Raw genomic sequence first — 113,353 nt, forward strand, 5'->3', positions numbered from 1 at the left:
GGCCACTTTCGCGTGCCGCAGCAGCCTGGATGCCTTGAGCAGCAGCGGCAAGGTGCGGCGCGGGCGCAGCAACATCAGGCCCAGCACGGCGGCGCCCACCAGCAGCGGTTTTTTCACGCGCGCCATGATGGTGTGGCGCAGATTGCCGCCGCTCAAAGGTTCCAGCAGCAACTGCGTCTGCACGCCCAGCGCCGTGCGCTGCAGCGCGCATTCGGCCAGCAGCGCGTCGCGCCGCTGCCTGGCGCTCGGCTTTATCTTGAGAGGGGGATGGGACTCGTGACTCATGGCTGCTCCGATTCGCGCTTGGCCAGATGGTGCAGGGCGTCGAGGTCCTTGCTCAGCTCATCCATGGTGAACGACAGCAGCTTGGGCTTGTTGCGAAAGCTGGCGCGTACGCCGACCAGGGTGGCGATGGCGGCAACGATAAAGAAGGTCGAAGAAATGGCGATGGCGCCGATGCGGTGTGTGTCCCAGAAGATGACGATGACGAGAAACACCAGCAACACCAGGCCGACAAACAACAGCAGCAGGGCCAGCATCGCCAGGCCCAGGTAGGTCAGGTAGCGCAGCGACTCTTCTTCCATCTCCACCGCCGCCAGTTTCAAGCGGGTCTGGATGATGGCGGCCAGGGTCGCCGCGACGCGGGCAGCATGTTGAACGATAGCCATGAACTGCCTTTCGTGTCGAAATGCAGGCGGCCAGGCCGCCCGGATGGTACGGGGAACTAGCGGCGCGACGAGGCCAGCAGCAGGCCGAACAGCACGCCGACGACGGCGCCGGCGCCGACCGCTTTCCACGGATTGTCCTGCACGTATTCGTCGGTGGCCTTGGCGGCCTTCTTGGTGCGGTCGACCACGTCTTCTTCCAGTTTGATCAGATCTTTCTTTGCCGTCTCGAGAGTGGCAATGAATTTTTCTTTCACGGCGCGGATGTTTTCGCCGGTCTGGCCGCCTGCATTGTCGAGCCAGCCTTCGGCTTCGTTGATGACACCCTTGATGTCGCCGATCACTTTATCGCGTGCCTGGCCGGCGTCGGCGATGATGTTGTCGCTGCTGGATTTGCCTGTTTGTATCGAGCTCATGTATTACCTCATCGGTGGGTGAAAGCACAGTGAAATACCAGTGTAGACAGCAGCGGCAAGGTGGTCTTGCGGCGCCTCAACAAGGTCCGAGGCGCAAGACTGATTGCCTAGCGGAACGCAAAGTCGAGCACGACCCCCGCAAAAACCGCTGCTCCTAGCCAGTTATTATGCCGGAATGCGGCAAAACACGGCATACGCTCGCGTGCGCGTATCAGGGTGTAGTGATAAACGGCGCAGCCGGCGGCCACCAGCAGGCCCGCCACGTACCAGTAGCGCAGGCCCAGATACCAGCCGCAAGCGAGCCACAGCAGCAGGAATACGGCATAGCACAGCATGATGATGGCCACGTCGTAACGCCCGAAGGTGATGGCCGAGGTCTTGATGCCGATCTTCAGGTCGTCGTCGCGGTCGACCATGGCGTATTCCGTATCGTAGGCCACGGCCCAGAATACATTGCCCACCAGCAGCAGCCAGGCGACGGGGGGCACCGAATCCGTGATGGCGGCAAAGCCCATCGGAATGCCGAAGCCGAACGCGATGCCCAGGTAGGCTTGCGGAATCGCGAAGAAACGCTTGAAATACGGGTAGGTGGCGGCGATGATCACGGCCGCCACCGACAGTTGTTTGGTCAGCGCATTGAGGGGCAGGATCAGGCAGAAGGCGGCCACCGTCAGCACGCCGGCCACGGCCAGCGCCTCCTTGCCGCTGATGCGCCCGCTGGTAATCGGCCGCTCGGCCGTGCGCTTGACGAATTTGTCGATATCCTGGTCGGCGTAGTCGTTGATGGCGCAGCCCGCCGAGCGCATCAGGAAGGTGCCGAGCACGAAGATCAGCAGCAGCCGCCAGTCCGGCACGCCTTGCTGCGCCAGCCACAAGGCGCACAGGGTAGGCCACAGCAGCAATACGGTACCGATCGGCTTGTCGAGCCGGATCAGGCGGAAATACAGCGCCAGCTTGTTCATGGAAATCTCGATCTTGTTGAAGAGAAACGCTGATTATCGCAAATAGTATGCTTATGTACTATTGTTGCGCTACGCTTCTTCCGTCAGCAGCATCTCGACGCCGGGCAGCTGGCAGCCGGCAATCGCCGCGCACAGGGCGTCGATGGCGGCCTTGCGCGTAAAACTTTTGCGCCACAGCATCACCACCCGGCGCGAGGGCGCCGGCTCGTCGAATTCGCGGTATTCCAGCATGCCGTCGGCGGCGTGCATGTCCGGCACCGAGGCGCGCGGCAGCACGGTCAGGCCGATGCCGCTGGCCACCATATGGCGGATGGTTTCCAGCGATGACCCCTCAAAGGTGCGCTGCATGCCGTTGCCGGGCGAGGAAAAGCGCGCCATTTCCGGGCACACTTCCAGCACCTGGTCGCGGAAGCAATGGCCGTTGCCCAGCAACAGCATGGTTTCCGATTTCAGATCCTGCGCGGTAATGCGCTTGCGCGCCGTCCAGGCATGGTGGCGCGGCATGGCGACCACGAACGGCTCATCGTACAGATTGTGCATGGCCATGCCGTGTTCGGGCAGGGGCAGGGCCATGATGGCCACGTCCAGTTCGCCCTGGCGCAGCAGTTCGAGCAGGCGCACGGTGAAATTTTCCTGCAGAATCAAGGGCATCTGCGGCACCTGGTCTATCATCGCTTTTACCAGCGGCGGCAGCAGGTAGGGGCCGATGGTGTAGATCACGCCCAGGCGCAAGGGCCCGGCCAGCGGGTCCTTGTTCTGCTTGGCCAGCTCCTTGATGGCGGCCGTCTGTTCCAGCACGCGCTCGGCCTGGGCGATGATTTGCGCACCCAGCGGCGTGACGGAAATTTCGGCGCCGCCCCGTTCGAACAGCACCACGCCGAGCTCGTCTTCGAGCTTCTTGATGGCCACTGACAGGGTCGGCTGGGCAACGAAGCAGGCTTCGGCGGCATGGCCGAAGTGCTTGGCGCGCGCGACCGCCACGATATATTTCAGTTCAGTCAGTGTCATAAGATGATTGAAACACAGGAAGTGTTCGCTTGCAATGAATGAAAGCGACGCGCGCGGCAAACTGTCGCGGCGATCGCGTATTGTAGCGGATCGCCCCCTATAATAGAGGAAGCACACCTCTTACTCTACTGCACAACGGAAGCCCATGCCTGACTTTGAAACCAAATTATGCAGCCGCGAGGACCTGCAGGCGCGCGCCGCGGCCTTGCCGACACCGGTGGTCGTGACCAATGGCGTGTTCGATATCCTGCACCGCGGTCACGTGACCTATCTGGCGCAGGCGCGCGCCCTGGGCGCCTCGCTGGTGGTGGCGATCAATACCGACGCCTCCGTCAAGCGCCTGGGCAAGGGCGACGACCGCCCGCTCAACAGCTGCGAAGACCGCATGGCCGTGCTGGCCGCGCTCGAATCGGTGAGCCTGGTGGTGCCGTTCTCGGAAGACAGCGCGCTCGAAGTGGTGCAGGAAATCGAGCCCGGCATCTATGTCAAGGGCGGCGACTACGACATGACGGCGATTCCCGAAGGCAAAGCCGTGCTGGCCTATGGCGGCCAGGCCGTGGCGATCGACTTCGAACACGACCGCTCGACCACCAAACTGCTCAGCAAGGTGCGCCAGCAATAAGTATCAAGCAATCAGTATCATGCCGCGCCACATTGCGCACACAGCCGCTTGTGCGGGTGCCTGTTGCGTTTATACTATCGTGTTGGCGCGTGGCGTAGCGCCGCGCGCATGAACTTGGCTATTGCCAATGTTTCCTCATGGATAAAAAGGCGGTAATATGATCAACATGCCAAGGCTGCCCATCAATCAGCCGCAGCGCGTAGTGCCGCCTTTCCTGTTACGCCACATCCCATGGCGGTCATCGTTTGCGACAGAAGAAATCAATGGATCATAAAACCACGGGAGAATGGCTGCTGCAGTCCGGCGTCTGGATTGCCGATGAAGCCCGGTCAGGAATGCAATTTGAACGTAGTGCCGCAGGCAAGGCGGTGTCGCCGCGGTTGACCAGCGACGATATCGGCCAGCTGATGCGCACGCCGCGCCTGCCCGGCGACGCCACGGTGCAGTTTCCGCCCGAATTTCATTTCAGTCCGTTTACGGGCGCTACCCTGCAGGCGCCGACTACCGCCGGCCAGGCCAGCGCCTGGCTGCCGCCGTTTGGTGCGCGTCCGCTCAACAGCAGCGCCATGCCCGGCGCCACCGGCCTGCGCCAGACGGCCGTGCCGATCAAGCTGGCGCGCAGCCCGGCGCGCGACGAGCCTGCCGATTCCCTGGCCAATGCCGATCCCGACGCCACGATGCCCACGCCGCCGCCCGGCGAGCACGCGTTTTTCTCGGCCCGCTTCGGCACCACCGGCGCGGCCTTGCTGGCGCTGGACGCGCGCAAGGGTTCCTTGTACGGCTGGCTGCCCGGTTCGCAGCACTGGCTGGCGCTGGAGTCCTCGCAAGGCGGCCTGCTGTCCGAATGCCTGCTGGGCGAGACGGCCTGGCGGGCAGAACTGGCCACCGGCTGGAACAGCCGCCTGTACCTGCCCAGCGGCCATGGCCTGGCCTGCATCACGCCCGATCTTCCTTCGCTGAGCTACCAGGTCGAACATTTCGGCGATGCGCCGTCGGCCGCCGCGCCGGTCTGGTTCCAGGGCCGGCTGTGGGCGCCGCTGCAAGGGCCCGACGGCGTGATCCGCTTCCTGAACCTCGATGCCCAGCATGCCTTGGGCGCGGAAGTAGTGCTCGACGGCGCGGTGTCGTTGGGCCGTGTCAGCGCGCCGGTGGCGTATGGCCGCAGCGTGATCTGGCCGTGCGAACATGGCCAACTGCGCCTGCAGCAGCGCCAGGACGGCGGCATGGCGGCCAGCTGGATGCCGTGGCCGGCCGGCCTGCAGCCGCAATTCGATTTTGGCTGCCCCTATCTGTCGCGCGATGGCGACCTGTGGCAGCTGTGCTTTGACGTCGTCGCCGACCGCTATCTGTACCTGAAGCTGGGCACGCAAGGCGAAACGGTGGAGGCGATGGAGCCGCGCCTGTGCTCGGGCAGTTTCAATTACCGCTTTTCCACCAAGCTGAAAACCGCGCCGTGGCTGGAGCTCGAGCGCGGCAATGACGGCGGCAGCAGCAAGTCGGTGATGCCGCTGCTGGAAGCGGGCGAGACCGTATTGGGCGTGCGCTTTGAAACCCGCAGCAGCCTCGACAGCGTGCTGCGCTCGGAAGAGCGCATGTATGCGCAACTGCTGCAGGACGACGGCGTGCGCGAACTGCCGTTCCACGCGTTTTCGGTGGCCGAACCGTGGCGCATGCGCCTGTTTGCGCACCAGGGCACGCTGTGGGCGTATCACCCCTTGCTCAATCGTATGGACGGCTGGAAGCTGCAAGCATGAACCCGATGAAACGCGTGATTTTGCGCATGCTGGGCGCCGTCGCGGCGCTGGCGCTGGCCGCTCCCTTGCAGGCGGCAGGCATCCAGCAGGCTTTCCTGGTGCAGAACTCGGGCTGGATGGAGCCGTTTTATACCGACCAGCAATCGCAGCTGAAAGCCCTGGTCGGCGCCGTGGCGCAGGCCGCCAGCACGCCCGACGACCAGCTGTTTTTGCTGGCCTTCAGCCAGAGCAGCGGCGGCAATGTCTCGCCCGCGCTGCTGGGGCAAGGGCGCGGCGCGGCCGCCATCAACGCCCAGCTGGCGCCGCTGGGCCTGGCGCGCAAGGGCAAGGGCGGCGCGCTGGCCGACACGGACTTCCAGGAAGCCGTGACGAAAACCATTACGGGACCGTTCCGTTCGGCGTCCGGCATCGTGTGGATTTTTACCAATAACAAGAACAGCCCCAATAACGACAGCCAGACGGCCGAGCGCAACCGCGATTTCTACCGTCTGCTGCACCTGGAGCCATCGATCACCAAGACCTTGGTGTTTCCTTTGCGTATGCCGGTACAGGGCAAGCTCTACAGCGCCAAGGGCCTGATGGTGTATGCGCTGGCGTATGGCCAGCCGGCCGCCGACGCCTTGACCCGCATCCAGGCCGAAGGGCGGCTGTCGAAGGTGCTGACGCGCGCGCCGGCGCGCTTGAAACCGGTCGACCAGGACGCCGTGCGCATCGTGCCGCAGTCGGTCAAGAACAGCCCGAACGTGCACGCCAGCCTGGGCCGCGATGGCCGCACCATCGTGCTCGACGTGGAGGCGGCCAGCCTGGTGCCCCAGGTGGTGCTGCAGGCTTCGCTGCAAAACATGTTTTTCCCGTATGTGATCGACAACGCCACGGTGCGGGCGGCGCTGGCCGGCCAGTCGGCGCCGCTGCAGGTGACGCCCGATACCATCAAGGGTTTGCAGCCGGGCGCCAGCCAGTCTGTCGAAGTGCGCTTCGACTTGCCGATGGCGCAGATACCGTCGCCGTGGTCGGCCCAGGCCCTGTCGGCCATGGGCAAGCAGGTGCTGCTGCCGATGACGGCGACGGTCGGTTTGGCGGACCAGCGCCTGGCGCTGTCAACCGGCTTTGCCACTGAATTGCAGGAACTGTTCCCCGGCGACCCGATCTCGGAAGTATTCACGCCACCCGACAGCGTGCGCGCCTCGCAGGCCACGGTGCCGCTGCTGGTGCGCATCCAGTACCCGCTGCTGCCGGTGCTGCTGATCATCGGCACCATCCTGCTGCTGGTGCTGGCATTTATTCTGTTCGGCCTGCTCGGCACGCGCAGCAAGCGCTACCGCGTGGTGGTTGACGGCGTGGCGCGCCAGGTCGTGCTCAAGCCGTTCAAAAGCGTGGTCATCAGGGACGACGGCGGGCGCGATATCGGCGAACTCAAGCGTGGCTTGGGCAAGCCGTCCATCGTGCGCGTGGCCGACGGCCATACGCTGATACTGGCTTGATACGCCCCTTTTATATTCCCCTTACTTTTTCGAGGCAGACGATGGCACAAGATACTCCCAAAGACAACGCAGGCTTTACCTTGCCACCACCGGCGGCCGAGCCGGCAACACCGGCCACGCCAGCCACCGCCGCACCCGCCACCAGCGCCAGCGTCGAGACCGCGCCAGCGCTGGACCAGGTCGGCGCCACCGACACCTCGTCGCGCGACACCCTGATCGGCGGCGCCGTGCTGCTGGTACTGTTCGTCGCCTTTTTCTTTGCCAAGAACGCGTATGCCAACGGCCTGGTGGGCAAGCGCGTGTCGCCGAACAAGGCCAATGCCTCGGGCTGGTGGCTGTTCATCTTCCTCGCCAGCCTGGCCACCGCCGTGGTGCTGGCGGCCGTGAACTCGCATAAATTCCTGGCGCCCCTGTTCATGGGGCCGCTGGTGCTGGTCGGCCTGGTGGCGCTGGTGCTCACATTTACTTCCAGCAAAAACTGATTGCCCGCGCCGGCACCGAACTCCCGTTAAGGAAACACCATGTCAGACACACTGAACCAGACCACCGCCGCGCCTGGCGAGCGCAAGCAGGACAAGATCATCGATTTGCGCCCCACCTTGTTCATCGGCGTGGGCGGCACCGGCATGCAGGTGCTGATGCGCGTGCGCCGGCGCATCCTCAATACCTTGTGGGGCAACCCGGGCCAGCGCCAGCGGGTCGACAAGCTCGATGAATTTCCGGTGGCGCAGTTCATACACTTCGACCTGGACAGTGGTGCGGTGGTGGAAAGCGGCGAATCGCAGGCGCAGGACCTGCAATTCGACCTGCTGAAATTTACCGACGATGAAAAGATCGTCGGTTCGTTTGACGCCGACAAGTACGGCCGCGACGACGATTCGCTCGAGCGCTATCCGCACATCAAGGAATGGCTGCCGCTGACGCCGCAAAAAATCCGCGACCTGAACTTCGACATGCAGGCCGGCGCCGGCCAGGTGCGCGCCGTGTCGCGCCTGTATTTCTTCGACAAATACAGCAAGGTACGCGACAAGATCCGCCTGAAGCTGAAGAACCTGAAGGCCGGCCTGTCGCACGAGCGCCAGTTGAGCGAGCTGGGCCTGCGCATGGAGCCGGGCCGCTTCCGTATCGTGGTGGTCGGCTCGGTGGCCGGCGGCACCGGTTCCGGCTCCTTCCTCGACATGGGCTACCTGGCGCGCTGGATCGCCGAGACCGAGGTCGAGCATGCGGACGTGGAACTGATGCTGTTCCTGCCGAGCGGCTTTACCCGCAACAACAAGGACCGCACCGAAGGCAACGGCTATGCGGCGCTGATGGAGCTGGAATCGGCGATGATGGGCAACCAGAACTACCTGAGCCGCTGGGACAGCTATGACCGGCCCAAGCTGGCTCGCGTGCCGTACAGCGAAGTGTTCCTGGTCGACTCGGGCAACCTGGCCCAGCAGCATACCGACAGCGTCAACGACATCTATCATATGGTGGCCGACTCGCTGTTCGAGGATTTTGCCTCGGCCGACTTCGCGCGCGCCAAGCGCTCGATCGCCGTCAACCAGGCGCAGCACAAGAATTCGATGTACAAGGCACCGGTGCCGCAGAACCGCTTCGGCGACATGCGTTTGTATTTCTCGCAGCGCTACTCCTCGTTCGGCATGGCCGTGCTCGATACACGCCAGGAAGCGGCGCGCGATGAACGCGCCCACCGCTGGGCCGGCGCCATGCTGAAAGCGTTTTTTGGCGTGGGCGGCAGCGACGCCGGTGCGAATCGCGCCAATGACGACCAGCGCAATGATTTCATGGGCGCGCACATGGGCTTGCGCGCCGTGCCGTTCGACGACTTCCCCGTGTTTTCCGACAAGAGCATCGAGCTGAAACGTTCGAATGGCGCCTTCGAGGATTTCCAGGTGGTCGACGACCTGCTGGCCGAGCGCCAGGGCAATTTGCTCAGCGGCGTGGAAGAGCGCGTCAACCGCCGTGTCGACGAGATCCGCACCGGCTACGACCGCAAGGAATGGCCGGCCCAGTTGCGTGACGCCGTGCGCCAGCTCGAACGCGACGCCGTGCGCGACCAGGATTCCACCGCCGACACCACCGAAGACCGCATCGCCAAGCGCCGCGCGGAACTGTTCGGCCATATCAAGCAGGTGGTGCGCGACCAGTTGTACGGCTACCTGGACAACAAGGAATTTGGCGGCCTGGAATATGTGCTGTCGCTGGTCGAACAGATGAAGGACCGCATCGAAGCACCGGGCAGCGGCCTGATCGCACAGATCGACACGAATGCCGAACGCTATCGCGAAATCAAGGAAGCCGTGCGCACGCGCGAATACGAGCGCCTGCTGAACAACCTGGAACAGACCCGCGGCGGTTTCTTCGGCAGCGGCGAGAAACAGGCCGGCGTGGTGATGGACCATTTGCGCACCGAAATCGCCAATGCGCTCAAGTTCCACCTGCGCGCGCGCGCCGCCGACGAGGCGGTATTGCTGCTGCGCGACATTTCGCGCTGGCTGGGCAACCGCACCGGCGTCGATGCCGAAGGCCGGGCCGTGTGGAATGGCCTGGTCGGCGAGTTGCAGCTGGGCCGCGCCGCCGTGCTCGACATGCTGAACCAGCTGCAGACCGCCAATGTTATCGTCCAGAAAGACCTGCAGAAAGACCATGCGACCGCCATCGTCGTGCCCGTCACGCTGGCCGATATCGCCATGCCGAGCGCGGCCACCTTGCGCGACTGGGCCGATGAAGCGTTCAAGGACATCGGCGGCTCCAAGACCCTGTTTCCGATGCTGGGCGATGTGGCCCAGCGCGGCGAGATCTTGAACAAGGTCAAGCGCATGGCGGAAAACCGCCTGGCCAGCATGGGTGTCAACGACCAGGAGGCGGCCAGGGCCGACCCGCTATTCCTGGCGCTCGACCAGATGGACCCGGCGCGGCGCCAGGATTATTTCCGCAAGCTGCTGGCCTGCGCCATGCCGTGGATCGACGCCAATATGGTGGGCGAGTTCACGGTCAAGGCCGACCAGTACAAATGCGTGATCGGCGTGGCGGGCGCGGTGGCCTTCAAGGCCAAGTTTGGCGCGGAAATCAATGCCTGCGTGCAGACCCAGGCCGGTATTACCAGCAGCCAGGTCGAGATCGTGGAAACCGGCATCGCCGGGCGCGCCGTCTGCTATTGCGAACTGGCCGGCGTGCCGCTGACGGTGCTGCGCGGCCTGGAAGGCTGGCGCACCAGCTACCGCAAGGAGAGCGACGAGGAAAAAGCACCGATCCATACGCATATCGATACCACCCAGTTCAACCATCCGGTCTCGCCGAGCACCGATGAGATCCGCATGATGGCCGAACACTTCGGCCTGTTCCTGAAGGCCGTCATGCTGGGCATCCTGACGCGCCACAGCGGAAGAGTGGTGCCGCTGGGCCAGTATCTGTTTGCCATGGGGCGTGGCGACTTGCGCCGTATCGGCAACGAGCGCCTGATCCGCCAGAATGGCTTGCACAATGTCTTCCAGGGCCTGATCGAATCGCGCGTGGCCGAGCGCCTGGCCGAGTTCGATGCGGCACAAACGGTGGCCCTGGCCGCGCTGGCCAGCTATTACGCCGACGAGGTGTACACGCCGCGCCTGGTATCGATCAATGGTGGTGTGCAACTGGACAACAAAGGCTTCGGCAATGCCATCGCCCGTGAAATCGCCGCCGATCTGCGCGAGAGCGCGCGCCGCAAGGGCCTGACCGATGCCGAGGTCACCAAGCTGGAGCAAAAGCTGTATGAAAACCTGAAGCTCTGGGCCAATGTGATACCGGAGTCGGACGCCGATGCGCATGAGTGGGAAGTGCAGCCACCGGGAGAAAGTGGCTTGCCGCGGCTCAAATTCGCCATCAAGCCGGAAATGCTGGAAGCGGGCGCGCTGCAGGCGCTGTTTGCGCCACCAGCAGCTGCGGCTGCACCGGCGCCGACGGCGTTTGCCGCGGCAACGCTGGCACCGTCTTCGATGCCGTCCCTGGCGCCGGTCGAGCACCAATATATGCTGGGCATCGACAGCAAGCCGCAAGGACCGTATACGGCGCAGCAGATTGCGCAATTCGTGCGCGCCGGCCAGATCGTGCCGGCCGCCACCAAAGTCTGGCGCGAAGGCATGCCGGCCTGGGTCGAACTGACGCAATTCCCCGAGCTGGCCTCGGCGCTGTTCAGCTCGATGCCATCGCTGTCGCCACCGCAGCTTTAATGAAGGACGTGTTGTGAACAAGTGTGTCAAGTGTCAATCGGTGCTGGTCGGCGGCGTAGCGTTCTGCCCGTTTTGCGGCCAGGGCGTGGCGGGTGCCGTCGCGCCGCCGCCATTGCCGAAACCGGTGGCGGCCGTGGTGCCACCGGTGCCGGCACCGGTTCCGGTCAAGGCTGAACCGAAGCCGGAAGCCAAGCCGGAACCCAGGGTCGAGCCCAAGGTCGAGCCCAAGGTGGAACCCAAGCCGGCGCCGCAGCCGGTGCAGAAGCCTGTCCCACAGCCTGCACCGGTGCCCGTGCCCAAGCCTGTTCCCAAAGTGGAGCCCCCGGCCCAGCCGCCCGCACCGCCGAAAAAATGGCCGCGCTGGCTGGCCGGCATCGCCGTGCTGGCGCTGGTGATCGTGTATATGAACGGCAAGCCGGGCGGCAAAAGCGAATCGGCCTGCAATGACGCCATCGACAGCGGCCTGAAGCTGGTGGCCGACGGCAGCCTGGACGGTGCGCGCCAGAAGCTGGCGACGGCGAAAAACGTCTGCACCGGCAAGTCCAGCGCCAAGGCCGAAGACTTGCAGGCGGCTATCGGCAAGGCCGGCGCCGCAACGGCCGGCTGCCAGCGCAGCGTCAAGGCGATTGAAAATGCGCTCGACGGCAAGCGCTTGCAAAGCGCCGGCGAGGCCATCGCCAAGCTCGACGCCGATTGCGCCGGCGCCGCCACGGTGGAGTCCTTGCGCAAGCAGCTGGCGCGCCAGCAGGCGGCGGCCGCCTCGGTACAGGTGGGCGTGCGCCAGGCGCTCGACAACAGCGATGCCTCGGCGGCGCAAAACGGCATCGCCAAGCTCGAAGCGATCGATCGCGAATATCCGGAACTCAAACAGCTGAAAGCCGACTTGCAGGCCTTGAATACGCCCGCACCGGCACCGGTACCCACACCGACCCCGGCGCCAGCGCCAGCGCCGGCGCCGGTTGATCCGGCACCAACGCGCCCGATCCAGACCGAACCTGCCGCGCCGCGCGTGGTCGAACGTGCTGCGGCTGCTCCCGCACCGGCCGTCGACAATGGCGCGGCCATGCGCAACGAGATGGCGCAATCCTTCCTGCGCGATGCCGAACGGGCCATGGCCGATGGCCGTTTCGACGCCGCCAAGACCTATCTGGACAGCGCGCGCCGCGTCGACCCGAACAACCCGCGCATCGACAGCCTGTCGCGCCGCATCCGCGACCGCGAGCGCCAGGTGCTGCAGACGGAAACCACGATCAAGTAAGTTACTTTGGAGCCTCTCATGAACAAGACCACGTTGCGCGCCGCCGCCGCCCTGACCCTGACCGCCATGCTGGCCGGCTGCGCCACGGCACCCGGCAACCCGAACGGCGTACGGCAAGACACGCCATATCCGCAAGGCGGCCAGAATCCGCAAGCGGCCACCGACGATGACCCGTGCAGCGTGGGCGCGACCGCCGCCGCCGGCGCGGCCGTCGGTGCCTTGCTCGGTGCCTTTGTCAACGGCAAGAAGGGCGCGCTGCAAGGCGCGGCCCTCGGTGGCGGCCTGGCCGCGGCCGGTTGCCTGGCGATCAATGTGAACTCGCGCCAGACCAAGACGGCGGCCCAGGCCGACCGCGACTATATCCGCGCGCGCGGCGCGCTGCCACGCGAACCGCAAGTGGTGTCGTACACGCCGCAGGTGAGCGCGGCCACCGTCAAGCGCGGCCAGCCGTTCAAGGTCAACTCGGTGGTGGAGCTGGTCAATGGCAGCGCGCAGAACGTCAACGACGTGCGCGAGGAACTGGTGGTGCTGGACCCGCAGGGCCAGCCCTTCAAGTCCGGCTCGAAGTCCTTGGCCAGCAATAACAAGACGGGCGGGCGCTTTGAAAACTCGTTCGAGCTGACCTTGCCGGCTGGCGTGTCGCAGGGCGTGTATGGCGTCAAGACCAATCTGTACGTCAACGGCAAGCTGGCCGCCACGCGCGATCTGCGCACGCAGCTGGTGATACTGGATGTGGAGACGGGTGCCAACGCGCAGCTGGCGCTGCGCTGATTGCGTAATCCGACAACACCACTGACGCCAACAATGTTGTCGGATTACGGCCCCTCTGGGGCCTGCGCGGCCCGACCTAATCCGACCTACGCGCCGCCGGCGTAGCCATGCTGGCGCCACGCTTCATACACGACTACCGCCACCGTGTTCGACAGATTCAGGCTGCGGTTGTCGGGGCGCATCGGCAGCCGGATGCGCTGTTCGCCGGGGAAACTGTTGCGCAGTTCCGGGTCCAGTCCTTTCGTTTCCGAGCCGAACACGAACACGTCGCCGGGCAGGAAGGCCAGCTCGGCAAACGGGCGCGAGCCGTGCGTGGTCATGGCGAACATGCGCGCCGGGTCCGGTTGCGTGTCGGCGATAAAGGCGTCCCAATGCCTGTGCACCTTCATGCTGGCGTAGTCGTGGTAATCGAGGCCGGCGCGTTTCATTTTTGAATCGTCGAGCGGAAAGCCCAGCGGTTCGATCAGGTGCAGCTGCACGCCCGTATTGGCGCACAGGCGTATGATATTGCCCGTATTGGGCGGTATTTCCGGGTTGACCAGAACAACATGAAACAAAATACTCTCCCTATTTAAATAATCAATCAGCGCGGCGGCGTGCGCGCGGCCACCAGCACGGTGACCTTGCGCGCGCCGGCGCGTTTCAATGCGGCCGCCAGCGCGTGGACGGTATGGCCGCTGCTCATCACGTCGTCGACGATGCCGACATGGCGCCTGGCCACTTGTTCGGCATATTGCGGCGCCACCATGAAGGCCTGCGCCAGGTTGGCCCGCCGTTCGCGCGGCGCCACGCCGCTTTGCGCCCTGGTTTCGCGCACGCGGGTCGCCAGCCGCGCTTGCAGCGGGATGGCGAGGCGGCGCGCCAGCGGGCGCGCAATTTCCAGCGCCTGGTTGTAGCCACGTTCCACCAGCCTGGCCGGGCCCAGCGGTACCGGGCACAGCAATTGTGGCGCATCCCAGCCACTGTCGCGCCGCACGGCCGCCACCAGCAGCTGCGCAAACAGCGGCGCCAGCGCCAGGCGCGCGCCAAATTTCAGTTGCAGCAACAACTGGTCGACCGGCGCCGCATAGTCCGCCGCCGTCCAGGTGGCGTCATAGGCGGGCGGCCGGCGCAGACAGCGTCCGCACACAAGGGCCACGTCGGCCAGCGGATTGGCGCACTGGCGGCAACGGCGCCGCGTGTGTTCCAGGTATTGTCGCCGGCAAGGCGAGCACACGACGCCACGGCAACTGCCGGCGCACAGCGCGCACTGGGCCGGCAGCAGGCTGCCGAGCACATCGAGGCAAAAGAGGCTGTTGATCGCCATGGCCGGGTTCCATGTACACTGCCGACATTATCTCATCTCACCCGATTCGACATGTCAGTTCCCACTACTCCGCCCAAAATGAGTGCGCCCATCGATGCGGTGCACGTCCGTGATTTCTTTTCCCGCCCGGCGCGCGTGGCGCCGTCCGATTTCCTGCGCCGCGAAGTATCAAGCCGCATGCACGAGCGCCTGGAGCTGGTGAAGATCGCCCCCCTGCGCGTGCTCGACGCGGGCTGCGGCCCGGGCGCCGACCTGGCGCAGCTGCACAAGGATTATCCGGCCGCGCAGATTCTCGGCCTGGACGCCGCGCAAGCGATGGTGCAGGCGGCGCGTGCGCCGGCCAGCAAGTTGTCGAGCCTGAACCAGTTTCTCAGCAAGCTGCTGCCGGCCAAGACGGGCGTGGACTTGCTGTGCGGCGACCTGGGCGACCTGCCGCTGGCGCCGAACAGTGTCGACCTGGTCTGGTCCAACCTGGCGCTGCACTGGCATGCCCAGCCCGACCGCGTGTTTGCCGAATGGCGCCGCGTGCTGCGCCTGGACGGCTTGCTGATGTTTTCCTGTTTCGGCCCCGATACGTTCCGCGAACTGCGTGACGCCTTTGCCGAAGCCGATCTGTATCCGCACGCTTTGCCGTTTGTCGACATGCACGACTTTGGCGACATGCTGGTCGAGGCGGGTTTTTCCACGCCGGTACTCGATATGGAAATCATTACGGTCACCTATGACACCCCGGAGAAACTGCTGGCCGATGTGCGGGCGTTTGGCGGCAATCCGCTGACCACGCGCCGGCGCGGCCTGATGGGCAAGGCGGCCTGGCAGCGGATGCTGGCTGCTTTGGAAGCGATGCGTCGTCCTGACGGCAAGCTGGGCCTCACTTTTGAAGTGTTGTATGGGCATGCGTTTCGCCCGGCGCCGCGTGTCACACGCAATGGCGAAGCGATCATCCGCTTTGATTTGCCGCGTAAATAAGCAGGTTTCAAAAACGGAATAATTGGCGCGCAACCCCAAGAGTCCCTGATAAAACGGCCATGGCGTTGTTGCCTTGCCTCGCCGTACATGCGTACTGTCTTCGGCGCGGCGCCTGGCCCTGACCATTTTCTCAGGAACTCTTTGCGCGGGATAAAACCGAGACTTTGTCAGCATCGCGGCTGATATGGCCGCAACCGTTGCAATCCGCGCCACCATCGGTGATGTAGCTCCGCATGCACCGCATATTTCTTGATGGATTCAACTTTTCTTGCTTATAATCGTTGACTGTTTTGTCAGCTTGTTAAGCTAAAAAACAAGGGCCGTGCAAAAAATAAAAATGCAAAGCAAGCCACGCTCGAAGTTAGTGCATTAGTATAGTAACCATCTTGCATGCAGGGTGATGCAAGGATGGATGGGAAAACAGGGTTGCAGCATGGTGTTCCGGCAGCGTTTTGCATGGATCGCCAGCATGGAATCTGCTGGTGCTACAGGCCTGCGGCGGCGGTCGGGCCGTTGTGCTTTTCATGGAGGAGCGGCAGCGGGGGAGTACGGAGGTTTCCGCAGCCGTTTAAAATATCGTTATTTTTTAGGTGGTTGGGGAAAACATGACTTATGCAAAGCGACTGCTATCGTCGATGCCGGGACTATTGCTGCTAGCGGCTGGCAGCGGACAGTGGGCCATGGCGGCGCCTGCCGCCTCCACCTATCCTGGTACGGGCGGTCCGGTACCGTTCGAGATGAATCTGCAACCGCCGGCGACCCAGATCGCCCATGAAATCTACGATTTGCACACCTGGATGATGGTCATCTGCCTGGTGATCTTCGTGGCCGTGTTCGGCGTCATGTTCTATTCCATCTTCAAGCACCGCAAGTCGCTGGGCCACAAACCGGCCACCTTCCACGAAAGCACCACCGTCGAGATCGCCTGGACCGTCGTGCCTTTCCTGATCGTCATCGGCATGGCGCTGCCCGCCACGCGCACCGTGGTCGGCATGAAAGACACCTCGAATGCCGACATCACCATCAAGGCCACCGGCATGCAGTGGAAATGGGGCTATGACTACCTGAAAGGCGAGGGGCAGGGCATTTCCTTCCTGTCCAACCTGTCCACGCCGCGCTCGCAGGTGGGTGCGCCCGGCGCGCCACCGACGGAAAAGCGCGGCGAAAATTACCTGATCGAAGTCGACAATGAAGTGGTGGTGCCGGTCAATAAGAAGATCCGCGTGGTGCTGACCGCGAATGACGTGATCCACGCCTGGTCGGTGCCCGCCTTTGGCGTGAAACAGGATGCGATTCCCGGTTTCGTGCGCGACACCTGGTTCAAGGCCGACCATATCGGTACCTTCCGCGGCAATTGCGCCGAGCTGTGCGGCAAGGAACACGCCTTCATGCCGATCGTCGTGAAAGTGGTCTCCGCTGACGACTACAAGGCCTGGGTCGACGTGAAACAGAAGGAAATGGCGGCGCTGGCCGACGATCCGAACAAGACCTGGACCATCGACGAGCTGAAGGTCAAGGGCGAAAAAGTGTATGCCGCCAACTGCGTGGTCTGTCACCAGGCCACCGGCAAGGGCGTGCCGGGCGCGTTCGCACCGCTCGATGGCTCGGCCATCGTCAACGGTCCCAAGGCCGAACAGATCCACGTCTTGCTGAACGGGCAAAAGAGCGGCAAGTATCCGGCGGAAATGCCAGCCTGGAAACAGTTGTCCGACACGGATATCGCGGCAGTGATCACTTACACGCGCAATAGCTGGTCCAACAAGGCCGAAGAAAATATCGTTCAACCAGCCGAAGTCGTGGCTGCACGCAAGTAATCAGGAGCAGACCATGAGCACTAGCACTTTGGACCGCGCCGGTCAGGATCTTCACGACCACGCCCACGATCACGCCCACGACCATCCCACGGGTTACCGCCGCTGGCTGTTTGCCACCAACCACAAGGATATCGGTACCCTCTACTTGTGGTTCTCGTTCGCCATGCTGCTGTCGGGCGGCGTGCTGGCCCTGATGATACGCACCGAGCTGTTCCATCCTGGCCTGCAGTTTTTCCACCCTGAATTCTTCAACCAGCTCACCACCATGCACGGCCTGGTGATGGTGTTCGGCGCCATCATGCCGGCCTTTGTCGGCTACGCCAACTGGATGATCCCGCTGCAGGTGGGCGCCTCCGACATGGCGTTTGCGCGCATGAACAACTTCTCGTTCTGGCTGCTGCCGCCGGCCGCGATCCTGCTGGCCACGTCCTTCCTGGTACCGGGCGGCGCCACGGCCGCCGGCTGGACCCTGTACGCGCCGCTGTCGACGCAAATGGGACCCGGCATGGACATGGCGATTTTCGCCATGCACCTGATGGGCGCCTCGTCCATCATGGGCTCGATCAATATCATCGTCACCATCCTCAACATGCGCGCCCCCGGCATGACGCTGATGAAAATGCCGATGTTCTGCTGGACCTGGCTGATCACGGCCTACCTCCTGATCGCCGTGATGCCGGTGCTGGCCGGGGCGATCACCATGACCCTGACCGACCGCCATTTCGGCACCTCGTTCTTCAACGCGGCCGGCGGCGGCGACCCCGTCATGTACCAGCATATCTTCTGGTTCTTTGGCCACCCCGAGGTCTACATCATGATTCTGCCTGCCTTCGGCATCGTCTCGCAGATCCTGCCGGCGTTTGCCCGCAAGCCGCTGTTCGGCTACGCCTCGATGGTGTACGCCACGGCCTCGATCGCGATTTTGTCGTTCATCGTCTGGGCCCACCACATGTTTACCACCGGCATGCCGGTGACCAGCCAGCTGTTCTTCATGTACGCCACCATGCTGATCGCCGTGCCGACCGGCGTGAAAGTGTTCAACTGGATCGCCACCATGTGGAAGGGGTCGATGACGTTCGAGACGCCGATGCTGTTCTCGGTCGGCTTCATCTTCGTGTTCACCATGGGCGGCTTTACCGGCCTGATCCTGGCTGTCACGCCGATCGACATCCAGCTGCAGGATACGTATTATGTGGTGGCCCACTTCCACTACGTGCTGGTGGCGGGCTCGCTGTTCGCCCTGTTCGCCGGCTTCTATTACTGGTCGCCGAAATGGACCGGCCATATGTACAACGAGACGCGCGGCAAGATCCACTTCTGGCTGTCGTTGATCACCTTCAACGTCACCTTCTTCCCGATGCACTTCCTGGGCTTGGCCGGCATGCCGCGCCGCTACGCCGATTATCCGGCGCAGTTCACCGACTTCAACATGATCGCCTCGATCGGCGGTTTCGGTTTCGGCCTGATGCAGGTGTATTTCCTGGTGTTTGTCGTGATCCCGACGATTCGTGGCGGCAAGGCAGCGGCGGCGAAACCATGGGAAGGCGCCGAAGGGCTGGAGTGGACCGTGCCGAGCCCGGCGCCGTTCCATACCTTTGAAACACCGCCAACCGTGAAGTAAGCCGTCATGAGCGAGCGTAATAGTGGACGCAAGAAGCCGAACAACCTGCGCACCGGGCTGATCCTGGCGGCGCTGGCGGCGTTCTTTTTCATCTCCGTGTTTGCCAAGCGGCTGTGGCTGTGACATGACGACGCCAGTGCCTCGGGAGACACGCGGCCTGAACCGCCAGATGCTGGGCAAGCTGCTCGTCATTGCCTGCGTGATGTTCGGTTTTGGCTACGCCCTGATTCCCGTCTACAAGCAGATTTGCGAAGTAATGGGCATCAATGTGCTGACGCAAAAGGATGGCACGGTCGCCTGGGACAAGAACACGCAAGTCGATACCACCCGCAGCATCACGGTGGAGTTCGACGGCAATGCCCAGGGACCATGGCGGTTTCGCCCGGTGGTATCCAGCATGCAGGTGCATCCGGGCGAGCTGGTGACGGTGCTGTATGAAGTGGTCAACACCCAGGGGCGCACCGTCAATGCGCAGGCGATTCCCAGCTACGCGCCGCAAAGCGCCACGCCGCATTTCAAGAAGGTCGAGTGCTTCTGCTTCCAGCAGCAGACCTTGAAACCGCATGAGGCGCGGCAGATGCCGGTGGTGTTTTTCCTCGATCCGGCGCTGCCGAAAGAAGTGAAAACCATCACCCTGTCATACACGTTTTTCGAGATTGCCGGACTGAGCCAGGCTCAGACACCGGTGGTGCAATAGCCATGAACGAACCGCGCAAGCCGCAAGCGTCGTTCCTGTATTCATTGAAGGCCGTGATCTGGTCGTTTACCGGTTTACGGCGCAAGAGCGATTTCGATACCGATTCGGCCAGGCTGAACCCGGTGCATATCGTGATTGCCGGCTTGCTGGCGGTGGCCTGCCTGGTCGGCATCCTGATTGCCATCGTCAGCCTGGTCGTACCATAAATATATCAACGAGGAGATGAGAATGAGTTCCAACCACGCTACAGCGTCCTCTGCACCCTATTATTTCGTACCCGGGCCATCGAAGTGGCCGATGCTGGGCGGCGCCAGCCTGCTGCTGACCATGATAGGCGCCTCGGCCTGGGTCAATGACGTGGCGTGGGGACCTTACCTGAACTATATCGGCCTGGCCGGCATTTTGCTGGTGCTGTATTTCTGGTTCGGCGACGCCATCGGCGAGTCGGAAAAAGGCTTGTACAGCGAGCGCATCGATTACTCCTTCCGCTGGAGCATGAGCTGGTTCATCTTCTCCGAGGTGATGTTCTTTGCCGCCTTCTTTGGCGCCCTGTTCTATGCGCGCAGCATTTCCATGCCGTGGCTGGGCGACCTCGACCACAAGCTGATCTGGCCCGATTTCGCCGCCCACTGGGGCACAGTGGGGCCGGCCGGCACGGTGCAGGAATTCACCACCATGACGCCGTTCTGGATTCCGACGATTAACACGGCCTTGCTGCTGACCTCGGGCGTCACGCTGACGATTTCGCACCACGCGCTGCGCGCCGGCCACCGCGGCATGACGGCCCTGTTCCTGGCCGCCACGATTTTGCTGGGCGCCGTCTTCATGGGCTTCCAGGTGTATGAATACATGCACGCGTACAGCGAACTGAACCTGAAAATGACGTCCGGCATCTACGGCGCCACCTTCTTCATGCTGACCGGTTTCCACGGCTTCCACGTGACCCTGGGCGCCATCATGCTGTCGGTGATCTTGTACCGGGTATTGAAAGGCCACTTCACGCCCGAGCATCACTTCGGCTTCGAAGGCGCCGCCTGGTACTGGCACTTTGTCGACGTCGTCTGGCTGGGCCTGTACGTGGTCGTGTATTGGTTATAATGCGGGGCAGGGTGCATGGCGCAAGCCGTGTGCCCCGGCAGGAAAAAAGCCGTACCGGACGATCCGTGTACGGCTTTTTTCTTGGCGTTGAAATTTGCCAATCAGGCAATGGCGGCGTCTAATGGATGCCGGTAGGCTGTATGTAGCCCAGCTTGTGCGCCAGCAGTATCAACAGGAACAGGGCAATCGAAAACCCTACGCGCATGGCCAGCGCCTGCACGGTGCGGTTGCTCTTGCCCTTGTCGCGCATCAGGAAGAACAAGGCCGAGCCCAGGCTGCCCAGGATCAGGATAAAAGCGATGGCGACGACGATTTTCATGGATGACAAGGCCGGCTCTGAGGAGGTTTCATTGTAATGCCAGTACGCTTCCCATTCCGCTTTCGATGGATACCGTTTGTTGTAATGCTGCTACTGGTGGCGCTGGGCCTGTCGCTGGCGCAATGGCAGCAGCGCCGGGCGGAAGAAAAAATCGCCCGCGCCGCCAGGCTGGAAGCGGGCAACCTGGCCGCGCCGCTGGCGTTGACGGCCGCGCCTTTGCTGCCCGTGGACGCCGAAGCGATCGAATACCGCCGCGTGACGGTGACGGGCCACTTCGTGCCCGCCTGGACCGTGTACCTGGACAACCGCCCGTACCGCGGCCAGGCCGGTTTTCATGTGCTGACGCCGTTTCAAATCGACGGCTCGACCATGCATGTGCTGGTGGCGCAGGGCTGGTTGCCGCGCAACAATGCCGACCGTACCCGTATCGCCGATTACAGCACGCCCACCGGTACTGTCACGTTGCAGGGCGTGGCGCGCCTGAATGCCGGCCATGTGATGCAGCTGGGCACGGCTGCTCCTTTGCTTCCGCAAGCCATTGTGCAAAATGCCGATATCGCGCAACTGGCGCAGGCCAGCGGCCTGGCCTTCCAGCCGCTGCTGATCGAACAGACCTCGCCGGAGAGCGCCAAGCTGCCGGTGCGCGACTGGCCGGCGCCGGATCTCGGTGCGGACAAGCACCGCGGCTACGCCTTCCAGTGGTACGCGCTGGCACTGATGGCCTTTTTATTTTTTGTCTTTACAGGATGTCGACGTGCAAACAAATCTCCCTGACGCGCTTGAGAAAAAAGCGCAAACCACCGGCCGCTGGAAGCTGCTGGCCGTGGTGGCCGTGTGCGCCTTTCCCATCATCGCCTCGTATGTGACGTATTACATCATCAAGCCCAGCGGGCGCAACAACTATGGCGCCCTGATCGACCCGCGCCAGTATCCGATCCCGGAAGCCACATTGCAGGTGAAGGAGCTGGACGGCAAGCCATCGCCGCTGGCGCAGTTCAAGGGCAAGTGGGTGATGCTGCAGGCCGGTCCGTCCGACTGCCAGCAGGCGTGCAAGCAGCAGCTGTTTGCCATGCAGCAGTTGCGCCTGACCCAGGGCAAGGAAAGGGAGCGCATCGAACGCGTCTGGCTGATCACCGACCCGGAGCCGATCGACACCATCGTGATGCGCGAATACGACGGCACCAACATGCTGCGCGTGAATGGCGACGCCTTGAAAGCCTGGCTGCCGGTGGAAGCCGGCGGCAAGCCGGACGATCATCTGTATCTGATCGATCCACTGGGCAATCTGATGATGCGTTTCCCGAAAGATGCGGACCCGACCAAAGTAAAAAAAGATATCGCCAAGCTGCTCAAAGCTTCGGCGATCGGTTGAGGAGTCCGCATGCCTGAAATGCATCTTTCCGCGCTGGCCCAGCTGGGCCTGACAGGCCTGCTGGTAGCCCTGTTGCCGCTGACCATGGTGTGGGTCTCCGCCGACGCCAATAAATACCGAAAACTCGTGTGGATCGCCGTGTTCCTGACGGTCGACCTGATCATGTTTGGCGGCTTTACGCGCTTGTCCGATTCCGGCCTCGGCTGCCCGGACTGGCCCGGCTGCTATGGCTCGGCCAATCCTTTCCTGGCGCACGAGCATATCGTGGCCGCTGAAACGCTGATGCCGACCGGCCCCGTGACGGTGGTCAAAGCCTGGATCGAAATGACGCACCGCTACCTGGCGATGGCGATCGGCGTGCTGATCGTGGCGATGATGGTACAGGCCTGGCGTCAATGGCGGAAAAAGGATAAACAAGGAAACCGCCGCGAGGAATTCGCGCCCGCCTTGCCGACGGCGCTGTTCTTCTTTGTCTGCCTGCAAGGCGCGTTTGGCGCTTGGACCGTCACCTTGAAACTGCAGCCGGTGATCGTCACCATCCATTTGCTGCTGGGCATGGGATTATTGTCCCTGCTGGTGTGGCTCGGTGGACGCCAGGATCATGCGGTGTCGCCGGTGCTGTGCGCCGATGCCGATGCCGTGGTACTGCGCCCGGTGCGCGCGCTGGCGATTTTTTCGGCTGTATTGTTGACCTTGCAGATCGCCTTGGGCGGCTGGGTCAGCACCAATTATGCGGCGCTGGCCTGTACCGATTTTCCTTTGTGCGGCGGCAAGGTGATCCCCGAGATGGATTTCGAGCACGCCTTTTATTTGTGGCGCGAGCTGGGCAAGACGGCCGCCGGCCATTATCTGCCGTTCTCGGCGCTGACGGCGATCCACTGGGTGCACCGCAATTTCGCCTTGATCGTGTTGGCCGGCATCGGCTATACCGTGTTTCGCGCATGGAAGCTGCCGTCCCTGCGCGGCACGGCGCGGATGATTGCCCTGGTGCTGGCACTGCAGGCGGCCACCGGCATGGCGACGATCTACCTGAACTGGCCGCTGGCGATTGCCGTCCTGCATAACGGCGGGGCGGCGCTGCTCGTGTTGTTGCTGACCATGTTAAACTACAAGGCTAAATTCCAGCTCGATGCCGCACAGAATCGGAATATTCAACACGGCATCCACCGCGACACCTACGCGGCGGCACCTTCCGCACGCTCCCAGAAATGACTACTCAGACCATCAGCCGTAAACCCTCCCCCCGCATCGCCCAGTACTGGGCGCTGACCAAGCCGCGCGTGACGCAACTGGCCGTATTTTGCGCCGTGATCGGCATGTTCTTGGCCAGCGAAACCTTGCCGGACTGGCAGCCGGTGGTGTTCGGCACCATCGGCATCTGGTTGCTGGCGGGCGCGGCATTCGCCGTCAACTGCCTGGCCGAGCGCGAGATCGACGCGCGCATGGCCCGCACGGCGCGCCGTCCGATGGCGATGGGCGATATCACGGTGAAACAGACGGTGGTGTTCGCGCTGGTGATCGGCGGCCTGGGCATGGGCATCCTGTATTACCTGGTCAATCCGCTGACCATGTGGCTGACCTTTGTGACGTTTGTCGGCTATGCGCTGATCTACACCATGGTCCTGAAACCGGCCACACCGCAGAACATCGTCATCGGTGGTCTGTCCGGCGCCATGCCGCCGGCGCTGGGCTGGGCCGCTGTCGCCAACGACGTGCCGATGCAGGCCTGGCTGCTGGTGCTGATCATTTTTGTCTGGACGCCGCCGCACTTCTGGGCGCTGGCCATGTACCGCCGCGACGACTACGCCCGCTCCGGCCTGCCGATGCTGCCCGTCACCCACGGCCTGGCATTCACGCAGTTTCACGTGTGGCTGTATTCGATCGCGCTGGCCGCCACCACCCTGATGCCGTACGCCGTGCGCATGAGCGGGCTGATCTACCTGGCCTCGGCCGTGGTACTGAACGCCGGCTTCCTGTATTACTCGTGGCAGATGTACCGCAAGTACACGGACCTGATCGCGAGGAAAGCCTTTACCTATTCCATCATCTACCTGTCGCTGCTGTTCGTGGCGCTGCTGGTCGACCATTACATCCCTCTCGGCTCATGAAAAAACTCTTCTGCCTGTTGTTGACCACCTTGCTGCTGGCCGCTTGCGGCAAACCGGAAGCGCCGAAACCGGCTTTCCAGAACACCGATGTGACGGGACTGGGCTATGCGCGTGAGTTTGCGCTGACCGACCATACGGGCAAGCCACGCACCCTGGCCGATTACCAGGGCAAGGTCGTGCTGATGTTCTTCGGCTATACGCAATGCCCGGACGTCTGCCCCACCACCATGGCCGACATGGCGCAGGTGATGAAAGAGATGGGGCCGCAGGCCGACCAGGTGCAAGTGCTGTTCGTCACGGTCGACCCCGAGCGCGACACGCAGGCCCTGCTGGCCGAATACGTGCCGGCCTTTGACAAGCGCTTTGTCGGCCTGTACGGCGACCTTGCCGCCACGGCGAAAGTGGCCAAGGAATTCAAGGTGTATTACGCCAAGGTCGAAGGCGAAACCGACAGCAGCTACACGGTCGACCATACGGCCGGCACCTATGTGTTTGACCGCCACGGCAAGATCCGCCTGTTCGTGCGCCACGGCGAGAAGCCGGCCGCCATCGCGCACGATCTTAAACTTCTGCTATCCTGAGCCAGCGGCGCCGCTGGGGCGCCATCTCAGGATACGCGGTACATGGACAAACGTTTCGAGCCTCACGCCCGCCTGGCAGCCGTCATCTTTTTGTTGATCGGCTGCTTTTTCGTCCTGCGCCCCTTTTTGCCGGCGATGCTGTTCGCCGTCTGCGTCAGCATTTCCAGCTGGCCGCTGTATCTGCTGCTGCTGGCGCGCGTCAAGGGCCGGCGCAACCTGGCGGCGGCCATCATGACCGTCTCGCTGGTGCTGGTGATCGTGCTGCCGCTGGTGCTGGTCACCTACAATCTGGCCGACAATGTGGCGCGCATCTATGAGCAGCTGCGGCTGGCGCTGGACGAAGGCGGGCTGCATCCGCCGGCCTGGCTGGCCAGCATACCGCTGATCGGCGACACCATCGACGGCTATATCCGGCGCATTATCGACGACCGCGAAGAGCTGCTGAACCTGGGCAAGAACATGCTGGAGCCGGCCCGCCATTTCCTCACGTCCGGCGGCATCGTGCTGGGCAGCGGCGTGGCACAGACCAGCCTGGCCGTGTTCGTCAGTTTTTTCCTGTACCGCGATGGGCAATTGCTGCGCACCGCGCTGCTCAACGGCAGCGCGCGCATTATCGGCGACAGCGCGCCCGGCGTGGCGCTGACCATCAGCCGCACCATCCGCGGCGTGATGTATGGCCTGCTGGGCACGGCGCTGGCGCAGGCGCTGGTGGCGGTGGTGGGGTTTCTGATCGCCGGCGTGCCGGCCGTGGCCCTGCTGGGCATCGCCACCTTCGTGCTGTCGCTGGTGCCGGTGGGGCCGCCGCTGGTGTGGGGCGGCGCCGCCATCTGGCTGTTCAACAGCGGCCAGACGGGCTGGGGCATCTTCATGCTGGTGTGGGGTGGCTTGTTGATCAGCGGCGTCGACAATGTGGTCAAGCCGCTGCTGATCAGCCGCGGCAGCAGCCTGCCGTTTTTGCTGGTGCTGCTGGGCGTGCTCGGCGGCGTGCTGGCCTTCGGCTTTGTCGGCATCTTTATCGGCCCGACCCTGCTGGCGGTGCTGTACAGCTTGCTGCAAACTTGGACCCTGGGCATGACAACCGTGCCGCAGGGCAAGGATAGCCTTGGCGAAAAGAAATCTTAGTCGCGCAGGTCGGCGTCCAGGTCGCGCTCGACTTTCGGTATCACCTTGATCAGGACGATACGGGGGCCGTTCATTTTCTTGACGACGATATCGAAGTCGACAAAGGTGATGCGCTGGCCCTGTTTCGGAATATCGCCCAGCTTGACCATGATCAGGCCGCCGACGGACTCCACGTCATCGAGGCCCAGTTCCTCGTTCTCGATATCGATGCCGAGGATGCGTTCGAGCGAGAAGATCGGCAGGCTGGCCTTGCCGATCAGGGTGCCGTCGCTCTGCTTGAGCCAGTCGTTTTCATTGCGGCGAAATTCATCGCGGATCTCGCCGACCATGGCGCCCAGCAAATTGTCCAGAGTAATGAACCCCACCGGGCGCTTGCCCTTTTCGCCGATCAGCGCGAAGTGCGGCGCGCCGTCGCGAAAGCGGCGGAACAGTTCCAGCGCCGGCGTGCGCGCCGAAATGATGTCCACCGGCCGCAGGAAAGGGATCAGCGAGCTGATGGTCTTGCCGGCCTGCTGGGCGAAAAACAGGTCTTTCAGGTGAATCACGCCCAGCACATCGTCTTCATTGGTATCGAAGTAGGGGTAGCGGCTGAAGCGGTTGCGCAGCACGGTTTCCAGGTTCTGCTCCAGGTTTTCCGAGGCATACAGGGCCACCACTTCATTGAGCGGGCGCATCAGGTCCGACACCGTCATCTGCTCGAAGTCGAGCGACTGGGCCAGGATATTGCGTTCGTCGCGCGTGAATTTTTCGCCGGGCTGGCTGGTGCGCAGGATCAGTTTCAGCTCTTCGGAGGAGTAGTGGGCATCGTGGCCGCCTTTTCCCGACAGGCCCGCCATGCGCAACACCCAGTTGGCGCTGGCGTTGAGCAGGAAGATGGCCGGGTACATGGCCCAGTAAAAGCCGTACAGGGGAATCGCGCTCCACAGGCCGACCGCTTCCGGGTTGCGGATCGCCATCGATTTGGGCGCCAGTTCGCCGACCACGATATGCAAAAAGGAAATCACGCTGAAGGCCACCACGAAGGACACGCCGTGGATCAGTTCCTGCGAAGTGACGCCGATGGCGCCGAACAGCGGTTCGAGCAGGCCCGCAAAGGCCGGCTCGCCGACCCAGCCCAGGCCCAGCGACGCCAGCGTGATGCCCAGCTGGCAGGCCGACAGGTAGGCGTCCAGCTGGCCGTGCACCTTGGCCAGGATGCGGCCCCGCAGCCCCTGCGTCTTGGCGATGGCGCGGATGCGCGTGCGCCGCAAGGTAACGATGCCAAATTCGGCGGCAACAAAAAAACCATTGAGCGCGACCAGGAAAAAGGCGAGCAGGACAAGCAAAACATTGTGCATGGGGACGCAAAAAGATGGGCTGTTAAAACGTCATCTTAAACGACGAAGGCCACCATGGCCTAATATCGGCCGCGCGCGCCGCAATTTCAGTCCTTTTCAGGCCTTGACCGTGCTGGTGCCGCCACCACGCATGGAAAACACCATCACGGCCGAGACGATGGCCGGAATCGCCACCACCAGGAAAATCGTGCTGTTGGGCCAGTTCAACCGGATCAGCTCGCCGCCAAGCACCGGGCCGATAATCGAGCCGATGCGGCCCACGCCCAGGCTCCAGCCGATGCCGGTCGAGCGCAGGGTGGTGGGGTAGTAGCTGGCCGCCAGCGCATTGACGGCCGGCTGGCCACCGACGATGCAGAAACCGGCAATGAAAATCGTGATGAACAGGAAGGCCAGCGACACGTCCGGACGGCCGATCAGGGCAATCGCCACCGCCGCCACCAGGAAGCAGGGCAGCAGGATGCGGCGGAAGCTGGAGCGGTCGATCAATTGCCCCATGATCAGGGTGCCGATGGTGCCGCCCACTTGCAGGGCAGTGCCGGCCAGCACCGCATTGGCGGTCGACAGGCCCGCTTCCCTGGCGATCGTCGGCAGCCAGTTCGACAGGAAATACAGGTTCAGCAAGTTCATGAAGTTGATGATCCATAACAGGATCGTCATTTTGGCGCGGCCTTCGCGAAACAGCGCCAGCACGGGTGCGCCACGGGTTTCCTTCTCATGCACCACGTATTGGGTGTCGGCGGTGATCGTCACGCTCGGGTCGATGCGCTTGAGCCACTGTGCCACCTTGTGCAAATTCTTTTTCTTCAGCACCAAAAACTGCATCGACTCGGGCAGCAGGAAGAACATCAGCACGCCGATCGCCAACGGCACCACGCCGCCCACGTAAAACACCGATTGCCAGCCAAACGCGGGAATCAGGGCCGCCGACAACAGGCCACCGAGCACGGCGCCCAGCGTAAAACCGCAGGACACCAGCATCATCAGGGTGACTTTCTTGCGCAGCGGGCTGTATTCGCCTGCCAGCGCCATGGCGTTCGGCATCACGGCGCCCAGGCCCAGGCCGGTGATAAAGCGGATCAGCTGCAGTTGCTCGATGGTGGTGGCCAGCGGCGTGACCAGCATGCAGAGGGAAAAGAAAATGGTCGAACCGATCAGCACGGGGCGGCGGCCGAACTTGTCGGCCGTGATGCTGAACACCAGCGAGCCGACCAGCATGCCCAGCAGGCCGGCGCCGAAGACCGGGCCCAGGTTGGCTTTGCTCACATGCCAGTCGGCAATAATGGCGGGCGCCACATAGCCCATCGCCTGCACGTCGAAGCCATCCATGATGACGCACAGCCCGCACAGGATCAGCATGCCGATCTGGAAGGAACCTATCTTGTTGTGATTGATGAGATCGGGAATATCGATCGTCGTGCCTGCCGTGGACATGCTTGCGCTCCTGGGATTTTGTTATCGGTGGCGCCTGTACGTGTGATTGCGGCAGGCACCTTTCTGAGCCTTGATTACAATCGTTTTTGATTGATTATTCAAACGTTATTTTCGAATGGATTTATCAGTTTTTCCACTGAATACAAGAATCAGTATGTTAATCTTATCGCCATGAAAAATCTTGCTCTTCACTTCGAGGCCCTGCAGGCGCGCCTGCCTGCCGACGGCCCCGGCTTCAGCGCGCTGGTGCTGCGCCACGGCCAGCCTGTGTTCGAACTGCATCACGGCCTGGCCTGCCTGGAACTGGGCGTGCCGCTGACAGGCCGCTCACGCTATTACCTGGCGTCCGAGTCGAAACAGTTTACGGCCGCCTGTGTGCTGGATCTGGTGCGCCAGGGACGGATCGGCCTCGATGACGATGTGGCGCCCCACCTGCCGGAAGTGCGGCAGTTCGAACAGGCGATCAGCGTGCACCAGCTGCTCAACCACACCAGCGGCATCCCCGATTATTTTGCTTTCCTGCAGTGCCAGCTGGGCCGGCACGAGAGCGACTATTTCAATAATGTGCATTTGCTGCGCATCATCGAGAAAATGGATGAGCTGGCGTTTGCGCCCGGCAGCGCCCATGCCTACAGCAACTGCAATTACATTTTGCTGGCCAAACTGGTGGAAGTGTTGAGTGGAAACTCGTTGGCGGAGCATGCGCGCAACACCCTGTTTGCGCCGCTGGAGATGCACGCCACTGCGTTCGACGTCGAGCGGCAGGCGGTGATGCCGCAGCGCGTGCGCAGCTATACGCCAGACGCGGCAATGCCGGGCGGCTACCGCCAGCATCTGGGCAACGCGAATACCGTCGGCGATGGCGGCGTGTATGCCTCGCTGCATGACTTGGCCTTGTGGGAGCGGGCATGGCACCGCCAGTACGCTGACCCCGCCAGCCTGGTGCGTTCCTTGCTGCAACCGTCGAGCGCGCCAGACGGCCACCACTGGTCCTACCGCTTCGGCCTGGAAGTGTTCGAGCACGCGGGACGCGAGGTGGTGTTCCACGGCGGCGGCCTGTGGGGCTTTCATACCTTGCTGCTGCGCCTGCCGCAGGCCGGCTTGTCGGTGGTGCATCTGGCCAACGTCGATACGGCCGAGCCGGACCAGGCGGCCCTGCTGGCGGCGATTGCGGCTGACCTGGACGGCTGATCAGGGCGCGGTGGGCGGCTTTTGCACGGCCGCCAGAATCACCCCCAGCGCCGGGTGCATGATCTTGCGTTCGTTCGAGATCACATAGAACTGTTCGCGCAGGGACGAGGCTTCGCCCACCAGCACGGCGCCGAACTGTTCCTCGATCTCGGCCGCCAGGCTGGCCGAGGCGAAGAACAGGCCCAGGCCCTTGCGGCCAAAGGCGTTCAGCATGGCGTTGTCTTCGAACTCGCCGGCCACGTCGGGCCGCACGCCCTGGTGCACCATCCATTCGTCGATGCGTCCGCGCAAGGCGTTGTTGCGCGTCGGTAGCAAAAACGGCGCGCCATGCAGACTGTGCGGAAAGTTGTCGCGGTAGCGTTCGGCCAGGGCCGGCACGCCGAACAGTTTCATGGCGCTCTCGCCCCACAGATGACTCGATACGCGCAGGCTGGCGCCGGCCGGCACGGCGCGGTCGGTCAGCACCAGGTCCAGCTTGTGCAGCGCCAGGTCGGCCAGCAGCGACTCGAACTCGTTTTCCAGGCACACCAGCTTGACGGGCTGGTCCAGGCTGCGCGTGGCGTCGAGCATGCGGTAGGCCATCAGTTTCGGCAGGGAATCGGAAATGCCCACGGTCAGCCGCATCTTTTCCGCATCGGTGTCGGCCAGCGCCTCTTGCATCTGCTCGCCCAACAGAAAGATCCGGTCCGCATAGCCGAGCGCCAGCCGGCCCGCTTCGGTCGGCACCAAGCGCCGGCCCTGCGGCTGCAGCAGCGACTTGCCCAACTCCTTTTCCAGCAGCGCCAGCTGGGTGCTGATGGTCTGCACGGCCAGGCCCAGGCGCTCGGCCGCGCGCGTCACGCCGCCTTCCCTGGCGACGACCCAAAAAAAGTACAAATGGCGGTAATTGAAGCCCGTGGTTTTCATCTGCTTGGCCTATCTTCTGTTTTTACGAAGTAATACTTCCATTATCTTCCATTTTTAAATCAATCGTGCGCACCTATACTCTGCCTCATGTTTGCAAACTGATAGGAGAATTGATGAAGCATTTTAGAGTGTCATTTTTAGTGACATTTATCTGCCTGGGCATCTCGGCCTGGTGGGGCTACACGCATGGCGGCGTGTCCACCATGCTGTCGGCCCTGGGTATTGCCGTGATCCTGGGCATCATGGAAGTGTCGCTGTCATTCGACAATGCGGTCGTCAATGCTTCTGTCCTGAAAAACTGGGACAAATTCTGGCAAGGCCTGTTCCTGGGCGTAGGCATCATCATCGCCGTGTTCGGCATGCGCCTGCTGTTCCCGCTGGTGATCGTGGCGCAAGCGGCCGACCTCGGTTTGCTGGAAGTGTGGAACCTGGCGCTCAGCGACCCGGAACAGTATTCGATGCACCTGACGAATCACCATGCGGAAGTGGCGGCCTTCGGCGGTATTTTCCTGCTGCTGGTGTTCCTGAACTTCCTGCTGGACCATGAAAAAGAAACCCACTGGCTGGGCCGCTTCGAAGAAAAGCTGGGCGCGCTGGGCAAGGTTTCCTCGATTTCCGTGATGATCGCGCTGGGCACCCTGATGGCCAGCCTGAGCATGATAGACGAGGGCCAAAAACTGGTGGTGCTGACGGCGGGCCTGTGGGGTATTTTGACCTACGTCGGCGTCGACGTGATCAGCGGCTTGCTGGAAGGCGACAACGGTGACGGCAATATGGGCGACATCGTCAAGCGCGGCGGTATCGGCGGCTTTTTGTACCTGGAAGTGCTCGATGCCTCGTTCAGCTTTGACGGCGTGATCGGCGCGTTCGCCATCACCAAGGACGTGGTCATCATCATGCTGGGCCTGGCCATCGGTGCGATGTTCGTGCGGTCGATGACGGTGTTCCTGGTCCGCAAGGGTACGTTGGATGAGTTCGTTTATCTGGAGCACGGCGCGCACTATGCGATCGGTATCCTGGCCGTGATCATGTTGGTCAGCATGAAGTTCCATGTGCCGGAGATTTTCACGGGCCTGATCGGCGTGGCCTTTATTCTCGCCTCGCTGTGGTCGTCGATCCGCTACAAGCGCCGGATGGCGCTGGAAGAAGACAAGCCTGACGTGCTGGAATCAGCCAAGGCATAGCAGGTCTAAAAAGAATGCGCGGCAAACGACCACACCGGTTTGCCCGCCAGCAGCAGCAAGCGTCGCCGCCGGCCCGGGGAGTCGGGCCGGTGGAGGGCGCCAGGTGTTTGTATTACGTATGCGGTACCTTCATTTCATATAGGAGAAATACATCATGGCAATCAGTCTGCAAAAAGGCGGCAACGTCAACCTGAGCAAGGAAGCTCCCGGCATCACCAAGATGACCATCGGCCTGGGCTGGGATGCGCGCGCCACCGATGGCGCCGCGTTCGACATCGACGGTTCGGTCTTCCTGCTGAAAGCGGACGGCAAGGTCCGTGCCGACGTCGACATGATTTTCTACAACAACCTGAAGTCGAGCGACGGCTCCGTTACCCACTCGGGCGACAACACCACCGGCGCCGGCGATGGCGACGATGAAACCGTCACCGTCGACCTGTCGACCGTGCCGGCCGAGATCGACAAGATCGCCGTCTGCGTGACGATCCACGATGCCGAAGCGCGCAAGCAGAACTTCGGCATGGTCTCGAAAGCCTATGTGCGTTGCATCAACGCCAATGGCAACACGGAAATCGCCCGCTTCGACCTGTCGGAAGACGGCTCGGCCGAAACGGCGATGGTGTTTGGTGAAATCTACCGCAACGGCGCGGATTGGAAATTCAAGGCCATCGGCCAGGGCTACAAAGGCGGTCTGGGTCCACTCGCAGCCTCGTTCGGCGTCGGCGTGTAAGGTCACCACACCAAACCTACTGCGCGGTGCAATTTGCGGCCGGCGATGCTCGCTGTACTAGAGTACAGCTGCGCTTCTCAGCCACAACTTGCATCCGCTCGCTACGGTTTTGTGCGGTGCCGATACTGTAGTAAAACATTCCGATGCTGATCACCCCATCATCATCAAAGCCAGGAAAGGAACAGTTTGTATGCCAGTTTTTAGTGTCACCGGGGATATCGACCCGTTTCTGCATGTATCGCTGGCCAAGGGCGAGAAGATCTATTGCGAATCCGACGCGATGGTGATGATGGAAACCAATCTTGAGCTGAAAGGCAAGATGACCGGCGGCCTGGGCGCTGCGCTGATGCGCACCTTTGCCAACGGCGAGTCCTTCTTTCAGCAGCATGTCGAGGCCTTGCGCGGCGATGGCGATTGCCTGCTGTCGCCGACCTTGCCGGGCGCCATGCGCGTGCTGGACGTGGGCGCCCAGCAATACATGATCAGCGACGGCGCGTTTGTCGCGGCCAGTTCCGGCGTGGAACTGAAGGTGCGCACGCAGAGCCTCGGCAATGCGCTGTTTGCCCAGAGCGGTGGTTTCTTTATCACCGAAACGGCCGGCAGCGGCCAACTGGCGGTGTCCGGTTTTGGCGCCATGTCCGAACTGGACGTGGTGCCCGGCAAGGACGTGGTGATCGATAACGCCCACGTCGTGTGCTGGGACAGTCGCCTGCAATACGAGATTTCCATTACGACCGGCAGCAGCGGGGGATTTTTGGGTAACCTGATCAACAGCCAGACCAGCGGTGAAGGCATGGTGCTCAAATTTACGGGCACCGGCAAGATATTGATCTGCTCACGCAACCGCGCGGCCTTTCTCGCCTGGACCCAGAGCAAGCCGGCGTAACCGTCAACTCAACAACTAACCAAACAGGAGCAATGCGTATGTCTGTCAATTTGAGCAAGGGCCAGAAGATTTCTCTGGACAAGGAAGCTGGCACCAGCCTGTCCCGCATCACCATGGGCCTGGGCTGGGATTCGGTCAAGACCAAGGGTTTCCTGGGCTTCGGCTCGAAAACCGAAGCGGTCGACCTGGACGCCTCGTGCGTGCTGTTTGACGACAGCAACAAGGTGTCCGATATCGTCTGGTTCCGCCAGCTGAAAAGCAAGGACGGCAGCATCGTTCACACGGGCGACAACCGTACCGGCGCAGGCGATGGCGACGACGAGCAGATCAATGTCGACCTGGCCCATGTGCCGGCCGGCGTGAAAAGCCTGGTGTTTACCGTCAACAGTTTTACGGGCCAGAACTTCTCGCAGGTGGAAAACGCCTATTGCCGCATTTTGAATGCCAGCAATAACCAGGAAATCGCGCGTTTCAACCTGTCGGTCCAGGGCGCCCACACGGCGCAGATCATGGCCAAGCTGTACCGCCATAACGGCGAATGGAAAATGCACGCGATCGGCGAAAACGGCAATGGCCGCACATTCGATGATTTGATGCCGCAGATCACCGTGCATTTATAAGGAGCAGTACGCAGCGGGCAGGGGACGGACCGGATACCGGCCCTTGTCCGCTGCTTTTGATTGAAGGAGAGTATGTCGTGATGCGATTGCTGATAGCCTTGCTACTTCCGTGTCTCACGTTTTTCATGTTGCGCCGCCCACTGGCCGGCGCCGCCACCCTGGTCATGCAGTGCACTGTGATCGGCTGGGTGCCGGCGGCCCTGTGGGCCCTGTACACGGTCAACCAGCATAAAACGGAGCGCGAACTGGAAGGCGCATTAAGCCGCAGCTACTTACGCAGGCGCAGCCGGGTGATCTGATCCCGGGACGCTTGAATCATCCTGATGCGAATGGCCCCACGAGCAATCGTGCGGGCCATTTTCTTTCAGGGCATCGCGAACTGGCAGGCCAGCATGGCCACGTTATAGCCGGCATGCACCAGCATCGGCGCCAGCAGCGAGCCGCTCTTCTCATAGGTCCAGCCCGTGCACAGACCCAGCACGAATACCGGCAGCATCGAGGCCGGCGGATGCATGATGGCAAAGACCAGTGAGCTGGTCACGATGGCCTGCCAGGCTGGCAGCGAGCGGCGCAGTCCGCCTTGCAGCAGGCCACGGAAAATGAATTCCTCGCACAGCGGGGCGGCCAGCACCGCCAGCGCGCTCAGCCACAGCCAGCTCCACTTGCCATCGAGCAGGGGTGAGACGGGAGGGGCAAGGCCATAGGCGTGCAGCAACATGGTAGAGCCGACGCCGAATACGGCGGCCAGCGCCGCGCTGCCCAGCGCGAGGCGCCACGTTGAGTGCCCTTGGAATATGCGCGGCACGCCGGCCGCCTTGCTGCGCCAGTAGACCAGGCGTGCCGCTATATAGGTCAGCACGCCAGCGATGCCGAAGGCCAGGGTGGCCTGCGGCATCGTCGTGTGACCTTTTCCCGGAAGTATCAGCAAGACCAGCACTTGTGCCGCGAAAAACAGCATGGCGGCCATCAGGCCGTCGGCGCCCGAGACACGCGCCGGCGGCAAGGCAGCCGGGTCCAGCAGATATGGCACTGCGTCGCGTGCCTTTTGCCACAGGGCCACCGCCAGCGCGCCCGTGAGCACCACGAACACCAGCTGCTGCACCACGCTGCCGGCCGCCAGCGCGGCGATATACAAACCCGTCAGCAGCAGGTACAGATACATGTATGCGGGGCGCATCTTTGCCGCCGCTTCCGTGGCCAGCGGGTCGCTGGCAAACACGCCCAGCGCCACGCCGATCACCGCATACAGGGGAATGCCGGCCAGCGCCAGCAGCATCAGGCCCGCCATGTCCCAGCGCCAGGCCGGCATCCATGCCAGCGCCACGCCGAACATGATGAGGGGATAGAGCATCGCCAGCACCGCCCACAGCTGGGCCTTTTCGCGCAAGGCCTGTTCCACGCCGGCGGGGAAGGTGTACAGCAGCCACAGCGCGCCGCCTTCCTTGTTCAGGTTCTGGAAGGCCGACATCATCAGGGTATAGGTGCCGAGAAAAAAGCCGGTCGACGCCACCAGGGCCGGGCTGTCGAGCAGCTCGCGCACATCGTGCAGGCGGCCCGTGAAGACCACCTGGCCACCCAGTATCAGCAGGGGCAGCAACATGGTTTGCACCAAGAAATTGCGGTCGCGTCCGAGCAGGGTCAGTTCGCGCCGCTGGATCACGCTGCCGATCTGCCAGCGGCCAGGCGGGACCGGCACGGGCTTGTTGCCCGCCTTGCGCACGCCGGCGCGCTGGCCTGAGCCGACCACGCCGTGACGCAGCTGGCGGCGCAAGATCGCCATGCCCAGCGCCAGCAAGACGATCGACTGCGCCAGCAAGGCGCCAGCCGCCAGCAGGGCGGTACCGGTATCTTGCGCATTGAGCATGGTCACCACCAGGCCGGGCGGCATCCAGGCGCTCCAGGCCGGCATGGCGGCGGCCCAGGCAAACGCAAAGCCATCCTTGCCCATGCCGAACGACATGCCGGCATACATGGGGGCCAGCGACACGATGGAAATCATCGCCTGCAAATTGCCCAGCTTCGATGGCGCCAGCGACAGGCGCAGGCCCGTGTCGACCAGGGTGCGCAGCATGGCGGCCAGCAAGAGCAGCGCCAGGCTGACGGCCAGCGCCAGCAGCGGCGAGAGCCAGCCATGGCCCGAATACCAGGCAACCATGGTAGTGGTGGGCAGCACGGCCAGCAGGCCGGCCGGATTGACCACGCTGCGCTCGAACACGCGCGCCCACAGCAGGGTAGTTACCGGAGCGGGCAGGGTGACCAGCCATTCCAGGTCCCAGTCGGGGCGCGCCAGGTCGCCGGTACCCAGCGGCACCAGCACGCTGACCAGCCACAGCAAGGCCAACTGAAACGTCAGGCCGGCCAGCAGCACCGCGCTGAACGGTGTGGTGCTCAAGTGTGCGATCACGGCCGGCATGGCGTGATGCAGGCCGCAAGCGGCCACGGCGTCGAGCTGGCAGTGCAGATTGAGCACGCTGTTGCGGGCCATGTGCCCAAACGAAAACAGCATGGGCGCCATCAGCAAGACGCCCACGAGCCAGCGGCCGCGCCGTTTGCCCGGCGTGGCCGCGCGGCTCTTGCCGCCTTGAGCGCGCTGGAACAGCAAGGCTGAACCGCTGAGGTTGAGCAGGCGCTGCAGGCGCAAACGGATCAGCAGCCAGATCGCCCGCAAGGTCGAGGGCGGGGCCATCATGCGGTGCTGTCCGCAGCGCTCGCCTCATCGGTCAGCTGCAGGAAAATATCCTCCAGGCTGCCGGCGCTGGCCAGTTGCTGGCGGATCTCGTCCAAGCTGCCAGTGGCCGCCAGCGCGCCACGGTGGATGATGGCGACCCGGCTGCACAGCTTTTGCGCCATGTCGAGCAAGTGGGTCGAGACAAAGATGGTGGTGCCAGCGGCGGCGATGCGCAGCAAACGCTCCTGCACGTCGCGCGAGGCGCGTGGATCGAGGCCGTTGATCGGCTCGTCCAGCACCAGCACGGCCGGCTCATGGATCAGCGCGCAGGCCAGGCCCAGTTTTTTCTTCATGCCCAGCGAGTAATTCACGGCGAAATCCTCGCTCGCTTCGTCGAGCCCGAATTCCGTCAATAATCGTGCAGCGCGCGCGGCGGCCTCCGTACGCGGAAAGCCATGCATTTCGGCGACGAATTGCAATATTTCTCGTCCGCGCAGGTAGTCGTAGAAGATCGGATTGTCGGGCAAATACCCCACCTTGCGCTTGACGGCCGCGCCATCGCGGTGGCAATCGAGGCCGTCGATCAGCACGCGCCCGCCGCTCGGCACCAGAATGCCCATCAGCATGCGGATGGTGGTGGTCTTGCCGGCGCCGTTCGGCCCCAGGAAACCGAAGACTTCGCCGCGCTCCACCTGCAGGGTCAGTGGCTTGACGGCGTCGAAACTGCCGTAGCGTTTGGAGAGTGCCTGGAACTCGATCATGGTGCGCCTTGCCAATCAACTCAATGCACGATGATAACGCCCCGCTCAGCTGGCGCCAAATGCGGCCAGCAAACGCTGCTGGCCAGCGGCCGTGACCTTCAGCGCACGGCTGTCGAGTTCGCGTTCGGCCCAGCCCTGGCGCAGCGCCAGTTGCAGCACGGCCGCACCGAGCGCGCCACCGAGATGAAAACGCCGCTCGCTCCAGTCCAGGCAGGCGCAGGCGAAGCGCCGGCGCTGGCCGGCCAGCGCCGCCGTGTCGACGCCGAGCGCCGCCATGCCGATCTCGCCCGCTACGCTCAATCGGTAGTTGCCGTCGTCGCCGCGCAACCAGTCCTGCGCCAGCAGCTGGTCGTGCAGAATGACCGCCACCGTGCCGGCCATATGGTCGTAGCAGGTGCGGGCATGGCGCAGGCGGTCCGGCGTGGACGGCGTAAACACGGAACGCGGCAAACCGGCCACCACCAGCAGCGCCTCGAGCGCTTGCGCCACCTCGCCGCTGGCCAGGCGGTAATAGCGGTGCTTGCCCTGCGCCACCATCGACAGCAAGCCGTCCTTGCACAAGCGCGTCAGGTGGGCGCTGGCGGTCGAGGCGCCCACCTCGGCCAGCACGGATAGTTCCGTGGCCGTGCGCGCATGGCCGTCGAGCAGGCTGCACAGCATGCGCGCGCGGGCCGGTTCGGCAATCGCGCCGGCCAGTTGCGCCAGGCCGGCGTCGGCAGTGCTCAGATTGACATCCATGATTCGTCCCCGGGCGAAGTGTTGAAGCGAAAGGACCAGCATACTCGCCTCCATTCATCAACGCAACGGAGTTGCCATGTTCCCCCACGATCCCGACCATATGCTGGCCGCCGTCACGCACGCCGCGCCTTTTGATTACTACCGCCGTCTGGCCGAAGGGCCACCCTTGCGCTTCGACGCCGGGCTGGACTGCTGGCTGGCGGCCGGCAGCGGCGTACCCGCCGTGCTGGAGCACCCTGACCTGCGCGTGCGGCCAGCCGGGCAGCCGGTGCCCTTGCACCTGATCGGTACTGCTTGCGGCGCGATTTTTGCCGAGCTGGTGCGCATGAATGACGGCGCGCGCCATGCAGGTCCCAAGCGCTTGCTGATGCAGCGACTGGCAGCGGTGGACCTGGTGCGACTGCATGACGATACGGCGCGTCTTGCCCGCGCCCATCAGCCTGGCAGCGCCGCGCAATTGAACCAGCTGATGTTTGATCTGCCGCTGTTTGCCGTGGCGCAGTTGCTGGGCTTTGCGCCGGCCGATTTCGCGCACATCGCGCGCTGGACCCAGGAGCTTGTCGCCGCGCTGCCCGTGGGCGCCGACCGCGCCACCATCGCGCGCGCCGAGCGGGCGGCCAGCGGTTTGCAGGCGGCGTTCGCCTGCTTGCTGCCTGACGCTGACGCCAGTCAAAGGGCCAACCTGATCGGCTTGCTGACGCAGACCTGCGAGGCGACGGCGGGTTTGCTGGGCAACAGCGTGCTGGCGCTGCGCACCGGGGCGCCCACGCTGGCGATCCACAATACGCGCCGCTTTGCCGCCTGTGACGTCGAGCTGGAAGGCGTGACGATACGCCAGGATCAACTGATCGTGGTGCTGCTGGCCGGCGAAGGGCTGGGCTTTGGCCACGGCGTGCACCTGTGTCCGGGGCAGGCGGTGGCGCAAACGATCGTCGCGGCGATATTGGCGGCCTGGTCCGGTGCGCTGGGGCGCTTGCCGCTGGACTGGCATTACCGCGCCTCGCCGAATGCGCGTATTCCTGTGTTTGCTGCAGCGGAGGCCGCGTGATCGCCGTGATCTTCGAGGTATGGCCCAGCGCGCAGGGGCGCGCGGATTACCTGGCGCTGGCGGCGGCGCTGCGGCCCTTGCTGGACGAGGTCGACGGCTTTATTTCCATCGAACGTTTCAGCAGCCTCAGCGATCCCGACAAATTGCTGTCACTCTCGTTTTTTCGCGATGAGGCGGCGCTGGCGCGGTGGCGGCAGCTCGAAGCGCACCGCGCGGCGCAGGCCGCAGGCAGGCACGGTGTATTCGACGATTACCGGCTGCGCATCGCCGGCGTGGTACGCGACTATGGCATGCGGGACCGGGTGCAGGCGCCGTCGGACAGCCGTTGCCGCCACGACCCTAGTGCTTGAGCGTGCCTTGCGTGATCTTGACCTTGACGCGGTAGGTGGGAATCGCCGCATCGACGGGCGGCGGCGTGGCCGGATCGACGTCGAGCAAAGTGAAGGTCAGGTGATTGATGGTGATGGAACTGGCGCCATTCGGCATCGAATCGGACAATACCAGGTCGGTGGCGCCGGCGCTATGGAGCAGGGTAAAGCTGTAACTGACATAACCTTTCCACACGCACACGGCGCCGGCGCGGCAGCGGCTGTCGTTGACACGGTCGAGTTTCAAGGTGTCGGTGGCGGTGATGGCGACCTGCTCGCCGGGCGACAGCACATGGATCACGCTGCGTGGCGTATTGCGCGCGTCGCCGGTGCTGGTGGCGGCGCCGCAGCCGGCCAGCAGGGCCACGCTCAGCCACAGGGGCAGCAGGAAGGTGGGGAGGCGGTGATACGGATGATGCATATGGTTCCTTTCAGATGGCGTCCTTGCTTGTAGCCTTCACGGATAAGATGGGTTGATCATAACAAGATGATATTTTCGCGGCGCGCGACTGGCGCGGCCTTGATATGAGGCAATGCCGGCCGCTAACGGTGGCGATCGCGTAGAATGGCTGTTTTGAAAATCAGGAAACAACCATGAAAAAAACCGCCCTGGCGAAAAGCGATGCCAAGAAGTTGATGGGAAAGATGAATGTTCCCGGCGCCGGCGCCTTCGGCAAGGAAGCGGTGGTCGTCGACCGCCGCGAACAGCGCAAACGCGACCAGGCGCTGGGCCTGGTGCCGTTCGCCGTCAAGCTCAACAGCGAGCTGGTGTTGCAGCTGCAAACCCTGGCCAAGGAGCGTGGCGCGGACTTGAACGAACTCGTGGCCGAGGTACTTGCCAAAGGCCTGGCAGCCTGATGGTGGCAAACCATTAAAATCAAAAGGCGCCATGAGGCGCCTTTTTACTGCGTGCTGCCTATCACTTAGACGTACGCGGCCAGCGCGCCCTTCATTTTTTTCAGCGCCGCCACTTCGATCTGGCGAATGCGCTCGGCCGATACGCCGAACTCTTCAGCCAGCGCGTGCAGGGTGGCGCCGGAGCCGTCGTCGTTGGCCAGCCAGCGCGCTTCGACGATGCGGCGCGAGCGGGCGTCCAGCTTGCCCAGCGCCGTTTCCAGGCCTTCCGATTGCAAGCGCGTCACCTGTTCCGCTTCCAGTACCTTGGTCGGCTCGCTTTGCTCCGACGACAGGTAGGCGATCGGCGAAAACTTGTCGTCTTCATCGTCGGTCGGCGATTCCAGCGCGATGTCGCGGCCGCTCAAGCGCGTTTCCATTTCGATCACTTCTTCGCGTTTCACGTCCAGCAGCTTGGCCAGCGCATCGATCTGCTTCGGCGTCATCGCGTCCAGGCCGGTCTTGTGGCTGCGCAGGTTGAAGAACAGCTTGCGCTGCGCCTTCGTCGTCGCCACTTTGACCAGGCGCCAGTTTTTCAGGATGTACTCATGCATCTCGGCTTTCACCCAGTGCATGGCGTACGACACCAGGCGCACGCCCTGGTCCGGGTCGAAACGCTTGACGGCTTTCATCAGGCCGATATTGCCTTCCTGAATCAGGTCGGCATGCGGCAGGCCATAGCCCAGGTAGCCGCGGGCGATCGACACCACCAGGCGCAAGTGCGACAGCACCAGTTCCTGCGCGGCGGCCAGGTCATTTTTTTCGCGCAAGCGCGTCGCCAGCGAGATTTCTTCATCGTGGGTCAACATGGGCAGACGGTTCACGGCCGAAATATAGGCGTCGATATTGCCCAGGTTGCCGGTGAACCCAAGGTTCAGCGCATTATTTTTGGTGGGAACCAATGCGGACATCGTAGTCATGTTTACTCCTCGTAGTCTTGCTTGTTCCATACGGCCCTGCCACGCGGCAGGGACCAGTTTCATTCTTTTTACTGTATCCGGTCTTGCGGTTTGCAGCGCGCGGCGCCATCTTCATCTGGCGGCCCTGGCCTCGCTGCTCACTGGTTTGACATATATTAGCACTCTCTGGTGGAGAGTGCCAATCAGCTCATCCAATCACTCCGATAGCCAAAATACTATGACGTTCGAAAGGCTGATGGTGTCTGGGTAATGCGTTCTTGCATGGGGGATGGCGCCAGTGTGCGCCGATTGTGGCTGACTTGAAAGTGCTGCACAGTAGCCCATGGCAACTATGGCAGAACTGCATATCATTCCCTATGGCAATGTCAATATTCTACGCAGGCTAACTGAAGTGAGCCTTAAGAATACTTGTCAAAAATCAAGGGTATTGCAGGAGGAGGGCATGGGACGGCACCAGAGGCACCGTCCCGTGTGGCGTCAGTTGACTCGCGCCAGGTGGCGCTGCACGCACAGGAAGGCGCCGATCAGGCCCAGGCCGGCGCTGACGGCCAAGAGGCCCGCCATCGGCAGCGGCGCCAGCGGCGTCATCTGGAATTCGGAGGCATACAGGCGCGCAAATTCGGCAATCGCGGTATTGAGCGGTTGCAGCGCCAGCGCCACGGCACCCAGGGCCAGCGCGCCGGCGCACAGGCCCAGCAGGGCGCCCGTGTAATAGAACGGGCGATGGATAAAGGTGTCGGTGGCGCCGATCAGTTTCGAGATGCTGATCTCGTCGCGCTGCGTCATCACCTGCAGGCGGATGGTATTGAACACCACCGCGATCACGGCCACGCCGAGGGTAATGGCCAGCAGCAGCAGCACCAGGCGCAGCACGCCCAGCAGCGCGGCCAGACGCTTGACCCAGGCCGAATCGACTTGTGCCGATTCCACACCGGGCAGCTGGCGCAGCAGTTCGGCCACCGCATCGACATCCTGCGCTTCGGTGGCGGTATTGAAGGCGTTCAGTTTCAGTACGTAACTGTCGGGCAGCGGATTGTCGCCCAGGGTGTTGAGCACGTCAGCCAGGCCGCTCTTGCTTTTTAGCGACTCGAGCGCGTCTTCGCGCGGAATAAAGACGATTTTCGCTTTCGGGTCGTGCACGATCTTGCGCATCTCGCCGGCCAGGCCGCTCGCCTGTTCGCGTGGCGTATCGATTTTCATGAACACGCTGATTTCCGGATCGACCGACATCTGCTCGGACATCGGGCGCACATTGTCGAGCATGGTCAGGCCGGCAAACGGCAGCGACAGGGCAATCGCCACCACCAGCACGTTGAGCAGGAAGCCGCCGGGCGACTTGCGCAAATGAATCAGCGCCGAACCGAGCGCAAAGCGGTGTTGGCGGAACCAGCCTCTCATGCGTCTTCTCCCTGTATATCGTCGGCATCGGGCTTGGGCGCGAAATCGGGGTCGGGCGTGGCGAACACGGGTGCCTCGGTGGCCTTGTCGATGGCCACCAGCTGGCCGTTTTTCAGGTGGATCACGCGGGCGGCCGCGTCGAGCATCTGTTCGTCGTGGCTGGAAATGAGGCAGGTCACGCCCACCGAGTGAAACGCTTTCAGGGCCTCGAGCACCTTGTTGGCGCTGGCGCGGTCCAGGTTGGCGGTCGGCTCGTCGGCCAGGATGATCTGCGGACGGTTGACGATGGCGCGCGCGATCGACACGCGCTGCTGCTCGCCGCCGGACAGCGACAGCGGCCGCGCCAGCGCGCGGTCGAGCAGGCCGACCTTGTCGAGCGCGCGGCGGGCGCGCTGTTCGGCCGCCGCCTTGTGCGCACCGACCACCAGCAGCGGCAACATGACGTTGGCCAGGATGGAGCGGTCGTTCAGCAGTTTTTGCTGCTGGAAGATCAGGCCCATATTGCGGCGAAGAAAAGGCACGCCGGCCGGTTTCAGCTTGGCCATGTCCTGGCCATTGACGATCAGCTTGCCCGAGGTGGGGCGCTCCATGGCGGCGATCATTTTCAGCAGGGTGGACTTGCCGGCGCCGGACGGCCCCGCCAGGAACACCAGTTCGCCTTTGGCGATGCTCAGCGAAATGTCGCTCAGGGCCACCGCATCGGAAGTATATTGTTTGGAGACGTGCTGAAATTCAATCATGTGATGGGCAGGTTTATCCGAGCAAGGCTTCGACAAATTCGGCAGCCACGAAAGGCTGCAAGTCTTCAATTTTTTCACCGATGCCGATGAAATACACGGGCACCGGACGCACGCGGGCGATCGCCGCCAGCACGCCGCCCTTGGCGGTACCGTCGAGCTTGGTAATCACCAGGCCGCTCAGCTGCAGGGCGTCGTCGAACGCCTTGACTTGCGTCAGCGCATTCTGGCCCGTATTGCCGTCAATCACCAGCAAGGTTTCATGCGGCGCGCCTTCCATGCCCTTGCCGATCACGCGCTTGATCTTTTTCAGTTCTTCCATCAGGTGCAGCTGGGTCGGCAGGCGGCCCGCCGTGTCGACCATCACCACGTCGATTGAGCGCGCCTTGGCCGACTGCACCGAGTCGTAGGCCACGGCGGCCGGGTCGCCCGATTCCTGCGAGATCACGGTAATGTTGTTGCGCTCGCCCCAGACCATCAGCTGCTCGCGCGCGGCGGCGCGGAAGGTGTCGCCGGCGGCCAGCAGCACCGATTGCCGGTTCGACTGCATGTGCTTGGCGAGCTTGCCAATGGTGGTGGTCTTGCCGGCGCCGTTGACGCCCGAGATCATCATCACCAGCGGCTTGTGGCGGCCCAGTTCGAAACGTTTTTCCAGCGGACTCAAGAGATCGATCAGCAGCACTTTCAAGGCGGCCTTGACGGCGGCGGCGTCGAGCAGCTTGTCTTCCTTGACTTTCTTTTTCAGGGCCGTCAGCAGGTAATCGGTGGCGTCGATGCCGGCGTCGGACATCAGCAGCGCCGCTTCCAGCTCTTCATACAGGGCGTCGTCGATCTTGGCGCCGACAAACAGTACCGACAGGGTATTCGAGGTTTTCGACAGGCCGGCCTTCAGGCGCGTCATCCACGATTTCTTTTCCGGCTCGGCGGCCACGATCACGGGTACCAGTTCGGCCGGCGCGCCGGACAGGGCGCCAGGCTGGGACGGCGGTGCCACCGGGGCGGCAGGAATGACAGGTTCGACGGTGACGGGCGCTGCCTCGGGAGAGGCGGTTTTTTTCTTGAAGAAACTAAACATGGGTATGTGGTGGCGGGTGCTTGCGCTTGGCCCGGCGGCGCCGGACGCTATGGATCGGCCTATTCTACCAGAGCGTGCCCGCCACTTCACGGATTGGCAACATTGCGCGTGCCGCTGGCCAGGCCAGGCTTCCGTGCGCCCGCCCACACTTGCCAGGCTGCGCCGCGCCGCTGCCATGGCCATCAACGGGCATGTATATCCATGGCCATCAACGGGCATGTATATATATGTACCGATTCAGCCGGCGCGCCATGCACGGCAAGATTGAGGATGCGGCGGGCGAGTGCGCGTGGATCACCGGGCGGCATCGGTGCCGCCTGCGCAGGTGCGTGTCGATGCGCGGGGCAGGGCGGCGCTGCACCGCGACTGCCGGAACGTAACCGGGGAAACTGGATGAAAAACTTCCGGTACCCGGTGGTTTCATGCGCCTGCTCAGGCGCGCCCGGCGTTTTTGAAGCGCGAAACAAGCCGTAATCCGTCGGCAAATTTTTTAAAAGAAAAAGAAAATATTGCTGACCAGAACAATAAATCAGTTGATTTACATCAAATTGTCGTTTTTAAGCAACAAAAATGACAAAATATTCAAGAATTAACATTGTAAGAAATTGTTTCAAATGTGTTGAACTTTGCAAGCAAAAGTCGCTGTCATGTTCGCTGTTACAGTGTGCTGCAGCGGTGCTGAAGCGGGTGAAAATGTTTCCAACAAGCTCATTTAAATTACCGGAGAGTCAGTAATTTCCTGCTCATCCGGTCTCTTTCCAGCCTTGCTCAAGGGAGCCCGGCATTTCTTGCTACGCCCTTCAATCATGCGTCATTGCACCAAATTGGCGCGCCTTTTGGTGCGTTTTTGAGGGGTCGCCTGCAAAGTTTGACGAGGGGGTGTATGCTTCGTCCCGTTCATCCATTATCACCTTACAAATTGTGTGCATTGTCGCGTAAATAGGTAAGCATAAATGATGGCTGAAGCATGTTGATGTTTTAATCATGGCTCTGCTACTGTTGCGCTAATACAACGGGTTCCTGAAAGGCATGCGCTATGATGAAATGGTCAATCAGGCCAATGCATTGATTGGCAAGGGGCAGTGGCTCTGTCGCGCAGTACGGTTGGCGATAGTGAGGGGGTCGTAAAACGCCCCAGGCTTGGTACCGGAAGTAACATGTTGGAACTTGATGGAATGCGCAACGATCGTTATAGTGCCGCTTCCGGTGCCGCTTGAGCACCCGAACTGGCGCACGAAATACGGTCTTATGCAGCCTTCAAGCTAATCGGTGCAATAGCGTGCCGAGTCCAATATGACTGTTCCTCCGACCGGAACAGCAGTGGCAGGTGGAGACCTTGCCCTCACTCATAAAAAGCGCTCTGCTAGAGCGCAGCTCGAGATGCATAGGCTGTATTACTTTTTGCTTCAAAAAATTAAAGGAAACATGCAATGAAAAAAACTCTGATCACCCTGGCAGTCCTGGCAGCAGCCACCGGCGTAGCCCAAGCTCAATCGAGCGTTGTCATCTACGGTACCGTTGACGCTGGTTTCGTCAGCGAGCGCGGTGGTGTTAACGGCACCGTGAACAAAGTGGACAGCGGCATTGGTTCGGCCTCGCGTCTGGGCTTCAAAGGCACCGAAGATCTGGGCAATGGCCTGTCGGCTATTTTCCTGTTGGAATCGGGCTTCAGCGTTGACAACGGTCAGCAAGACGTATCGGGTACCCTGTTCAATCGTCAAGCCTACGTTGGCCTGAGCAGCAAAACCACCGGTACCCTGACCCTGGGTCGTCAATACACGCCTTGGTACAACACCCTGTCGAAAGTTGCTGATCCATTCGCAGTTGGCTACGCTGGCTCCGCAAAAAACCTGTTCCCAGCGAACACCCGCACCAGCAACACCGTGATGTACGCATCGCCTAGCTACAACGGCTTTGACGCTGATGTTGCTTACAGCGCCGCTGCCAATGGCAATGAAAACCCGCTGTCGAGCAAAATCGGCCGCAAGGTTGGCGCATCGGCTGGTTACTCGAACGGTCCTTTGAATGCACGTATCGCCTTCAACAGCACCTCGAACGACGTGGCAAACGGTGCTGGCACTGGCGTTGTAGAAGCCGGTAGCGGCCGCAACTGGCTGGCAGCTGCCAACTACGATTTCGCAGTGGCTAAAGCTTATGTCGCTTACGGCGTCAACAAAGGCCTGAACAGCGCAGTGCGCAACAACACCAACCGCCAGGCTTACAGCCTGACCAACCTGTCGGCTGTTGCCAGCAATGACAGCACCACCGCACTGATCGGCGCAACCGTACCAGTTGGTCCAGCTGGCACCGTGATGGCTTCGTACATCCACGTCAACGACAAAGCTGGCACCAACGCCGATGCGAACCAGTTCGCACTGGGCTACTCGTATGCTCTGTCGAAACGTACCAGCACCTACGCTTCGTACGCCAAGATCTCGAACAAAAACAACGCAGGCTTCACTGTTGGCAACTACAGCAATGCCGGTTCGGGCGATCAAGCCTTGAACGTTGGCGTTCGTCACTCGTTCTAAGCTGAACTACGCGCAAGCGTAGTCCGCCACACAGGGTGTCCGCTTGCGGATGCCCGCCGTGATAAAAACGCGCTGTCAGACTATGGTCTGGCGGCGCGTTTTTGCATTTGCGACATCAGTTACAATATTGCTGTTAATAAAGTAGGGGAAATGTCATGTACCAAAGAAATTCGCCGCGCCTGGGCGCCTTGCTGCTGGCCTTGCTGATGATGGGCGCCGCGGACGCCGCGCTGGCCGTTACCAAAGACAAGCAGCCAGCCGGGCTGGCGCGCTATGGCGTGGCCGTGTATTCCGACCTGTGCCTGCAAAAGGACAGCGGCGAAATCGGCGGACAGCGCGTCACCCTGCACCGCTTTGCCGAGGCCGATACGGTCATCTATGAATTCACGGCCGGCTCGCTGAGCTGGCCGATCGTCGCCAACGATGTCAACCTCGACGCCGCCACCGGCGCCTTCGACTTTACCATCGCCGGCGCCGACAATGAAGAACGCACCATCGCCGGCAAGTTTTCAAAGGACGGCAAGACCCTGACCCTGGAAGGCGATTATTGCGGCGGCAATGTGCGCATGCCGATGAAGCTGTCGCGCATCACCGACTTTGGCCGGCCGTTGAAGAATTGCACGCCATGCCCTGCCGTGAAGCCGGCGCCGGAAGAACCGGCCGAACCTGCCGCGCCGGCGGCGCCGGCCAGCGCGGAAATGCCGGTGGCCTGAGTCCGATCCTTATTGCTTCGCCAGCTCAGCTTGGGCGCGGATGGTGTCCAGGGTCGCGTTCGGCGTGATCAGGTTGCCGTCATAGCGCAGCTCGATCAGGGCCGGCAGCCGTTTCTCGCCGGCGTGCGCCAGCGCGCGGCGCAGGGCAGGGGCGAATTCTTCCGTGGCGTTGACCACTTCGCCATGCGCGCCATAGGCTTGCGCCAGCGCCGCAAAATCGGGATTGTGCAAGGTGGTGCCCGAGACGCGGCCCGGGTAATCGCGTTCCTGATGCATGCGTATGGTGCCGAACATCTGGTTGTTGAAGACGATGATCACCACGCCGGCGCCGTATTGCACCGCAGTCGCCAGTTCCTGGCCATTCATCAGGTATTCGCCGTCGCCGGCAAAGGTGATCACCGTGCGTTCCGGCTGCACGATCTTGGCGGCAATCCCGGCCGGCACGCCATAGCCCATGGCGCCATTGGTCGGCGCCAGCTGCGTGCGCATGCCGCCGTAGCGGTAGAAGCGGTGCGCCCATGAGGCATAGTTGCCGGCGCCATTCGTGATGATGGTGTCGCGTGGCGCCTGCGCCATGATGTCCTGCGTGACTTGCCACAGGTCCAGCGGCGCCTGGCCATCCTGGAAAATCGGCGGGCGCTGCTGGTAAGCGGCCAGCTCGGCTTTCGCTTCGGCCGGCGTGTGGCGCCAGGCGGCGGCGTCGACCGGCTCCATCGCGGCCAGCATGGCGCAGGCTGGCGCCATGCCGCTGTTGATCATCAGCTCGGCCTGGTAGACGCTGCCCAGCTCTTCGGCGTCGGCATGCACGTGCACCAGGCGCTGGCGCGGCACCGGGGATGCGAACAGGGTATAGCCGCCGGTGGTCATCTCGCCGAGGCGCGGACCGAGCGCAATCACCAGGTCGGCCTGTTTGACGCGCGCGGCCAGCTTCGGGTTGATGCCGATGCCGACGTCACCTATATAGTTGGGGTGTGCATTGTCGAGCAGATCCTGGAAGCGGAAGGCGCAGGCCACGGGCAGGTGGTTGGCCTCGGCAAAGCGCCGCACATCAAGACAGGCTTGCGCCGTCCAGGTAGCGCCGCCCAGCAGCAGCAGCGGCTGCTTAGCCTCGGCCAGCATGGCGCGCAGCTGGCCGACCTGGCTGCCCGATGGCGACGCCTGCACCGGCTGGTAGGCGCGCGTGTCGGCCACGGTGGCCAGCGCGATCAGCATGTCTTCCGGCAGCGCCAGCACCACCGGACCGGGCCGGCCGCTGGTGGCGACCTGGAAGGCGCGCGCCAGGTATTCGGGAATACGCTCGGCGCGGTCGATCTGCGCCACCCACTTGGCCATCTGGCCGTACATGCGGCGGTAGTCGATTTCCTGGAACGCTTCGCGGTCGACGAAATCATTGCCGACCTGGCCGATGAACAGGATCAGCGGGGTCGAATCCTGGTAGGCCGTGTGCACGCCGATCGAAGCATTGGTGGCGCCCGGGCCGCGCGTGACGAAGCAGATGCCGGGCTTGCCGGTCAGCTTGCCGTAGGCTTCGGCCATGAAGGCGGCGCCGCCTTCCTGGCGGTTGATGATGAAGCGGATGCTGGACTCGTGCAGGGCGTCGAGCACATCGAGATAGCTTTCGCCAGGCACGCCAAAGGCGGTGTCGACACCGTGGATCTGCAGGGCGTCGACCAGGATCTGGCCGCCGGTACGGGAGGATTGCGTCATGTTCGGCTCTTTATGGCAAGGAGGGTGAAAAAAAGCGGGCAAGCGTGCAGCTTGCGCCATTTTAGGGGAGCCGTTTTCAGCCGGCTTTTGAAATGGCGACACCGAATTTCACAATCGCCCGGCGCACGCCACGGCTTTTTGCGCAATCATGCTGCGGCGCGGTACAATGGCGGGTGAAGCAGGCCAGACAGTCGCTGGCTGGTGCAGCAATGCACCGGCGGGAGGAAGGTCCGGACTCCATAGAGCGGGGTGACGGTTAACGGCCGTCCGCTGAAAGCTGCAAAGTATAAGGCGAGGAACAGGGCCACAGAGACGAGCGTATTAAGTTACGGTGAAACGCGGTAACCTCCACCTGGTGCAATTTCAAATAGGCACGCGATGATGCTGCTCGCGGAGCGTGCGGGTAGAAAGCTTGAGCGCCGGAGTAATCCGGCGCCTAGAGGAATGACTGTCATAGCGCCGATCCGCAAGGCAAGGCGCCGTAACAAAATCCGGCCTATCGGCCTGCTTCACTTGAATTTGCGTTTCCTGGCCAGCCAGGAAGCATCGAAGAAGCCCCCGCAAGGGGGCTTTTTTTATTGCTGTACAGGCAAGTGATACAATAAAGTTGTATATACAAGGCAAGATGATTCTTTATATAAAATTGCTGATTATTAATTAATTGCTGTAATGAAAAAATTCGGCGCAGCTGGAACGCTGGCCTTGAAAAACCTTGTTGATAGACGAAAATAGAACAAATTTTGCTCTAAAACAAGAGAATCACCAGCGCCCCCTGCGTCGGTGCTTGCGCAACGAAACTATTGTTCCACGTCAACTACCTGCAAAAATTCCAATTTTTCCATTTCGTAATTTTCTATGTTTACGGTAGGAAAACACATGTGTGCAGATGAGGTAGCACATTCACTATCTGTCATAAGTATCTAATTTATCGATATATTTTATTTTGAGACTCCTTCAACGATATGCGCTAAGTCCTTAATTTCATTAATAAAATTCAAGTTTTGCCAATCGGAAACCGCTTGACCACCCTCGGTGCTTACTCTAAAGTGGTCAACTGTGTGAAAAAGTGTGTTTTTGTGGGAAATTTTCCCTGGTCAGGGTGACGCCAAAGGCGCCACAGCCCAAGCTCAAAAAGGTCTTACGTGTTTCAAGGCGCGTCCGCTATCAGTCTCGATGCCAAGGGCAGGATGTCTATCCCTGCCAAGCACCGTGACGCGCTCGCCATCCAATGCGAAGGCCGCATGACCCTGACCCGCCACCCCGATGGCTGCCTGCTGTTTTTCCCCCGCTCCGTGTGGGAAAGCCACCGCCAGCAAATCGCCGCATGGCCGATGTCGGCGCGGGCCTGGCAGCGCATCTTTCTCGGCAACGCCGTCGACGTCGAGCTGGACTCGGCGGGCCGCGTGCTGATCTCGCCTGAATTGCGCAGCGCCGCCGGCCTGTCGCGTGAAGTGATGCTGATGGGTATGGGCAGCCACTTTGAAATATGGAACGCCGCCACCCTGGCCGAACAGGAGCAGCAAGCCATCGCTGGCGGCACTCCCGATGTACTCTCCAATTTTTCTTTCTAAGGCTCCGTAATGACACTACTCACGGTGCCGGAATTTCAGCATCGCACGGTGCTGCTTGATGAGGCGGTCGATGCGCTGGACCTCTCGGGCGAACGCGCGCACGGCATCTATGTCGATGGCACGTTTGGCCGCGGCGGCCACAGCCGCCTGATCCTGTCGCGCCTGGCCGCCGATGCGCGCCTGATCGGCTTCGACAAGGACTTGCAGGCGATCGCCACCGCCGAACAGATTCTCGACCCCCGTTTTGACATCGTCCACGACAGTTTCGCCACCATGACGGCCAGCCTGGCCGCGCGTGGCGTGCGGCAGGTGGACGGCATCCTGCTCGACCTGGGCATTTCGTCGCCCCAGGTCGACGATGCGGCGCGCGGTTTCAGCTTCCGCAACGACGGACCGCTGGACATGCGCATGGATACCACGCGCGGCATCTCCGCAGCCGACTGGCTGGCGGTGGAGACCGAGCAGAATTTAGAGAAAGTGATACGCGATTATGGGGAAGAACGGTTTGCTTTTCAGATTGCAAAGGCGATTGTTGCTGGCCGGACAGTGCAGCCAATTTCAAGCACACGACAGCTTGCCGGCATCGTGGCAGGGGCCGTCAAGACCCGCGAGAAGGGTAAGGACCCCGCTACCCGCACCTTTCAGGCAATCCGTATTTTCATTAACAAGGAACTCGAGGATCTCGAGACTGGCCTGAACCAGGCCTATGCCTGCCTGGCGCCCGGCGCGCGCATGGCCGTGATCAGCTTTCATTCGCTGGAAGACCGCATGGTCAAGCGCTTCTTCGCCTCCAAGGCGAATGTCGAGCAGCCCGACCGCCGCCTGCCGATCCGCGCGGTCGACCTGCCGCAGCCGGAAATGAAGCTGATTTCGAAAATGAAGCCGTCCGATGCCGAGATCGAAGGCAATCCGCGCGCGCGTTCGGCCGTGATGCGCGTGGCGCAGCGTTTGCCGCTGCCTGTCTCTTCCTCTGCCACGGGCGGCGCGCGATGACTGGCAAGCTCAGTATCGTGCTGTCGGCCCTGCTGGTCGCCTGCGGCCTGTCGCTGGTCAACGCGCAGTACCAGGCGCGCCACCTGCTGATCGACCTCGAGCGCGCGCAAGCGTTGTCGCGCCAGCTCGATATCGACTGGGCGCAGCTGCAGCTGGACCAGTCGACCCTGGGCAAGCATGAGCGCATCGAAGCGATCGCGCGGCGCGACCTGAGCATGACGCCGCTGACGGCGGCGCGCACGCAATACCTGACGGAGGGCGGTCCATGAAGCTGGGCAGCAACGGCAGCGGCGGCCGCGTGGCGGCCTCGAAAGGCGTGCCCTTCTCGAAAAATCCGGTACTGGCCGTGCGCCTGCCGGTGTGGCGTTCGCGCGTGGTGCTGTTCTGCCTGTTTTTCGCCTTTGCCGGCCTGGGCGCGCGCGCCATGTGGCTGCAGGGCGTCTCCACCCAATTCTTGCAGAAGCAGGGCAAGGCGCGCTATGAGCGCACCCTGGAATTGCCGGCCACGCGCGGCAAGATCACCGACCGCAACGGCCAGGTGCTCGCTTCGTCCGTGCCCGTGAAAGCCATCTGGGCGATTCCCGACGACGTGCTGCAGGCGCCGCCCGAGAAAATCACGGCGCTGGCCAACCTGCTGGAAATGAATGTCACCGAACTGCGCAAGAAGCTCGATTCGGACCGCAGCTTCGTCTACCTGAAACGCCAGGTCGAGATGGACGTGGCCGACAAGATCAACAAGCTGGGCATCGACGGCATCGACGAGCGCAAGGAATACAAGCGCTTCTATCCGCAGGGCGAAGTGATGACCCACGTGGTCGGCTTTACCAACGTGGAAGACGTCGGCCAGGAAAGCATGGAACTGGCGCAGCAGAAAACCCTGGTCGGCACCACCGGCAGCCGCCGAGTGATCAAGGACCGCCTGGGCCATATCGTCGAAGACATCGGCTTCATCCACGAACCACACGACGGCAAGGACCTGACCCTGTCGGTCGACAGCAAGATCCAGTACATCGCGTTTACCCAGCTGAAGGAAGCGGTCGAAAAATACAATGCCAAGGCCGGCGGCGCGGTGGTGCTCGACGTGCACACGGGCGAAGTGCTGGCCCTGGCCAACTACCCGAGCTACGATCCGAACGACCGCAGGAAACTCACCGGCCAGCAGCTGCGCAACCGCGTCATGACCGACACCTTCGAACCGGGTTCCACGCTGAAGCCGATCACGGTCTCGCTGGCGCTCGACACGGGCCGCGTCAAGCCGGGCACCCTGATCGACACGGGCGCCGGCCGCTACACGATTGCCGACCGCACCATTACAGACACCAGCGCGCATGGCGTGATCAGCGTGGCGCAGGTGATCGAAATGTCGTCCAATATCGGCTCTTCGAAAATCGCGCTGGGCATGCCGGCGCAGGAAATGTGGGAGATGTTTACCAAGGTGGGCTTCGGCCAGCAGCCGAAATGGGGTTTTCCCGGCGCTGTCGCCGGCCGCGTGCGTCCATATAAGTCGTGGCGCCCGGTGGAGCAGGCGACCATGAGCTACGGTAACGGCATCTCCGTCTCGCTGATCCAGCTGGCGCGCGCCTACATGATGTTCGCGCGCGACGGCGACACGATCCCGCTGTCGTTCCAAAAGGTCACCGAGCTGCCCGTCGGCCAGCAGGTGATCAAGCCGAAGACGGCGGCCGACATGCGCGCCATGCTGGAACTGGTGGTGTCGGGTCCGCACGGCTCGGCCAAGCGGGCCCAGGTCGCCGGCTACCGCGTGGGCGGCAAGACCGGTACCGCCTACAAGGTGGAAAACGGCCGCTATGCGATGCCGCGCAAATACATCGGCTCTTTCGTCGGCATGGTGCCGATGTCGGCGCCGCGCTTCATCATTGCCGTGATGATCGATGAACCGACCGGCCTGTATCACTACGGTGGCCAGGTCGCCGCTCCCGCTTTCGCGGCGATTGCCACCAACGCGCTGCGCGCGATGAACGTACCGCCCGATTCCTCCGTTACCGAAATCGTGGTTCCGGCCAATGCCGGCCCGGAGGCCATGTGAAGTTACTCATGACCATACAAGACATCAGTTCGTGGATCAAGGCTGCCGCCCCGGGCGCGCAGCTGACCTCCGATTCCCGCCGCGTGCAGCGCGGCGATGTATTTTTCGCCTACGCCGGCGCGACCCGCTTTATCGACGCGGCCATCAAGCTGGGCGCTGCTGCCATCGTGCATGACGACGCCGAGGGCGACCTCGCGCCGGAAGTGCCGCATCTCGCTGTGCCTTTACTGGCCGTCCCCGACCTGAAACGCCAGGCCGGTCCGATCGCGCACGCCTATTACGGCATGCCCGACCAGGCCATGTTCAGCGCCGGCGTGACCGGCACCAACGGCAAGACCTCGTGCGCGCTGTGGCTGGCGCAGGCCCTGGCGCGCCTGGGCGAGACCTCGTCCGTAATAGGCACTTTGGGCGTGGGCCTGTGCAAGGCGCGCGGCGAGATCGATTTCGACGTCACCGGCTACACCACGCCCGACGCCGTGCTGCTGGCCAGGAAACTGGCCGTGCTGCGCGACGGCGGCGCGCAGGCGGTGGCGATCGAAGTGTCGTCGATCGGCCTGGACCAGGACCGCGCGGCCGGCATGCATTTTGACGTCGCCATGTTCACCAATCTGACGCGCGACCACCTCGACTACCATGGCGACATGGCGGCCTACGAGGCGGCGAAAGTCAAACTGTTCGACTGGCCCGGCTTGAAAACGGCCGTGATCAACCTCGACGACGCGATGGGCCTGCGCCTGGCCGCGCATGTGGCGGGCAAGCCTGCTGGCGAAATTCCCGTGATCGGCTACACCTTGCAGGATGCGGCCAGCGTGCCGGACCTGCCGGGCGTATTGATGCTGCGCGCCAGCCAGTTCCGCAGCCGTAACGCCGGCACCGACTTCCAGCTCGACTGCAGCCTGGGCACCGCGCCGGTGAAAACCCGGCTGGTGGGCCACTTCAATATCAGCAATGCGCTGGCGGTGCTGGGCGCCTTGCTGGCGCATGGCGTGGCTTTGCGCGCGGCGCTCGACGCCATCGAAGCGCTGCTGCCGGCGCCGGGCCGCATGCAGCAGGTGGGCGGCCAGGAAGCGCCGATGATCGTCATCGATTATGCGCATACGCCGGACGCCCTGGAAAAAACCCTGGTCGCCTTGCGCCAGGTGGCGCAGGACCGCGGCGGCCAGTTGTGGTGCGTGTTCGGCTGCGGCGGCGACCGCGATCCGGGCAAGCGCCCGCAGATGGGCGCCATCGCCCAGCAGGCCGACCATGTGCTGGTCACCAGCGACAATCCGCGCAGCGAAGATCCGCACGCCATCATCGAACAGATCGTGGCCGGCATGCGCCAGGACGGCCCGCAGCCGCAGGCGATCGAAGACCGCGCCGCCGCCATTCTGTCGGCCATCAAGCACGCCGCCAAGCCGGACGTGATCCTGCTGGCCGGCAAAGGCCATGAACCGTACCAGGAAATCAAGGGCAAGAAACTGCCGTTTTCCGACGCCGACCACGCGCAGCTGGCGCTGTCGGCGCGCCTGACCATGATGAGGACCAATTGATGGAGCAGACCGTGCACGCGACACTCGCACAAGTGCTGCCATTGCTGGCATTGGCCGGCGCGCGCCTGGCAGGCCGTCTCGACACGCCATTCGTGGGCGTGACGACCGACAGCCGCCAGGCCGGCGCTGGCGCGTTGTTCGTCGCCCTGCGCGGCGAACGTTTCGACGCCCACGATTTCCTGGCTGATGTGGCGCGCCAGGGCGTGGCGGCGGTGATCGTCGAAGCCCTGCCCGAAGGCTGGGATGAAAACAAGGTCGCCGCCATCGTCGTGCCCGACACCCTGGCGGCGCTGGGCCGCATCGCCAGCTTCTGGCGCCGCCAGTTCGACCTGCCCGTGATCGGCGTCACCGGCAGCAATGGCAAGACCACCGTCAAGGAAATGCTGTCATCCATCCTGGCCGCCGCCTTCGGCGAGCAGGACCGGCTGGCCACGCGCGGCAACCTGAATAATGAAATCGGCGTGCCGCTGACGCTGTTTCGCCTGGCGGCCCACCATGACGCGGCCGTGATCGAAATGGGCATGAACCATCCGGGCGAGATCGCGCGCCTGGCGGCGATCGCCGAGCCGACCGTGGCGATGGTCAACAACGCCCAGCGCGAACACCAGGAATTCATGCATACGGTGGAAGCGGTGGCGCGCGAGAACGGCGCCGTGCTGGCCGCCTTGCCGCAAGACGGCGTGGCGGTGTTCCCGCATGGCGACGAGTTCACGCCGCTGTGGCAGGCGCTGGCGGGTGAGCGCCGCGTGATCCGTTTCGGCCTGTCGAAAGACGCCGAAGTGAGCTGCACCCACCGCGCCGCCGAGGACTTCGGCAGCGACCTGTTCGTCAGCGTGCGTGATGAGCAGGACGGCGTGCAGCAGTTTTTTGTCGGCCTGCAGGCGGCCGGCGAACATAACGTGAAAAATGCGCTGGCCGCCGTCGCCTGCGCAGTCGGCGCCGGCGTCAATCTGGACGCCATCAAGCAGGGCCTGGAAGCGTTCGCGCCGGTGGCCGGCCGCCTGCAGCAAAAACGGGCATTGAACGGCGCGACCGTCATCGACGACACCTACAACGCCAATCCCGATTCGGCGCGCGCCGCGATCGACGTGCTGGCGCAGGCCGCATCGCCGCGCATCCTGGTGCTCGGCGAAATGGGCGAAGTGGGCACGCAAGGACAGCAGTTCCACGAAGAGATCGGCGCCTACGCCGCCGCCAAAGGCATCGAACACGTGCTGGCGACGGGTGGCCTGACGCGCCATATGGTCACTGCCGCGCAGGGTACGCGGACATGCACGGTCGTGGAGTATTTCGAACAGTTCGACGGTTTGCTGGCGGCGCTCGATGCGCTGCTGGCGGCCCAATCGGATGCAACAGTATTGATCAAGGGCTCCCGCTTCATGAAAATGGAACGGGCCGTGCAGCATTTGATTGGTTCAAACAATAACAAGGAAGCTCACTAATCATGCTGCTCTGGCTCGCTCACTATTTCCAGGACGACATTGGCCCACTGCGGGTCTTTAACTTCATCACCTTTCGCGCCGTCTTCGCGACCCTGACCGCCATCCTGATCGGCCTGTGTGCCGGTCCGGCCGTGATCCGCATGCTCACGCGCCTCAAGGTGGGCCAGGCCGTGCGTACCGACGGCCCGCAAACGCATCTGAAAAAACACGGCACGCCGACCATGGGCGGCGTGCTGATCCTGATCGCCATCGGCATTTCCACCCTGCTGTGGTGCGATCTGTCGAACCGCTTCATCTGGCCGGTGCTGATCGTCACGCTGGGCTTTGGCGCCATCGGCTGGGCCGACGACTACCGCAAGGTGGTGCACCAGGACCCGGAAGGCATGCGCTCGCGCGAAAAATACTTCTGGCAGTCGCTGATCGGCCTGGCCGCCGCCTTCTACCTCGCCTTCTCGGTGTCGATCTCGGAGCCGAACGCCGGCCAGGTCTGGAACCTGATCTACGCCTGGGTGCAGTCCGGCTTTGCGATGGACCTGCCGCCGAAGGCCGACCTGATCGTGCCTTTCTTTAAAACCATCAGCTATCCGCTCGGTGTGTGGGGCTTTATCGCGCTGACCTATTGCGTGATCGTCGGCACCAGCAACGCCGTCAACTTCACCGATGGCCTCGACGGCCTGGCCATCATGCCGACCGTGATGGTCGGCACGGCCCTGGGCCTGTTCGCCTACCTGACCGGCAACGTCACCTATGCGCGCTATCTGTTCATCCCGCATATTCCGGGCGCCGGCGAACTGGTGATCTTCTGCGGCGCGCTGGCCGGCTCCGGCCTGGCTTTCCTCTGGTATAACACCCACCCGGCCAAAGTGTTCATGGGCGACGTCGGCGCGCTGGCCCTGGGCGGCGCCCTGGGCACCATCGCCGTCATCGTGCGCCAGGAAATCGTGCTGTTCATCATGGGCGGCATCTTCGTGGTCGAAACCCTGTCGGTGATCATCCAGGTGGCGTGGTTCAAATACACCAAGAAGCGCTATGGCGTGGGCCGCCGCGTGTTTTTGATGGCGCCGCTGCACCACCATTTCGAACAAAAAGGCTGGAAAGAGACGCAGGTTGTCGTGCGTTTCTGGATCATCACCATGATGCTGGTGCTGCTCGGCCTGACCACCCTGAAGCTGCGCTGATGATGTACGCCAATCAAACCGCACTGGTACTGGGACTCGGCGAGTCCGGCCTGGCGATGGCCCTGTGGCTGGCCCGCTGCGGCGCCGCTGTGCGCGTGGCCGATACGCGCGAAGCGCCGGAGCGCCTGGCCGCCCTGCGCGCTGGCGTGCCGGACGCGCAGTTCATCGCCGGTCCTTTCACGGCCGGACTGCTGGAGGGCGTCGACTTTGTCGCCGTCAGCCCTGGCCTGGCACCGAACCGCGAACTGGCTGGAATCGCGCCGGCGGCGGCCGAAAACAATATCCCCGTGTGGGGCGAGATCGAGCTGTTCGCCCAGGCACTGGCCGCGCTCAAGACGGAACGCGGCTATGCGCCGAAAGTGATCGCGATCACGGGCACCAACGGCAAGACCACGGTCACCAGCCTGGTGGGCCTCTTGTGCGAACGGGCCGGCCTGGCCACGCGCGTGGCCGGCAATATCAGCCCGGCCGCGCTGGACGTGCTGCGCGAGGTGCTCGACGCCGAGCCGGCACCAGTCGAAACCGATGGCACCGAGCCCGTCGCCAGCACCCTGCCGCAGGCCTGGATACTCGAATTGTCCAGCTTCCAGCTGCACACCACCTTCAGCCTGCAGGCCGATGCGGCCACGGTGTTGAATCTGTCGCAGGATCACCTGGACTGGCATGGCGACATGGCAGCCTACGCCGCTGACAAGGCGCGCATCTTCGGCGAACACACGGTGCGCGTGCTCAATCGTGACGACGCGCAGGTCATGCGCATGAAGAACGCCCTGGTCGAGAGCGTGACGTTCGGCACCGGCGAACCGCAGGAGGTCGACAGCTTCGGCCTGGTCAACGAGCGCGGCGTGTTCTGGCTGGCGCAAGCCGTGCCGAGCGAAGAAGTGATCGAGAAAAAACGCAGGAAGAACGATCCTGCACCGGAACCCGTGCCGACCATGGCGAAAAAACTGATGCCGGCCGACGCCTTGAAAATCCGCGGCCAGCACAATGCCTCGAACGCGCTGGCGGCGCTGGCCCTTTGCCGCGCCATCGGCCTGCCGTTTGCGCCGCTGCTGCATGGCCTGCGCGAATACCAGGGCGAGCCGCACCGGGTGGAACTGGTCACGGCCGTCAATGAAGTCGAATACTACGACGACAGCAAGGGCACCAATGTGGGCGCCACGGTGGCTGCCATCAATGGCCTGGGCAAGGCCTTTGGCGGCGCGGATCAACGGCTGGTGCTGATCGCCGGCGGCGACGGCAAGGGCCAGGATTTCTCGCCGCTGGCCGAACCGGCCTCGCGCCATGTGCGCGCGGTGCTGCTGATCGGCCGCGATGCGCCGGCGCTGCGCGCGGCACTGGAACCGTCCGGTGTCGACTTGTTCGACTGCGCCAGCTTGCCGGAAGCCGTCCAGCAGGCAGCCACCCTGGCGCTGCCGGGCGACGCGGTAGTGCTGTCGCCGGCCTGCGCCAGCCTGGACATGTTCAAGAACTATGCGCACCGCGCGCAGGTGTTTGTCGACGCCGTGCGCGATATCGCCCTGGATAACGGACAGGATCTCTGATGGCCTTCCAGCTGCCATTCGGTTTCGGTTCCGGCTCGGCTGCCAAGCCGCTGGACGGCCGCGCGCGGCAGTCGAAGATGATGGACTACGACCAGCCGCTGATCTGGGTGGTGCTGCTATTGATGCTGCTGGGCATGGTGATGGTGTATTCGGCCTCGATCTCGCTGTCGGACGCGCGCAAGTTCGCCGCCTACACCAACAATTATTTCGTGGTGCGCCAGGCGCTGTTCATCGGCGTGTCGATCATCGCCGGCGCGCTGGTGTTCCGCATCCGCGTCGCCACCTGGCAGAAGATGGCGCCGTGGCTGTTCATCGGCACCCTGGTGCTGCTGGTGATGGTGCTGATACCGGGCCTGGGCGTGTCGGTCAATGGCGGCCGACGCTGGCTCAATTTGCCCGGCCTGCGGCCGCAGCCGTCCGAGCTGATGAAAGTGGTGATGGTGCTGTACGCGGCCGACTACACGGTGCGCAAGCAGGAATACATGCACAAGCTGACCAAGGGCTTCATGCCGATGGCGCTGGCCGTCAGCTTTGTCGGCCTCTTGCTGCTGATGGAACCGGATCTCGGCGCCTTTGGCGTGATCGTCTGCATCGCCATGGGCATCCTGTTCCTCGGTGGCGTCAACGCCATCTGGTTCGGCGGCATCGGCGCCATGCTGACGGCGATTTTCGTCACCATCATCGCACTGTCGAAATTCCGCCGCGAGCGCTTCTTTGCCTACCTCGATCCATGGCAGGAAGACAATGCGCTGAACAAGGCCTATCAATTGACGCACTCGCTGATCGCCTTTGGGCGCGGCGAACTGTTCGGCGTGGGCCTGGGCGGCAGCGTGGAAAAACTGCATTACCTGCCCGAAGCGCATACCGACTTCCTGCTGGCCGTGATCGGCGAGGAGCTGGGCCTGGTGGGCGTGCTGATCGTGATCGGCATGTTTTACTGGATTATCAAGCGCGCCTTCGACATCGGTCGCCAGGCGATCGCCATCGACCAGACCTTCGCCGGCCTGACGGCCAAGGGCATCGCCATCTGGATCGGCGTGCAGACCTTCATCAACATGGGCGTGAACCTGGGCCTGCTGCCAACCAAGGGGCTGACTCTGCCCCTGATGAGCTATGGCGGCACGGGCGTCCTGATCAACTGTATCGGCCTGGCGATTTTGCTGCGCATCGATTATGAAAACCGGATCCTGATGCGCGGGGGCCGGCTATGAGCACTGTAAAGAACTTGAAAACAAAAAAACTGATGATCATGGCGGCCGGTACCGGCGGCCATATTTTCCCCGGCCTGGCGATAGCGCAGACCATGGTCGCGCGCGGCTGGGAAGTGAGCTGGCTGGGCACCACCCACGGCATGGAGCAGGAACTGGTGCCGAAAAGCGGCATTCCCATGGACGCCATCGCATTTTCGGGCATGCGCGGCAAGGGCCTGGGCCACACGGTCAAGGGCGGCTTCAAGATGATCGCCAGCCTGTTCGCGATCCGCGGCTTCATTGCGCGCCGCAAGCCCGACGTGGTGATGGGCATGGGCGGCTATGTGACGGTGCCGGGCGGCCTGGTGGCGCGCCTGTGCGGCGTGCCGCTGGTGCTGGTCAATGCCGATGCGGCATTACTGTTGTCGAACAAGACACTGCTTCCGCTGGCCAAGCAGGTATGCTTCGGCTTCCCTGCGGAATTTGGCGCCGCCGCCGGCAAGGCTGTCGTCACCGGCAACCCGGTGCGCGCCGAAATCCTGGCGATGGCGCCGCCGGCGGCGCGCTTCGAGCACCGCACTGGCCCCTTGCGCATCCTGGTGGTGGGCGGCAGCCTGGGTGCGAAAGCGCTGAACGACAATCTGCCGGCCGCACTGGCCTTGATGCCGGAAGGCGAGCGTCCGCTGGTGACGCACCAGTCGGGCAAGAAAAATATCGACGCCTTGCGCGCCTCGTATGCGGCGGCGGGCGTGACGGCCAAGGTGGTCGACTTTATCGACGACATGGCGCAGGCGTATGCGGCGGCCGATCTGGTGATCTGCCGCGCCGGCGCCATCACCTTGTCGGAGCTGACGGCGGCGGGCGTGGCCAGCGTGCTGGTGCCATTGGTGGCGTCGACCACCAGCCACCAGCGCAATAATGCGCAATGGATGGCGCAGCAGGGCGCGGCAATTCATTTGCCGCAAACGGAAATGAATCCGGCGTCGCTGTGCGCCATGCTGGCGTCGTTAAAACGCGACAACTGCCAGCAGATGGCGCAAGCGGCACTGACGGCAGGCAAGCGCGACGCCAATGAGGCGATCGCACACGTATTGGAACAATTGGCATGAGGTTAGCTCTGTGAAGCATAAAGTAAACAATATCCACTTTGTCGGCATCGGCGGCAGCGGCATGAGCGGCATCGCCGAAGTGCTGGTCAACCTCGGCTACAAGGTGTCGGGCTCGGACCTGGGCAGCAATGCGGCGACGCAGCGCCTGGCGAGCCTGGGCGCGACCGTCATGCTCGGCCACGCCGCGGAACATATCGGCGACGCCGATGCGGTGGTGACCTCGGGCGCCGTGCCGCACGATAATCCCGAAGTGGCGGCCGCGCGCGCGCGCAAGATCCCTTTGGTACCGCGCGCCGTGATGCTCGGTGAATTGATGCGTTTGAAACGCGGCATCGCGATTGCCGGCACGCATGGCAAGACCACCACCACCAGCCTGGTCGCGTCCGTGCTGGCGCAGGGCGGCCTCGATCCGACGTTCGTCATCGGTGGCCGGCTGACCAGCGCCGGCGCCAACGCCAAGCTGGGCTCGGGCGACTACCTGGTGGCCGAAGCCGATGAATCGGACGCGTCGTTCCTGAACCTGACGCCGATGATCGAAGTCATCACGAATATCGATGCCGATCACATGGACACCTACGAGCACGATTTTGAAAAACTCAAGCAGGCCTTCGTGCAGTTCACGCATCGTTTGCCGTTCTATGGCCGCGCCATGCTGTGCGTCGACGATCCGCACGTGCGCGCCATCATCCCGTTCGTCACCAAGCCGGTCACCACCTACGGCTTTGCCGAGGACGCGCAGGTACGCGCCATCAATGCGCGCGCGGTCGGCCTGGAAATGCATTTCACGGTGCTGCAGGACGGTTATCAGGACCTCGACGTGGTGCTGAACCAGCCCGGCATGCACAATGTGCAGAACGCCTGTTCGGCGATCGCGATCGCGCGCGAAATCGGCATCGCCGACAGCGCCACCCAGCAGGGCCTGGCCGAATTTTCCGGCGTCGGCCGGCGCTTCACGCGCTATGGCGACGTGGCGCTGCCGAACGGCGGCAGCTTCGCCCTGGTCGACGATTTCGGCCACCATCCGGTGGAAACCGAAGTCACCCTGGCCGCCGCGCGCGCCGCCTATCCGGGCCGCCGCCTGGTGCTGGCCTTCCAGCCGCACCGCTACAGCCGCACGCGCGACCTGTTCGAAGATTTCGTCAAGGTGCTGGGCGCGCCGGACGTGCTGCTGCTGTCGGAAGTGTACGCGGCCGGCGAAGCGCCTATCGTGGCCGCCGACGGCCGTTCGCTGGCCCATGCGCTGCGCGCGCGCGGCAAGATCGAACCGATCTTCGTCGAGTCCATGACCGACATGGCCGACACCATCATGAGCGTGGCGCGCGATGGCGACGTCGTGCTGACCATGGGCGCCGGTTCGATCAGCGGCGTGCCGCAACAACTGACCACCTATTCAACCAACACTGCAAAGGCCTGACGTGAACGCAGCTTCAGCTATCGATGTGAAACAATTGGGCAAGGTCGGCGTCCTGTTCGGCGGCCGTTCGGCCGAACGCGAAGTGTCGCTGATGTCCGGCGCCGGCGTGCTGGCCGCCTTGCAAAGCCACGGCGTCGACGCGCATGGCTTCGACACGGGCGAGCGCTCGCTGGCCGAGCTGGCGGCCGAACATTTTGATCGCGTGTTCATTGCGCTGCACGGCCGCTACGGCGAAGACGGCAGCCTGCAGGGCGCGCTGGAACAACTGGGCATTCCGTACACGGGCAGCGGCGTGATGGCCTGCTCGGTCGGCATGGACAAGGTCTATACCAAGATGATCTGGCTGATGCACAAGCTGCCCACGCCGCAATATGCGGTGCTGGCCGACGACGCCAATCTGGCGCAAGTGGCCGCAGAACTGGGCTTGCCGCTGATCGTCAAGCCGCCGCATGAAGGGTCGAGCATCGGCATCACCACCGTGCATGAGGCGTCGGCCTTCCAGGCCGCGTACGACATCGCCGCCGCTCTCGATGATTCGGTGCTGGCCGAGCAGTTCATCCAGGGCCGCGAATTCACGGTGGCGATCCTGGGCCATGGCGCCACCGCGCGCGCGCTGCCGCCGATCGAGATCGTCGCCCCGCAAGGCAATTACGACTACCAGAACAAGTATTTCACGGACGTGACGCAGTATTTCTGCCCGCCGGAGCTGGACCCGGCGATCCTGGCCGAGATGGAGCGCATCGCGCTGGCCGCCTATCGCGCCCTGGGCTGCGAAGGCTGGGGACGGGTGGACGTGCTGATGCGCAGTGCCGACAGCGCGCTGTTCCTGCTGGAGGTGAACACCTCGCCCGGCATGACCGGCCACTCGCTGGTGCCGATGGCGGCGCGCGCGGTGGGCATCAGCTATGAAGACCTGTGCCTGGAAATCGTCGCTTCGGCACGTTTGAAAATCAGCAAGGGACAGCACTGACATGTGGCACGACGCTAAAAGCCTCAATACGACCGCCAACGGCCTGATGGCCTTTGTGCTGGTCGTGTGCGTGGCCGCCGGCGTGTGGTGGGTGTCGCAGCGTCCGATGTTCGACCTGCGCACCATCACGGTGGAAAGCGTCGATGCGAAGGGGTTGCGGCATGTGAATTACCTGACCCTGCGCGCCGGCACGCAAAACCGCATCAAGGGCAATTTCTTCACCAGCAACCTGGAAAACGTGCGCAGCGTGTTCGAATCGGTACCCTGGGTGCGCCGCGCCAGCGTGCGCCGCGAGTGGCCGAACCAGCTGATCGTGGCGCTGGAAGAGCATGAGGCGCTCGGTACCTGGGGCGAGGATGGCCGCCTGCTGTCGGTCAAGGGCGATGTGTTTACCGCCAACGTGGCCGAAGCCGAGGACGATCATGAGTTGCCCGCGTTTTCGGGACCGGACGGCAGCGAGAAGGACGTGCTGGCGACCTATGTGAACCTGGCCAAATGGTTCGCGCCGCTGAAGATGGCGCCCGAATCGCTGTCCTTGTCGAGCCGCTATGCGTGGACCGTCAAACTGAACAACGGCATGAGCGTGGCGCTGGGGCGCGAACAGAATCACACGACCCTGAAGGCAAGGGTGGACCGGCTGGTGGGCATCTATCCGCAACTGGCCAGCCGCCTGGACAATATCGACACCATCGACATGCGTTACCAGAATGGACTGGCCCTGAGTTCGGCCGGCCTGGTGATACCGGCCGAAGGCAAGGATGGCAGGCCGGCGCCGGCCATCCGGAAAAAAACCAGCAGTGCGACCAAAAAACCGGCTTGACCGAATAATCAAAGTAATTAAACCAATAGCCCAAAAAACTAGGCGACAGAAATGACAAAAGACGCGAAGAACCTGATCGTCGGCCTCGACATCGGCACCTCGAAAGTGGTGGCGGTGGTAGCCGAAGTGATGTCCGATGGACGCCACGAAGTGATCGGGCTGGGCCAGCACGAATCGAAGGGCCTGAAAAAAGGCGTGGTGGTCAATATCGAGGCCACGGTGGAGTCGATCCAGCGCGCGCTCGAAGAAGCCGAGCTGATGGCCGACTGCAAGATCCGCAATGTGTATGCCGGCATCGCGGGCAGCCATATCCGCAGCTTCAATTCGAGCGGCATGGTGGCCATCAAGGACAAGGAAGTGACGGCCACCGACGTGGCGCGCGTCATCGAGACGGCAAAAGCGGTTAACATTCCGACCGACCAGCAATTGCTGCATACGGTGCCGCAGGAATTCATCGTCGACAGCCAGGAAGATGTGCGCGAGCCGATCGGCATGAGCGGCATCCGCCTGGAGGTCAAGGTGCATATCGTCACCGGCGCCGTATCGGCGGTGCAGAACATCGTCAAGTGCGTGCGCCGCTGCGGCCTCGAAGTCTCCGACCTGATCCTGCAGCCGATGGCCTCGGCCGACGCGGTGCTGACCCCGGATGAAAAAGAGCTGGGCGTGGTCCTGATCGACATCGGCGGCGGTACCACCGACGTGGCGGTGTTTTCCGATGGCGCGATCCGCCATACGGCAGTGATCCCGATCGCCGGCGACCAGATCACCAACGACATCGCGATGGCCTTGCGCACCCCGACCGCGGAAGCGGAAGAGATCAAGATCCGCTACGGCGTGGCCAAGCAGGTGCTGGCCGATCCGGGCGAGTCGCTGGAAGTGCCGGGCCTGGGTGACCGTGGTCCGCGCAACCTGTCGCGCCAGGCGCTGGCGGCGGTGATCGAGCCGCGGGTGGAGGAGCTGTTCGCGATGGTGCACCAGGTGGTGCGCGAGTCGGGCTACGAGGGCGTGCTGTCGTCGGGCATCGTGCTGACGGGCGGCACGGCCATCATGCCTGGCATGGTGGAGATGGCGGAAGACATCTTTTTGAAACCGGCGCGCCTGGGCACGCCGGAGTATCGCGGCCAGCTGGCCGACGTGGTGCGCAGTCCGCGCTACGCGACTGTGCTGGGACTGCTGCTGGAAGCGAAAAAGCAATACCTGCGCGGGCATATCGTGACGCGCCAGGATGGCTCGGTGAAGGCAGTCTGGCAGCGCATGAAGGAATGGTTTTTAGGGAATTTTTAAGGGCCTGAAGTTCGCCCGGCGGTACAGGTTTTTTGGCGGCAGCGCAAATACATATAACTTATTTTAAATTTAACCGCAGTTTTCAATCTCCAGTTCTCCTAACGATATGAGGCCTGGCGCTTGGAAACCGCATTCTGATAGGAGCACATCATGGAGTTCGATATGGTCGATAACACAGCTTTAGGTACCGTCATCAAGGTAGTCGGCGTCGGCGGTGCGGGTGGCAATGCAGTTCAACACATGATCAACAAAGGCATGTCGGGCGTGGAGTTCATTGCCGCCAACACCGACGCTCAAGCCCTGTCGACGTCCAAGGCGCACAACATCATCCAGATCGGCGATACCGGCCTGGGCGCCGGGATGAAGCCGGCCGTCGGCCGCCAGCTGGCAGAGGAATCGCGCGCACGCATCGCCGATTCGCTGCGCGGCGCGCACATGGTGTTCATCGCCGCCGGCATGGGCGGCGGCACCGGCACCGGCGCCGCGCCGATCGTGGCCGAAGTGGCCAAGGAACTGGGCGCGCTGACGGTGGCCGTGGTCTCCAAGCCGTTCTCGTACGAAGGCCAGAAGTGCATGGACATCGCCGACGAAGGCCTGGAGCAGCTGTCCCTGCACGTCGATTCGCTGATCATCATCCTCAATGAAAAACTGGAAGAGATCTACGAAGACGAAAGCATGCTGGAATGGATGCAGCACGCCGACGATGTGCTCAACAACGCGGTGGCCGGCATTGCCGAGATCATCAACGTGCCGGGCCATATCAACGTCGACTTCAACGACGTGAAAACCATCATGGGCGAGCAGGGCAAGGCGATGATGGGTACCGCCACCGCTTCGGGCGTGGACCGCGCGCGCATCGCGGCCGAACAGGCGGTCGCCTCGCCGCTGCTGGACGGTATTGATCTGTCCGGCGCGCGCGGCGTGCTGGTCAACGTCACGGCCAGCCGTGGCCTGAAGGGCAAGGAGATCAAGGAAGTCATGGCGGCCGTGCGCGCCTTTGCGGCACCGGATGCGTCGATCGCGCAAGGTATCGCCTACGACGACGACATGGGCGACGATATCCGCGTCACCGTGGTGGCTACCGGCCTGGGCCGCGCCAAGAAAAACATCCAGCTGGTACCGCAGCAAGTGCTGCGCACCGGCACCCACAACAGCCCGCTGACCCCATCTGCTGCGATGGGCGCCGCGCAAACCGTGACCACCACGGTCGGCGCGGCCACGCCGGCGGCGGGCTTTGACGGCATGAAGGCGCCAGCCGTATGGCGCCGTGAAACCGCTTCCGAGCAGGTGCGCGCGATGGAAAAGAATGGCATGGAGACGTATGACATTCCAGCTTTCCTGCGCAAACAGGCTGATTGATTTCGTCCCGCATGGGGCGTGACTGCGGCGGCCTTTTGGCCGCCGTTTTCTTGATGTCAGCCTTTGCTTTCATGGGGGATTTCTGCACAAAGATGGCAAGTCAGGCATACTGTTGCGCAGCGTCGGCGGCAAGCCGGCTTTTCCCCATATAGTAAAAAGGAGTCACCATGACGATCAAGATCGGCGATACCCTGCCGGAAGGCACCCTGGCTGAATTCATCGAAACCGAAACCGAAGGCTGCGCGCTGGGACCGAACACGTTCAACGTGCAGGACCTGGCCAAGGGCAAGAAGATCGCCATCTTCGGCCTGCCAGGCGCGTTCACGCCAACCTGCTCGGCACAGCATGTGCCAGGTTATGTGCAGCACGCCGCAGCGCTGAAGGCCGCCGGCGTCGATGAAATCTGGTGCATCTCCGTCAACGACGCGTTCGTGATGGGCGCCTGGGGCCGTGACCAGAAGGCCACCGGCATCGTGCGCATGATGGGCGATGGCAATGCTGCCTACAGCAAGGCCCTGGGCCTGGACGCCGACTTCTCCAAGCACGGCATGGGCACGCGCTCGCAGCGCTACTCGCTGCTGGCCGACAACGGCGTGGTGACGCAATTGAACATCGAGCAGGGCGGCAAGTTTGAAGTGTCGAATGCCGAGACCTTGCTGGGCCAGTTGAAGTAATGTTGGATTCTGCGGCATTTGTTGGATTACGCGCTACGCGCTAATCCAACCTACGATGTAAAAAAACGGCGCCTTTGACGGCGCCGTTTTTTATTGCACCACCGGTTTTGTGGCCTCGAACAGGGCCGCGTCGATATCGAAGGAATAATCGCCTTGCAGCGCAAAATACTGGCGCGCTTCCTCGGGCGCCGCGTCGAACAGGTTGCGGATGGCGGCGATGCGCTGCTCCGGCGTGCGCATGCGCGCCACCCACTCGTCAAATTGCATGGTCAGCTTCCACACGCTGCGCAGGCTGTGCGCGAAACCGGCGTTATCGAACTTGGCGCCCCATTCGCAGGTACGGTAGTCGCGCACGTGCGAGCCGTCGCGCAGCAGTTCCACCGCCTGCAAGGTGGTGTCGTACAGGGCGGTTTTCGGCGCCACGATATCGACCACCAATAAAGTGCCGTTGGGGCGCAGCACGCGCCAGGCTTCGGCCAGCGCGCCGGCCACATCATTCCAGTGGTGGGCCGAAAAGCGCGTGACAACCATGTCGAAACTGGCGTCGGCGAACGGCAGGCTGGCCACGTCGCCCTGGCGCGTGCTGATATTGTCCAGGCCGCGCTGCACTTTGGCGTGTTCGACCACGTCCAGCATGGGCTGGGCCAGGTCGTAGGCGACGACAGACGCGGCCACCGGCGCGACGGCAAAGCTGGCGTGGCCGGCGCCGCAGCCCAGGTCCAGCACCTCGGGGCGGCCATGGCGGCGCGCCGCTTCCTGCATCAGTACCAGGTCGGCTCCTTGCGCGTGGACGGCGCTGCAGAGGTATGCGTTGGCGGTCTTGCCGAACTGCTCGGTAATGACATCGTGCTGTTGCATGGTTTGCTCCCGTAAGTGTTGGTGTACAGGCAGAATAGAGGCAGTTTTATCCTGTAACAAGACAAGAAGTTATACTGGTATATTGACTACCACCCAAGGACGCCATGTCGCACAAGCTTGCCGAATTCATCCGCGCCCGGCGCGAAGCCGTCACCCCCGCCATGGCCGGCCTGCCCGGTGGCGGACGGCGCCGCACGCCGGGCTTGCGCCGTGAAGAGCTGGCGCAGCTGGTTGACGTCAGCCCGACCTGGCTGACCTGGCTGGAGCAGGGGCGGCCCGTGTCGGCGTCGGCCAAGATGCTGGCGCGCCTGGCGCAGGTGCTGCAGCTGAGCACGGCCGAGCGGGCGTATCTGTTCGAGGTGGCCGACAAGGCCGATCCCGAGCATGGCGAGGCGCACGGGGGCGGTACCGGCAGCGAGGAGCTGGCCGCGATTGTCGCCGCCATCGATGCGCCGGCCTATATGCTGGACCAGCAGTGGAATGCGGTGGCCTGGAATGCGCCGGCGGCCGAGCTGTTTGCCGGCTGGCTCAACGTGGACCCGGCCGGGACGCCGAACCAGCTGCGCTTTATGTTCATGACACCGCAGGCAAGAACACTGATCGCCAACTGGCCCGAGCGCGCGCAGCGCCTGGTGGCCGAGTTTCGCGCCGATGTGGGACGCCATGCGGACCAGGCGCCGCTGGCCGGCTTGATCGCCGAACTGTCCGGCGCCAGCACGGAGTTTCGCCACTGGTGGGGCGCGCAGCAGGTGCTGGGGCGCGACGGCGGATTGCGCCGCTTCCAGCATCCGGCTCAAGGCGCGCTGGAGTTCAATCAGGTCACCCTGCACCTGGCGCGCCAGCATGAGGTGAAACTGGTGATGTTGTTGCCGGTGTCGTAACAGTCGCCGCCGCGCTTGTTATAATCCCCGCGACCGCGCGCTGCATCTGCACCTGCATCCGTCCCCGGTCCTGGCTCCGGCCGTCGCCATGATGACGGTTTCTCTCCTGCCAGGAGTTGCTTTGCCTTCCCATAATCCCAATCTGCGCAGCATCTACGCGATGCTGGCCGCCGCCGGCCTGTTTTCCCTGATGGATACAGCGATGAAGCTGCTGTCCGAAACCTATCCCGCGATGCAGGTCACTGCCTTGCGCGCGCTGTCGTCCTTGCCGCTGGTATGCCTGTATCTGCTGTACCGTGGCGCCTTCAAGCATGTGCTGAAGGTGCGCTGGCCGCTGCATTTTTTGCGCGGTGCGCTGGGCATCGCCATGATTACCCTGTTCGCCTATGGCCTGAAACGCCTGTCGCTGGCCGAAGCGTATTCGCTGTTCTTTATCGCGCCGCTGCTGATCACGGCGCTGTCGGTATTTATTTTGAAGGAGCGGGTCGACCTGGCGCGCTGGTGCGCGATCGCCGTGGGCCTGGGCGGCGTGCTGGTGGTGCTGCGCCCGGAAGGCGGCGACTTCCTGTCGCTGGCCGGCCTGGCCGTGCTGGCCGCGGCCGCCTGCTATGCCGTGTCGGCCATCACCGGCCGCATCCTCAGCCGCAGCGACGCCAGCGAAAGCATGGTGTTCTGGCTGATGATCATGATGGCGGCCGGCGGCGTGGCGCTGTCGTACCATGAATGGGTGGCGATCCGGCGCGAGGACTGGCTGCTGCTGGCCGGCTTGTCGGTCAGCGGTTTCCTGGGCCAGCTGGCGATCACGGAAGCGTTTCGCAGCGGCAAGGCGTCCAGCGTGGCGCCGTTCGAGTATTCGGCCCTGGCCTGGGGCATGGGCCTGGACTGGCTGCTGTGGCGCACCCTGCCCGACGAGTACACCATGCTCGGCGCGGCCATCATTATCGCCAGCGGCATCTATCTGGTGCGCAAGGAGGCGGCGCATATGGAAAGCGAACATCCTTGACGGGTGTAACAGTTTTTTTGCCGGCCAGCATTCCATGCCGCAACTGGCTATAATCGTGCCATGTTAAAACAACGCACCATCAAACAATCGGTCCGCACCATCGGTGTCGGCTTGCACTCCGGCACCAAGGTCGAACTGACCTTGAGCCCGGCCGCCATCGACACGGGCATCGTGTTTCGCCGCATCGACCTGGTGCCGGTGGTGGAGTTTCCCGCCAGCGCCATGGCGGTGGGCGACACGCGCATGGCGTCCGTGCTGATCAAGGACGGCGCCCGCGTCTCGACCGTGGAACACCTGATGTCGGCCGCGGCCGGCCTCGGCATCGACAATATGTATATCGACGTGAACGCGGAAGAAATTCCCATCATGGATGGTTCGGCTTCTTCTTTCGTGTTCCTGCTGCAACAGGCTGGCGTGGAAGAGCAGGCGGCGGCCAAGAAATTCATCAAGGTGATCAAGCCGGTGGAAGTGCGTCACGGTACCGGCGCGGCCGAAAAATGGGCGCGGCTGTCGCCCTATGACGGCTTCAAGCTCGATTTTTTCATCGAATTCAACCACCCGGCCGTCGACGGCACCATGCAGCGCGCCTCGGTCGACTTTGGCGACGTGTCCTATATCCATGACGTGGCGCGCGCGCGCACCTTCGGCTTCATGCAGGACGTGGAAAGCCTGCGCGGCATGGGCCTGGCCCGTGGCGGCTCGCTGGAAAACGCCATCGTGATGGACGAATACCGCATCCTGAACGCCGACGGCCTGCGCTACGAAGACGAATTCGTGCGCCATAAAATCCTCGACGCGATTGGCGATTTGTATTTGGTGGGCCATCCGCTGCTGGCCTATTACACGGCCCATAAATCGGGCCATGCGCTGAACAACCAGCTGCTGCTGGCGCTGCTGGAGCAGCCGGAGTCGTACGAGATCGTGTCGTTTGCCACCAATGAGGCGGCGCCACAGTCCTACCTGCGCCAGATGGAACGCGAGTGGTCGCTGACGTAGGTCGGATTAGGTGGGGCCGCCGAGGCCCTTCGGGCCGTAATCCGACAACATTGTTGGCGTCTGCGGTGTTGTCGGATTACGGCCTGCGCGCTAATCCGACCTTGTATTATTCCTCTCATGCGGTTGGTGGTGTTGCGAACAACATCGACCGCTGTCAAAATTCTTGATAGGCATATCAAGACCGGGTAACTGGATGCCGTATCCGCCCTTAGGCTCAAAGCCAGCGATGTAGATCTCGCACCAGTTACCCACCCTCCATGTCAAGATCGGACAGTATCTTTGGCACCGGCACGCCGGTAGCCCGCATTCACAAGGTAGATCGCAAGAGGACCACAGCATGTTTAATTTAGGAATCGACGTTGCCAAGGCCAAGCTGGACTGCGCACTGCGCCTGCCCAACGGCAAGCATCGTAACAAGGTAGTAGAAAACAATCACAAAGGATTTTCTGTACTGAGCGAATGGCTGCTCAAGCATGATGCCGGCAGCCCGAGAGTATGTATGGAAGCGACTGGCACTTACTGGGAAGGGGTTGCCGAATATCTGGCCGGACTTGGCATGGTGGTCAGTGTCATCAATCCGGCACAGATCAAGGCCTTTGGCGCCTCGCGCATGGTGCGCACCAAGACCGACAAGGTCGATGCGCAGTTGATTGCCGACTTTGCCCATGAGCGCCAACCGGAGCCGTGGACAGCGCCGTCGCCCGCCGCGCAGGCACTGCGCGCCTTGGTGCTGCGCCTCGAAGCGGTGCAAGCGATGCGGTTGCAGGAAACGAATCGGCTCGACGTCGCTCGAGAAGCGGTCCGCCAGGGTATCGAGGATCACATTGCCTGGCTCGACAAAGAAATCAAGGAACTCATTCGCGCCATCAAGCGCCATATCGACGATGATCCGGATTTACGCGACAAGCGCGAGCTGCTCGACAGCATCCCTGGCCTGGGTGAGCGCACGATACCAGTGTTGCTGTCGTACTATGCCGATACCGAGCGCTTCGACAACGCCAAGCAAGCCGTGGCGTTTGCGGGACTTGACCCGCGCCAGCACGAGTCAGGATCGAGCGTACGTGGCAAGCCACGCATGTCGAAGATTGGTCACAGTTTCCTGCGAAAAGCGCTGTACATGCCGGCCATGGTAACCGTATACAGGACACCATGGGGCCAGCGCTTTGGCCAGCGGCTCAGCGCTGCCGGCAAGGCACCGAAACTGATCATCGGCGCCATGATGCGCAAGCTGGTGCATGTGGCATTCGGCGTGCTCAGGTCGGGAAAAATATTTGATCCGACCTTGCACGCCGCTTGACGGGGGATAACAGTATCTACGTGCTGCTGCCTGGCGCTCCTAATCTTTAGCTTCGCGGTGATGCCGCACCAGCCTGCGCAGCGCCGCGATCAGCTGATCGTTCTGTTTCGACGCCGGCAGCGCCGTGCTCAATTCTTCCAGCGCCGACATGGCTTTTTCCGGCAACACCAGCGCCCGCGTATGAACGATGGGCGCGATGCTTTTGGTCACCTGCACCTTGAGCTTGATGCCCGCAATCTGCCAGCCTTTTCTTTCCAGTTCCCCTTGCAGTTTCGGCAGTTGCTGCTTGAGCTTGGCCGCCAGCGCGGCGTTCGGTATGGCCAGCACCAGCTGGCCCGCTTCGAACTGCAGGATATCGCAGTGCTCGAACATGGCCGGCAAGGCCTGGGCGCAATCTTTTTGCAGGGCGGCCAGGCGCTTGACGGTGGGCATCAGGGACGCCATCGTCGCGTTGCCGCGCAAGAAATCGGTGGCGCCCGTGACGGCCGGGCCCGGGCGGGCAAAGCCGTAGCTGCGGCGCGGTGCCGGCGAGTAAGTGGGATTTCGCATGGCCGAAACATAGCACACTCGCCCGCGCATGGCGAGGGCGGCAGTCGCCTGCGATGGGGCCATACCGTGCGCAAAATGTCCGCAATTTCCCTGCATTGTTTGTCTTAAAGCTATTGTTATATAGTGCATGATCCCAACCTTGGGGGGAACGCATGATAAAATCATCGTCTTTTGCCATAGTCGAACTCCGTGCGGTCATGCGATTGTCACCTCGCTGTCAGCTACCGAGCTTTTTTTAACGGCGTTTTTTCAAGAATTCAAGCATGTCATTACTGACCCAGATTTTCGGTAGCCGCAACCAGCGGCTGCTCAAGCAATACCAAAAAACGGTACGCGAGATCAACGCGCTCGAGCCGGTCATCGAAAAGCTGTCGGATGCCGAGCTGCAAGCGAAGACGCCTGCCTTCAAGGAACGCATCGCCGGTGGCGAATCGCTCGACGCCCTGCTGCCGGAGGCGTTTGCCGTCTGCCGCGAAGCGTCCAAGCGCGTGCTGCGCATGCGCCACTTCGACGTGCAGATGATAGGCGGGATGGTCCTGCACTATGGCAAGATCGCCGAGATGGGCACGGGCGAGGGCAAGACCCTGATGGCAACCCTGCCAGCCTACCTGAACGCCTTGTCGGGCAAGGGCGTGCACATCGTCACCGTCAATGATTACCTGGCACAGCGCGACGCCGAGACCATGGGCCGCTTGTACGCCTGGCTGGGCCTGTCGACCGGCGTGAACATGTCGCAGATGGAGCACAGCGCCAAGCAGCAGGCCTACAACTCCGACATCACCTACGGCACCAACAACGAATTCGGCTTCGACTTCCTGCGCGACAATATGGTGTACGAAGCGCGCGACCGCGTGCAGCGCGCGCTGAACTTCGGCATCGTCGATGAAGTCGACTCGATCCTGATCGATGAAGCGCGTACCCCTTTGATCATTTCCGGCCAGGCCGAGAGCCATACCGACCTGTACCACAAGATCAATGAAGTGCCAGGCTTGCTGACGTTGCAGATCGGCGAAGAAACGCCGGACGGCAAGGGCAAAGTGGAAGTCCCTGGCGACTACACCAAGGATGAAAAAGCGCACCAGGTGCTGCTGACCGAAGCCGGCCACGAAAAGGCCGAGCGCATCATGACCGAACTGGGTCTGCTGCCGGAAGGCGCCTCGCTGTACGATTCGGCGAATATCTCGCTGGTGCACCACATGTATGCGGCGCTGCGCGCCCATGCGCTGTACTTCAAGGATCAGCACTATGTGGTGCAGAACAATGAAGTCGTGATCGTCGATGAATTCACGGGCCGCCTGATGACGGGCCGCCGCTGGTCCGATGGCCTGCACCAGGCCGTCGAAGCGAAAGAGGGCGTGAAGATCCAGAACGAGAACCAGACCCTGGCCTCGATCACCTTCCAGAACTACTTCCGCATGTACGCCAAGCTGGCCGGCATGACCGGCACGGCCGATACCGAAGCCTACGAATTCCAGGAGATCTACGGCCTGGAAACGGTGGTGATTCCGCAAAACCGTCCGCTGCAGCGCAAGGACCGCCAGGACCAGGTCTACAAATCGTCGGCGGAAAAATACAATGCGATGGTGATCGATATCCGCGACTGCTACGAGCGCGGCCAGCCGGTGCTGGTGGGCACCACCTCGATCGAGAACTCGGAGCTGCTGTCCGGCATCCTGGACAAGGCCAAGCTGCCGCATAACGTGCTGAACGCCAAGCAGCATGCGCGCGAAGCGGAAATCATCGCCCAGGCCGGCCGTCCGAAAGCCATTACCATCGCCACCAACATGGCCGGTCGCGGTACCGACATCGTGTTGGGCGGTAACGTCGAAAACCAGATCAAGTTCATCGAAGCCAATGCCGAACTGAGCGACGCCGACAAGGCATCGCAGTCGCAGACGCTGCGCGATGAATGGCAGTCGCTGCACGACCACGTGGTCAATGCGGGCGGCCTGCACATCATCGGCACCGAACGCCACGAATCGCGCCGGGTCGACAATCAATTGCGTGGCCGTGCCGGCCGCCAGGGCGATCCGGGTTCGTCGCGCTTCTACCTGTCGCTCGACGACGCGCTGCTGCGCATCTTCGCCGGCGACCGCGTGCGCGCCGTGATGGACCGCCTGAAAATGCCGGAAGGCGAACCGATCGAAGCGGGCATCGTCTCGCGCTCGATCGAGTCGGCCCAGCGCAAGGTGGAAGCGCGCAACTTCGACATCCGCAAGCAATTGCTGGAATACGATGATGTCGCCAACGACCAGCGCAAGGTGATCTACCAGCAGCGTAACGAGCTGCTGGAAACGACCGACATTTCCGAAATGATCGCCTCGCTGCGCCACGGCGTGTTCACCGACCTGGTGCACGCTTACGTGCCGCAGGAATCGGTGGAAGAGCAGTGGGACATCAAGGGCCTGGAAACCGTGCTGGCCAGCGACTGGCAGCTCGACATTCCGCTGCAGCAGCTGCTGGCGGCCGATGCCAGCCTGACCGACGAAGAGATCGTTGAAAAAGTGCTGGTGGCAGCCGATGCCGTGTACCAGTCGAAGATCGATATCGTCGGCAAGGAATCGTTCGGCGGCTTCGAGCGCAATGTCATGCTGCAAAGCGTGGACAGCCACTGGCGTGAACACCTGGCGGCGCTGGACCACCTGCGCCAGGGCATCCACCTGCGCGGCTATGCGCAGAAGAACCCGAAACAGGAATACAAGCGCGAAGCGTTCGAACTCTTCGGCATGATGCTCGACATGATCAAGAACGACGTCACCAAGCACGTGATGACGGTGCGCATCCAGTCGCGCGAAGAAGTCGATGCGGCCGAAGCGGCGATGCAGCAGTCGCACGTGGAAAACGTGCACTACCAGCACGCCGAATTCGATCCGAACGCGGCGCCGGAAGAATTGCTGGCGCCTACGGCTGGCGACAACAGCAGCGACCAGTATGTCGACGACATGAGCGTGAGCATGGGCGTCAAGGTCGGCCGCAACGATCCATGCCCTTGCGGCAGCGGCAAGAAATATAAAGCCTGCCACGGCAAGCTGGCATAAAGGCGGTTTGACAGCCTGAACAAAAACGGAGACCGCGGTCTCCGTTTTTTTTGTCCGTGGGTCCGGTGCGCCGCATGGTCAGCGCTGGCGCGAAGGCGCTACAATAGCGCTTCCTTTTCCCCTCGCAGAAGAACTCATATGGCCGTCAATTCTCCCAAGCCCGTCGCCGCCGACCTGAAAGCCGTCGCCGGTATTGAAATCGGTGTTGCCGAAGCCGGCATCAAGAAGCCGAACCGCAAGGATTTGCTGGTATTGAAGCTGGCGCCGACCGCCACCGTGGCCGGCGTGTTTACCTTGAACCGCTTCTGCGCCGCGCCGGTGCAGATCTCGAAAGCCAACCTGGCGGCCGTCACCGCCGGCGCCGCGCCGATCCGCGCGCTGCTGGTCAACACCGGCAATGCCAATGCGGGCACGGGTGAATCGGGCCTGGCCGCCGCCCAGGACAGCTGCGCCGCGCTGGCCGAGTTGCTGGGCTGCACGCCGCAGCAGATCCTGCCGTTTTCCACCGGCGTGATCCTCGAACCCCTGCCGGTACAGCGCCTGGTGGCCGGCCTGCCGCAAGCCGTCGCCGCACTCACGCAAGATAACTGGTTCTCGGCGGCCGAAGCCATCATGACCACCGACACGCAGCCGAAAGCCGGTTCGCGCACGGTCACCATCGAGGGCCATACGGTCACCCTGACCGGCATCAGCAAGGGCGCCGGCATGATCAAGCCGAACATGGCCACCATGCTCGGTTTCCTGGCATTCGACGCCACTGTGGCCCAGCCGGTGCTCGATCAACTGGTCAAGCAGGCGGCCGACAAATCGTTCAACTGCATCACCATCGACGGCGACACGTCCACCAATGACTCCTTCATGCTGGTCGCCACCGGCGCCGGCAGCCTGGTGATCGACTCGGTCGATGCGCCCGGCTACGCCGCACTGGCCGCCGCCGTCACCGAACTGTCGACCTTTCTCGCGCAAGCCATCGTGCGCGACGGCGAAGGCGCGACCAAGTTCATGACCGTGACCGTGGAAGACGGCCGCAGCATGGAAGAGTGCCGCAAGATCGCTTATTCGATCGCCCATTCGCCGCTGGTAAAAACCGCGTTCTTTGCCTCCGACCCGAACCTGGGCCGCATCCTGGCCGCCATCGGTTATGCCGGCGTGGACGACCTGGACGTCAGCCTGCTGAACCTGTACCTGGACGATGTATGGGTGGCCAAGAATGGCGGCCGCAATCCCGACTACCAGGAGCAGGACGGCCAGCGCGTGATGCAGCAAAGCGAAATCACCATCCGCGTGAAACTGGCGCGCGGCGATGCTGCTGCCACCGTCTGGACCTGCGACCTGTCGCATGATTACGTGTCGATCAACGCCGACTACCGTTCATGACCGGCCTCGAACAATTCCTGCAGCGCGCGGAAAGCCTGCTGGCGCGCGTGGAGGCGATCCTGCCGGCCGCCACGCCGGCCGTCGACTGGAACAGTTTTGCCTTTCGCTGGCGCCGGCGGCAGGGCGCCGCCAGCCATCTGCAGGCGGTGGCCCATGTGTCGAACATCGCACTCGATGACCTGCACAATATCGGCACGCAAAAGGCCCAGATCGAGCAGAACACGCGCCAGTTCGTCAGTGGCCGGCCGGCCAACAATGTGCTGCTGACGGGCGCGCGCGGCACCGGCAAGTCGTCGCTGATCAAGGCCTGCCTGAACCAGTTTTCTGGCCAGGGCCTGCGCCTGATCGAGGTCGACAAGGCGGACCTGGCCGACCTGCCCGACATCGTCGACCTGGTGGCGGCGCGCCCCGAGCGCTTCATCATCTTTTGCGACGACCTGTCGTTCGAAGAAGGCGAGAGCGGCTACAAGGCGCTGAAGGTGGCGCTGGACGGCAGCATCGCCGCGCAGTCGGACAATGTGCTGATCTATGCCACCTCGAACCGGCGCCATCTGATGCCGGAACGCATGTCGGACAACAGCAGCTACAAGACCGACGACGATGGCGACCTGCATCCGGGCGAAACGGTGGAGGAAAAGATTTCCCTGTCCGAACGCTTCGGGTTGTGGCTGTCGTTCTATCCGTTCAAGCAGGATGATTACCTCGATATCGCCGCGCACTGGCTGGCCTCGTTCGGCTGCAGCCCGGAACAGATCGCGCAAGCGCGCGGCGACGCCCTGCGCTGGGCCTTGCAGCGCGGCTCGCGGTCGGGCCGGGTGGCGTGGCAGTTTGCGCGCGATTATGCGGGTAAACTTCCTGCCGGAAAGCTGCCGCAATGAGCGAGGTGAAAGTCAAACCGGTCGATGTCGCCGTCGGCATCCTGATGAAACCGAATGGCGATGTCCTGCTGGGCCAGCGCCCGGCCGGCAAACCATATGATGGCTATTGGGAGTTTCCCGGCGGTAAAGTCGAGCCGGGCGAAGCCATCCTCGATGCGCTGAAACGCGAGTTTGTCGAGGAACTGGGCCTGCAGATCGACAGCGCCGAAGCCTGGTGCGGCGTGGAGTATGTCTATCCGCACGCCCATGTGCGGCTGCATTTCTATATCAGCCGCGACTGGCGTGGCGAGCCGCAAAGCCTGGAAGGCCAGGCCTTTGCCTGGCAGGGCACGGTGGGGGTGGAGCCCTTGCTGCCGGCCACGATTCCCCTGCTGGAATGGCTGGACGTGGTGCGCCGCGAAAGTACGACATCGGCTTGACGGCCCGCGCCTGATTGCCGCTCCCGCCTTGCATTACACGGTCTTTCCGCTAAAGTCATTGATGACGATAGCGGGAGACTCGCATGGCGCTGACCCTGACCCTGACCTTCAACGACGCCGATGAACTGCTGCTGGCCGCGCTGCACAAGCGCGCCCGCGCCCATGGCCGCAGCATCGAGGAGGAGCACCGCGACATCCTGCGCAGCGTGCTGCGTCCGCTGCCCAGGCGCCCGCTCGACGATATCCTGCGCGGCATGCCCGACGTGGGCAGCGAGGCCGACTTTGGCCGCGACCAATAGCATGCCCGGCTATCTGCTGGACGCCGACGTGGTCAACGCCGCGCGCAAGGGAGCCAAGGCGCCGCCCGGCGTGCGATCCTGGTTCGAGCGGGTGGCGCCCGACGAGCGCTACCTGCCGGTGCAGGCGGTGGCGCAATGGCGCGCCGGCATCCGGCAGCTATGGCGGCGCGGCGCCAGCATGGAAGCGCTGGCGATGGAAGGCTGGCTGGAGGCGGTGTTGCGCGAGTATGCGGCGCGCCTGCTCGAGTTCGATCTCGATTGCGCGCTGGTGTGGGCCCGCTTGCAGGACCACGGTAGGGGTGTCGATGGCCAGATCGCGGCGATGGGCATCGCCCATGGCCTGACGGTGGTCAGCGGCCGGCTGGACCGCTATGCGGGATCGGGCCTGCGGCTTGAAAACCCGTTTAGTCATAACGCCTGACAAAACCGTAGCGAGCGGATGTGAATTGTGGCTGAGAAGCGGAGCTGTGCGAATGCACAGTGAGCATCGGTGGCCGCAAGTCGCGCCGCGCAGTAGGTTTGGTCAGATGTTATTAATGCGCGGGTTTGTTTTCTTCATCATCCAATGGATCGTCGAGCGGGTCGGCGGCCGGGATCGTGTATTTCTCTTCGGCCCAGGCGCCCAGATCGATCTGCTTGCAGCGATTCGAACAGAAGGGGCGGAAGGTATTGGCCTCGGTCCATTCGACTTTGGCGGCGCAGGTAGGGCAGTTAACAACGGTCATGGCAAGAACAATTAAAAATTACACAGCGTGAGCTCGAAGGGGACATCTTCTTCGAGCGGCTTGGGTTTCAGGTCGCCGCCCTGGGTGGTAAAGCGCACCCACAGCATGTATTTATTGGCGGAGATTTCGGGAATCGCGCCGCTGGCCTCGTCGAGGCTCAAACGCAGCATCTGGTAGACCTTACCTTGCAGCATTTGCTGGAAGCTGCCGGCATTGGCGATCAGCTTGACGGGACCGCCCGAATCGCGCAGCAGGCGCAGCACCAGCGCCAGCGCGTCGAACAGCGGCGCCAGCGGGGCGAACCAGGCCTGGATATCGGCCAGGCGCTGTTCCGAGCTGCGCTGCTGCCAGGCATAGTAGGACGGCAAGTCGAATTCGCAGGCGCCGCCGGGAATGATGGTGCGGCCGCGGATGCTCATCAGCCATTCATTGTCGCGGATATTCTGCCCGGTCTTGCCTTGCGCCGCCACCAGGGCGCCGCTAACGCTGTCGAGTTCGCCGAGGATGGCGTCCAGGGTTTCCGGTTCCACGTTCGGATTGCTGCGGTAGCCGAGCAGGCTCTGGCGCTGGCGTTCGAGTTCCTGCAACAGATCGGACTTCAGGTCGGCGCGGCCGGCCACTTCCAGCATGTCGAAGATAGTTGCCAATGCAACATGGTGCTGCATCGCGTGCTCTTGCTGGACGAAGAACTTGAATTTGTCGTACAGGTCTTCCAGCCGCAACAGCGTACGTATGCGTTCGTTGAAAGGGTATTCGTAGACAATCAAAATAATTCCCTTAAGTATGGACCTGCAAGCAATCCCGTGATTCTGAACCAAGCGTCGACAAATTACAAATGCTGCGAGGCCATTCCCGCCATTCTTTTTGAAAATGCCAGATATACCTCGTGCAAGAGGGCGATCTGCGGTTCCAGGGCCGCCAGGTCGCCATTGTTATCGATCACATCATCGGCCGCTCCCAGGCGCATGGCCCGCGTCGCCTGCGTCGCCATGATGGCTTTCACTTGTGCTTCCGACAGGCCATTGCGCTGCATCACGCGCGCCACCTGCAGGCTTTCCTGGCAGTCGATCACCAGCACGCGGTTGACCCGTTCCACCCAGCCGCCCGATTCGACCAGCAGTGGCACGGCAAAGATCACATAGCTGCCGGTGGCGCCGGCCGCGGCCGCCAGGGTGGCCGCGCGGATGCGCGGATGCAAAATCGCTTCCAGCCGGCGCTTGGCCTGCGGATCGGAAAACACCAGTTCGCGCATTTTGGCACGGTCCATCGCGCCGTTCGCGTCAAGCATCCCGGCGCCAAATTCCGCCAGCAGCGCCGGCATGGCCGCGCCATTGGCGGCCGTCAGGCTGTGCGCGATCTCGTCGGTATCGACGATGGAGGCGCCGCGCGCGGCAAACAGATTGGCCACCGTGCTCTTGCCGCAGCCGATGCCGCCGGTCAGGCCGATGCTGAAATAAGGTGCGCCGTGCGTCGTGCCAGATTCTGTCATGTGTTCCATTCGGTCAGCCCACCAGACCCAGGGTCAGCTGCGACAGCGGCGCGCCATACAGCAGGGCGATCACGCCGGCGGCGGCCAGGTAGGGACCGAAGGGAATGGGTTTGTCGCGCCCGCGTTTGGCAAACACGATCAGGACGATGCCGACCAGCGCGCCGACCACGGACGACAATAAAATAATCGTCGGCAGCATGGTCCAGCCCAGCCAGGCGCCCAGCGCCGCCAGCAATTTGAAGTCACCATACCCCATTCCTTCCTTGCCTGTCGCCAGCTTGAAGGCCCAGTAGACGCTCCACAGGGCCAGGTAGCCGGCAGCCGCGCCGATCACGGCGTCGGCAAGCGGCACGAAGGTGCCGTTGATATTGACCAGCAACCCCGCCCACAGCAGCGGAAACGTCAGGTCGTCGGGCAGCATCTGCGTATCGGCGTCGATAAAGGTCATGGCGATCAGCAGGAAGGCGAACAGCAAAGTGGCCAGCCCGGTCCAGCCGCTGCCGAAATGCCAGACCAGCAGCGCCGACAGCGCGCCCGTCAACATTTCCACCAGCGGATAGCGCGGCGAAATCGGCGCCTTGCAGGCGCGGCACTGGCCGCGCAGGGCCAGGTAGCTGACGACGGGAATGTTTTCCAGCGCGGTGATGCGGTGGCCGCAGGCGGTGCAGTGCGAATGCGGCAGCATCAGATTGTATTTGTCGGTGTGCGGCGGCGGCTTGCCGCTTTCCACCGCCACGTAATTGTCGGACTCGCGCTGCATCATCTTCGGGATGCGGTGGATCACGACATTGAGAAAGCTGCCGACGATCAGGCCGAACAGGGCGGCGACCAGCGTGACGAACAGATTGCCGGGCGCGGCGAACAACAGGGTATCTTGCAGCATGGTGGTCTAGTCAGGGTGGGATGTTGCCGTGCAAACAGTTGCCGGCACTGCGCAGTGTAAAACATCCTCACCCTTCCGGGGAACTTTCGGCAGACCGCCGCTGCTTACGCGATCGAGAACATCACCCGCTTGCCGGTGCGCGCCAGCATGTCGACCAGCGCGTCGATGGTGAATTTCGGGGTTTTCCTGTTGATCATGTCGGATACGCGCGGGCGCGTCACGCCAAGGATCTGCGCGGCATCGGCCTGCTTGAGGTTTTCGGTAGCCATCCACAGCGCCAACTCTCCCATCAGTTTTTCCTTGATGGCGATCTTGTCCGAGATGATGCGCTGCGACTGCGCCTGCAGCGCCTGCGCTTCCGCGGGTTCAAAGCCCAGGTCGGCGAAGACGTTGCCGCCAGCGGGCGTGATGCGGGCTGATTTGGTGTTGATGCTCATTGCGTGTTCCTTTCCTTGATCACGGCTTTATAACGGGTGCTGGCAATCTGTTTATCCTGCCCGGATGTGGCGTTGGTTTTCTTCTTGAAACAGTGCAACACATACACGGCTTCGGCAAACTTGGCCACGTACATGACGCGGAACCAGCCGTCATCGAGATTGACGATGATTTCGCGTGTACCCGCGCCGACTTCGTCGAACGGCTTCCAGCGGTCAGGCTCCAGCCCCGCCTGCACCTGGCTCAGCTGGTGGCCGGCCTCGCGCCGCGCGTTGACGGTAAAGATGGCGTCGTCCTTGATATCGTCGAGCGAGCTGCCACGCCAGTCGATCGGTTTCTCGTTCATCGCGATTTCTCCCGAGTGTATCAAATTTTATACGGCCATCGCAAGCGCCTCGTGCGCGTTGCGCACCATGCCCTTGCGCTATCTCAACCCCACCCGTCAAATCACCGCTCCCAGCTTGAAAATCGGTAAATACAAGGCGATCACCAGGCCACCCACCAGCACGCCCAGCACCACCATCAGCGCCGGCTCCAGCAAGGATGCAAGGATGGTGACGGTGCTGTCGATCTCCGCTTCGATGATGTCGGCCGCGCGCGACAGCATGGCGTCGAGGGCGCCCGATTCTTCGCCGATCAGGGCCAGTTGCGTCAGCAGCTCGGGAAACACGCCGCTGTGGCCCATGGCCAGCGCCAGGCTGCCGCCGGCGCGGATCTCGCGCTCGATGCGCATGGTGGCGTCCTGATAGACGATGTTGCCGGCGGCGGCGCCGACCAGGGCCAGCGAATCGAGCAGGGGCACGCCGGCGGCGTACATGGCGGCCAGGGTGCGGGTCCAGCGGGCGATCGCCGCGCGCCGCAGCAGCGGGCCGAACAGGGGAAGACGCAGCGATTGCTGCTGTGCGTGCCGGCGCAACTGCGGCCAGCGGCGCCAGGCCAGGCGCAGCAGCAGTGCCAGCGCCAACAGCGCGGCCAGTAGCCAGTACCACGATTGCACCAGCAGGCGCGACAGCTCCATGACCAGCAAGGTGGGCAGCGGCAGCGGCGCGCCGAAGCTGTCGAAGACTTGCCGGAAAGCCGGTACCACTACAGTGAGGATAATCGAGGTAACGAGGATGGCGACGGCCACGATGGCCAGTGGATACATCAGCGCACCGCGCAGCTGGCGGCGCAGGGCGATGGCTTTTTCCTGGTGCGTGGCCAGGCGCGCCAGCAGCTCCTGCACGATGCCGGCCTGTTCGCCGGCCGCCACCAGGTTGCAATACAGTTCGTCAAACAGGTGGGGAAACTGGCGGAAGGCTTGCTGCAGGCTGCCGCCGGCTTCGATATCGCGGCGCAAGTCCTGCATCAGCTGCGTCATGGCCGGCTTGGCATGGCCCTTGCCGGCGATCTCGAAGGCGGTCAGCAGCGGCACGCCGGCGCCCATCATGGTGGCCAGCTGGCGCGTAAACAGCGCGATATCCTTGTGGCGGATGGCCTTGCCCGGTGCCGCGCGCCGGGCCTGCACGCGGGTGGCCAGGATGCCCTGGCGGCGCAGCAGCACGGTGGCGGCAGCGGCGTCGGTGGCGCGCAGCATGCCTGCTACCCGCTTGCCGTGGCGGTCCTTGCCTTCCCATGCGAACCGCCGCTCGATCGCCATGTGCGCCTCCCGGTACACAGTAGCACCGGCGCGGCCAGGGCCGCCAGCGTGGCGTCGCGGCGGCTTGAGGCCGCTCAGTCCTTGCTGGTTTGCGTTGTCGTCCGGACTTCCGTCTGCACCACCGCTTTCGCCTTGACTTCGGCCAGGTCGTCTTCATCGACATCGCTGCCCTTGCTGATGCTTTCGCCATCCGTGCGGCGCAAGGTCCAGAAGGTCAGCGAAGACAGGATCGTCACCACCGCCAGGGTCAAAAAGGCATGGTGCAGGGCGGTGCTCAGCATGGCGCGATTCGACTGTGGCATGTCGCCCAGGTACCAGCCCGTGATCAGCGAACCGAAGGCCAGGCCAAAGCTCATCGACAGTTGCTGCATCGAACTGGCAATCGTGCTGGCCATGCTGGAGTCGGCCTTGTCGACATCGGCGTAGGCGATGGTGTTCATGCTGGAAAACTGCAGCGAATTGAAAAAGCCCAGGCACAGGCTGATGCCGACGATGACGTACAACGGCGTGCCGGCGCTCACTTGCGAAAACATGGCGATGGTCACGCCGATCAGCACCGTATTGACGATCAGCACTTGCCGGTAGCCGAAGCGGGCCAGCACGCGCGCGGAAATGAATTTCATGCCCATCGCGGCGGCGGCCGACGGCATCATCAGCAAGCCCGACTGCCAGGCCGGCAAGCCCAGGCCCAGCTGGTACAGCAGCGGCAACAAAAACGGCAGGCCGCCGACGCCCAGGCGCGTGACAAAACCGCCCACCACCGAGACGCGGAAGGTGCGCACCTTGAACAGCGCCAGGCGCAGCAGCGGGTGCAGCACTTCGCTCGAATGCCAGACGTAGGCCGCCAGCAGGCTGATGGAAATAAACAGCAGCACGGCGAACGAGGTGGGATCGACGCGATGCTCGCCGAACACTTCCAGCAGCCACGACAGCAGGGCAATGCCGGTGCCGAACAGCACCAGGCCGATCAGGTCCAGCGGACGCGGCTTGTCGCCATAGTAGTCAGGCATGTAGCGGTGCGCCAGGTACAGCGCCGCCAGGCCGACCGGCACGTTGACGAAGAAAATCTCGCGCCACGACAGCCAGTGCACGATCAGCCCGCCCACGGTAGGCCCCAGCAAAGGGCCGATCAGGGCCGGGATGATGACGAAATTCATTGCCGCCAGCAGCTGCGACTTGGGAAAGGTGCGGATGATGGTCAGCCGGCCGACCGGCATCATCATCGCCGCCCCGACGCCCTGCAGCAGGCGCGCCGCCACCAGCATCGGCGAATTGACGGACAGGCCGCACAGGATGGAGGCAATCGTGAAAATGGCGACGGCGGCGGAAAACACGCGCCGGGTACCGAAGCGGTCGGCCATCCAGCCGCTGATCGGGATGCACACGGCCAGGCTCAGGATGTAACTGGTAACCACCGCTTTCAGGCTCAGCGGCGTGACATTCAGGCTGGCCGCCATGCTGGGAATGGCGGTATTGACGATGGTGGAGTCGAGCTGCTCCATGAAGAGGGCGGTGGCGACCACCCACGGGAGGTAGCTTTTAACGGCGGAACTGGACATGGGTAGACAGCCTGAGGAGGGTGGAACGGAGCCGACAGTGATGGAATTGTCACATAAATGGCGCCGTCATGCCGGCGGCTTGCTTGCCATCATGCTGTCGCCGTTGAAAGTCCATGGAACAATTGTTCTATAGTAATATTTCCACGCCATCATTAGCATGGGGACTGACCTTGTATCCTCACCCTGGAAAGTCCCATCTCATGAAAAACGTCTTCCCGCTTTTGTTGCTGGGCGCTGCCCTGTCCGCCTGTGGCGGCGGCAGCGACAGTTCGCCTGCCGCGCCCGTCACGCCACCGGTGGTGGTCACGCCGCCCGTCACGCCTGTGGCCGATGCCGTGACGGTGGCTTCGCAAGCGGTGGCCGCAGCAGCAGGCTTGACCGTGATCGCCGGCGCCAATGCGGACGAGAGCGTGTACGATGTGGCGGCCGAGATCGGCGACACCTGGCGCATCACGTTTGACAATGTGAAGAAAACCTTCAGCGTGAAGGTACTGTCGACGCAGTTCGGCCTGGTCGACCGCAGCGGCAGCTATACGGCGGTCACCAGCGGCAATATCACGACCTATACGGGCACCGACCTGAGCCTCGCCGTCGATGCGCGCACGCGCTTGCTGACGGGAACGATCAAACTGGGCAACATGAGTTCGAACGTCAGCGGCAGTGGCTATGCCGCCACCGATGTGGCCAAGCTGGCCGGCAATTATATTTTCCTCGGCGCCATGCGCAACGCCTCGAACGGCGGCAGCCCCTTCAACCCGAAAGGCAGTCTGCGGATCGCTGCCGACGGCAGCGCGCAACTGTGCAATGGCGGCGTGTTCAATGCGCAAGGCGCCTGCACGGCCATCTCGCCGCAACTGGCGGCGGAAAACGCCAGCCTGACTTTGGTCCGGGATGCGGCGCGCGGGTTGATCATCGCCCGCCAGGGACAGCAGGATTTCGGCATCGTTCATGTGCATGCCGGCGACCGCGGGCTGGCGCTGTTCATCGACCGCTACGGCCGCAACCAGGAAAACGTGCTGCGCGTGGGCACCATGGTGGCGGCCAAGCAGCAAAAGATCGGCACCGAGATCGCCGGCAGCTACGCCTGCGTGGCGCCCGGCATCAGCGCAAAAATCGTGGTGGCCGGCAGCACCGCCACCATCACCAACAACACCGCCGGCAAGACGCACGATGAAGCCATCACCATCAACAAGCTGGGCCTGGGTGCGCAAGCCGTCGATTTCGACGGTATCGCCGTGTTCAAGGACCCGGCCGACGTGCCGGCCGATTACTCGATGTTCATGCCGGTGTCGTCCAGCATGGCGGTCGAGTTTTCGACCGACCGCACCTACATGGGCACCTGCCTGAAAAACTAGGCGTCAGTATTCGTGGCGTTCCAGCGCCGCCATCAACGGCATGGCCGCATCGGCAATCCGCTCCAGGCTCGCTTCGCGCAGCGCGCCGGTATCGACCACATGGCTGGACTCCAGCCGGGCCCAGCGCAGCAGGGCCGAACAGGCGGCGGGGGTATCGAACATGCCGTGCAAATAGCTGCCCAAAATTTGCCCGTCGCCGGATACCGCCCCTTCCGGCCGGCCATCGATCAAAAAGGCCGGCTGATCGAGCGCCGCGCCGAGCGACACGCCCATATGGATTTCATAGCCGCAGACCAGGGCCTTGTCCGCGCCCGCAAACGCACACTGGCCGGTCACCTGCACCAGCCGCTTGTCGGCCGTCAGCTCGGTCGTCATCGCCAGCAGGCCCAGTGCGGCGGACACGCCCGCGTTTCCCTCCACCCCGAGCGGATCGCGCACGCTCTCGCCCAGCATCTGGAAGCCGCCGCAGATGCCGATCACCTTGCCGCCATAGCGCAGGTGTTTTGCCAGATAGGCGGGCCAGCCTTCATGCCGCAGCCATGCCAGGTCGCCGCGCGTGTTCTTGCTGCCGGGCAGGATCACCAGATCGGCCGGTGGTATCGGCTGGCCCTGTTTGATAAAATGCAGATCGATGCCCGGATGGGCGCGCAGCGCGTCGAAATCCGTATGGTTGCTGATGCGCGGCAGCTGCGGCACCACTACCGTGAATGCCCCGCGTTCGGCCTGCATGGACTCCACCGCATCTTCCGCGTCGAGGAACAGCCCCTGCAAATACGGCAGCACGGCCAGCACCGGCTTGCCCGTCTGCTGTTCCAGCCAGTCCACGCCCGGCTGCAGCAGCGAGATATCGCCGCGAAAGCGGTTGATGACAAAGCCGATAATGCGCGCCCGTTCGCTGTCCGACAGGCAGGCCAGGGTGCCGATAATGTGGGCGAACACGCCGCCACGGTCGATATCGGCGACCAGGATCACGGGGCAGTCGACGGCTTCCGCAAACCCCATGTTGGCGATATCGCGCGCGCGCAGATTGATCTCGGCCGGGCTGCCCGCGCCTTCGACGATCACCGCCTGGTACTGCTGGCGTAGCCGCGCGTAGGATTCCAGCACCGCAAGCATGGCGACGGTCTTGTATTGCTGGTAGTCGCGCGCATCCATTTCGGCGCGCACCTTGCCGTGGATAATCACCTGGGCGCCCGTGTTCGACGACGGTTTCAGCAGCACCGGATTCATGTCGGTATGCGGCGCGATGCCGCACGCCATGGCCTGCAGCGCCTGCGCGCGGCCGATCTCGCCGCCGTCGGCCGTCACCGCGCTGTTCAGGGCCATGTTCTGCGGCTTGAACGGCGCGACGCTGACACCGCGCCGCCTGATCAGCCGGCACAGGGCGGCGACGATGGTGCTCTTGCCGGCGTCCGAGGTCGTGCCCTGCACCATCAGGGTGTGGAACGGCACCGTCATGCTTGCTGCGCCTGCCACAGGGCGACCATATCGCTGATCTGGCGCAGCCCTTCGGTAATGGCGGCAGGTCCGGGCGACAGAATGTCGGGCGACTTGATCTCGAACACCATGCCGTTTTGCACGGCCGGGATGGTGTCCCATTGCGGGCGCGCCGTCAGTTGCAAGGGCTGGAATTTCTTGCCGCACCAGCTGGCGATAATGATGTCGGGCGCACGCCGCACCACGTCCAGCGGGTCGGCGATAATGCGTTCCTTCGCGCCCGGCTGTGCGGACAATTCCGGAAACGCATCGGCGCCGCCGGCCAGTTCGATCAGCTCCGCCGCCCAGCCGATGCCGCTCATCAAAGGCTCGTTCCACTCTTCGAAATAGATCACCGGTTTGCTTGTCCAGGGCGCGGCGCGCTGCTGCGCGCGGGCGAGGTCGGCGCGCAGGCTGGCGACCAGTTCCCGGCCCGCTTCCTCTCGCCGCACCAGCGCCGCCAGCACGGCGATCATGCGCACAATCCCCTCGACCGTGCGCTGGTTGAACTGGTGCACCTCGACGCCGGCCTTGACCAGGTCGCGGCAGATATCGGCCTGCATGTCGCAAAAGCCGATCACCAGGTCCGGCTGCACGGCCAGGATGCGTTCCAGGCTGGACGAGGAAAAGCCGCTGATCTTGGTTTTTTCTTCGCGCGCGCGCGGCGGGCGCACCGTAAAACCGGAGATGCCGGCGATAACGTCTTCGGCGCCGAGCGCGTACAGCGTTTCCACCGCTTCGGTCGACAGGCAGGCGATGCGCTGGTAGTGGCTCATTTGGCTGCTTTCGCGGCAGGCGTATTGCGGTGCTGGCGGGCCAGTTCCAGTTTTTCGCACATGGCGGCGGTGCCGTCGACCATGCGCGGGCCGGCGCGGTTCAGCAGATCGCCATTCAGGCGGAACAGATTGTTGTTGCGCACCGCCGCCAGGGACGGAAAGACACGCCACATGGCCAGGCCGCCTTCGCTGTCCGCATCGCTTTTTTCGCTGGTGGCGAAGATCGCTTCCGGATTTTCCTGCAGCACGCCTTCGGCCGTGACGACCGGCGCCACCACCTTCATCGCGCCAAACACATTCTGGCCGCCGCACACGCGCATGGCGTCGCTGATGATGCTGGCGCCACTGATGGTGTACAGCGGCTTGTCCCACACCTGGTAAAACAGGCGCACGGGCGGGCGCTGCGCGTATTGCGCCCTCATGCTGGCCAGCCTGGCGCGCAGTTGCGTGGCGGCCGGCGCGGCCACTTTTTCCGTGCCCATCAGCTGACCCAGGCGCTCCATATTGTTCGGGATATCAGCCAGCTTTTTCGGATCGCTGTGATAGATCGGCACCTTCAGCTGGCGCAGCATGGCGATCTGGCGCTCGGCGCTGCCGTGCATCCACACCACGATCAGGTCCGGCTTCATGGCGATGATGCGCTCCATGTCGTACTGGCGGTTGTCGCCCACGTTGGCGATTTTTTTTGCCGCTTCCGGATAGTCGCTGTAGCTGACCACGCCGACGATTTTCTCGCCGCCGCCGGCCGCGAACAGCAGTTCGGTGATATGCGGCGCCAGCGCCAGGATGCGCTGCGCCGGCTTCTCCAGCGTGACGGCATTGCCGTCGTCATCGCGCACGGTGATGGCGGCGTGCGCAGGCAAGGCCAGCACGGTGGCCAGCAGTGTCATCGTCCAGTATGTCATGTGTTTTCCTTGTTCCATGCGATCAGTGCCTGCTCCAGCTGCTGCCAGGCGGGTTCATTGGGCGGCAGCCCCAGTCGGATGCCGCGCGCCGCATGGCGGAACAGCCGCACCCAGATGCCGCGTTCGGCCATATGGCGGTGAAAGTCCTCGGCGCGCGCTTCCGGCCACCATTGAAACAGCGCGCAGCCCGTGCTGGCGATGCCGCATGACGCCAGCAACTGGCGCAGCCGTTCGCCCTGATTTTTCAGGCGCGCGCGCATGGCCTGCTGCCAGCCGGTATCGGACAAGGCCGCCAGCGCCACCTGCTGCGCCGGGCCGCTGACGGTCCATGGCCCCAGCATCGCGGCCAGCTTTTCCAGCAGCGTGGGATGCGCCGCCACAAAGCCCAGCCGCAAGCCCGCCAGGCCAAAGAACTTGCCGACCGAGCGCAGCACGAGCAGTCCGGGCTGGCCGGCATATGCACCGAGGCTGGCCGCATCCTCCGTGTCGCCAAACGCCTCGTCGACCACCAGCCAGCCGCCGCGCGCCGCCAGTGTTTCAGCCCACGCCAGCAGCTGTTCGGGGGCGATGCGCGCGCCGGTGGGGTTGTTCGGATTGCAGACCACCAGCACCTCGCACTCGTCGACGGCGTCGTTCAACTGCGCGTACGGCACCTGCCGCAGTTGATGGCCATGCTGGCCCCAGTGGTGGGCGTGTTCCGCATACGAGGGGGCGGCGACCACCACGCGGCCAGGCGCGCGCAAGCGGGGCAGGGCCTGGATGGCGGCCTGCGTGCCGGCCACCGGCAGCATGGCCGGCGCGCCGTAATACGCGCAGGCGGCATCGGGCAGCGCGGGATCGGCTTCCGGCAGGCGGTGCCAGGCGTTTGGGGTGGTAGCGGGCACCGGATACCAGTGCGGATTGATGCCGGTCGACAGGTCGATCCACTGTTCCAGCGGCCGGTCGTAGGCGCGCGCGGCCTCGCGCAGATTGCCCCCGTGTTCAAGCAACATGGCGTCCTTGCAGATAAAACAGTCCGGCGGCCAGCGCCACCCAGACCAGCCACAGCACGGTGGTCTCCATCACCAGGCGCCAGGCGCGGTCGATATCGCGGGCTGCCGCCGGCAGGCCGCTGCCCAGCGGCGGGCGCCGTTCCAGTTCGCCATCGTAGACGGCGTCGCCACCGAGGGCCAAACCCAGGGCGCCCGCGCCGCTGGCCATCACCGGGCCGGCGTTCGGGCTGCCCCAGGCTGGCGCCTGCGTGCGCCAGCATTGCCAGGCGCGTTTTTTATCGGCCATGGTTTTTCCCAGCACGACGTAGGACAGGGCGGTCAGGCGCGCCGGCACATAGTTCAGCACATCGTCGATGCGCGCGGCGCAGCAGCCGAACCAGTCATAGCGCGGCGTGCGGTAGCCCCACATGGCGTCCAGGGTATTGGCCAGGCGGAAAAAGACGGCGCCGGGGCCGCCGGCAATCGCAAACCAGAACAGGGTGCCGAACACGGCGTCATTGCCGTTTTCCAGCAGGGACTCGGTGCTGGCCTTGGCCAGGCTGGCAGCGTCGGCATTGGCTGTATCACGGCTGACGATGCGCGCCGTCAGCCGGCGCGCGGTGCCCAGGTCGCCCGCAACCAGCGCCGCGGCGATCGGCTGGTTATGGTCGCGCAGGCTGCGCAGTCCCAGGCACAGGTACAGCAAGAACACGTGCAACGCGGCGCCGGCCAGGCCGCACAACCACCATGCAGCGTACGTGATCGGCACCACGGCCAGCGTCCACGCCAGCGCGCCGCGCATAAAACGCGCGCGGCCCAAGTTGAGAGCACGCTCGATGGCGCCGGCCAGCTTGCCAAAGCCGACCAGCGGATGCCAGCGCCGCGTCTCGCCCAGAATCAGGTCGAGCAGCACGCCGGCCGTCATCAGGCCGGCCAGCAGCGGCAGCGAAAAGCCGCTCAGCATGGGCCGCCTTTCAGATACAAGGGCAGGCCGGCGGCGACGAATACCGCCCGATCGCAGATGGCCGCCACCGCTTGATTCAAGCGTCCCGCTTCATCGGTAAAGCAGCGCGAAATGGCGCCGACCGGCACGATGCCCATCCCGACTTCATTCGACACCAGCACGATGTCGCAGCCGCTGTTTTCCAGTTCGGCCAGCGCGTACAGCAGATGCGCGCGCTCGCTATGGAACAGTTCGGGCAGCACGATGTCGCCCACGTCCGGATACGCCTCGCCCGACGAAAACATCAGATTGGTCAGCCACAGGGTCAGGCAATCGACCAGCAGCAACCGGCCCGGCTGCGCATGCGCCAGCAGGGCCGCGCCCAGGCGCAGCGGCTCTTCCACCGTGGGCCAGGTATTCGGGCGTTGTTCCCGATGATGCGCGATGCGCGTCGCCATTTCGCCGTCGCCGGCCTGCGCGGTGGCGAGATACACCACCTCCTTGCCCGAGTCACGGGCCAGCCGTTCGGCATACACGCTCTTGCCCGAGCGCGCGCCGCCAAGCACCAGCGTCCGTGTCATGCGACCTTCACCATTCCGTGCCGGCCTGCGCACCGATGCCGGCCGCGTAAGCATGCTTGACCACCGCCATCTCGGTCACCGTGTCGGCAATCGCGATCAATTCCTCGGGCGCGCCGCGGCCGGTAATCACCACGTGCTGCATGGCGGGGCGTTCCAGCAGGTCGGCGATCACCTTGTGCACGTCCAGGTATTTGTATTTGAGGGCGATATTGAGTTCGTCGAACAGCACCAGGCCGTAGCTGGGATCGGCCAGGAAAGTCTTGGCCTGTTCCCACGCCAGCTCGGCTTTTTCGATATCGCGTTCGCGGTTCTGGGTTTCCCAGGTATAGCCTTCGCCCATCGCATGAAAGCTGATTTCGTCGGGGAAGCGGCGCAGGAATTTTTCCTCGCCGGTCGACATCGCGCCCTTGATGAACTGCACCACGCCCACTTTCATGCCATGGCCCATGGCCCGGATCGCCATGCCGAAGCCGCTCGAACTCTTGCCTTTGCCATTGCCGGTGTTGACGATGATGATGCCGATTTCCTTGTCGGCCTTGGCGATCGCCGCGTCGATGATGGCTTTTTTGCGCTCCATGCGTACGCGGTGGCGTTCGTTGATTGCCGCGGTATCGTCGTTCGGTGGGGTGGTGTCGCTCATGTCAGTCCTCTTTCGGTATGAATATCTTGCGTTTGCCGTGTTCGATGATCTCGATCGGGTGGCCCAGGTAGTCGCCCAGGATGGATGCCTGCATGACCTCGGCCACGCTGCCGGCGAGCCAGCCGCCATCGCCCATCATCAGCAGCGCGTGGCTCGATATGCCGTGCGCCAGGTTCAGGTCATGGCCCACCATCACCACGGTTTTGTTCTGTTCGCGGCACAGTTTGGACAACAGTCCCATCACGCTGACCTGGTGCGCCAGGTCCAGCGCGTTGGCCGGCTCGTCGAGTAATAATATGGGCGTATCCTGCGCCAGCATGGCGGCGATCGCCACGCGCTGGCGCTCGCCGCCGGACAGGCTGCGCACGTCGCGTTCGGCCAGGTGTGCCACTTCCATCGCCGCCAGCGAGGCGAGCGCGATCCGCTGGTCGTCGCTGCCTTCCCAGTAATGGTTGTCGTGGTAGGGGTGGCGGGCCGACAGCACGGTTTCGATCACGCGGTAGGAGAACGCGTCGTGGCGCGCCTGCGCCAAAAAGGCGCGCTGGCGCGCCAGCGCACCCAGCGGCCAGTCGATCAGTGCGCGGCCCTGTATCGTGACGTGGCCGGCATCGGGGTCGCGCAGGCCGGCCAGGGTGCGCAACAAGGTGCTTTTGCCGGCGCCATTGCGGCCGATGATGCTCCAGCATTCGCCTTCGCCGATGCGCCAGTTCAGGTTTTCCAGCAGGGTACGGCTGCCTGCCTTCAGGCCCAGTTGGTAGGTACGTATCATCGTGGCCTCATTTGCGGCGCAGCCGGTGCAGCTGATACAGGAACACGGGGGCGCCTATCATTGCCGTCACCACGCCGACCGGCAGCTGCAAGGGCGCCAGCACGGTGCGCGCGACGGTGTCGGCCAGTACCAGAAAGGTGCCGCCGGCCAGCGCCGCAGCGGGAATCAGCACGCGGTGGTCGGGGCCGCAGGCAAAGCGCAGCGCGTGCGGCACGATCAGGCCGACGAAGCCCACGCTGCCGGCGCTGGTGACGGCGCTGGCCGTCAGCAGGCCGGAACAGAAAAACAGGCCCTTGCGCAGCGCGCCCACGCGCACACCGAGGGTAGCCGCCGCTTCCGCATGCAGCGCCATCACGTTCAGGGAACGAGCGCTGCGCAGTGCGAAAATCATGACCGCGCCCAGCACCAGCCAGGGCATGGCGCGCGATGGCGCGCCGGACAGGTCACCGATCATCCAGAACACCATGCTGCGCAAGCGGCTTTCGGGGGCGATCGACAGCATCAGGGTGACGATGGCCATGCAGGCCGACGACAGGATCACGCCTGTCAGCAGCAGCATTGACGCGCCGCCTTCGGCCGCCGTGCCGCCGCGCAGGTCGCGCCGGGCAAACAGATACAGCAGCATGGAGACGCCGACGGCGCCGGCAAAGGCGGCCGCATCGACCACCCACAGAGAACACATGAACAGCAGCGCGGCCAGGGCGCCGACCGAGGCGCCGGACGAGATGCCCAGTACATACGGGTCGGCCAGGGGATTACGCAGCAGCGCCTGCATCATCACGCCGGCCAGCGACAGCGCGGCGCCCGTGACAAAGGCGGTCAGCGCGCGGCCGAGGCGCAGGTCGAGCAGGGTGGCGGCAAGGGTATCGGGGTGGCCCTGAATAAGGTGAAACAGGGCGGACGGCAGGTCGGCGAGCGGGATCGCGATCGAACCGGTCATGCCGGAGAAAATCAGGCTGACAACCGCGCACACGAGCAGTGTCGCGAGGATCACCGTCGCGCGGTGGCGCATGTTGCGGAAAAATGGATGCATGCATACCTTGAAAACGGGGACTGCGGAACCGCACTGCGGGCGATGGCGTTACCGTCACCGCCCGCAGCTTACATCAACAAGTTGCTTACTTCATGCCGTAGCGTACGCCCACGAAGAATTTCGAGCCTGGGGTCGCGTAGAAGCGGGCCAGTTCGTAGTCCTTGCCGGCGATATTGTTCCAGCGCGCCAGTACCGACCAGTCAGGATTGACCTGGTAGGTGGCGTACAGGTTGACCAGGCCATAGCCGCCCAGGGTGGTGGTGTTGGCGGCGTTTTCAAAACGCTTGCCCGACAACTGCCATTCGGCGCCGGTGGTCAGCGCGCCCAGGCTGTAGTCGGCGGCAAAGCTGGCGTGACGCTTGGCGCGGCGTACCAGTTGCTTGTCCTTGGTTTCATCGCGTGGATCTTGCAGGTCGATATTGCCTTGCACATTGAAGGCGCCGAACTTGCGCGAACCGGCAATCGTCAGGCCTTCCAGCAGCGCCTTGTTGACGTTGTAGGCGCAGCCGAATGTGCCGGTGAAGGTCGGGTCCGGGCAAGGCGTGGTGTTGACCAGCAGGTCGGTGATCTTGTTGTGGTAGTAGCTGGCGCTCAGTTTCGAGACGCCGTCGTCATAGCGCAGGCCCAGTTCGGCGTTGCGGCCGCGTTCCGGCTGGTTCGTCGCCAGGCCATAGCCCGGGTAGTACAGCTCATTGAAGGTCGGCGCGCGGAAGCTGGTGCCGTAGCTGGCGGTGGCGCGCAGGGCATTGGTGAAGCGGTAGCCGTAGGCGATGCTGCCCGTATTGTGGTTGCCGAATGCCGAGCTGTCGTCACGACGGCCGCTGATGCTGGCCAGGTGCGCGCCGCGTACCAGGTTGTACGAGACGGCGAACGACTTGGTGTTGCGCGAGCCCGTTACTTCCGGCGTGCTGCTCGACATCACGTCTTCGTCGCGGTAGCTGGCCAGCACTTGCAGGTTGTCGCGGCCGAAACGGATGTCATTCTGCCAGGTCAGGTCGGTCTGCTTGGTGTCGATCTGGCTCTTGCCCCACGATGCGGCGGCGCTGTCGTCGCCCGACTTGTCGCGCGCTTCCGCATAGCGCAGTTCGCTGGTCCAGTTGGGCAGGAATTCGTTCTTGGTAAATACCGAGATGTTTTCCAGCTTCTGCTTGCTGCGCGAGTCGTAGCCCGGGCCGCTGTCGTACTGGGCGTCCAGTTTGCTGTTCAGGAATGCCAGGCCCACCTGGTGGCCCTTGGCCATCTGGTAGCCGATCTGGCCGCTGACGTTTTCCTTGTCGTAGCCGTCTTTATCCGGATTGTAGGTGAACGACGAGGCGCCCAGCTTCGAGGCCGAGTAGCCATCCGATTTTTCCTTGCTCGCTGCCAGCGAGTAGCTGAAGCTGTTGTAGCCGCCGGTGGCGCCTGATACCTGTGCTTCGGCCTGGCGTGTGTTGTTGCTGCCGTAGCCGGCCGCCGCGGAGAAGCGCGCAGGGCCTTCGCCTTTCTTGGTGAAGATCTGGATCACGCCGCCGATGGCGTCGGCGCCGTACATGGTGCTCAGCGGGCCGTAGACGATTTCAATGTGGTCGATGCTCGACAGGGGCAGGGCGCTCCAGTTGGCCGTACCCAGGGTGGACGAGCCGATGCGCACGCCGTCGACCAGCACGATATTCTGGTTGCTGTTGGCGCCGCGGATAAAGACCGATGCCGAGGTGCCCGGGCCGCCGTTGCGCGCCACTTCGATGCCGCGCTGTTTTTGCAGCAGGTCGACGACCGAGCTGGCGCCCGAGCGTGCGATGTCTTCCGAGCTGATGGTTTGCGTGTCGCTCAGTACTTCGCTCAGATGCTGCGGATAGCGGTTGGCGGTAATGACGACAGGGTCAAAAGTATCGGTGGTGGCTTGGGCAAAAGCGGAAGGCGCAGCAATGGCTAGCGCGAGCGACGTCAGGGCCGCGTGGCGGGAAACAGCAAGGGTCATGATAATTTTCAGTAAGTAAGAAGCAACCAGCCGACGTCCCCGTTGGCCAGATTGAACAGAAGTACGGAACTGAGGATGACGCTCGAAGACGGCCTGGAATACTTGGGCCAGTCGGATACGCGAACCTCCCCGTTCACACACTTCCACCTGTTCTGGCCGGTATCCGGGCTGCAAGCGAGGCTGTCCTACCTTCCCATGCCGCTATCGGCACAGTGGTTGTCAGGGACAGCTTGTCGGGCGCTTTCGAGTCGAAAGCGGCGACACTTGTTTACCGTTGCGGGGGCAGCACACGTTGGCCTTGGCTCGGCATCGTGTTTCCCGTTTAACTGCATTCATGACATGAACGCGGGCACCAAAACCCTGCCATTATACGTGCAGCCGGGCCGGACTCATATGGCTGGCGTGACTATAGCTCGCTGAAAATCGAGCGTCACCACTGCGCCATAGGCGATTTTGTGTGCGCCGGAAGCGGCCAGCAGGGCGGTTTCCGCCAATGGCAGGCCGGCCTGCAAGGCCGACAGCAGGCGGATGGTGCCGGCATGGCAAATGACGATGACGGCCGCGTGTTGTTCGCGCAACAGATCATCGAGAAACGCCGCAACGCGGGTGGCCATCGCCAGCACGTTTTCGCCGCCGCCCGGCCGGTAATGCGCCAGATCAAAGGCCCAGGCGTCGATCTCGCCGCGTGCGATGTCGTGCCAGGCGCGCAGTTCCCAGCTGCCGAAATCCATTTCCATCAGGCGCGCATCGTGCGTGAACCGGCTGGCCCGCAGATCGCCTGCCAGCGTTGACGCCAGCGCGGCGCAGCGCGACAAGGGACTCGTATACATGGGCAGATGCGTCGGCAAACTGCCGCGCAGGCTGGCGCGTGCCGCCGCCAGAATGTGTGGCGCTACTGCAACATCGCTGCTGCCATAGCAGATGCCGCTGGCGACGTCCGGCGCCGGATGGCGCACCAGGATCAATTTCATCGCTTAATAAAAGCGCAGGGATGGCTGGAAGCTGGTCAGGATCGCCAGGTAGACCGCCACCTCCGCCACCTGCTGCACGGCGCCCAGGCAGTCGCCCGTATAACCTTGCAGGCGGCGCTGGCATTTGCGGCCCAGGAACCAGGCGCTGGCGGTGGCCGCCAGCACTGCCAGTGCCAGCGCGCTCCAGTCCAGCAGTCCCAGCAAGCCACAGATCACTGCCGGCAGCAGGCCACAGATGGCGGCGATCACAAATTCCCCGGTGCTCATCGATTGAGCCATCGGCTTGGACTTGCCCTCGTCGCGCGCGTAGTCCATGGCCCAGATCAGCGACACGGCCGCCAGGCGCGACAGCGGGTGGGCGATAAAGAACGCTGCTGCGACGATCTCGGGCGGCAGCGACACCAGCGCGCCAGCCTTGATCGCCAGCAGGCACAGGATGCCGATCGCACCATACGCACCGATGCGCGAATCCTTCATGATCTCCAGCACCCGTTCGCGCGTCAGGCCACCGCCGAAGCCGTCGCACATGTCGGCAAAGCCGTCTTCATGAAAAGCGCCCGTCAGGTAGATGCCGGCGGCGACGGCCAGAAGCACGGCCACGTGCGACGGCAGCAGCCAGCTCGCCAATATATAAACGGCGGCGCAGATGCCGGCGACCACCACGCCCACCAGCGGAAAATAACGCGACGACTGCTGCAGCCACTCGGGCTGGTAGCCGACCCAGCGTGGAATCGGCAGGCGCGTGAAGAACTGCAGCGCGGTAAAGAACAGACGCAATTGATGCAGCATGATCAGTGTGTCGACTTTTCGCTGACCTGGGCCGAGCCGAAGGTCGCCATCTGCGCCAGGAAATTGACGGCCGCATGCAGCAGCGGCAGGGCCAGCGCGCTGCCCGTGCCTTCGCCGAGGCGCAGGTCCAGCTGCAGCAAAGGCCGCGCATCCAGGCTGGCCAACAACTGGCGGTGGCCGTTTTCGTCAGAGCAGTGCGCAAACACACAGTAATCGAGGATGGCCGGCTGCAAGCGTGCCGCCACCAGCAGTGCGCTGCTGACGATAAAGCCGTCGATCAGCAGCACCATGCGGCGTTCGGCCGCCTTCAGCATGGCGCCGGCCATCATGGCAATTTCAAAGCCGCCAAAGGTGGCCAGCACATCGAGCGCTTCCATGGCCTGCGCATGTTTGATCACCGCCGCTTCGATCACGCGCTGCTTGTGCAGGACGCCGTCTGCGGACAATCCCGTACCGGCGCCCACGCACTGCGCCACCGGCGTGCCGGTCAGCTTGTGCATCAGCGCGGCGGCGGCGGTGGTATTGCCGATGCCCATTTCGCCAAAGCCCAGCACATTGCCAGGCAGGGTGTCGACCAGGTCCATGCCGGCCTGCATGGCGGACGCGCACTCTTGCGCCGTCATCGCGGGTTCCTGCGCGAAATTGCGGGTACCCTGACCTTGCTTGCGGTCGAGCAAGCCGTCGCGCGGGCCGAAGTCATGTTTCACGCCCGCGTCCACTATATATAAGGCGCTGTTGTTCTGGCGAGCAAACACATTGATGGCCGCGCCATTGCCCAGGAAGTTTTCCACCATTTGCCAGGTGACGTCCTGTGGATAGGCGGAGATGCCTTCGGCGACCACGCCATGGTCGGCAGCAAACACGATAATCGCCGGTTCGGTGATTGCGGGCTGCGTGCTTTGCTGGATCAGGCCAATCTGGCGCGCCAGGGCTTCCAGGTGGCCCAGGCTGCCCAGCGGCTTGGTCTTGTGATTGATGGCGTGGTCGAGCTCGCCGGCCAGGGTGGTGTTGGCCGTGGATGGGATATGGGGAATAGGCATGAAAGTAAGTGGATGCGGTGCAAGGATGCTGGTGTCACGATATCACACAGCAATATTCGAGAACGCCAAAAATGCCTCTTGCAGACTTTTCAAGGCAGGGATATAATTCGCCCCCTCGCTGAACGACGCATGCAAATGCCGAGTGAAGCAGAAAAAAGAAGGTGTTGACGGATTTAGTGAAATGCTTCATACTCTTCCTTCTTCGTAGATGACAAACACAACGCTTTGTCGATAGCGCGAATCGCAGAAATGCGGCAGTACCGAATACCGTTCTTTAACAATTAACAGTCGATAAGTGTGGGCATTTGATGAAGTGCAGCGTTGATCTTCGGATTGACGTCAAACTTAAAATATCAAATGTTCACAAGAAATAATGAAATAGGACGCTACGAAAGTAGTGGCCTGTCAGTTTTTTGAGTGAGCAAACACCTCGCAATGCGAGGGGTTTGAACCGATTAAAAGGTTCGACCATGCCGGTAAAATGGCAAAGTAACAGAGATTAAACTGAAGAGTTTGATCCTGGCTCAGATTGAACGCTGGCGGCATGCCTTACACATGCAAGTCGAACGGCAGCACGGAGCTTGCTCTGGTGGCGAGTGGCGAACGGGTGAGTAATATATCGGAACGTACCCTGGAGTGGGGGATAACGTAGCGAAAGTTACGCTAATACCGCATACGATCTACGGATGAAAGTGGGGGATCGCAAGACCTCATGCTCGTGGAGCGGCCGATATCTGATTAGCTAGTTGGTAGGGTAAAAGCCTACCAAGGCATCGATCAGTAGCTGGTCTGAGAGGACGACCAGCCACACTGGAACTGAGACACGGTCCAGACTCCTACGGGAGGCAGCAGTGGGGAATTTTGGACAATGGGCGCAAGCCTGATCCAGCAATGCCGCGTGAGTGAAGAAGGCCTTCGGGTTGTAAAGCTCTTTTGTCAGGGAAGAAACGGTGGGAGCTAATATCTCCTGCTAATGACGGTACCTGAAGAATAAGCACCGGCTAACTACGTGCCAGCAGCCGCGGTAATACGTAGGGTGCAAGCGTTAATCGGAATTACTGGGCGTAAAGCGTGCGCAGGCGGTTTTGTAAGTCTGATGTGAAATCCCCGGGCTCAACCTGGGAATTGCATTGGAGACTGCAAGGCTAGAATCTGGCAGAGGGGGGTAGAATTCCACGTGTAGCAGTGAAATGCGTAGATATGTGGAGGAACACCGATGGCGAAGGCAGCCCCCTGGGTCAAGATTGACGCTCATGCACGAAAGCGTGGGGAGCAAACAGGATTAGATACCCTGGTAGTCCACGCCCTAAACGATGTCTACTAGTTGTCGGGTCTTAATTGACTTGGTAACGCAGCTAACGCGTGAAGTAGACCGCCTGGGGAGTACGGTCGCAAGATTAAAACTCAAAGGAATTGACGGGGACCCGCACAAGCGGTGGATGATGTGGATTAATTCGATGCAACGCGAAAAACCTTACCTACCCTTGACATGGCTGGAATCCTTGAGAGATCAGGGAGTGCTCGAAAGAGAACCAGTACACAGGTGCTGCATGGCTGTCGTCAGCTCGTGTCGTGAGATGTTGGGTTAAGTCCCGCAACGAGCGCAACCCTTGTCATTAGTTGCTACGAAAGGGCACTCTAATGAGACTGCCGGTGACAAACCGGAGGAAGGTGGGGATGACGTCAAGTCCTCATGGCCCTTATGGGTAGGGCTTCACACGTCATACAATGGTACATACAGAGCGCCGCCAACCCGCGAGGGGGAGCTAATCGCAGAAAGTGTATCGTAGTCCGGATTGTAGTCTGCAACTCGACTGCATGAAGTTGGAATCGCTAGTAATCGCGGATCAGCATGTCGCGGTGAATACGTTCCCGGGTCTTGTACACACCGCCCGTCACACCATGGGAGCGGGTTTTACCAGAAGTAGGTAGCTTAACCGCAAGGAGGGCGCTTACCACGGTAGGATTCGTGACTGGGGTGAAGTCGTAACAAGGTAGCCGTATCGGAAGGTGCGGCTGGATCACCTCCTTTCTAGAGTTTGCACGAGGCAGCAATGCTTCACCATCAAATGTTCACACTTATCGGCTGTTTAATTAAGAAGAAACAGTAGTCGTCAGTAGCACCGCGTTGGGGCTGTAGCTCAGCTGGTTAGAGCACCGTGTTGATAACGCGGGGGTCGTTGGTTCGAGTCCAACCAGCCCTACCAGTCATACCCAGGGGGATTAGCTCAGCTGGGAGAGCACCTGCTTTGCAAGCAGGGGGTCGTCGGTTCGATCCCGTCATCCTCCACCAAGTACTTGAAAGTGCAAACGTAAGCCGGTAGGTTTAGGTTTGATCTTTTAGCGATCATTGCTGTTTCGTTCTTTAACAATCTGGAAGAAGTAAAGATTATTTATTGATCAAGTCTATGCGTGCAGGAATGCATGAGGCGATTTGATGGGTAATGATTGTATGTATCAACAAACAAGCAACAACGTTGTACTTTCTTATCCCTGTAGCGCTCTTTGATGACTTCGGTCTTCAGAGGCTAACGTTATAGGGACAAGCGAATAAGTGCACATGGTGGATGCCTTGGCGATTACAGGCGATGAAGGACGTAGTAGCTTGCGATAAGCTGCGGGGAGTGAGCAAACACACTTTGATCCGCAGATTTCCGAATGGGGCAACCCACCCTTTTAGGGTATTGCATGCTGAATACATAGGCATGCAAGGCGAACGCGGCGAACTGAAACATCTAAGTAGCTGCAGGAAAAGAAATCAACCGAGATTCCCAAAGTAGCGGCGAGCGAAATGGGAAGAGCCTGTACGTGATAGTCGGACCGATAACAGAATCCTCTGGAAATAGGAGCCATAGCGGGTGATAGCCCCGTATGTGAAATCGGACCGGTGGTACTAAGCGTACGACAAGTAGGGCGGGACACGTGACATCCTGTCTGAATATGGGGGGACCATCCTCCAAGGCTAAATACTCGTAATCGACCGATAGTGAACCAGTACCGTGAGGGAAAGGCGAAAAGAACCCCGGAAGGGGAGTGAAATAGATCCTGAAACCGTGTGCATACAAACAGTAGGAGCGGACTTGTTCCGTGACTGCGTACCTTTTGTATAATGGGTCAGCGACTTACATTCAGTGGCAAGGTTAACCAACTAGGGAAGCCGTAGAGAAATCGAGTCCGAATAGGGCGATCAGTCGCTGGGTGTAGACCCGAAACCAAGTGATCTACTCATGGCCAGGATGAAGGTGCGGTAACACGCCCTGGAGGTCCGAACCCACTAATGTTGAAAAATTAGGGGATGAGCTGTGGGTAGGGGTGAAAGGCTAAACAAACTTGGAAATAGCTGGTTCTCTCCGAAAACTATTTAGGTAGTGCCTCAAGTATCACCATCGGGGGTAGAGCACTGTTATGGCTAGGGGGTCATTGCGACTTACCAACCCATTGCAAACTCCGAATACCGATGAGTGCGAGCTTGGGAGACAGACGTCGGGTGCTAACGTCCGGCGTCAAGAGGGAAACAACCCAGACCGCCAGCTAAGGTCCCAAAGATTGGCTAAGTGGAAAACGAAGTGGGAAGGCTAAAACAGTCAGGATGTTGGCTTAGAAGCAGCCATCATTTAAAGAAAGCGTAATAGCTCACTGATCGAGTCGTCCTGCGCGGAAGATGTAACGGGGCTAAGCCAGTCACCGAAGCTGCGGATATCCTTTATTGGATATGGTAGGAGAGCGTTCTGTAAGCCTGCGAAGGTGTCTTGTAAAGGATGCTGGAGGTATCAGAAGTGCGAATGCTGACATGAGTAGCGATAATGGGGGTGAAAAGCCTCCACGCCGTAAGCCCAAGGTTTCCTGTTCAACGTTCATCGGAGCAGGGTGAGTCGGCCCCTAAGGCGAGGCAGAGATGCGTAGCTGATGGGAAGCAGGTTAATATTCCTGCACCGTCGTATGATGCGATGGGGGGACGGATCGCGGAAGGTTGTCTGACTGTTGGAATAGTCAGTTTCTGTCTCATAGAAGGCGCTTAGGCAAATCCGGGCGCAGGATTCAAGGGGATGGGACGAGTGCACTTGTGCACGAAGCAATCGGAAGTGGTTCCAAGAAAAGCCTCTAAGCTTCAGTCATACGAGACCGTACCGCAAACCGACACAGGTGGGCGAGATGAGTATTCTAAGGCGCTTGAGAGAACTCGGGAGAAGGAACTCGGCAAATTGGTACCGTAACTTCGGGAAAAGGTACGCCCCGGTAGCTTGATTGGTTTACTCCATGAGGGTGAAAGGGTTGCAATAAACTGGTGGCTGCGACTGTTTAATAAAAACACAGCACTCTGCAAACACGAAAGTGGACGTATAGGGTGTGACGCCTGCCCGGTGCTGGAAGATTAAATGATGGGGTGCAAGCTCTTGATTGAAGTCCCAGTAAACGGCGGCCGTAACTATAACGGTCCTAAGGTAGCGAAATTCCTTGTCGGGTAAGTTCCGACCTGCACGAATGGCGTAACGATGGCCACACTGTCTCCTCCCGAGACTCAGCGAAGTTGAAATGTTTGTGATGATGCAATCTACCCGCGGCTAGACGGAAAGACCCCATGAACCTTTACTGTAGCTTTGCATTGGACTTTGAACCAATCTGTGTAGGATAGGTGGGAGGCTTTGAAGCGGGGACGCTAGTTCTCGTGGAGCCAACCTTGAAATACCACCCTGGTTTGTTTGAGGTTCTAACCTTGGTCCGTGATCCGGATCGGGGACAGTGCATGGTAGGCAGTTTGACTGGGGCGGTCTCCTCCTAAAGTGTAACGGAGGAGTTCGAAGGTACGCTAGATACGGTCGGACATCGTGTTGATAGTGCAATGGCATAAGCGTGCTTAACTGCGAGACTGACAAGTCGAGCAGGTACGAAAGTAGGACATAGTGATCCGGTGGTTCTGTATGGAAGGGCCATCGCTCAACGGATAAAAGGTACTCTGGGGATAACAGGCTGATTCCTCCCAAGAGTTCATATCGACGGGGGAGTTTGGCACCTCGATGTCGGCTCATCACATCCTGGGGCTGTAGCCGGTCCCAAGGGTATGGCTGTTCGCCATTTAAAGTGGTACGTGAGCTGGGTTTAAAACGTCGTGAGACAGTTTGGTCCCTATCTGCCGTGGGCGTTGGAAATTTGAAGGGGGCTGCTCCTAGTACGAGAGGACCGGAGTGGACGAACCTCTGGTGTACCGGTTGTCACGCCAGTGGCATTGCCGGGTAGCTAAGTTCGGAAGAGATAACCGCTGAAAGCATCTAAGCGGGAAACTTGCCTTGAGATGAGATTTCCCAGAGCCTTGAGCTCTTTGAAGGGTCGTTCGAGACCAGGACGTTGATAGGCTGGGTGTGGAAGTGCAGTAATGCATTAAGCTAACCAGTACTAATTGCCCGTACGGCTTGTCCCTATAACCTTAGCAGGTGCAGAGGATAAGACGGTACAACGTTGCGTGTGTGTTGATACGACATTCATTACCCCAATCTTTGCTTCTTCCAGATTCATGACGCTGCTGCCCCATCGGGAGCAACCGTCAGTCCAAGTTATGCCTGATGACCATAGCAAGTTGGTCCCACCCCTTCCCATCCCGAACAGGACCGTGAAACAACTTTGCGCCGATGATAGTGCTGCAACCAGTGTGAAAGTAGGTTATCGTCAGGCTTGTTATTCGCAGTAGAAGAAAACCCCGCCAGCAATGGTGGGGTTTTTTTTCGTCTGGTGGTTTGTGGTGATGGCATGCGCCGCGGGTGGTGTCGGATTACGCTACGCCTAGGCGGCCCCGCTAATCCGACCTACGGGACCGCGAATGTACGTAGGTCGGCTTAGCGCGCAGCGCGTAAGCCGACAACATGGTTGGCATTACGGGCGTCCGATTACGCGCCCCCAGCGCTCAGCATTTTCCGGAACAACGCATTCAGCTGCTCCATCCCACCTGCCTTTTCTTCCTTCTCGACGCTGAAGTTTTCCAGCCTGACCAGTTCGGCTTCGATAAACAAATTAAGTTTGTCTATGCGTGGCGCCAGTTCCTTTTCCAGCGCGACCTTTTTCTTTTCGAGCAGCATCTGGACTTCTTCCAGCAAGCCCTCGCCTTCGGGCAGCAAGTGCAGCAGTGCGGAAAACTCGATCGGCGGCGCGGTGCGGTAGCTTTCTATCCAGCGCGTGGCCAGCAGCGGGCGCAGGACATAAAAGTACTTCTTCAGTGGCACCATCTCCGCCATCAGATAGCCGCGGTAATTGGTCTTGGCCATGCTGCGGTAATGATAAATGCCCTTTTCCAGCGTATAGACGGAATCGAGCAATTCCTGCATGCCGGCCTTGAAGCCGCCCTGGTCGATATAGTTGATCGGTGACTGTATCCATTCGATCACGGCGGGGTTCGAGCGCCAGAACAGCTGCAGCGCCTTGCGTATATCCCAGCCATTGAGGTCGATATCGTCGACGATGGGATATTCAATCACGTCGCGCTTGTCTTCCAGGTCGACCGCCAGATACCAGTCCTGCGGCCTGGCATAAATAAAGCGCACATCGAAGTCGCTATTGGGCGAAGCAAACCCCCAGGCGCGGCTGCCAGACTCGATCGCCAGCAAAATCCGTACGCGTTCTTTTTCTTCCACGGCCGCCAGGCGGCGCATGATTTCGATTCGTATATCTTCAGGGATCATGTTCAGTTCTCTTGTTTTTCCATGACTACTGTATCCCAGCTCAATGCAAAGCGGGCCAGGAATTTCTTGAGCCGGTCGGCGTCGTTGGGTTTGGCCTTTGCATCACGCGACACCGCATACAATTTGCGCCCCGCATCGGACAGGCTGTTCGATTGCCGGCATATCTCGATCACCGAGCGCAGCTGCAGCGCATCGAACAGATCCAGTTGCGACGCCGCTTCCTCGCCCATGATGGCCGCCAGCGCGATGTCCGCACCGCCGGCCTGGCCATCGTGCGTTTGCCATAGCCGTTTCAAGCGCCTGATTTCATCCTCGGCGACGTTGTCGGTAATGCGGCCAGCTTCCGACAGGGTGGCAAGACGCGTGACGGCCGCCGACAGGTCGCGGAAATTGCCGCGCCAGGCGGCCGATGGCGACATGGCGAAGCGCATGAAACGTTCGCGCGCCTCCTTGTTGAAGCGCACGCGCTCGCCGGACTCGACGCTGTATTGCGCCAGCAGGTATTCCAGGTTCGGCTCAATGTCTTCCGGCCGCTGGGCCAGGCCGGGCAATGCATACGTCCACAGATTGATGCGCGCATACAGGTCTTCGCGAAAGCGGCCGGCCGCCACCTCTTTTCCCAGGTCGCGGTTGGTGCCGGCGATCAGCTGGAAGTCGCTTTGTACTTCCGTATCCGCGCCGACCGGGAAGAACCGCTTTTCCTCGATCGCCTTCAATAGCATGGCCTGCTCGTCGAGTCCCAGTTCGCCGATTTCATCGAGAAACAGCAAGCCCTTGTGGGCGCTGCGCAGCAAGCCCGGGCGATCGGCACCTGCGCCTGTAAACGAGCCCTTGATATGGCCGAACAAGGTGGAGGCCGCGCCGTCGCCATGCAGGGTGGCGCAATTGAGGTCGATGAATTTGCCATCGAGCTGGTGGCGCGATTTTTTCAGCTCATATACGCGGCGCGCCAGGAAGGATTTGCCTGCGCCGGTAGGCCCCATCAGCAGCATCGGCGCTTTCGACTTGATGGCGACGCGCTCGATTTCGTCGATCATGGTATTGAAGCGCGCGTTGCGGGTGGCGATGCCGGACTTCAGAAACGCCACGCCGGCCGCCTGCTCGCGCGTAAAACGCTGGGCGATCTGGTCATAGCGCGACAGGTCGAGGTCGATCAAGGCGTAGCTGCCCGGATTGTTCGCATTCTGGCGTTTCGGTGGCGAGGTCTGCACCAGGCGGCCGGGAAAATAGCGTGCTTCCGTCATCAGGAACATGCAGATCTGCGCCACATGACTGCCGGTGGTGATATGGATCCAGTAGTCTTCCTGGTCCGGATCGAAGGGGTAGCTGCTGGCAAAATCATACAGCGCCGCGTACACCTCTTCAAAATCCCAGGCATCCGTGATCGGCAGGTCGTGTGCCACCAGCTCTGTTTCCGGCGACACGCTGGCGATATCCTGCGACACCTGACGCACCAGGTTCTCGAATTGCGGCCCCGTGTACAGCAGCTCGAAGCGGTCGATGACCTTGTCGTCGTGCCGCGTCAGCGCCACGCTGGGACGCCACTTCTCCCAGCGCGCGGCGCCCCTGCCATTGTCGAGCTGCGTGCCCAGGAAACCGATCACCACCGTGCGTTTGGCTTGCATATATAGGATAAAAATTTATCTGAAAAGATAATTTTATATGAAAATTAAAATGGGCTAAATTCCTGATGAAAGTGAGCAATGAAAAATTCATCAATATAATCAACAGCTTGGATAATTTTTTGAGAAACCAAAAAGCTGGCACAGCGCTTGCAATAGAGAGGATACAAACGAGATCAACGAGAAGAAGAGAGGATGCACATCATGGCCAACCTGCAGTTATTCCAGAGCGTGAATCAGGCTGAAAAGCAGGCTGAAAATTTGCCGGCGGCGCTGGCCGTCAATGCCGAAGGCGCGCCTGCCTATGGGCTGTCGCCGCGCCACCAGCTGGCGCAATATGCGGCCACTGGCTGCCTGAACACGACGTTTTATGCCAGCGCCGAAGCGCAGCTGGCCATGGTGCTGGAATTGTGCAAGGCCATCGATCCGCGATTCATCGCGCAGACGGCCGTGTATTGCCGCGAACGTGGCCATATGAAAGACATGCCTGCCTTGCTGGTGGCCGTGCTGGCCGGGCAGGGGGCGCAGCAACTGGCGCCGGCGTTTGCCCGCGTGATCGACAACGGCAAGATGCTGCGCAACTTCGTGCAGATATTGCGCTCGGGCGCCGTGGGCCGCAAGTCGCTGGGTACGCGTCCGAAAAAGCTGGTGCAGGCCTGGCTGAACAACGCCTCCGAACAGGTCTTGCTGGCGGCATTGGTGGGCAATGCGCCATCGCTGGCCGACGTGGTGAAGATGGTGCATCCGAAGCCGCAGGAGGCGTGGCGCGCCGCCTTCTTTGCCTGGCTGGTCGGCAAGCAATATCAGGCTGCGGACTTGCCGCCATCGCTGGCCGCTTTCGAGCGCTACAAGGCCGATCCATCGCTGCCTGTGCCGCTGGTTCCTTTCCAGATGCTGACGGCACTGCCTTTGTCGGCAGAGCAGTGGGCGCAGATCGCGCGGCAGGGTGGCTGGCAGATGCTGCGCATGAATCTGAATACCTTTGCCCGTCATGGCGTGTTCGGCGTCGACGGCATGGCCGAACTGATCGCGGACAAGTTGCGCGACCCGCAAGCGATTGCCAGGGGCAAGGTTTTTCCTTACCAGCTGATGTCGGCCTGCATGGCGGCCGGCGACAGTGTGCCGGCCATCGTCAAGGCGGCTCTGGAACAGGCGCTGGAAATATCGCTGCTGAACGTGCCGCAGGTCGCCGGCAAGGTGGTGGTCTGTGCAGACGTTTCCGGTTCCATGTCGTCGCCGGTCAGCGGCTATCGCGGCAGCGCCACTTCCAGCATGCGCTGCATCGACGTGGCGGCGCTGGTGGCAGCGGCCATGCTGCGCAAGAACCCCGGCACGGTGGTGCTGCCGTTCGAGCAAAACGTGGTCGAGTGCGAACTCGATGCGGAAAACAGCGTAATGGAAAATGCGACCAAGCTGGCGGCCATCGGTGGCGGCGGCACCAATTGCAGCGCGCCGCTGGCGCGCATGAACTGGAAAAACATACCGGCCGACCTGGTGATTTTTGTGTCCGACAATGAGTCCTGGGTCGACGCCAAGCGTGGTGGTGCGACGGCCACCATGCACCAGTGGCAGAAGTTCAAGCGGCACAATCCGCAGGCCAGAATGGTGTGCATCGATATCGCACCGCACGCCACCACGCAGGCCTGCGAGCGGGAAGACATCTTGAATATCGGCGGTTTTTCCGACGAGGTGTTCAAGATGATCGCCCTGTTCGCTTGCGGCCAGCTGGACCCCGCCCATTGGGTGGGCGAGATCGAAGCCATCGAGTTCGCAGTGGTGTGATGGCCACCAGGCAGTACGCATGAATGCGGACAGGACTACATGTAAAAACGTCTTGTCCATCCCTGGTCATGTGAGTTGTACCCCGAATGCAGGCAGGATTACATCGTAAAACCGCGTCAAACCGGTCTGGCACTTGCCGGAAATCTTGTCACCCCTGGTCGGGCCCCTCATGATGATAAAAAAAGAGAGAGCATATGAAAAACGAAGAATACGAAGTAATGCATACCGAAGGCAGCCGTCCTGTGAAGATGTGGACGCGTGGCGTGCCGGTCGAAGAAGCGGCGAAAAAGCAGCTGCGCAATACGGCCACCCTGCCGTTCATCTACAAGCATATCGCCGTGATGCCCGATGTGCACCTGGGTAAAGGCTCGACCATCGGCAGCGTGATTCCGACCCTGGGTGCGGTGATTCCGGCCGCCGTCGGCGTCGATATCGGCTGCGGCATGATGGCGGCGAAAACCACGCTGACGGCCAACGATTTGCCGGACAACCTGGGCCCTTTGCGCAGCGCCATCGAGCGCGCCATCCCGCACGGCATGTCGCCGAAAACGCGCGGCCACCGCGGCCGCGACGAGGGTTCCTGGCATACCCCGCCGTCGGCGGTCGATGCGGCCTGGCTGCAGCTGAAGGACGAATTCGATGCGATCTGCCTGAAGACGCCGAAGCTGAAGAACACCAACAATTATCGCCACCTGGGAACGTTGGGCAGCGGCAACCACTTTATTGAAGTGTGCCTCGACGAGCAGGGCTCCGTCTGGTTCATGCTGCACTCTGGGTCGCGCGGCGTGGGTAACGCCATCGGCAGCCATTTCATCGAACTGGCCAAGCAGGACATGCGCACCCACTTCATCAACCTGCCGGACCAGGACCTGGCCTACCTGGCCGAAGGGACGCAGCACTACGATGATTACGTGGAGGCGGTCGGCTGGGCCCAGCGTTTTGCGCGCAACAACCGCGAAGTGATGATGCAGAACCTGATCGCCGCCGTACGCACGGTGATCCACAAACCGTTCCAGACGCATGTGGAAGCGGTCAACTGCCACCACAATTACGTGCAGAAGGAGCACCACTTCGGCAAGGATGTGCTGGTCACGCGCAAGGGAGCGGTATCTGCGCGCGAGGGTGAGCTGGGGATCATTCCCGGTTCGATGGGCGCCAAGAGTTTTATCGTGCGCGGCAAAGGCAATCCGGACAGTTTTCATAGCTGCAGCCACGGCGCGGGGCGCACCATGAGCCGCACGGAAGCGAAGCGCCGTTTCAATCTGGAAGACCAGGTGCGCGCCACCGAAGGCGTGGAGTGCCGCAAGGACGCCAATGTGATCGACGAGATTCCGATGGCCTACAAGGATATCGATGCGGTGATGCTGGCCCAGCGCGAACTGGTCGATGTGGTGCATGTGTTGAAGCAGGTTGTCTGCGTCAAGGGATAGAAAGAGAAAAGATGATAGAGATAGATGGATCGCAGGGCGAGGGCGGCGGGCAGATATTGCGTTCGGCCTTGACCCTGTCCATGATCACGGGACAGCCATTCCGCTTGACAGGCATACGCGCCGGCAGGGCCAAGCCCGGCCTGCTGCGCCAGCACTTGGTGGCCGTGCAGGCGGCGGTACAACTCTGCGGCG

At 62.4% G+C, this 113,353-nt stretch carries 106 protein-coding genes, 2 tRNA genes, 3 rRNA genes, 1 other RNA gene and 1 riboswitch (2 of these 113 only partly in view); of the genes, 67 read left to right on the forward strand and 45 right to left on the reverse strand.

The genetic code is table 11. The annotated features are described in order from the left end of the window. The 5 genes from Q8L25_RS05380 to Q8L25_RS05400 all read right to left on the reverse strand — a co-directional run. Window positions 1–285: the 5' portion of a hypothetical protein gene (locus Q8L25_RS05380; RefSeq protein WP_308923895.1), read on the reverse strand. 66 nt of this gene lie to the left of the window's left edge; the window shows 285 of its 351 coding nt (coding positions 1–285); it begins with the start codon at window positions 283–285; its stop codon lies off the left edge, out of view. Then, window positions 282–668: a phage holin family protein gene (locus tag Q8L25_RS05385; RefSeq protein WP_308923896.1), complete on the reverse strand. Its 387-nt coding sequence runs from the start codon at window positions 666–668 to the stop codon at window positions 282–284. The genes Q8L25_RS05380 and Q8L25_RS05385 overlap by 4 nt, the downstream gene beginning before the upstream one ends. Before the next feature lie 56 nt (window positions 669–724). After that, window positions 725–1,081: a DUF883 domain-containing protein gene (locus Q8L25_RS05390; RefSeq protein ID WP_308923897.1), complete on the reverse strand. Its 357-nt coding sequence runs from the start codon at window positions 1,079–1,081 to the stop codon at window positions 725–727. 107 nt (window positions 1,082–1,188) lie between these two features. Further along, window positions 1,189–2,043 carry a 4-hydroxybenzoate octaprenyltransferase gene (gene ubiA, locus Q8L25_RS05395; protein ID WP_308923898.1) on the reverse strand — a complete coding sequence of 285 codons (855 nt, stop codon included), beginning with the start codon at window positions 2,041–2,043 and terminating at the stop codon, window positions 1,189–1,191. A 69-nt stretch (window positions 2,044–2,112) separates the two neighbouring features. Further along, window positions 2,113–3,051 carry a hydrogen peroxide-inducible genes activator gene (locus tag Q8L25_RS05400; protein WP_308923899.1) on the reverse strand — a complete coding sequence of 313 codons (939 nt, stop codon included), beginning with the start codon at window positions 3,049–3,051 and terminating at the stop codon, window positions 2,113–2,115. Window positions 3,052–3,196: 145 nt separating this feature from the next. On the opposite strand from Q8L25_RS05400, the gene rfaE2 reads away from it, so the two are divergent. The 7 genes from rfaE2 (at window position 3,197) to Q8L25_RS05435 (ending at window position 13,151) form a co-directional block, all read left to right on the forward strand. Then, a complete protein-coding gene (gene rfaE2 / locus Q8L25_RS05405) occupies window positions 3,197–3,673 on the forward strand; it encodes a D-glycero-beta-D-manno-heptose 1-phosphate adenylyltransferase (protein WP_308923900.1) in 477 nt (158 codons plus the stop codon). Between the two features lie 263 nt (window positions 3,674–3,936). Beyond that, window positions 3,937–5,427, forward strand: coding sequence for a hypothetical protein (locus Q8L25_RS05410; protein ID WP_308923901.1), 1,491 nt, complete (start codon window positions 3,937–3,939; stop codon window positions 5,425–5,427). Continuing rightward, window positions 5,424–6,908 (forward strand): hypothetical protein, encoded by a 1,485-nt coding sequence (locus Q8L25_RS05415; RefSeq protein WP_308923902.1) that lies wholly within the window; start codon window positions 5,424–5,426, stop codon window positions 6,906–6,908. Before Q8L25_RS05410 ends, Q8L25_RS05415 begins: the two co-directional genes overlap by 4 nt. 41 nt (window positions 6,909–6,949) lie before the next feature. Next, on the forward strand, window positions 6,950–7,390 hold the full coding sequence (locus Q8L25_RS05420) for a hypothetical protein (RefSeq protein ID WP_308923903.1): 441 nt from the start codon (window positions 6,950–6,952) through the stop codon (window positions 7,388–7,390). A 39-nt stretch (window positions 7,391–7,429) separates the two neighbouring features. Continuing rightward, the gene (locus tag Q8L25_RS05425; RefSeq protein WP_308923904.1) at window positions 7,430–11,122 is read left to right on the forward strand and encodes a tubulin-like doman-containing protein; all 3,693 of its coding nucleotides are present in this window, start codon (window positions 7,430–7,432) and stop codon (window positions 11,120–11,122) included. Between the two features lie 13 nt (window positions 11,123–11,135). Further along, the gene (locus Q8L25_RS05430; protein ID WP_308923905.1) at window positions 11,136–12,380 is read left to right on the forward strand and encodes a hypothetical protein; all 1,245 of its coding nucleotides are present in this window, start codon (window positions 11,136–11,138) and stop codon (window positions 12,378–12,380) included. A gap of 18 nt (window positions 12,381–12,398) precedes the next feature. Beyond that, window positions 12,399–13,151, forward strand: coding sequence for a hypothetical protein (locus Q8L25_RS05435; protein WP_308923906.1), 753 nt, complete (start codon window positions 12,399–12,401; stop codon window positions 13,149–13,151). An 86-nt stretch (window positions 13,152–13,237) separates the two neighbouring features. On the opposite strand, the gene trmL is transcribed toward Q8L25_RS05435, so the two are convergent. Beyond that, window positions 13,238–13,708 carry a tRNA (uridine(34)/cytosine(34)/5-carboxymethylaminomethyluridine(34)-2'-O)-methyltransferase TrmL gene (gene trmL / locus Q8L25_RS05440; RefSeq protein ID WP_308923907.1) on the reverse strand — a complete coding sequence of 157 codons (471 nt, stop codon included), beginning with the start codon at window positions 13,706–13,708 and terminating at the stop codon, window positions 13,238–13,240. 26 nt (window positions 13,709–13,734) lie between these two features. After that, complete coding sequence (locus tag Q8L25_RS05445; protein WP_308923908.1) at window positions 13,735–14,457, reverse strand: ComF family protein; 723 nt, start codon at window positions 14,455–14,457, stop codon at window positions 13,735–13,737. Window positions 14,458–14,535: 78 nt separating this feature from the next. Here Q8L25_RS05445 and Q8L25_RS05450 point away from each other — a divergent pair, with 78 nt between their 5' ends. From Q8L25_RS05450 to Q8L25_RS05480, 7 genes are all read left to right on the forward strand, one after another. Then, the gene (locus Q8L25_RS05450) at window positions 14,536–15,426 is read left to right on the forward strand and encodes a methyltransferase domain-containing protein (protein WP_308923909.1); all 891 of its coding nucleotides are present in this window, start codon (window positions 14,536–14,538) and stop codon (window positions 15,424–15,426) included. Between the two features lie 605 nt (window positions 15,427–16,031). Continuing rightward, complete coding sequence (coxB, locus tag Q8L25_RS05455) at window positions 16,032–17,240, forward strand: cytochrome c oxidase subunit II (protein ID WP_308923910.1); 1,209 nt, start codon at window positions 16,032–16,034, stop codon at window positions 17,238–17,240. Window positions 17,241–17,253: 13 nt separating this feature from the next. Continuing rightward, complete coding sequence (gene ctaD, locus Q8L25_RS05460) at window positions 17,254–18,861, forward strand: cytochrome c oxidase subunit I (protein ID WP_308923911.1); 1,608 nt, start codon at window positions 17,254–17,256, stop codon at window positions 18,859–18,861. A 6-nt stretch (window positions 18,862–18,867) separates the two neighbouring features. After that, window positions 18,868–18,984, forward strand: a complete 117-nt coding sequence (locus Q8L25_RS05465; RefSeq protein WP_308923912.1) for a cytochrome oxidase small assembly protein — start codon at window positions 18,868–18,870, stop codon at window positions 18,982–18,984. 1 nt (window position 18,985) lies between these two features. Next, window positions 18,986–19,558, forward strand: coding sequence for a cytochrome c oxidase assembly protein (locus tag Q8L25_RS05470; protein ID WP_308923913.1), 573 nt, complete (start codon window positions 18,986–18,988; stop codon window positions 19,556–19,558). A 2-nt stretch (window positions 19,559–19,560) separates the two neighbouring features. Continuing rightward, a complete protein-coding gene (locus Q8L25_RS05475) occupies window positions 19,561–19,764 on the forward strand; it encodes a DUF2970 domain-containing protein (protein ID WP_308923914.1) in 204 nt (67 codons plus the stop codon). 22 nt (window positions 19,765–19,786) lie between these two features. Further along, window positions 19,787–20,656, forward strand: coding sequence for a cytochrome c oxidase subunit 3 (locus Q8L25_RS05480; RefSeq protein ID WP_308923915.1), 870 nt, complete (start codon window positions 19,787–19,789; stop codon window positions 20,654–20,656). Between the two features lie 118 nt (window positions 20,657–20,774). Here Q8L25_RS05480 and Q8L25_RS05485 read toward each other — a convergent pair whose 3' ends face one another. Next, the gene (locus Q8L25_RS05485; RefSeq protein ID WP_065308323.1) at window positions 20,775–20,975 is read right to left on the reverse strand and encodes a twin transmembrane helix small protein; all 201 of its coding nucleotides are present in this window, start codon (window positions 20,973–20,975) and stop codon (window positions 20,775–20,777) included. An 84-nt stretch (window positions 20,976–21,059) separates the two neighbouring features. On the opposite strand from Q8L25_RS05485, the gene Q8L25_RS05490 reads away from it, so the two are divergent. From Q8L25_RS05490 to Q8L25_RS05515, 6 genes are read left to right on the forward strand one after another with little or no spacing between them, the layout of a single operon-like run. Then, a complete protein-coding gene (locus Q8L25_RS05490; RefSeq protein ID WP_308923916.1) occupies window positions 21,060–21,749 on the forward strand; it encodes an SURF1 family protein in 690 nt (229 codons plus the stop codon). After that, window positions 21,730–22,347: a cytochrome C oxidase subunit I gene (locus Q8L25_RS05495; protein ID WP_308923917.1), complete on the forward strand. Its 618-nt coding sequence runs from the start codon at window positions 21,730–21,732 to the stop codon at window positions 22,345–22,347. Before Q8L25_RS05490 ends, Q8L25_RS05495 begins: the two co-directional genes overlap by 20 nt. A gap of 18 nt (window positions 22,348–22,365) precedes the next feature. Then, window positions 22,366–23,559 carry a COX15/CtaA family protein gene (locus tag Q8L25_RS05500; RefSeq protein ID WP_308925657.1) on the forward strand — a complete coding sequence of 398 codons (1,194 nt, stop codon included), beginning with the start codon at window positions 22,366–22,368 and terminating at the stop codon, window positions 23,557–23,559. Continuing rightward, window positions 23,556–24,455 (forward strand): heme o synthase, encoded by a 900-nt coding sequence (gene cyoE, locus Q8L25_RS05505; RefSeq protein ID WP_308923918.1) that lies wholly within the window; start codon window positions 23,556–23,558, stop codon window positions 24,453–24,455. Before Q8L25_RS05500 ends, cyoE begins: the two co-directional genes overlap by 4 nt. Beyond that, window positions 24,452–25,036, forward strand: a complete 585-nt coding sequence (locus Q8L25_RS05510) for an SCO family protein (RefSeq protein ID WP_308923919.1) — start codon at window positions 24,452–24,454, stop codon at window positions 25,034–25,036. The genes cyoE and Q8L25_RS05510 overlap by 4 nt, the downstream gene beginning before the upstream one ends. Before the next feature lie 42 nt (window positions 25,037–25,078). After that, a complete protein-coding gene (locus Q8L25_RS05515) occupies window positions 25,079–26,158 on the forward strand; it encodes an AI-2E family transporter (RefSeq protein WP_308923920.1) in 1,080 nt (359 codons plus the stop codon). Here Q8L25_RS05515 and Q8L25_RS05520 read toward each other — a convergent pair. Beyond that, complete coding sequence (locus tag Q8L25_RS05520; RefSeq protein WP_308923921.1) at window positions 26,155–27,495, reverse strand: hemolysin family protein; 1,341 nt, start codon at window positions 27,493–27,495, stop codon at window positions 26,155–26,157. The genes Q8L25_RS05515 and Q8L25_RS05520 overlap by 4 nt on opposite strands. A 96-nt stretch (window positions 27,496–27,591) precedes the next feature. Further along, complete coding sequence (locus Q8L25_RS05525) at window positions 27,592–28,926, reverse strand: MFS transporter (protein ID WP_308923922.1); 1,335 nt, start codon at window positions 28,924–28,926, stop codon at window positions 27,592–27,594. Between the two features lie 171 nt (window positions 28,927–29,097). Here Q8L25_RS05525 and Q8L25_RS05530 point away from each other — a divergent pair, with 171 nt between their 5' ends. Next, a complete protein-coding gene (locus Q8L25_RS05530; RefSeq protein ID WP_308923923.1) occupies window positions 29,098–30,117 on the forward strand; it encodes a serine hydrolase domain-containing protein in 1,020 nt (339 codons plus the stop codon). On the opposite strand, the gene Q8L25_RS05535 is transcribed toward Q8L25_RS05530, so the two are convergent. Further along, complete coding sequence (locus Q8L25_RS05535) at window positions 30,118–31,023, reverse strand: LysR family transcriptional regulator (RefSeq protein WP_308923924.1); 906 nt, start codon at window positions 31,021–31,023, stop codon at window positions 30,118–30,120. A 113-nt stretch (window positions 31,024–31,136) separates the two neighbouring features. Here Q8L25_RS05535 and Q8L25_RS05540 point away from each other — a divergent pair, with 113 nt between their 5' ends. The 5 genes from Q8L25_RS05540 (at window position 31,137) to Q8L25_RS05560 (ending at window position 34,742) form a co-directional block, all read left to right on the forward strand. After that, window positions 31,137–32,207: a DUF475 domain-containing protein gene (locus Q8L25_RS05540; RefSeq protein WP_308923925.1), complete on the forward strand. Its 1,071-nt coding sequence runs from the start codon at window positions 31,137–31,139 to the stop codon at window positions 32,205–32,207. A 154-nt stretch (window positions 32,208–32,361) separates the two neighbouring features. Then, the gene (locus Q8L25_RS05545; protein ID WP_308923926.1) at window positions 32,362–32,937 is read left to right on the forward strand and encodes a TerD family protein; all 576 of its coding nucleotides are present in this window, start codon (window positions 32,362–32,364) and stop codon (window positions 32,935–32,937) included. A gap of 190 nt (window positions 32,938–33,127) precedes the next feature. Continuing rightward, on the forward strand, window positions 33,128–33,823 hold the full coding sequence (locus tag Q8L25_RS05550) for a TIGR00266 family protein (protein WP_308923927.1): 696 nt from the start codon (window positions 33,128–33,130) through the stop codon (window positions 33,821–33,823). A 38-nt stretch (window positions 33,824–33,861) separates the two neighbouring features. Beyond that, a complete protein-coding gene (locus tag Q8L25_RS05555; protein ID WP_308923928.1) occupies window positions 33,862–34,443 on the forward strand; it encodes a TerD family protein in 582 nt (193 codons plus the stop codon). 125 nt (window positions 34,444–34,568) lie between these two features. Then, complete coding sequence (locus Q8L25_RS05560) at window positions 34,569–34,742, forward strand: proteolipid membrane potential modulator (protein ID WP_065308411.1); 174 nt, start codon at window positions 34,569–34,571, stop codon at window positions 34,740–34,742. Window positions 34,743–34,807: 65 nt separating this feature from the next. Here Q8L25_RS05560 and Q8L25_RS05565 read toward each other — a convergent pair whose 3' ends face one another. Genes Q8L25_RS05565 through Q8L25_RS05575 form a run of 3 tightly spaced genes read right to left on the reverse strand, consistent with a single transcriptional unit; the run spans window position 34,808 to window position 38,610 of the window. Continuing rightward, window positions 34,808–37,132 carry a type II CAAX endopeptidase family protein gene (locus tag Q8L25_RS05565; protein WP_308923929.1) on the reverse strand — a complete coding sequence of 775 codons (2,325 nt, stop codon included), beginning with the start codon at window positions 37,130–37,132 and terminating at the stop codon, window positions 34,808–34,810. Then, window positions 37,129–37,872 carry an ABC transporter ATP-binding protein gene (locus tag Q8L25_RS05570; protein WP_308923930.1) on the reverse strand — a complete coding sequence of 248 codons (744 nt, stop codon included), beginning with the start codon at window positions 37,870–37,872 and terminating at the stop codon, window positions 37,129–37,131. Before Q8L25_RS05570 ends, Q8L25_RS05565 begins: the two co-directional genes overlap by 4 nt. 45 nt (window positions 37,873–37,917) lie before the next feature. Beyond that, a complete protein-coding gene (locus tag Q8L25_RS05575; protein WP_308923931.1) occupies window positions 37,918–38,610 on the reverse strand; it encodes a helix-turn-helix transcriptional regulator in 693 nt (230 codons plus the stop codon). A gap of 76 nt (window positions 38,611–38,686) precedes the next feature. Between Q8L25_RS05575 and Q8L25_RS05580 the strand changes: the two genes are divergently transcribed. Together Q8L25_RS05580 and Q8L25_RS05585 are read left to right on the forward strand one after the other, a co-directional pair. Continuing rightward, window positions 38,687–39,658, forward strand: coding sequence for a cytochrome P450 (locus Q8L25_RS05580; protein ID WP_308923932.1), 972 nt, complete (start codon window positions 38,687–38,689; stop codon window positions 39,656–39,658). After that, the gene (locus Q8L25_RS05585) at window positions 39,655–40,008 is read left to right on the forward strand and encodes an antibiotic biosynthesis monooxygenase (protein WP_308923933.1); all 354 of its coding nucleotides are present in this window, start codon (window positions 39,655–39,657) and stop codon (window positions 40,006–40,008) included. The genes Q8L25_RS05580 and Q8L25_RS05585 overlap by 4 nt, the downstream gene beginning before the upstream one ends. Here Q8L25_RS05585 and Q8L25_RS05590 read toward each other — a convergent pair. Then, the gene (locus Q8L25_RS05590; RefSeq protein WP_308923934.1) at window positions 39,998–40,447 is read right to left on the reverse strand and encodes a hypothetical protein; all 450 of its coding nucleotides are present in this window, start codon (window positions 40,445–40,447) and stop codon (window positions 39,998–40,000) included. The genes Q8L25_RS05585 and Q8L25_RS05590 overlap by 11 nt on opposite strands. A gap of 173 nt (window positions 40,448–40,620) precedes the next feature. Between Q8L25_RS05590 and Q8L25_RS05595 the strand changes: the two genes are divergently transcribed. Continuing rightward, entirely contained in the window at window positions 40,621–40,884 is a 264-nt protein-coding gene (locus Q8L25_RS05595) for a hypothetical protein (protein WP_308923935.1), read from the forward strand. Between the two features lie 65 nt (window positions 40,885–40,949). Here Q8L25_RS05595 and rpoH read toward each other — a convergent pair whose 3' ends face one another. The 4 genes from rpoH to ftsY form a co-directional block, all read right to left on the reverse strand. Next, the gene (rpoH, locus tag Q8L25_RS05600) at window positions 40,950–41,840 is read right to left on the reverse strand and encodes an RNA polymerase sigma factor RpoH (RefSeq protein WP_094443304.1); all 891 of its coding nucleotides are present in this window, start codon (window positions 41,838–41,840) and stop codon (window positions 40,950–40,952) included. A gap of 477 nt (window positions 41,841–42,317) precedes the next feature. Next, on the reverse strand, window positions 42,318–43,238 hold the full coding sequence (gene ftsX, locus Q8L25_RS05605) for a permease-like cell division protein FtsX (RefSeq protein ID WP_308923936.1): 921 nt from the start codon (window positions 43,236–43,238) through the stop codon (window positions 42,318–42,320). Then, entirely contained in the window at window positions 43,235–43,978 is a 744-nt protein-coding gene (locus Q8L25_RS05610) for an ATP-binding cassette domain-containing protein (RefSeq protein WP_308923937.1), read from the reverse strand. Before Q8L25_RS05610 ends, ftsX begins: the two co-directional genes overlap by 4 nt. A gap of 13 nt (window positions 43,979–43,991) precedes the next feature. Then, complete coding sequence (gene ftsY / locus Q8L25_RS05615) at window positions 43,992–45,050, reverse strand: signal recognition particle-docking protein FtsY (protein ID WP_308923938.1); 1,059 nt, start codon at window positions 45,048–45,050, stop codon at window positions 43,992–43,994. 1,430 nt (window positions 45,051–46,480) lie between these two features. On the opposite strand from ftsY, the gene Q8L25_RS05620 reads away from it, so the two are divergent. Together Q8L25_RS05620 and Q8L25_RS05625 are read left to right on the forward strand one after the other, a co-directional pair. Then, window positions 46,481–47,581 carry a porin gene (locus tag Q8L25_RS05620; protein WP_308923939.1) on the forward strand — a complete coding sequence of 367 codons (1,101 nt, stop codon included), beginning with the start codon at window positions 46,481–46,483 and terminating at the stop codon, window positions 47,579–47,581. A 155-nt stretch (window positions 47,582–47,736) separates the two neighbouring features. Then, a complete protein-coding gene (locus Q8L25_RS05625) occupies window positions 47,737–48,294 on the forward strand; it encodes a hypothetical protein (protein ID WP_308923940.1) in 558 nt (185 codons plus the stop codon). A 9-nt stretch (window positions 48,295–48,303) separates the two neighbouring features. On the opposite strand, the gene Q8L25_RS05630 is transcribed toward Q8L25_RS05625, so the two are convergent. Beyond that, the gene (locus Q8L25_RS05630; protein ID WP_308923941.1) at window positions 48,304–50,001 is read right to left on the reverse strand and encodes a thiamine pyrophosphate-binding protein; all 1,698 of its coding nucleotides are present in this window, start codon (window positions 49,999–50,001) and stop codon (window positions 48,304–48,306) included. A gap of 175 nt (window positions 50,002–50,176) precedes the next feature. Here Q8L25_RS05630 and rnpB point away from each other — a divergent pair. The 17 genes from rnpB to Q8L25_RS05715 all read left to right on the forward strand — a co-directional run bounded on the left by rnpB (window position 50,177) and on the right by Q8L25_RS05715 (window position 69,128). Continuing rightward, an RNA gene (gene rnpB / locus Q8L25_RS05635) (RNase P RNA component class A) lies at window positions 50,177–50,516 on the forward strand. Between the two features lie 627 nt (window positions 50,517–51,143). Beyond that, window positions 51,144–51,572, forward strand: a complete 429-nt coding sequence (mraZ, locus tag Q8L25_RS05640) for a division/cell wall cluster transcriptional repressor MraZ (RefSeq protein ID WP_308923942.1) — start codon at window positions 51,144–51,146, stop codon at window positions 51,570–51,572. Between the two features lie 9 nt (window positions 51,573–51,581). Then, window positions 51,582–52,565 carry a 16S rRNA (cytosine(1402)-N(4))-methyltransferase RsmH gene (rsmH, locus tag Q8L25_RS05645; RefSeq protein WP_308923943.1) on the forward strand — a complete coding sequence of 328 codons (984 nt, stop codon included), beginning with the start codon at window positions 51,582–51,584 and terminating at the stop codon, window positions 52,563–52,565. Next, window positions 52,562–52,834 (forward strand): cell division protein FtsL, encoded by a 273-nt coding sequence (gene ftsL, locus Q8L25_RS05650; RefSeq protein ID WP_094443314.1) that lies wholly within the window; start codon window positions 52,562–52,564, stop codon window positions 52,832–52,834. The genes rsmH and ftsL overlap by 4 nt, the downstream gene beginning before the upstream one ends. After that, window positions 52,831–54,612, forward strand: a complete 1,782-nt coding sequence (locus Q8L25_RS05655) for a penicillin-binding protein 2 (RefSeq protein WP_308923944.1) — start codon at window positions 52,831–52,833, stop codon at window positions 54,610–54,612. Before ftsL ends, Q8L25_RS05655 begins: the two co-directional genes overlap by 4 nt. A gap of 8 nt (window positions 54,613–54,620) precedes the next feature. Then, a complete protein-coding gene (locus Q8L25_RS05660; protein ID WP_308923945.1) occupies window positions 54,621–56,144 on the forward strand; it encodes a UDP-N-acetylmuramoyl-L-alanyl-D-glutamate--2,6-diaminopimelate ligase in 1,524 nt (507 codons plus the stop codon). A gap of 11 nt (window positions 56,145–56,155) precedes the next feature. Then, window positions 56,156–57,586, forward strand: a complete 1,431-nt coding sequence (gene murF, locus Q8L25_RS05665) for a UDP-N-acetylmuramoyl-tripeptide--D-alanyl-D-alanine ligase (protein WP_308923946.1) — start codon at window positions 56,156–56,158, stop codon at window positions 57,584–57,586. Window positions 57,587–57,588: 2 nt separating this feature from the next. Then, window positions 57,589–58,764: a phospho-N-acetylmuramoyl-pentapeptide-transferase gene (gene mraY, locus Q8L25_RS05670; RefSeq protein WP_308923947.1), complete on the forward strand. Its 1,176-nt coding sequence runs from the start codon at window positions 57,589–57,591 to the stop codon at window positions 58,762–58,764. Then, window positions 58,764–60,308: a UDP-N-acetylmuramoyl-L-alanine--D-glutamate ligase gene (gene murD, locus Q8L25_RS05675; RefSeq protein WP_308923948.1), complete on the forward strand. Its 1,545-nt coding sequence runs from the start codon at window positions 58,764–58,766 to the stop codon at window positions 60,306–60,308. The genes mraY and murD overlap by 1 nt, the downstream gene beginning before the upstream one ends. After that, window positions 60,308–61,519 (forward strand): putative lipid II flippase FtsW, encoded by a 1,212-nt coding sequence (gene ftsW, locus Q8L25_RS05680; protein ID WP_308923949.1) that lies wholly within the window; start codon window positions 60,308–60,310, stop codon window positions 61,517–61,519. The genes murD and ftsW overlap by 1 nt, the downstream gene beginning before the upstream one ends. A gap of 32 nt (window positions 61,520–61,551) precedes the next feature. Beyond that, window positions 61,552–62,607 (forward strand): undecaprenyldiphospho-muramoylpentapeptide beta-N-acetylglucosaminyltransferase, encoded by a 1,056-nt coding sequence (gene murG / locus Q8L25_RS05685; protein WP_374694290.1) that lies wholly within the window; start codon window positions 61,552–61,554, stop codon window positions 62,605–62,607. A gap of 10 nt (window positions 62,608–62,617) precedes the next feature. Next, window positions 62,618–64,021, forward strand: coding sequence for a UDP-N-acetylmuramate--L-alanine ligase (gene murC / locus Q8L25_RS05690; RefSeq protein ID WP_308923951.1), 1,404 nt, complete (start codon window positions 62,618–62,620; stop codon window positions 64,019–64,021). A 1-nt stretch (window position 64,022) separates the two neighbouring features. Next, window positions 64,023–64,991 carry a D-alanine--D-alanine ligase gene (locus Q8L25_RS05695; RefSeq protein ID WP_308923952.1) on the forward strand — a complete coding sequence of 323 codons (969 nt, stop codon included), beginning with the start codon at window positions 64,023–64,025 and terminating at the stop codon, window positions 64,989–64,991. 1 nt (window position 64,992) lies between these two features. Then, a complete protein-coding gene (locus Q8L25_RS05700; RefSeq protein ID WP_308923953.1) occupies window positions 64,993–65,811 on the forward strand; it encodes a cell division protein FtsQ/DivIB in 819 nt (272 codons plus the stop codon). Window positions 65,812–65,862: 51 nt separating this feature from the next. After that, a complete protein-coding gene (gene ftsA / locus Q8L25_RS05705; RefSeq protein ID WP_308923954.1) occupies window positions 65,863–67,095 on the forward strand; it encodes a cell division protein FtsA in 1,233 nt (410 codons plus the stop codon). A gap of 150 nt (window positions 67,096–67,245) precedes the next feature. After that, on the forward strand, window positions 67,246–68,454 hold the full coding sequence (gene ftsZ, locus Q8L25_RS05710) for a cell division protein FtsZ (protein WP_308923955.1): 1,209 nt from the start codon (window positions 67,246–67,248) through the stop codon (window positions 68,452–68,454). 167 nt (window positions 68,455–68,621) lie between these two features. Continuing rightward, the gene (locus Q8L25_RS05715; protein WP_308923956.1) at window positions 68,622–69,128 is read left to right on the forward strand and encodes a peroxiredoxin; all 507 of its coding nucleotides are present in this window, start codon (window positions 68,622–68,624) and stop codon (window positions 69,126–69,128) included. Window positions 69,129–69,218: 90 nt separating this feature from the next. On the opposite strand, the gene Q8L25_RS05720 is transcribed toward Q8L25_RS05715, so the two are convergent. Next, window positions 69,219–69,986, reverse strand: coding sequence for a class I SAM-dependent methyltransferase (locus tag Q8L25_RS05720; protein WP_308923957.1), 768 nt, complete (start codon window positions 69,984–69,986; stop codon window positions 69,219–69,221). Window positions 69,987–70,090: 104 nt separating this feature from the next. Here Q8L25_RS05720 and Q8L25_RS05725 point away from each other — a divergent pair, with 104 nt between their 5' ends. From Q8L25_RS05725 to Q8L25_RS05740, 4 genes are all read left to right on the forward strand, one after another. Next, entirely contained in the window at window positions 70,091–70,867 is a 777-nt protein-coding gene (locus Q8L25_RS05725; protein ID WP_308923958.1) for a helix-turn-helix transcriptional regulator, read from the forward strand. 160 nt (window positions 70,868–71,027) lie between these two features. Next, window positions 71,028–71,870: a DMT family transporter gene (locus Q8L25_RS05730; RefSeq protein ID WP_308925658.1), complete on the forward strand. Its 843-nt coding sequence runs from the start codon at window positions 71,028–71,030 to the stop codon at window positions 71,868–71,870. Window positions 71,871–71,930: 60 nt separating this feature from the next. Further along, the gene (gene lpxC / locus Q8L25_RS05735) at window positions 71,931–72,866 is read left to right on the forward strand and encodes a UDP-3-O-acyl-N-acetylglucosamine deacetylase (protein ID WP_308923959.1); all 936 of its coding nucleotides are present in this window, start codon (window positions 71,931–71,933) and stop codon (window positions 72,864–72,866) included. A gap of 337 nt (window positions 72,867–73,203) precedes the next feature. After that, window positions 73,204–74,163: an IS110 family transposase gene (locus tag Q8L25_RS05740; protein ID WP_308923960.1), complete on the forward strand. Its 960-nt coding sequence runs from the start codon at window positions 73,204–73,206 to the stop codon at window positions 74,161–74,163. Window positions 74,164–74,202: 39 nt separating this feature from the next. On the opposite strand, the gene Q8L25_RS05745 is transcribed toward Q8L25_RS05740, so the two are convergent. Further along, window positions 74,203–74,712, reverse strand: a complete 510-nt coding sequence (locus Q8L25_RS05745; RefSeq protein ID WP_308923961.1) for a DciA family protein — start codon at window positions 74,710–74,712, stop codon at window positions 74,203–74,205. A 263-nt stretch (window positions 74,713–74,975) separates the two neighbouring features. Here Q8L25_RS05745 and secA point away from each other — a divergent pair, with 263 nt between their 5' ends. From secA to Q8L25_RS05775, 6 genes are all read left to right on the forward strand, one after another. Then, the gene (secA, locus tag Q8L25_RS05750) at window positions 74,976–77,750 is read left to right on the forward strand and encodes a preprotein translocase subunit SecA (protein ID WP_308923962.1); all 2,775 of its coding nucleotides are present in this window, start codon (window positions 74,976–74,978) and stop codon (window positions 77,748–77,750) included. 138 nt (window positions 77,751–77,888) lie between these two features. Beyond that, on the forward strand, window positions 77,889–79,127 hold the full coding sequence (gene argJ, locus Q8L25_RS05755; RefSeq protein ID WP_308923963.1) for a bifunctional glutamate N-acetyltransferase/amino-acid acetyltransferase ArgJ: 1,239 nt from the start codon (window positions 77,889–77,891) through the stop codon (window positions 79,125–79,127). Continuing rightward, entirely contained in the window at window positions 79,124–80,005 is an 882-nt protein-coding gene (locus tag Q8L25_RS05760; RefSeq protein ID WP_308923964.1) for an ATP-binding protein, read from the forward strand. Before argJ ends, Q8L25_RS05760 begins: the two co-directional genes overlap by 4 nt. Continuing rightward, window positions 80,002–80,424, forward strand: a complete 423-nt coding sequence (locus tag Q8L25_RS05765; RefSeq protein WP_308923965.1) for an NUDIX domain-containing protein — start codon at window positions 80,002–80,004, stop codon at window positions 80,422–80,424. Before Q8L25_RS05760 ends, Q8L25_RS05765 begins: the two co-directional genes overlap by 4 nt. An 83-nt stretch (window positions 80,425–80,507) precedes the next feature. After that, window positions 80,508–80,723 (forward strand): DNA-binding protein, encoded by a 216-nt coding sequence (locus Q8L25_RS05770; protein WP_308923966.1) that lies wholly within the window; start codon window positions 80,508–80,510, stop codon window positions 80,721–80,723. Beyond that, entirely contained in the window at window positions 80,707–81,144 is a 438-nt protein-coding gene (locus Q8L25_RS05775) for a VapC toxin family PIN domain ribonuclease (protein WP_308923967.1), read from the forward strand. The genes Q8L25_RS05770 and Q8L25_RS05775 overlap by 17 nt, the downstream gene beginning before the upstream one ends. Window positions 81,145–81,256: 112 nt before the next feature. Here Q8L25_RS05775 and yacG read toward each other — a convergent pair whose 3' ends face one another. The 8 genes from yacG to Q8L25_RS05815 form a co-directional block, all read right to left on the reverse strand. Next, window positions 81,257–81,448 carry a DNA gyrase inhibitor YacG gene (gene yacG / locus Q8L25_RS05780; protein WP_308923968.1) on the reverse strand — a complete coding sequence of 64 codons (192 nt, stop codon included), beginning with the start codon at window positions 81,446–81,448 and terminating at the stop codon, window positions 81,257–81,259. A gap of 11 nt (window positions 81,449–81,459) precedes the next feature. Further along, window positions 81,460–82,215, reverse strand: a complete 756-nt coding sequence (gene zapD / locus Q8L25_RS05785) for a cell division protein ZapD (protein WP_308923969.1) — start codon at window positions 82,213–82,215, stop codon at window positions 81,460–81,462. A gap of 62 nt (window positions 82,216–82,277) precedes the next feature. After that, window positions 82,278–82,937 carry a dephospho-CoA kinase gene (gene coaE, locus Q8L25_RS05790; protein WP_308923970.1) on the reverse strand — a complete coding sequence of 220 codons (660 nt, stop codon included), beginning with the start codon at window positions 82,935–82,937 and terminating at the stop codon, window positions 82,278–82,280. Window positions 82,938–82,950: 13 nt separating this feature from the next. Further along, window positions 82,951–83,820: an A24 family peptidase gene (locus Q8L25_RS05795; protein WP_308923971.1), complete on the reverse strand. Its 870-nt coding sequence runs from the start codon at window positions 83,818–83,820 to the stop codon at window positions 82,951–82,953. Between the two features lie 104 nt (window positions 83,821–83,924). After that, window positions 83,925–84,257 (reverse strand): XRE family transcriptional regulator, encoded by a 333-nt coding sequence (locus Q8L25_RS05800; RefSeq protein WP_308923972.1) that lies wholly within the window; start codon window positions 84,255–84,257, stop codon window positions 83,925–83,927. After that, window positions 84,254–84,601, reverse strand: a complete 348-nt coding sequence (locus tag Q8L25_RS05805; protein WP_308923973.1) for a type II toxin-antitoxin system RelE/ParE family toxin — start codon at window positions 84,599–84,601, stop codon at window positions 84,254–84,256. The genes Q8L25_RS05800 and Q8L25_RS05805 overlap by 4 nt, the downstream gene beginning before the upstream one ends. Before the next feature lie 96 nt (window positions 84,602–84,697). Continuing rightward, a complete protein-coding gene (locus Q8L25_RS05810; protein WP_308923974.1) occupies window positions 84,698–85,894 on the reverse strand; it encodes a type II secretion system F family protein in 1,197 nt (398 codons plus the stop codon). A 74-nt stretch (window positions 85,895–85,968) separates the two neighbouring features. Continuing rightward, complete coding sequence (locus Q8L25_RS05815; RefSeq protein WP_308923975.1) at window positions 85,969–87,453, reverse strand: DHA2 family efflux MFS transporter permease subunit; 1,485 nt, start codon at window positions 87,451–87,453, stop codon at window positions 85,969–85,971. A gap of 200 nt (window positions 87,454–87,653) precedes the next feature. On the opposite strand from Q8L25_RS05815, the gene Q8L25_RS05820 reads away from it, so the two are divergent. Next, the gene (locus Q8L25_RS05820) at window positions 87,654–88,808 is read left to right on the forward strand and encodes a hypothetical protein (RefSeq protein ID WP_308923976.1); all 1,155 of its coding nucleotides are present in this window, start codon (window positions 87,654–87,656) and stop codon (window positions 88,806–88,808) included. Between the two features lie 3 nt (window positions 88,809–88,811). Here Q8L25_RS05820 and Q8L25_RS05825 read toward each other — a convergent pair whose 3' ends face one another. From Q8L25_RS05825 to cobT, 13 genes are all read right to left on the reverse strand, one after another. Further along, window positions 88,812–90,266, reverse strand: coding sequence for a cobyric acid synthase (locus Q8L25_RS05825; RefSeq protein WP_308923977.1), 1,455 nt, complete (start codon window positions 90,264–90,266; stop codon window positions 88,812–88,814). Next, entirely contained in the window at window positions 90,263–91,060 is a 798-nt protein-coding gene (locus Q8L25_RS05830; RefSeq protein ID WP_308923978.1) for an ABC transporter substrate-binding protein, read from the reverse strand. The genes Q8L25_RS05825 and Q8L25_RS05830 overlap by 4 nt, the downstream gene beginning before the upstream one ends. After that, window positions 91,057–91,965, reverse strand: coding sequence for a cobalamin-binding protein (locus tag Q8L25_RS05835; RefSeq protein WP_308923979.1), 909 nt, complete (start codon window positions 91,963–91,965; stop codon window positions 91,057–91,059). The genes Q8L25_RS05830 and Q8L25_RS05835 overlap by 4 nt, the downstream gene beginning before the upstream one ends. After that, complete coding sequence (gene cobD, locus Q8L25_RS05840; protein WP_308925659.1) at window positions 91,962–92,954, reverse strand: threonine-phosphate decarboxylase CobD; 993 nt, start codon at window positions 92,952–92,954, stop codon at window positions 91,962–91,964. Before cobD ends, Q8L25_RS05835 begins: the two co-directional genes overlap by 4 nt. Further along, window positions 92,947–93,900: an adenosylcobinamide-phosphate synthase CbiB gene (gene cbiB / locus Q8L25_RS05845; protein ID WP_308923980.1), complete on the reverse strand. Its 954-nt coding sequence runs from the start codon at window positions 93,898–93,900 to the stop codon at window positions 92,947–92,949. The genes cobD and cbiB overlap by 8 nt, the downstream gene beginning before the upstream one ends. Continuing rightward, the gene (gene cobU, locus Q8L25_RS05850) at window positions 93,894–94,460 is read right to left on the reverse strand and encodes a bifunctional adenosylcobinamide kinase/adenosylcobinamide-phosphate guanylyltransferase (protein ID WP_308923981.1); all 567 of its coding nucleotides are present in this window, start codon (window positions 94,458–94,460) and stop codon (window positions 93,894–93,896) included. The genes cbiB and cobU overlap by 7 nt, the downstream gene beginning before the upstream one ends. Window positions 94,461–94,467: 7 nt before the next feature. Then, window positions 94,468–95,100, reverse strand: a complete 633-nt coding sequence (gene cobO, locus Q8L25_RS05855) for a cob(I)yrinic acid a,c-diamide adenosyltransferase (RefSeq protein WP_308923982.1) — start codon at window positions 95,098–95,100, stop codon at window positions 94,468–94,470. A gap of 1 nt (window position 95,101) precedes the next feature. Then, entirely contained in the window at window positions 95,102–95,869 is a 768-nt protein-coding gene (locus Q8L25_RS05860) for an ABC transporter ATP-binding protein (protein WP_308923983.1), read from the reverse strand. Window positions 95,870–95,876: 7 nt separating this feature from the next. After that, entirely contained in the window at window positions 95,877–96,902 is a 1,026-nt protein-coding gene (locus Q8L25_RS05865) for an iron ABC transporter permease (protein ID WP_308923984.1), read from the reverse strand. 85 nt (window positions 96,903–96,987) lie between these two features. Next, a complete protein-coding gene (locus Q8L25_RS05870; RefSeq protein ID WP_308923985.1) occupies window positions 96,988–98,859 on the reverse strand; it encodes a TonB-dependent receptor domain-containing protein in 1,872 nt (623 codons plus the stop codon). 136 nt (window positions 98,860–98,995) lie between these two features. After that, window positions 98,996–99,231, reverse strand: a riboswitch (cobalamin riboswitch). Between the two features lie 17 nt (window positions 99,232–99,248). After that, window positions 99,249–99,830 carry a histidine phosphatase family protein gene (locus Q8L25_RS05875; protein ID WP_308923986.1) on the reverse strand — a complete coding sequence of 194 codons (582 nt, stop codon included), beginning with the start codon at window positions 99,828–99,830 and terminating at the stop codon, window positions 99,249–99,251. A gap of 3 nt (window positions 99,831–99,833) precedes the next feature. Further along, window positions 99,834–100,619, reverse strand: a complete 786-nt coding sequence (locus Q8L25_RS05880) for an adenosylcobinamide-GDP ribazoletransferase (RefSeq protein WP_308923987.1) — start codon at window positions 100,617–100,619, stop codon at window positions 99,834–99,836. A gap of 2 nt (window positions 100,620–100,621) precedes the next feature. Beyond that, window positions 100,622–101,659, reverse strand: coding sequence for a nicotinate-nucleotide--dimethylbenzimidazole phosphoribosyltransferase (gene cobT / locus Q8L25_RS05885; protein ID WP_308923988.1), 1,038 nt, complete (start codon window positions 101,657–101,659; stop codon window positions 100,622–100,624). Between the two features lie 501 nt (window positions 101,660–102,160). On the opposite strand from cobT, the gene Q8L25_RS05890 reads away from it, so the two are divergent. The 5 genes from Q8L25_RS05890 (at window position 102,161) to rrf (ending at window position 107,326) form a co-directional block, all read left to right on the forward strand. Then, a 16S ribosomal RNA gene (locus Q8L25_RS05890) occupies window positions 102,161–103,691 on the forward strand. 98 nt (window positions 103,692–103,789) lie between these two features. After that, window positions 103,790–103,866, forward strand: a tRNA-Ile gene (locus tag Q8L25_RS05895). A 10-nt stretch (window positions 103,867–103,876) separates the two neighbouring features. Beyond that, window positions 103,877–103,952 (forward strand) — tRNA-Ala (locus Q8L25_RS05900). A 247-nt stretch (window positions 103,953–104,199) separates the two neighbouring features. Beyond that, window positions 104,200–107,075 (forward strand): 23S ribosomal RNA (locus tag Q8L25_RS05905). Window positions 107,076–107,213: 138 nt separating this feature from the next. Further along, window positions 107,214–107,326: ribosomal RNA gene (gene rrf, locus Q8L25_RS05910) — 5S ribosomal RNA — on the forward strand. Together the 16S, 23S and 5S rRNA genes with 2 tRNA genes alongside form the textbook arrangement of a ribosomal RNA operon. 212 nt (window positions 107,327–107,538) lie before the next feature. Here rrf and Q8L25_RS05915 read toward each other — a convergent pair. Continuing rightward, on the reverse strand, window positions 107,539–108,327 hold the full coding sequence (locus Q8L25_RS05915) for a nucleotidyltransferase domain-containing protein (protein WP_308923989.1): 789 nt from the start codon (window positions 108,325–108,327) through the stop codon (window positions 107,539–107,541). A gap of 2 nt (window positions 108,328–108,329) precedes the next feature. After that, window positions 108,330–109,952, reverse strand: a complete 1,623-nt coding sequence (gene rtcR / locus Q8L25_RS05920; protein ID WP_308923990.1) for an RNA repair transcriptional activator RtcR — start codon at window positions 109,950–109,952, stop codon at window positions 108,330–108,332. Between the two features lie 201 nt (window positions 109,953–110,153). Between rtcR and Q8L25_RS05925 the strand changes: the two genes are divergently transcribed. The 3 genes from Q8L25_RS05925 to rtcA all read left to right on the forward strand — a co-directional run. Beyond that, complete coding sequence (locus tag Q8L25_RS05925) at window positions 110,154–111,731, forward strand: RNA-binding protein (RefSeq protein ID WP_308923991.1); 1,578 nt, start codon at window positions 110,154–110,156, stop codon at window positions 111,729–111,731. A gap of 194 nt (window positions 111,732–111,925) precedes the next feature. After that, window positions 111,926–113,161 (forward strand): RtcB family protein, encoded by a 1,236-nt coding sequence (locus Q8L25_RS05930; protein ID WP_308923992.1) that lies wholly within the window; start codon window positions 111,926–111,928, stop codon window positions 113,159–113,161. Window positions 113,162–113,172: 11 nt separating this feature from the next. Then, window positions 113,173–113,353: the beginning of an RNA 3'-terminal phosphate cyclase gene (rtcA, locus tag Q8L25_RS05935; RefSeq protein ID WP_308923993.1), read on the forward strand. Its footprint extends 842 nt past the window's final position; the window shows 181 of its 1,023 coding nt (coding positions 1–181); the start codon lies at window positions 113,173–113,175; its stop codon lies beyond the right edge, outside the window.

Origin of the sequence: Janthinobacterium sp. J1-1 (assembly GCF_030944405.1) — a bacterium.
Taxonomy (GTDB): Bacteria; Pseudomonadota; Gammaproteobacteria; order Burkholderiales; family Burkholderiaceae_D; genus Janthinobacterium.

Bases quoted from the DNA above. Each gene is read 5' to 3' on its own strand.
- Q8L25_RS05610 (WP_308923937.1), bottom strand. From the start codon at position 43,978: ATGATTGAATTTCAGCACGTCTCCAAACAATATACTTCCGATGCGGTG.
- Q8L25_RS05880 (WP_308923987.1), bottom strand. From the start codon at position 100,619: ATGCTGCATCAATTGCGTCTGTTCTTTACCGCGCTGCAGTTCTTCACG.
- ftsA (WP_308923954.1), top strand. From the start codon at position 65,863: ATGACAAAAGACGCGAAGAACCTGATCGTCGGCCTCGACATCGGCACC.
- Q8L25_RS05625 (WP_308923940.1), top strand. From the start codon at position 47,737: ATGTACCAAAGAAATTCGCCGCGCCTGGGCGCCTTGCTGCTGGCCTTG.
- Q8L25_RS05620 (WP_308923939.1), top strand. From the start codon at position 46,481: ATGAAAAAAACTCTGATCACCCTGGCAGTCCTGGCAGCAGCCACCGGC.
- ubiA (WP_308923898.1), bottom strand. From the start codon at position 2,043: ATGAACAAGCTGGCGCTGTATTTCCGCCTGATCCGGCTCGACAAGCCG.
- ftsZ (WP_308923955.1), top strand. From the start codon at position 67,246: ATGGAGTTCGATATGGTCGATAACACAGCTTTAGGTACCGTCATCAAG.
- Q8L25_RS05540 (WP_308923925.1), top strand. From the start codon at position 31,137: ATGAAGCATTTTAGAGTGTCATTTTTAGTGACATTTATCTGCCTGGGC.
- lpxC (WP_308923959.1), top strand. From the start codon at position 71,931: ATGTTAAAACAACGCACCATCAAACAATCGGTCCGCACCATCGGTGTC.
- Q8L25_RS05385 (WP_308923896.1), bottom strand. From the start codon at position 668: ATGGCTATCGTTCAACATGCTGCCCGCGTCGCGGCGACCCTGGCCGCC.
- Q8L25_RS05595 (WP_308923935.1), top strand. From the start codon at position 40,621: ATGAAAAAAACCGCCCTGGCGAAAAGCGATGCCAAGAAGTTGATGGGA.
- Q8L25_RS05485 (WP_065308323.1), bottom strand. From the start codon at position 20,975: ATGAAAATCGTCGTCGCCATCGCTTTTATCCTGATCCTGGGCAGCCTG.
- Q8L25_RS05825 (WP_308923977.1), bottom strand. From the start codon at position 90,266: ATGACGGTGCCGTTCCACACCCTGATGGTGCAGGGCACGACCTCGGAC.
- Q8L25_RS05715 (WP_308923956.1), top strand. From the start codon at position 68,622: ATGACGATCAAGATCGGCGATACCCTGCCGGAAGGCACCCTGGCTGAA.
- Q8L25_RS05565 (WP_308923929.1), bottom strand. From the start codon at position 37,132: ATGATGGCCCCGCCCTCGACCTTGCGGGCGATCTGGCTGCTGATCCGT.
- Q8L25_RS05465 (WP_308923912.1), top strand. From the start codon at position 18,868: ATGAGCGAGCGTAATAGTGGACGCAAGAAGCCGAACAACCTGCGCACC.
- Q8L25_RS05420 (WP_308923903.1), top strand. From the start codon at position 6,950: ATGGCACAAGATACTCCCAAAGACAACGCAGGCTTTACCTTGCCACCA.
- Q8L25_RS05525 (WP_308923922.1), bottom strand. From the start codon at position 28,926: ATGTCCACGGCAGGCACGACGATCGATATTCCCGATCTCATCAATCAC.
- rpoH (WP_094443304.1), bottom strand. From the start codon at position 41,840: ATGACTACGATGTCCGCATTGGTTCCCACCAAAAATAATGCGCTGAAC.
- Q8L25_RS05745 (WP_308923961.1), bottom strand. From the start codon at position 74,712: ATGCGAAATCCCACTTACTCGCCGGCACCGCGCCGCAGCTACGGCTTT.
- Q8L25_RS05860 (WP_308923983.1), bottom strand. From the start codon at position 95,869: ATGATACGTACCTACCAACTGGGCCTGAAGGCAGGCAGCCGTACCCTG.
- Q8L25_RS05500 (WP_308925657.1), top strand. From the start codon at position 22,366: ATGCATCTTTCCGCGCTGGCCCAGCTGGGCCTGACAGGCCTGCTGGTA.
- cyoE (WP_308923918.1), top strand. From the start codon at position 23,556: ATGACTACTCAGACCATCAGCCGTAAACCCTCCCCCCGCATCGCCCAG.
- Q8L25_RS05470 (WP_308923913.1), top strand. From the start codon at position 18,986: ATGACGACGCCAGTGCCTCGGGAGACACGCGGCCTGAACCGCCAGATG.
- Q8L25_RS05810 (WP_308923974.1), bottom strand. From the start codon at position 85,894: ATGGCGATCGAGCGGCGGTTCGCATGGGAAGGCAAGGACCGCCACGGC.
- Q8L25_RS05915 (WP_308923989.1), bottom strand. From the start codon at position 108,327: ATGATCCCTGAAGATATACGAATCGAAATCATGCGCCGCCTGGCGGCC.
- mraY (WP_308923947.1), top strand. From the start codon at position 57,589: ATGCTGCTCTGGCTCGCTCACTATTTCCAGGACGACATTGGCCCACTG.
- Q8L25_RS05415 (WP_308923902.1), top strand. From the start codon at position 5,424: ATGAACCCGATGAAACGCGTGATTTTGCGCATGCTGGGCGCCGTCGCG.
- Q8L25_RS05865 (WP_308923984.1), bottom strand. From the start codon at position 96,902: ATGCATCCATTTTTCCGCAACATGCGCCACCGCGCGACGGTGATCCTC.
- Q8L25_RS05730 (WP_308925658.1), top strand. From the start codon at position 71,028: ATGCTGGCCGCCGCCGGCCTGTTTTCCCTGATGGATACAGCGATGAAG.
- coxB (WP_308923910.1), top strand. From the start codon at position 16,032: ATGACTTATGCAAAGCGACTGCTATCGTCGATGCCGGGACTATTGCTG.
- cobO (WP_308923982.1), bottom strand. From the start codon at position 95,100: ATGAGCGACACCACCCCACCGAACGACGATACCGCGGCAATCAACGAA.
- Q8L25_RS05815 (WP_308923975.1), bottom strand. From the start codon at position 87,453: ATGTCCAGTTCCGCCGTTAAAAGCTACCTCCCGTGGGTGGTCGCCACC.
- Q8L25_RS05480 (WP_308923915.1), top strand. From the start codon at position 19,787: ATGAGTTCCAACCACGCTACAGCGTCCTCTGCACCCTATTATTTCGTA.
- Q8L25_RS05830 (WP_308923978.1), bottom strand. From the start codon at position 91,060: ATGAGCCACTACCAGCGCATCGCCTGCCTGTCGACCGAAGCGGTGGAA.
- murG (WP_374694290.1), top strand. From the start codon at position 61,552: ATGATCATGGCGGCCGGTACCGGCGGCCATATTTTCCCCGGCCTGGCG.
- Q8L25_RS05520 (WP_308923921.1), bottom strand. From the start codon at position 27,495: ATGCACAATGTTTTGCTTGTCCTGCTCGCCTTTTTCCTGGTCGCGCTC.
- Q8L25_RS05435 (WP_308923906.1), top strand. From the start codon at position 12,399: ATGAACAAGACCACGTTGCGCGCCGCCGCCGCCCTGACCCTGACCGCC.
- secA (WP_308923962.1), top strand. From the start codon at position 74,976: ATGTCATTACTGACCCAGATTTTCGGTAGCCGCAACCAGCGGCTGCTC.
- Q8L25_RS05475 (WP_308923914.1), top strand. From the start codon at position 19,561: ATGAACGAACCGCGCAAGCCGCAAGCGTCGTTCCTGTATTCATTGAAG.
- Q8L25_RS05805 (WP_308923973.1), bottom strand. From the start codon at position 84,601: ATGAACGAGAAACCGATCGACTGGCGTGGCAGCTCGCTCGACGATATC.
- Q8L25_RS05835 (WP_308923979.1), bottom strand. From the start codon at position 91,965: ATGACATACTGGACGATGACACTGCTGGCCACCGTGCTGGCCTTGCCT.
- Q8L25_RS05450 (WP_308923909.1), top strand. From the start codon at position 14,536: ATGAGTGCGCCCATCGATGCGGTGCACGTCCGTGATTTCTTTTCCCGC.
- rfaE2 (WP_308923900.1), top strand. From the start codon at position 3,197: ATGCCTGACTTTGAAACCAAATTATGCAGCCGCGAGGACCTGCAGGCG.
- Q8L25_RS05490 (WP_308923916.1), top strand. From the start codon at position 21,060: ATGCTGCTACTGGTGGCGCTGGGCCTGTCGCTGGCGCAATGGCAGCAG.
- Q8L25_RS05580 (WP_308923932.1), top strand. From the start codon at position 38,687: ATGTTCCCCCACGATCCCGACCATATGCTGGCCGCCGTCACGCACGCC.
- Q8L25_RS05510 (WP_308923919.1), top strand. From the start codon at position 24,452: ATGAAAAAACTCTTCTGCCTGTTGTTGACCACCTTGCTGCTGGCCGCT.
- Q8L25_RS05410 (WP_308923901.1), top strand. From the start codon at position 3,937: ATGGATCATAAAACCACGGGAGAATGGCTGCTGCAGTCCGGCGTCTGG.
- cobU (WP_308923981.1), bottom strand. From the start codon at position 94,460: ATGACACGGACGCTGGTGCTTGGCGGCGCGCGCTCGGGCAAGAGCGTG.
- Q8L25_RS05870 (WP_308923985.1), bottom strand. From the start codon at position 98,859: ATGACCCTTGCTGTTTCCCGCCACGCGGCCCTGACGTCGCTCGCGCTA.
- Q8L25_RS05875 (WP_308923986.1), bottom strand. From the start codon at position 99,830: ATGAAATTGATCCTGGTGCGCCATCCGGCGCCGGACGTCGCCAGCGGC.
- Q8L25_RS05515 (WP_308923920.1), top strand. From the start codon at position 25,079: ATGGACAAACGTTTCGAGCCTCACGCCCGCCTGGCAGCCGTCATCTTT.
- Q8L25_RS05725 (WP_308923958.1), top strand. From the start codon at position 70,091: ATGTCGCACAAGCTTGCCGAATTCATCCGCGCCCGGCGCGAAGCCGTC.
- Q8L25_RS05930 (WP_308923992.1), top strand. From the start codon at position 111,926: ATGAAAAACGAAGAATACGAAGTAATGCATACCGAAGGCAGCCGTCCT.
- Q8L25_RS05590 (WP_308923934.1), bottom strand. From the start codon at position 40,447: ATGCATCATCCGTATCACCGCCTCCCCACCTTCCTGCTGCCCCTGTGG.
- Q8L25_RS05550 (WP_308923927.1), top strand. From the start codon at position 33,128: ATGCCAGTTTTTAGTGTCACCGGGGATATCGACCCGTTTCTGCATGTA.
- Q8L25_RS05925 (WP_308923991.1), top strand. From the start codon at position 110,154: ATGGCCAACCTGCAGTTATTCCAGAGCGTGAATCAGGCTGAAAAGCAG.
- Q8L25_RS05770 (WP_308923966.1), top strand. From the start codon at position 80,508: ATGGCGCTGACCCTGACCCTGACCTTCAACGACGCCGATGAACTGCTG.
- Q8L25_RS05760 (WP_308923964.1), top strand. From the start codon at position 79,124: ATGACCGGCCTCGAACAATTCCTGCAGCGCGCGGAAAGCCTGCTGGCG.
- Q8L25_RS05700 (WP_308923953.1), top strand. From the start codon at position 64,993: ATGTGGCACGACGCTAAAAGCCTCAATACGACCGCCAACGGCCTGATG.
- yacG (WP_308923968.1), bottom strand. From the start codon at position 81,448: ATGACCGTTGTTAACTGCCCTACCTGCGCCGCCAAAGTCGAATGGACC.
- Q8L25_RS05795 (WP_308923971.1), bottom strand. From the start codon at position 83,820: ATGCTGCAAGATACCCTGTTGTTCGCCGCGCCCGGCAATCTGTTCGTC.
- ftsY (WP_308923938.1), bottom strand. From the start codon at position 45,050: ATGTTTAGTTTCTTCAAGAAAAAAACCGCCTCTCCCGAGGCAGCGCCC.
- Q8L25_RS05560 (WP_065308411.1), top strand. From the start codon at position 34,569: ATGTTGCGCCGCCCACTGGCCGGCGCCGCCACCCTGGTCATGCAGTGC.
- Q8L25_RS05390 (WP_308923897.1), bottom strand. From the start codon at position 1,081: ATGAGCTCGATACAAACAGGCAAATCCAGCAGCGACAACATCATCGCC.
- ctaD (WP_308923911.1), top strand. From the start codon at position 17,254: ATGAGCACTAGCACTTTGGACCGCGCCGGTCAGGATCTTCACGACCAC.
- Q8L25_RS05720 (WP_308923957.1), bottom strand. From the start codon at position 69,986: ATGCAACAGCACGATGTCATTACCGAGCAGTTCGGCAAGACCGCCAAC.
- ftsW (WP_308923949.1), top strand. From the start codon at position 60,308: ATGGCCTTCCAGCTGCCATTCGGTTTCGGTTCCGGCTCGGCTGCCAAG.
- murD (WP_308923948.1), top strand. From the start codon at position 58,764: ATGATGTACGCCAATCAAACCGCACTGGTACTGGGACTCGGCGAGTCC.
- ftsX (WP_308923936.1), bottom strand. From the start codon at position 43,238: ATGAGAGGCTGGTTCCGCCAACACCGCTTTGCGCTCGGTTCGGCGCTG.
- Q8L25_RS05545 (WP_308923926.1), top strand. From the start codon at position 32,362: ATGGCAATCAGTCTGCAAAAAGGCGGCAACGTCAACCTGAGCAAGGAA.
- Q8L25_RS05630 (WP_308923941.1), bottom strand. From the start codon at position 50,001: ATGACGCAATCCTCCCGTACCGGCGGCCAGATCCTGGTCGACGCCCTG.
- Q8L25_RS05530 (WP_308923923.1), top strand. From the start codon at position 29,098: ATGAAAAATCTTGCTCTTCACTTCGAGGCCCTGCAGGCGCGCCTGCCT.
- Q8L25_RS05535 (WP_308923924.1), bottom strand. From the start codon at position 31,023: ATGAAAACCACGGGCTTCAATTACCGCCATTTGTACTTTTTTTGGGTC.
- cobT (WP_308923988.1), bottom strand. From the start codon at position 101,659: ATGCCTATTCCCCATATCCCATCCACGGCCAACACCACCCTGGCCGGC.
- argJ (WP_308923963.1), top strand. From the start codon at position 77,889: ATGGCCGTCAATTCTCCCAAGCCCGTCGCCGCCGACCTGAAAGCCGTC.
- Q8L25_RS05555 (WP_308923928.1), top strand. From the start codon at position 33,862: ATGTCTGTCAATTTGAGCAAGGGCCAGAAGATTTCTCTGGACAAGGAA.
- Q8L25_RS05820 (WP_308923976.1), top strand. From the start codon at position 87,654: ATGAAAAACGTCTTCCCGCTTTTGTTGCTGGGCGCTGCCCTGTCCGCC.
- Q8L25_RS05400 (WP_308923899.1), bottom strand. From the start codon at position 3,051: ATGACACTGACTGAACTGAAATATATCGTGGCGGTCGCGCGCGCCAAG.
- rtcR (WP_308923990.1), bottom strand. From the start codon at position 109,952: ATGCAAGCCAAACGCACGGTGGTGATCGGTTTCCTGGGCACGCAGCTC.
- Q8L25_RS05425 (WP_308923904.1), top strand. From the start codon at position 7,430: ATGTCAGACACACTGAACCAGACCACCGCCGCGCCTGGCGAGCGCAAG.
- Q8L25_RS05445 (WP_308923908.1), bottom strand. From the start codon at position 14,457: ATGGCGATCAACAGCCTCTTTTGCCTCGATGTGCTCGGCAGCCTGCTG.
- Q8L25_RS05655 (WP_308923944.1), top strand. From the start codon at position 52,831: ATGAAGCTGGGCAGCAACGGCAGCGGCGGCCGCGTGGCGGCCTCGAAA.
- coaE (WP_308923970.1), bottom strand. From the start codon at position 82,937: ATGACAGAATCTGGCACGACGCACGGCGCACCTTATTTCAGCATCGGC.
- Q8L25_RS05800 (WP_308923972.1), bottom strand. From the start codon at position 84,257: ATGAGCATCAACACCAAATCAGCCCGCATCACGCCCGCTGGCGGCAAC.
- Q8L25_RS05575 (WP_308923931.1), bottom strand. From the start codon at position 38,610: ATGGATGTCAATCTGAGCACTGCCGACGCCGGCCTGGCGCAACTGGCC.
- rsmH (WP_308923943.1), top strand. From the start codon at position 51,582: ATGACACTACTCACGGTGCCGGAATTTCAGCATCGCACGGTGCTGCTT.
- Q8L25_RS05660 (WP_308923945.1), top strand. From the start codon at position 54,621: ATGACCATACAAGACATCAGTTCGTGGATCAAGGCTGCCGCCCCGGGC.
- ftsL (WP_094443314.1), top strand. From the start codon at position 52,562: ATGACTGGCAAGCTCAGTATCGTGCTGTCGGCCCTGCTGGTCGCCTGC.
- Q8L25_RS05765 (WP_308923965.1), top strand. From the start codon at position 80,002: ATGAGCGAGGTGAAAGTCAAACCGGTCGATGTCGCCGTCGGCATCCTG.
- Q8L25_RS05740 (WP_308923960.1), top strand. From the start codon at position 73,204: ATGTTTAATTTAGGAATCGACGTTGCCAAGGCCAAGCTGGACTGCGCA.
- cbiB (WP_308923980.1), bottom strand. From the start codon at position 93,900: ATGCTGAGCGGCTTTTCGCTGCCGCTGCTGGCCGGCCTGATGACGGCC.
- Q8L25_RS05570 (WP_308923930.1), bottom strand. From the start codon at position 37,872: ATGATCGAGTTCCAGGCACTCTCCAAACGCTACGGCAGTTTCGACGCC.